Raw genomic sequence first — 115,343 nt, 5'->3', positions numbered from 1 at the left:
TTTATTTTTGATGATTGACTAAACAATTCAACTTGTTTGAAAAATCCTTTTCCAACTTTTCTTTTTAGCAACTAAACTAGTTCCGTTTTCAGTATTAAATTTTTGAATGATTTCACGTTCATGTTGAACGTAAAATTCAGGATCAAAATTGGCATCTTTTAAATGTTCCAAAACATATTCAATAGTTCTATTCTCAGTTAACCACTTATCAAACACATTGTGTCTCATGCGAATTCCAAAGTTGTTGATTCCTATAAATGCTTTGGTGTTTTTATCGTAATTAATGTGGATACATTTTTTACCATCTTTGTGTTCCCAGTAAAAACGAGCTTCGTTCTCTCTGGGTTTTGCCCAAATCCATCCGTAGGTTTGGTATTCTATATCTAAAAATTTAGCGGAATTAAACCAATGTCCAGGTTGATAATCACTAGGTGTTCCACAAATGGTTCTCGCTACAGTTTCACCCATCATTCTACCTGTATACCACACGGCTTCAATAGGTCTACGTTCTCCGATACCTTCGTGTTGTTCTGCACAGTCTCCAATGGCATAAATATTAGGAATGTTGGTTTCTAGTTTTCTATTCACTTTTACTCCTCTTCCTAATTCAATTCCAGAATCTTTTAAAAAATCTACATTAGGACTCACTCCAGCCGTTAAACCTACCAAATTACAAGCTATAGTTTCTCCTTTGTCTGTAATGATGGCTTTGGCTCTCCCATTTTCATCCGAAAGAATTTCCGTCATGCTGGTTGCCAATCTTAAATCTATATGATGTTCTTTGATGTGTTTATTAATCATTTCAGATTCTCCTGGCGGTAGTACTCCATTCCAAAAACTAGCTTCACGAACTAAAAAAGTTACAGGGATGTTTTTAGAAACCAACATTTCTGTCATTTCAATTCCAATCAATCCACCACCTACAATTACTGCTCGGGTACAATCTTTAGAGTACTCGGTAATCGTGTCTAAATCTTGTTTAGAATACATTCCGGTTACCGCTTTTAAATCTTGTCCAGGCCATCCAAATTTGTTGGGTTTAGAACCTGTTGCAATAATTAAATCATCGTAAATTAATGTTTCCCCATTGTTTAGAACCAATTCTTTGGATTCGGTGTTTACTTTGTTTACAAAAGCTTTTACCAATTCAATTCGATTCTTTTTCCAAAACCAATTTTCATAAGGTTGGGTGTGTTCAAATTTCATGTGTCCCATAAAAACATACATCAATGCAGTTCTAGAAAAGAAATAATCAGTTTCACCAGAAATAATAGTGATTTTATGATCTGATTTTTTACGGATATGCCTAGCAGCTGTGACACCTGCAATTCCATTTCCAATAATTACAATGTTTTTCATGGGATTAAATTTGAATTATGTATCAATTTACAAGCATTCTGTCGCAAGTAACTCCAACTACTTAATAAAAAGATTCTATTTATAACATCTTTAAATAAGATACTACATCAAAAAATGCAATGTCTTTATTTGTGTAGAATATATCCGAAGCATTTTAATAAAAAAGATTTGTTTTGAAGTAGGGCAATTTTTAGAGACATATCTTCTTATACAAAACAAAAAACCACCTATTTGTACAAGGTGGTTTTTATTGATATAATGTAGATCTCAAAATGAATTCTAGTAATGTATAATTTTTTTTAAGCTTACATAGCTGCTTTGTAAATGGCAATGGTATCTTCTAAAGTTACTTCTCTTGGGTTTCCACCAGTACACACATCAGCTAAGGCATTTTTAGCCATTTCTTCAAAATCTTCTTCCTTAACACCAAGTTCTCTTAATCCAGAAGGAATACCAACCGATTTAGATAATGCTTTAATAGCTTCAATAGCTGCATTAGCCCCTTGGGTATCACTCATTTCTAAAACACAAATACCCATAGCTCTTGCTACTTTTTTCATTTTATGAGCACATGCTGGAATGTTAAATTGTTCTACGTGTGGTAGTAAAATTGCATTGGCAACACCATGTGGTAAATCATACATTCCACCTAGTTGATGTGCCATTGAGTGTACATAACCTAAACCAGCGTTAGAAAATGCTTGTCCAGCTATAAATTGTCCCCAAGCCATTTTACTTCTAGCTTCTAAATCTTGTCCATTCACAACTGCTATTTCAAGACTTTGTGAGATAAGTTTGATCGCTTCTAAAGCCAAAGCATCAGACCAACCAAAGGCACCTTTTGTTACGTAAGTTTCAATAGCATGTGTTAAGGCATCCATCCCTGTAGCTGCTGTTAATGAAGCTGGTTTACCTAACATTAAAACAGGATCGTTTACAGCAATAGAAACCAAACAGTTTTTATCTACCATTACCATTTTTATATGTCTTACTTCATCTGTAATAACATAATTAATGGTGACTTCACTTGCAGTACCTGCTGTTGTATTAATTGCAACAATAGGTAGTGAAGCTTTTTTAGATAAATGAATTCCTTCATAGTCTCCAATATTTCCACCATTTGTAGCAAGAATTCCAATAGCTTTTCCACAATCTTGAGGAGATCCTCCTCCAAGTGTTAAAATAAAATCACATGAATTTTCTTTCAATAATTCTAAACCATCATTTACATTTTTAACTGTTGGATTTGGGTGTACATCGTCAAATACGACTACTTCTATATTAGCAGCTTTTATAACATCTAATACTTTTTGTGCAACACCTAGTTTTACTAAAACTTTGTCTGTAACAAAAAGTGCTTTTTTATATGGTAGGGTACTTAATTCTTCTCCTAAATCATTTAATGCTCCGGGCCCTATTAAGCTTAAAGGGGGTAAGTAAATTCTTCGGTTTTGTAACATTTTTGTATATATTAAATAGTTAATTAATACATACAAGTTACTCCATTGTTAGTTCCTTTCTTATGATTTTTATCACACTTGATAGCGCTTTTTTGGGATTGTTATAAGTAGGGTGTTAAAGGAATGAAACTGTATTGTTTATTAGTGTTAGTGAGGAGAATTAGGTTTGAATTATGAAATTAATAAGTGTTTTCAAAAACAAACAAAACCTCAGTTACTAACCGAGGTTTTGTTTTATAATTTTTCTCCTTTATAGAGGTAGCTAGATTTTATAGATTCATCTTTTAAATGATTAAAGGATATTCTTTTAGAATCTTCTAAATAGTTTTTAAAATCATGGTCAGATGGAAAAGAAAGTAAATGAATCTCATAAGGTTGCTCATCAGTAGAATTACCAATGTAATTTTCGCTAGTTGGTCTTAAGCGATACATTAAAACTCCCTTGTATTCTTTAAGAATAGGAAGTACAGTGTTTTCATATTCTTGAAAAACAGTTTCTTTTCCTTGTTTTACAAATAACAATGCTGTTAAGTAAATCATGATTTAAAAGGGTTTAATTAACAACATCCTCCACCATCGTAATGATAGGTAGATTCTGAAAAATAAATATCGTCTCGCCCTAAATCTTTCAACGCTTGTGCTGTTTTATCGCAAATAGCTAAAGGTTGATTTTTTAACAACGTATGTCCTTTTCCGTCATCAAAAAAGTCTTGTTCACCATAATAAATGGCAGCTTTTCCTGTAAAAATACAAGGACCATCTTCTGGCATAGGATCTTTAATGGCTGCTACTTCTATAGATTCAATATAAATCAACTCTTCCGTAGGGTAATTTTTAGGATCTAAAACTCTATAAGGTTTCCTAGCTCTAATTTCAATAGTTCCAAAACCAGCATCTGTTAACGCTTTTACATAGTCAGCAATAGGTAAACTACCACTTAAACACAAAGCACGTAAACGCTCATCATTACGTAAAGTATCATTCATAGGTTGTTCGCAAGTAGGATCACTCATTACCAAACGCCCATGAGGCTTTAATACTCGGTACATTTCATCAATAGCTTTTTTTAAATCTTCTGCTTTAAAAATATTAAACAAACAGTTTTGTGCAGCCACATCAATAGAATTATCTTTTACAGGTAAGTTAAGAGCATCTCCTTTTCTTAAATCCACAAATTCTTTTTGAAACCAATCATTTTTTTCTTCTGCTTCTATAAAGTTTTTGGCAGATGCTTCTAACATTTCATCCACCACATCAATTCCAATGACTCCTTGTTTTTGACGAGAAAAATATGCGAATTGTAACAACTCCATTCCGCCACCAACACCAACGTATAATATTTTTGGACTACGAGATAAATCACGAGCATGAACCGTAGATCCACAACCATAATTCATTTCTTGCATAATTTTAGGAATGGTTAACCCCGGCAATTCCCAAATAGGATTGGTGGTACAACACAAACCAACATCAGGAGTTAAGGCAGCTTCTTTATATACATTATGTGTGGTCTCTAAATAGCTCATTTTATAGGGTTTTAAGTAATTCTTTAAAAAGAATAGTTAATTGTGGTTCTGCTTTGGCAGCCATTTCAAAAATTTCTGGAATGTTAATTGGTTTTAAATTCTCAGGATCACATTCGTCTGTTAATACAGAAATGGCTACGCAAGGCAATCCAATTTGATTGGCTACAATCACCTCCGGAACGGTACTCATTCCCACAGCATCGGCACCAATAATTTTTAAATACTTGTATTCTGCTCTAGTTTCTAGCTGAGGTCCAACTACAGAAGCATATACTCCTTTGTGCAAGTTTATGCCGTTGTTTTTTGCAATGTTTTCTATTTGCTGATTCATGGTTTTATGATAAGGAGCAGACATATCTACAAAAATATTCCCAAATTCTTTTGCATTTTTAAAAGCTAAAGGGGAACCTCCTTGTAAATTTATATGATCATCAATTAACATTAATTCTCCTTTATTAAAGTTTAAGTTAATAGCTCCGGCAGCATTAGAAATTAATAATTGTTTTGCTCCCAAGGCTTTTATAACTCTAACTCCGTAAGTAACTTCATTAAAATTATAACCTTCATAGACATGAAAACGACCATTCATTACCACAACATCTTTGCCTGCAAGTGTTCCAAAAATAAGTTTTCCTGCATGAGATTCTAATGTAGCAGAAACAAAATGAGGAATATCAGTATATTCAATTTCATGAGTAATACTTATTTCCTTAACCAATTGTCCTAACCCTGTTCCTAAAATAATTCCAATTTGTGGTGTTTTAATTCCTTTTGATTGTAAAAAATCAACACTTTCTTGAATGTTTTCTAAGGTCATATTATTTGTAGTTTTTTACGTGATGAAATAAATCAGAATCTTCTTCAATATCTTCTAAATAGTCGATGTCATTTAACTCATCTAAAATGGCTACATCTTCGTCTGCTAAATCTAAAAAAGTGTCTCTTAACACAGTGTCTGTTCCCCATTCTTTGTTAGTGAAAACATCGGTTCTAGGTTCGTTTAAACCTAATAAATAATAACCTCCATCTTCGGCAGGACCAATTACAGTTTGCTGTTTTACGTGCTCAAAGGCATCTTCTATAACTTCTTTAGAAAGTGTGTCTACATCACTACCAATAATTACAATTTCTAAATATCCGGCACCAAAACCTTTAAAAACGGCAGATTGCATTTTTTGTCCTAAATCTCCTTCTGCTTGAATCATTTTCATGAATTCTCCATCGTCCCATAAATCATCAAATTCAATTTCATCGGTATAAAATACCCACTTATCTACTTCTAAATCTTTGGTGATTTGATGTGTGTGTACTAGCAAATCATTATAAACTGCTAAAGCTACTTCATCAGAAGTTTCTTTGGCTAATCGAGTTTTTACTTTACCTAGTTCAGGTCTGCGAGTAAATATAATTAAGAGTTGATTGCTCATTTTTTTTGTAAAATTTTAAAAAATCTAAATTATGGAATATTAGGGAAAGCGGGCTAGTTCTTTCCATTTTTGATGTTATTATGTTTTCTGTCTTATTTTCTAATAAAAGCTTACAATGGTGTTTATTTTGTAAGTTTTTAAAGTATAAAAGACTTAAAAGTGTGATTAAATATTTAGTTATTATGATAATAAGATGGTTCAGTATAAAAATAATGGTATTTATATTTGTTTTTGCGTTTTTAGGCAATGATGATGTAATTGCACAAGAAAAAATAAAATTGATTATTGATGCAGATACTGCTAACGAAGTAGATGATTTGTTTGCGATAGTAAGAGCTTTAAATGAACCTAAATTTGATTTGTTAGGAATCACATCTGCTCAGTTTCACACCTCACCATTGGCCTCCAAAGAATCTGTAAAAGAAAGCCAAAAAATAAACGAAGAAATAGTGAAATTGGCAGATAGAACAGATGTACCTACTCCTTTGGGAAGTAACATTCCTTTAAAATCTGCAAGCAAAGCTTCACCATCTGCAGCCTCAAAGTTTATTATAGAACAAGTTTTAAAGCTTAAGAAAAACGAAAAATTAAATGTAGTCGTTTTAGGATCTTCTACAAATGTGGCTTCTGCAATTTTAGAAGCACCAGAAATTATTCCTAAATTAAAAGTTCATTATATTGGTTTTTGGCATACGGTAGCAACAAATCAGTATAACAAAAAAGAGTTTAATTCTAATAATGATTCTATAGCGGTTGAGGTTTTATTAAATACAAGAAATTTAGATTTTCAAGTAATGTCTGCTACCACTTGTCAGTATTTAGTTTTTAACAAAATAACAGTTGATCAAAAATTAAAAGGAAAAGGGCCTTTAGCTAATTATTTGGTGAATAGATGGGAAACATACAATAGATGGTGGACTCAAAAAGATAAAGAAAAAAAACAGTGGATTATGTGGGATGTTGCAATTATAGAAGCTTTAGTTCATCCTGAATGGACAACAAAACAAGAATTTTATACACCTAAAGAAAATACTCAAAGAAAAATTAAAATTCATACAGCCATAAATGTAGAAAAAATGGAAAATAATTTTTGGTTGAGCTTAAAAGATATACAATAGAAATGCAGTTAGAAAAAGAAATACAGCCAAAAGTAATTCAAGGTTTTTTACAGAGAATAGGTTTTTTTAAAGATTTATCTGAAGAAGTAATTTGGAGCGAAATTCCTGGAGAAGGAAATATGAATATTGTATTGCGTATAAAAACCAATTATAGGTCTTTTATTTTAAAGCAATCTAAACCTTATGTGCAAAAATATAAAGAGATACCGGCTCCAGTAAATCGTATTAAGAGTGAATATCAGTTCTATAAAACGCTTGATGATCATGCTGTAAAATTAAATATGCCTAAGCTTTTAGGTTTTTATGAGGATGAAAATTTATTAGTGTTTGATGATTTAGGTCATTGTACTGATTTTTCTGAAATATACAGAACTAGAGAATTTACTGAATCTCAGTTAACTAGTTTAGTTACAATGATTACAAAGATTCATAATACCAAAGTAAAATCTAATTATCCTAAAAATAAAGAATTACGAATTTTAAATCATCAACATATTTTTGAGTTACCTTTTTTGGAAACAAACGGTTTTTCTTTAGATACAATTCAAAAAGGATTAGAGGCTTTGTCTTTAGTTTATAAAAAAGATACCGATTTAAAACAAAAGATTAAAGAAATAGGAGCGTTGTACTTATCAGAAGGAAATGTTTTACTACACGGAGATTTTTATCCTGGAAGTTGGATGAAAAATGAGGATGAAATATATGTTTTAGATCCGGAATTTACCTTTTTAGGTTTTGCAGAGTTTGATTTAGGTGTAATGGCAGCACATGTTACTATGGCTACAATGGAGATAAAAATGATTGATAAGATAATTGAAAAATATCCAAATTCAATAAACTCAACCTTATTAAAAAAAGTAACAGGTATAGAAATAATGCGAAGAATAATAGGGTTAGCTCAATTGCCTTTAGAAAGAAATTTAAAAGAAAAAGAATATTTGTTGAAAATAGCTTATCAATTAATATAAGCTTTTAAAGAGGTAATAATTTTACCTCTTTAAAAGTGATGTTTATACTACTGTTCCCTGGCAACTACTACCTGCTCCAGCAGTACAACCATAACAATGTTGTGAAACTATAATTTGTCTTTTACTAAGTGCTTCTACATCAAATTCCGAAATATGTTTTCCTTTGGTAGCTACTTTTAAATCTAATTGTTGATTAAAATCACAATCATACAAATCTCCATTCCAGTCTATAGAGATGGTATTTTTACACATTACGTTTTCTACAGCTGCAGGATTGTAAGCGTCTACCAGTTCATCCATGTAATCTTCGTAGTTTTCAGAAGCAACTAAAAATTCTAAAAATCTACTAATAGGTAAGTTGGTAATAGAAAATAGTTGATTGAAAGTAATGTTAAAATCCTCTTTTAAAGCAGTTTTAAATTCTTGCTCTAATTCTGTTTGATTACCAGGTAAAAAAGCACCAGAAGGATTGTAAACTAAATCTAATTTTAGACCGCTTCCTTCTATTCCATATCCAACTTTATTTAGTTCTTTTAAAGCTTCAATAGAAGCATCAAAAACTCCGTTACCACGTTGTTTGTCTGTTTTTCCGCGTTTGTAAAAAGGCAAAGAAGAAACAACATGTACATTGTGTTTTTTAAAAAACTCAGGCATGTCGTAATATTTTTTATTAGCCCTAAGAATGGTAAGGTTAGAACGTACAATAAAATCTTGAATTCCAATTTTACTAGCTTCTTCTACAAACCATCTAAAATTAGGATTCATTTCTGGTGCACCACCAGTTAAATCTAAAGTAGTAGCTCCAGATTCTTTTAGTTTGTCTAAACACAACTGCATGGTTTCGGTAGTCATGATTTCTTTTCTATCGGGACCTGCATCTACATGGCAATGTGCACAAACTTGATTACACATATAACCCAAATTTACTTGGAAAACCTCAAGTTTATTAGGTTTTAAAGGGTATTGATTGCTTTCTGAAACTTTTTGTTTAAAAGTTGGTAGTTCTCCGTTGGCAAATATTCCATTATTAAATAAAGCCAATTGATTTTTAGGATCTGCTAAACTATCTTTTCTTTTTGCGAGTGATTTCATTTTTTCAGTATCAGGTATCAGGTATTAGGTATTGAGTATCCAAAAAATTTGAGACTCATGACTAGCTACTTGATACTAATTTCTACATGGACAATTTGTCGTATTTCTTCATCATTTGAACACCATGAACCAAAGTAGCTCCCGATTTTATAGCAGCAGCTACATGTACGGCTTCCATCATTTCTTCTCTTTCTAACCCACGTTTTAAACCATCACTAGTATAAGCATCAATACAATATGCACATTGTACGGTATGCGAAACAGCTAAGGCGATTAAAGATTTTTCGCGAGCTGTTAGAGCTCCTTCTTCAAAAACTTTTCCATAGTATTCAAAAAATTTATCTCCTAATTCCTGATCCCATTGGCTAATTTTCCCAAAATCTTTTAAGTCTTTTGGATCGTAATATGTTTTTTGCATTTGATTGTTTTTATTGATTGTTTAAATTCCAATTGTATTCAATATAGTTTATGGTAGCTGAAGGATTAACCTTTGTTTGGCTATACTGATTGATAAAAGTAATCAAATCACTCTGCTGAGTAAAATCATCTTGGAACCAATTGAATATTTGTGATAATTTAATTTTTGTAGTAGTTATTTGGTTTCTACTGGTATCATTAACAAAAGTTTTCATTTTTTGGGTTAAGAGTTTTTCTATATTATTTTCTGTAAAAGCTATGTTAGGCAATGCAGGACAAGAAATAGAAGCACAATTAACTCCAGCATGAATTCTAGGATCGTTAAATTTTTTTCTCAATATATCGTGTTCAATATGATTTAGGCTTATGGTTTTACCACCAACTTTAGCAAAAGGAATTTCCCATGCATTTAGGTCGTTTTTTTTAATATCAGTAATTGATGTTAAAGGATAGTTCTCTAAAATAAGTTTGATAGTATAAGCATTGTAAGCATTGATCCAAAAAGCTTTTGTTTTGTTTGCTGACCAAGATGTATCAGGAGATTTTTTTTCTAAATACTTTAAATAAGAGTCAAGTTGAGTTTTGTCTTTAGCAAAAGCATCATAATCAACCCAACCGTTATCATCAACGTGTTTTTGTAATAAATTGTTCCAAACAGAAGTTTGAGAAAAAGAATGTAGGCTTATTAAAAGTGCCCCAATAAAAAATAAATGTTTCATAAACTAGAGATCAATAATCTTTAGGCCTTAGTTGAGAATTGAATAGAAACATTACAACTTTAACGATTTTATTTCATCGTTTACATTTAAATGAAACTTCTTTTTTAAATAAAAAACAATTGTATAAAGAATAGGAGTGTCTAAAATTGCAATAATAGCTTTGAATAAAAATCCACTTAATACAAGTGAGGTAAAAGAGTTCCATGATAAAACTTCAAAAAAACATAGCAATCCAACTACAAATGTTGTGTCTACCAGTTGCGATGTAAAAGTAGAAAAATTGTTGCGCAACCAAAGGTGTTTTCCTTGGGTATATTCTTTCCAAAAATGATAGATTCTAATGTCTATAAATTGAGCTGTTAAATAAGCTAACATAGAGGCCAAAACACCTAAAGGAGAAAGACCAAAAACTTGAGAAAAAATAGAATTGGATACGGGAGAGTTTTCTAATGCAGGAGCTACATTAGCAATTAAAATAATAAGCATGGAAAAAACAGAAGCAAAAATTCCAGCAATCACAACTTGATTGGCCTTTTTTTTACCATAAATTTCTGAGATTGTGTCTGTAATTAAAAAAGTAATAGGGTAGGGAAGAATTCCAACAGAAATCTCAAAGCGATACCAACCAAAAGGATTCCAATAAAAAAACTTTTGAAAAATTAGATTAGAAACCACTAAGGAAGTAATAAACAGAGTCGCTAAAATTAGATAGGTAGCAGTTGCTTGGTTGTTCTTTTGTAATGTCATAAACTATTTGTCTTGAGACCTATAAAAATAGAACTCTTTGATTTAAAAAACACTCTTTTGAGTGTTTTTTGCTACTTTTGCCCCACAAAATTTAGAAAAACTAGTTTTTTATGAAAGCATTTGTATTTCCTGGACAAGGAGCACAGTTTACAGGGATGGGGAAAGATTTGTATGAGAACTCTCCATTGGCCAAGGAATTGTTTGAGCAAGCAAACCAAATTTTAGGATTTGAAATTACTAAAATTATGTTTGAAGGTTCTGCAGAAGATTTAAAACAAACCAATGTTACCCAACCAGCAGTGTTTTTACACTCTGTAATTTTAGCTAAGGTGTTGGGAGACGATTTTAAAGCAGATATGGTAGCAGGACACTCTTTAGGAGAGTTATCAGCTCTAGTTGCTAACGGAACTTTGTCTTTTGAAGATGGATTAAAGTTAGTAGCAAAACGTGCCGATGCAATGCAAAAAGCATGTGATTCTATACCAGGAACCATGGCAGCTGTTTTAGGCTTAGAAGATGCAGTAGTAGAAGAAATTTGTGCTGCTATTGATGGAGTTGTGGTAGCCGCAAATTACAACTGTCCAGGACAGTTAGTGATTTCTGGAGAATTAGAAGCAGTAAAAGCAGCTTGTGAATTAGCTACAGAGAAAGGAGCACGTAGAGCTTTATTATTACCTGTGGGTGGAGCATTCCATTCGCCGCTAATGGCACCTGCTAAAGAAGAATTAGCAGCAGCTATTAAAGCAACTCAGTTTAATGAACCTTCTTGCCCAGTGTACCAAAATGTAGTAGCAAAAGCAGTTACGAATGCTAATGAAATTAAAGAAAACTTAATAGCTCAGTTAACAGGAGCTGTAAAGTGGACACAATGTGCACAAGCGATGATTGCTGATGGAGCAACGGAAGTAATTGAAGTTGGACCAGGTAAAGTATTACAAGGTTTATTTGCTAAAATTGATAGATCTGTGGCTAGAAGTAGTGCAGAAATTTAAGAAAAATAAATTCTTTAAAAAACACAAAAACCCTAGCAAAGCTAGGGTTTTTGTGTTTTTAGTTTTTTATTCTATAATATAGATGTTGTTAGCATTGATACCAATTTCAGAGCTTACTAATAAAGAACCCGTAGTAAGATTGTATGCGCTAAACGTAGAATTTTCTCCAGTAGTAGAACTGTTGATTCCGTAAATGTAATTACCATCAATGGTAAAATCTGTAAATGTAGTTTGCAACACTTCTGTAGGAATGTTAGAATTAATTCCCATTTTGTAAATTTTATCGTTTAGAGCATAATAATAGCTTTCGTTAGCATAGACCAAAGCGGTTGGATATTCATCAGTAGCAAAAGTATATTTTGTACTAAAGCTGTTGTCTGTTACATCTATCTCTTGTATGGCAGCAAGACCAGGATTTCCTTTTGCCAACAGGGCTATTTTATCACCAACAACAAATAAGTCATCTACATTGTCGTTTAGAGTAATTTCTGTAACTTCTCCTGAAGACTCTAAATCAACCACACTTACAATGCTGTTTTCGTAATGTGATATGAAAAATTTATTATATCCACTACCTTCGTATTGAACTATTTTTTCGGGTTTTAAGGTATTCAAAAGAATATAATCCCCTTTTACATATAACCAAGGAGCTTCTTCTATTCCTGTCAAAGTAATGTATGGAGTTTCTCCTGCTTCTGCCGCAGTTCCCCAATCAATGATGTATCCAGCTGTACCTTTTACAGATAATAAATATGCGGGGTCAGAAAGGTCACCGTAGTAAGTATTTTGATAAATGTAATCTTTGTCAACAGCTACAATATATTGATCTACTATAATATAGTCATAACCATCACTACCAAAAGAGATGGCTTTTATGTCTTTTCCAAGGATGGCACCATCATTTTGAGCCTGAAAATAGTCGTTGGTTACTTCTCCATCAGTATCAATATAAGTAAGGCTTCCGGTGTTAACACCATCTCCAGCATTTGTAATCATGATGCTTTTAGACAATATTCCGCTTGACGATCCGGAACCAGAACCAGACCCCGATGAGCTTAGTGTACTATTCTCAGGAGAACAAGCCACAAGTAAGGATAAAGCTACAGCTAGAAAAGATATCTTTTTAAAATGTCTCATAATTTTATTTTGGAATTAGAAACACGTACAACCATCTTAGATTAGAATAATTTTACAGTGATAATTGTTAGCGGTTTTAGGTACAAATATAAATTTTATATCTTATTAGAGCAGTGTGATAAAGCAGGAAATAACAAACGAATTGCTCAAGTTGTATTTGTTGATTTTGAGATGTTTAATAATAGTTGAATTTGATTTTCTCTTCGCTTTCAGAGTTGGTGCTTTCTGTAGGAAAGTTGTTGTTGCTTTTGTAACTGATAAAATCATTTTTTAGCAAATAAACCGAAAATCCAGAACTGTTTAAAATACTATGCCCTGAGTAAAAAACATCTAAATAAATAGAATTATAAGTTTCTCTAAAAGAGGTGTAATATGGGTTTTTGATGGATAAATATTCATAAGTAGTTGTAGTGGAAGTTGAACTAACGGAATTTATGTTGGTTACTTTTACGATATTTCCACTGGAATTGTAGTTGAAAACTTCTTCAGACAATGCATCTCCATTGTTATCCAATTCTTTTTTGCTGGTTACTCTTCCGTTACTATCCAAAATAAATTCTGTTTTTTGATCAAAAACTCCACCTGTTTCATCTTTTCTGATGGCTGTTACTTTATTATTGTCGTAGGTAAATTCTATATAAAACTGTAAGTATTCGTCATTTTCAAAGTCACTTCTTTTGATGAGTTGTCCATCTGTATTGTATTCGTAGGTGTAACTATTGTTTCCTCTAGTTTTTTTTACAATTCTTCCATCTACACTCTCGTAAGACTCATTAATGCTACCGTTTAGAAGCGTTGTTTTAAGCAAACCACTATTGTCATAAATGTATGCTTCGTTTTTTGTAGTATTTGTATAAGTCACCGTTCTTAATATAGAGTTATCGCTCAAAGAATTTTCATCACCAGAACTACAAGAGAAAAGGATGAAAGAGGTGATAAGAAATAAAAAATTTAGTTTCATAATTTAGAAATTTAGAACAAATGAATAGTTGTTTAAATACTTTATAGAGTCTCTTGTTTAGCCTAAGAATTACAAATAAACTTAAAAGATATTGATTTTTGCATATTGGAGGAACATTATAGTTTTGGCATCTTTAATTTTTCCTGTTGAAATCATTTCATAAGCTTCATGAAAATTCAACTCTAATACTTCAATGTTTTCTTGTTCGTCTAACAAACCTCCTCCTTCGCTTATTTTCATATCGGAATTGTATTCTGCAATAAAAAAATAAAGAATTTCTGTAACCGAACCAGGAGACATATAAGAGTCAAATATTTTTTGAACATTTTTTATTTTGTATCCCGTTTCTTCTTCGGTTTCTCTAATGATAGAATCTTTTGGATCTTCATTATTTTCAACACCCCCTGCACAGGCTTCTATAAGCATACCGTTTTTATTACCGTTTAAATAGGTGGGTATGCGTAATTGTTTGGTTAGTATGATGTTTTGGGTGTTGGTATTGTATAATAGAATGGTAGCTCCATTACCTTTATCATAGGATTCTCTAGAAGTGGTTTCCCAAACTCCATTAGCATTTAAGAGTTCATAAGTAACTTTGTTCAACGTATAATAGTCGTCAGATAAAAGTTCTGTTTCGATAATTTTAAAAGAGTTGTTCATGTTGAGTATAAAAATAGTTTGGTTACTACTAAAATACTAAAAAGAGAACGGCTAAAGAGAATATAATGGGATTATAAAACCAACCAAATATTTAAACAGGAAATAGGGGTGCAATTAATTAAATGATGATAGAGTGTAGAAAAGAACTACGCTCCTTCTATTCTTTTTAGAAAATCGTCTTTGTAATTGAGTCCTATGGGAATCCATTTGTCATCAATAATAACTCTGTTTCTTTGTACAGAATAAATGTGATTTAAAGATACAATGTACGATTTGTGGACTCTAATAAAATCTGAATTTCCTAATTTTTCTTCAAAACTTTTCAAACTACTTAGTGTTAAAATAGGTTTGGGTTTGTCAGTGTAAATTTTAATATAATCTTTTAAAGATTCAATATATTTAATGTCTTCTAGGTTTATTTTTAAATTTTCATATTCGGATTTTACAAAAATAAAATGAGATGATTTTTTTGTAGGCTCGGGAATTGTAATTTTTTCTTTTTTTAACTTGAACAAATCATTTGCTCTAGTAGCAGCTTGTAAAAAGCGATGGAATGGGATGGGTTTGACTAAATAATCTACAGCATTTAGATTAAAACCTTCAATAGCATAATGAGAATAGGCGGTTGTAAAAATAAATAAGGGTTTTTGATCGATAGATTTTAAAATATCTATTCCTGAAAAATTAGGCATTTCAATGTCTGTAAAGATCAAATCTACTTGATGTTCTTGTAAGACACTGGTAGCTTCAAAGCCATTGGAGCAAGATGCAATCAGTTCTAAAAAAGAAATCTTAGAAATAAAATCTTCTAACAACTCTAGAGCTAGTGGCTCATCATCTATAATAATACATCTCATGAATTGTTGTTTTTTAGTTGGATTCTTAAATTTACTTCGTAAGATTTGTCTCCGTCTAAAATATCCAATTTATGTGCATTTGGGTATAGTAAATTCAATCTATTGTAAATGTTTTGCAAACCAATTCCTGAATTTTCTTTTTTAGTGTCTTGAAGAGAAGACTTATTGTAAATATACAAGTGTAATTCGTTATTTTGAATTGTTATTTTTATAATAATAGTGGTTTTTCCTTTAAAATCGGTTCCGTATTTAAATGCATTCTCAATAAATGAAATCAATAATAAAGGTTCTATTTTGTAATTTAAATCACCATGAATATTCACTTTTACACCGCTAGAATCTTTAATTCTTAGCAGCTGTAAAGAAATATAGTTTTGTATGTGTTCTATTTCTTTTTTTAAAGGAACAATATTTTCATTGGCTTCATAAATCATGTATCGCATCAGTTCCGATAACGTAACAATGGCTTCGGTAACAGATTCAGATTTTTTATTGGCCAAAGAATAAATGCTGTTCAATGTATTGAATAAGAAATGTGGATTTAGTTGTGCTTTTAAAAAAGACAATTCAGAATTTACTTTTTGTGCTTCTATCAAGTTTCTTTCTTTTTCTTTTTTATACCATTCTGCAGCTAGTCTAATACTTGTGCTTAAAGCAAAAAAAAGTGAAAGTGACAAAAATATAGGAAAGGAGTGTCTTTTAAAACCCATAGGTTCTCTGAAATGAGAATGCATTGGAGGTCTTGGATGCATCTCTGCTATTTTACCCATGCCATTAGCTATGGGAGAAATTAAGGGTTCTATAACTAATGAAACGCATAAAAAGAAAGATAAAACTACAATAATGTACATCCAAATTTTGTTGTTTAGTAAAAGATTTGGGACAAGAATAGAGTAGTTTAGGTAAAAAACGAAAATAAAAATAAGAGTCCTAGTATAAAAGTTTTGAGGGATGGTCTCAAATTTAAAGTAGAACTGAATGGAAACAACAACAATAAACAAAATCCACACCAATATATGGATCATGAGTGTAGATAGTTTTTTTGAAATAGGATTCATTCTTTTTATTTAGGATATACTTAAAATAAAAAAAGTTGAGAATTAAGACCTCGTTAAGTTCAAAATATGAACGAGTGAATTAATTCTCAACTAATATGTTTAATTTTTATTTGGTGAAAATAAAATTAGTCTTCATCATCTTCTAATTCATCTGGTCTAAATTCCCAAATATCATCAAAGTAATAACTTCCGTTTCTTCCCATCATCACAAAGGCTTTAGTATCAAAAGTAAATGCACAAGCATCTTGTCTTGCAGAACCTTCAAAGTTAGGAACATCTTCCCAAACATCTAAAGTAGGATCGTAAACCCAAGTTTCTGTAGTTAAAGTTCCTGCAATTCCTGTACTAATATATCCTTTTCCATCTAATACAAATCCAACAGCGTTGCTTAATAAAATTTCATCATCGTTGTCATCATCATCCAAATCTGTTAATTTGGTCCAAGTAGTTCCGTCAAAAGAATAAAAATCATTTTCGTATGCTCCGTTGTAAAGTCCAAAACCAATGTAGGCAACGTTGTCAATTACAAATACAGTTCCTTCTCTACGTTTGCTACCACCATATCCGTAAACTTCTTCCCAAGTATCTGTTGTAGGATCGTATTTCCAGAAATCTTTTTGTTCACTTCCTGTGTACCCTGTTCCAACGTATCCGTTACTATTTATAGAAAATCCAATAGCTCCATATCTAGCATCTCCTCCAAAATCTGCTTTTTGTGTCCATGTATCGGTAGCAGGATCGTATTCCCAAAAATCTTTCAATCTGGTACCGCTATCTCCGTTGTAACCTGTACCTACATATCCTTTTCCATCAATTGCAAAAGCTACAGCACCTGTTCTTGCTTCTCCAGGAAAATCTGCACGATTTACCCAATAATCATCGTTAGAGTTGTACTCCCAAGTATCATTTAAGTAATCGTCACCATCAAAACCAGCTACTAAGTAACCTTTGTCTCCTATAGTGAAACTTACTGAGTTAGATCTAGAATTTCCGTCAAAAGTAGAGCTTTCTACCCAGTTTCCGTATTCGTCATCGTCGTCATCACTAGAACATCCAGTAAATATTAGTGCTAATATTGTTAAAAATAAAATGTTACCCTTTTGTATTAAATTCATAATAAATCATTAATTATATTTCTACGTTGCAATATGCTCCTTTAATTTCTTTTAAAAAAAGATATAGGACAAAAATAGATGGTATTCCTTTTAAATCAATACGAAATAGACAAACAGGTGGTTTCTGTCTTTTTATAAGTTCATAATATCGATGAATAGGGATATAGTTGAATTTCTATGGACTTGTAGTGCTTGTCTATAAAATCATACTGTTTGTATATTTTATAGCTGTTTAGAGTTGTTATACTCCTATATTTGTGTAAAAAAATACAATGAGGTTTATAATTATTGGGGTTGTATGGGCTGTTTTTTTAGTTTCTTGTGCATCAGACGAAACAAGCAGTTATTCCGTTGGGAGTGATTTTATAGATAGTAGTGTTCAGTTAAGAGTAGTAGATACATTTTCTATAAAAACCGGAACCTTTAAGTTAGATTCATTAATCACATCTTCTAAAAGTAGAATTTTACTAGGAAGTGTAGAAGAATCACATTTGGGACATTTAACCTCCCAATCTTATTTTCAGTTGGTAAGTTCTTCTTACTCTATAAGCTCAGATGCTGTTTATGATTCTATAGGTTTTGTATTGCATTACGATACTTATTACTACGGAGATACACTTCAGCTTCAGACATACAAAATTCATAGAGTTACAGAAACGGTAGAACCTTATGAAGATGCAGATTATTTTTACAATACATCTAAATTAGATTACGATACTACGGAGACATTGGGAGAATTAACTTTTGTTCCTAGACCTACAGAAGAGGATTCTATTTATATAGCGATAGATGATGTTTTAGGAAAAGAAATTTTTGATAAGATTGCTGATAATGATATCAACACTGAGGACGACTTTTTACAGTATTTTAAGGGAATGACTGTTGTGCCAAATAGTACTGTAGATAGTCATGTATTAGGTTTTAGTGCTTTAAATTATGGAAATGCTGAAAACAACTCAAGTATGAGGTTGTATTACAGTATAGATGAGGAAGATGAGGAAACGGAAGATAATTATTATATAGATTTTTACATTTCTCAAGCTGCAAAGCAGTTCAATGCAATTAGTTCTGATTTAACCACAACAAAATTGAATACTATTGAAGATATTGAAAGTATTGTATCTAGTGAAGATACAGACGATTTGTTTTACGCACAATCTGGAACAGGAATATCTGCAAGAATAGAAATTCCATTCATTAGAAATTTAAATCAAATTTCTAACACAGGTACGCAGTTAGGTGCAGAATTAACGTTTGCTCCTTTAGAAGGAACCTATGACGATAACAAACCGTTAGAAAGCTACTTAGTTGTTTATATTGTTGATAGCAAGAATAGAATTGTAAGTCAGCTAACAACTATTGATGGTTCTGAAGCTTATGCTGTTTTAAACCAAAGTGAAGATGAATTTAACCATGAAACATATTACAGTATTAATTTAGGAGGTTTTGTAGAAACCATTTTATCTTCGGAACAAAACCTGAATTATGCCTTAATGATTCAGTTTCCAGACTATGATATGACTGTTAAGAATGTTGTTCTTAAGAACGAAGATGTAAAATTAACAGTAAATTATTTAAATTATTAAATCAATGTTGAAAAAAATTTCAATCTTCTTTTTTTTAGGGGCAATTCAAATTTTGTCTGCTCAAAACAATATAAACTCACCTTATTCTTTATTTGGATTAGGAATAGAAAATCAGATAGCGACAGGAGGTTTAGTTGGTATGGGTAATTCAGGAGTTGCGCAAAGAACCTATAATGAAATCAACCTTTTCAACCCTGCCAATTTAGGAAATATTATGCCTGAATCTTTTTTGCAAGATTTTGGATTGAATGGATTGTATTCTGTTTTAAAAAATAATGATACTAACCAGTCAACAACCAAAGGAAATGTTTCTCACTTAGCATTTGCATTTCCAGTAGCACGTGGATGGGGGGTAAGCTTAGGAATTTTACCTTATACAACCACAGGTTATGAAATAGATGTAGAAGGTAATGTAGAAGGATATCCTGCAACATATACTACAAGTTATGTAGGTAGTGGAGGTCTTAATAAATTTTTTGTATCTAGTGGGTATAAAATAAATAAAAGACTTTCTGTTGGAGTTGATTTTGCAGTTTTGTTTGGAACTTTGATTCAAGAAACTCAGGTGATTTCTAGCTATATAGTAGATATTTATGACCAAAACCATTACAATGGATTAAAGTTGACAACAGGTGTTCAGTACGATGTTTTTCAAAGTGATAAGAATAGAACTACATTAGGAGCTACCATAGAATTACCAACAGTACTTAGTGGAGATCAAAATAGATCGTCTTACAAAACAACAAGTCTTGGCGGTCAAATAGAAATTGAAGAAAATACAGCAACAACTTTGAATGATTTTGAACTTCCATTGTCTATTGGAGTAGGGGTTAGTTCTGCTTTTAGAAAATTCACCACCAATCTTGATTATAAAAGAGTATTTTGGAACAATACAGACCAAAAATTAAATGACGGACGTTATACAGATCAAAGTATTTATGCTTTTGGATTAGAATATGTTAAAGAGAATAAAAATGCAAGCTTTTTTAGATTGTTAAAATATAGGTTTGGGGTGAATTACAATACAGGAATGTTAAACGTTTCTAACGAACAAATAGAAAGTCGTTTTGTTTCTGTAGGATTAGGATTTCCTATTAGCAGAACAGGTAAAGACAGTTTTAATTTTTCATACTCATATGGTACAGAAGGAACTGTAAATCACAACTTGATTCAAGAAAATTACCACAAGATATCAATCAACTTAAGTTTTAATGGAAGTTGGTTTAAAAAAGCTAAGATTCTATAAATGACCTCTCAAAAAATGAGTTGCTAAAAAGTAAAACCCTTTCTAATATTGTTAGAAAGGGTTTTTTTATGATGTTAAAAGAAAACAATTATTTTTGTTTCAATTGCCATTCCCAAGCAGATTTTAAAGCCTCTTGCAGCCCTAATTCTGTTTTCCAGTTCAATTCTTTGTTGGCAATAGTAGTGTCTGCATAAGCAGCTGTAATATCTCCAGCTCTACGATCTACAATTTTGTAGTTCAATTTAACTCCATTAGCCGTTTCAAACGCGTTGATTACTTCTAGTACAGAACTTCCTGTTCCTGTTCCCACATTAAAAAATTCGTAAGCAGCTTTGTTGTTTTTTTCAATCAAACGGTTCAAGGCAGCAATGTGTGCTTTTGCCAAATCTACAACGTGAATGTAATCTCTTACAGCTGTTCCGTCAGTTGTAGGATAATCGTCACCAAATACAGACAATTCAGCTCTAATTCCAGCAGCAGTTTGTGTAATGAAAGGAATTAAGTTTTGAGGAACTCCTAACGGCAACTCTCCAATCTTTACAGAAGGATGTGCTCCTACTGGATTGAAATAACGCAAAGCAATTGCATTGATTCCGTGTGCTTTTGAAGCATCTTCAATAATTTCTTCACCAATTTGTTTTGTATTTCCGTAAACAGATTCTGCTTTTTTTACAGGAGCGTTTTCGGTAATAGGCAACTCATCAGCTTGTCCGTATACAGTGCATGAAGAAGAGAAAATAAAGTTGTCTAATTTTCTATCTCTCATTTCTTGTAAAAGGTAAACCAAAGCACCTAAGTTGTTTTCGTAATAGTCAAGAGGTTTGCTCATGCTTTCACCCACAGCTTTAAAAGCAGCAAAGTGAATAATTCCATCAATTTGGTATTTGTCAAAGAATGTTTTTACATCTTGTTTGATACGTAAATCGATTTGTTCAAATGCTGGTTTTGTACCAGTAATCTCAGTAATTTGATCTAAAACTTTGATAGTTGTATTTGATAAATCATCAATAACAACTACATCAAATCCTGCATTTTGTAATTCTACTACGGTGTGAGATCCGATAAATCCTAAACCTCCAGTAACTAGTATTTGCTTAGCCATGTTAAAAAATATTATTTATAATTAAGAATCATTTTGGTGATCAACTCTAATTGTGCTGTTTCCAAAGCAGTATGCATTGGTAAAGATATAACTTGTTCTATCAACGTATTGGTATTGGTAAAATTTTCTTCTATAACGTTTTCAGTTTTGTATGCTTTTTGACTGTGCAATGCTACAGGATAATAAATAGCATTGGGAATATTGTTTTCTTTTAAATAAGCATGCAACTTGTCTCTTTTTCCGTTGGTAATTCTCAATGTATATTGGTGAAATACATGTGTTGAAAACTCTGAAGTTACAGGTGTTAAAATGTGTTTACAACCTTTAAAAGCGTTGTTGTAAAATTGTGCTGCAGACTGTCTTGCTTTGTTATAACTGTCCAAATAGGGAAGTTTGATGTCTAATATTGCAGCCTGAATACTGTCTAATCTAGAATTAACACCTACCACATCGTAATAATATTTTTGATACATTCCGTGATTGGTGATTCCTTTTAAAGCATGTGCCAAAGCATCATCATTCGTGAAAATAGCCCCACCATCTCCGTAACAACCCAAATTTTTAGAAGGGAAAAAAGAAGTAGTTCCAATAGTTCCCATGGTTCCAGCTTTTTTTACAGTTCCATCAATAAAAGTATAGGTGGCACCGAGTGCTTGCGCTGTATCTTCAATCACGTATAAATTGTATTGCTTGGCAATGTCTAAAATAGCTTCCATGTGCGCACATTGTCCAAACAAATGAACTGGTACAATAGCTTTGGTTTTAGGAGTGATGGCTTTTTTAAGAGCAGCAAAACTTAGGTTAAAAGTATCTGCTTCTACATCAACCAAAACAGGTGTTAATTGTAATAGTTTAATAACTTCTACGGTAGCAGCAAAAGTAAAATCAACAGTAATCACTTCATCACCAGGAGCCAAGTTTAAAGCCATCAAAGCAATTTGCAAAGCATCGGTTCCGTTTGCACAAGGAATTACGTGCTGAACGTTTAAATACTGTGCTAAATTATTTTTAAAAGAAGCTACTTGTGGCCCGTTGATAAAAGTAGAATTGCCAATAACCTCTTGGATAGAAGCATCAATTTCTTTTTTTATATCTAGGTATTGACTTTTCAAGTCAACCATTTGCAATTTGTTCATCTAAGGATAGATTGAGTTACAAATAAACAAAAATATGGGAACTATTCCTATATCAAGGAAAAGGATTCTTTATATTTAACATAGTAAAAAAAGCTTGAAAAAATGAAATGGTTTAAAAGAATAGCATTCACTCTTCTGTCTCTTTTAGTATTGATAACACTAGCAATTTATTTGTATTTTGAACATTTAAAACCTACGTATCAAGGTACTATTCATGTTCAAGGAATTCAGAATACAGAGGTTTATTTTGATAGTATTGGAGTACCTCATATATTTTCAGAATCAGAAACAGATGCGATGAAAGCTTTGGGCTATGTACATGCGCAAGAACGTTTGTGGCAAATGGAACTGTTAAGAAGAATTGCTTCTAGTAGATTGTCTGAGATTTTAGGAAAAGATTTAATTGCGGTAGATGAATTTTTTGCGCATTTGGGAATTGATGAAACTGTAGACAAACAAGTTTTAGCTCTGGATAAAAATCCAAAAGTGAAAAAACTAACAGAGGCTTATTTGCAAGGAATCAATACGTTTGTAAAAGAAGGAACAACACCAATTGAATTTACTTTGTTGGGAATTGAAAAAGAAGAGTATCAGATTAAAGATATTTATTACGTAACTGCTTACATGGCATTTAGTTTTGCTCATGCTTTTAAAACAGATCCATTGTTAAGCCACATCAAAAATAAGTTGGGAACAGCATATTTGAATGATTTGGCTATTGAGGCTGATGAACATACATTTTATCAAGAGAATTATAGAGAAGAGGTTCAGGCAATTACGCAAATAGCTAAGGTGTTAAAAAAATTACCATTTCCTCAATTTATTGGAAGCAATGGTTATGTGTTGGGACCAGAAAAAACAACAACAGGAAATGTATTGTTTGAAAACGATCCTCATATTGGATTTTCTCAACCTTGTGTGTGGTATCAGGCTCATATAAAAACACCCAATTATGAGAATTATGGTTTTTACCTTGGTTTGATGCCTTTTCCATTGTTGGCACATAACAGAGATTTTGCGTTTGGAATTACTATGTTTGAAAATGATGATATCAATTTTCACAGTTTTAAAAACCATCCTTCAGACAGTTCAAAATACATTACTAGTTCTGGGGTACATTCTTACCAGTACATCACAAAATACATTCATATAAAAGGAGAAGAGTCTAAAAAAATAAGTGTTAAAAAAACAATTTTAGGAACGGTTTTCAATCAGCAACAAAAAACATTAGACAGTATGCAACCTATTGCTGTACAATGGGTATACAACGAAAAACCAAGCACAGTGGTGCAGACTTCTTATGGATTGAACCACGCAAAAAATATTATTAGCTTTGAAAAAGAATTGAAAGGGTTGACAGCACCTGGGTTGAATTATGTTTATGGAGATGCGCAAAACAACATTGCTTTGTGGTCTGTAGCGCAGTTGTACAAGTTTCAGAACAAAATAAATACCAAGTATGTTTTGAATGGAATGGATAGCACACAAGTAAAAAAAGAATGGTTGTCTTTTGATAAAAATCCAAAAGCAATCAATCCTTCCAAAGGTTATGTACTTACTTCTAACACGCAACCAGAAGCCGTAAATGGAGAGTTGTATCAAGGATATTATTTGCCTAGAGATAGAGCCACAGCTATCAAAACTGGAATTGAAGCCAAAGACAAATTATCTGTAAACGATGTACAAAGTTTGACCAATAGTCACACCAATAAAACAGCAGTGAGCAATGTGGTGGCTTTGTTAAAAGGAGTTGATTTGGAAAAATTGTCACCGTATGAATTGACCGTTCTGGAAAAATTAATTCAATGGAAAGGAAATCATGGACTAGAAAATGTAGGGCCTACAATTTATTATAAGTTTACGTCTAGATTGATAAAACATACTTTTTTAGATGAGTTGGAACCTTTGTTTTTTGATGATTTTGTGTTGACCAATTTGTCTAAAAGAACATTGAATAAATATGTGCATTTGCCAAATTCAATTTGGTGGGACGATGTAACAACTCCTCAGAAAGAAACGTTTAAAGACATAGTGATGAAATCTTTTCAAGAATCAGTTGGGGAATTGAAAACTCAGTTAGGAGAAAATGTAGAAGATTGGCAATGGAAAAAAGTACACCAAGTAACACATGAACATGCTTTGGCAAAAATGGATTTGCTTAGAAAATTATTTAATGTAGGGTCTCTTGAAGCTGTTGGAGGAAATGAAACCGTTAATAATTTGATGTTTGATTATACAGATACCGGAGTTTACAAAGTGAATGCGGGACCCTCTACACGCAGAATTGTAGATTTTTCTGATATAGAAAATTCCTATGCTATTTTACCAACCGGACAGTCTGGAAACTTTATGAGCCCGTATTACAAAAATCAAACTGAAGATTATTTAAAAGGAACATATCATAAAATGTTGATAAATGAAACTGAAATTAAAAAAAGTGAAAATAGAGTAAGGTTTCAAGATTGATGAAAACGTAAAGAAGAACTAAGTTTACTCGTTTTTTTCAAAGTGGCAAGGTTCGTTTTCTAGTTCTGTTTCTATGGTAACGTGATCAAAAGGATACGTTTTTAAACATTGTTTGATGTTTTTTTTAAGGAGTAGCACATCATTTAAATCGTCTATTTTATGAAGTTTAACATGTGTGCTAAACACATGATGTTCTCCGTCCAAAGACCAAACATGTGTGTGATGAAGAGATGTTATTTGATGAATTTTTAACAACTGTTCCTCAATATTTTTGATGTCAATATCTTTAGGATTTGCTTGTAAAAACAATTCTAAAGTTTCTTTAAGTCTTTTGACGATATTCCATAAGATATAAGCAGTAATCAACAAAGATAAGGCAGGGTCTAGGTAAGGAGTGTTTACAAACTGCAGTACAATAGAAACAATAAGTACGGCCAACCATCCTAAAACATCCTCCATCAAATGCCAAGACAACACTTTCTCATTCATCGTTTTTCCATGGCTAATTTTCCATGCTGCATAACCATTTACAAGAACTCCAAACAAAGCAAAAAAGAACATTCCTTTGGCATCGGAATATTGAGGAATCATAATTCGGTTAATAGCATTATAAACCACAAATGTAGAGCCCACAAGCAATACAACACTGTTGATGAGTGCTCCCAATAAGGAGAGCCTTTTGTATCCGTAACTAAATTTTTTAGTAGCTGGTTTGGAGGATTTTTCTTGTAAATACCATGAAAATCCTAAAGAAATACTATCACCTAAATCATGAATGGCATCTGAGATAATGGCAATGCTATTAACATAAAAACCACCAACAATCTCAAAAATGGTAAAAGTTAGATTTAGAAAAAAAACAAATCTAATATTTTTACTATTTGTGTGATGGTGGTGGTTGTGAGACATATGAGCTGTCTTTAAAGTCTATTTTTCAATAAAATCTGCTGGAGGTACAAACAAATCGTTAGTGTTATTTATAAAATGAATATTGCTTAAAGTAGCTTCCCCAATTTGTTTGGTCAGCCCTTCTGTTTTGTTCCATCCCCAATACGTCCAATTAGTAGCAAATGGAATTCCGTCAACAGATTGGTAGTTGCTGTATTTTATTGCATGTGGATCTGCTTCTGCAGCTTCTTTGGTTTTTCCTAAAGTTACAATATAAGCAGCGGCTGATGTCAAATTGGTTTTAGGATCTGAATAAATGTAATACCAATCATCAGGAGCATCACCTGTACCTGAAGCAAATGTCAAACGTTGGCTGTTTTTTTCTTCTCCATTTAAGGTTGTTTTTTCAAATTCATCCCATTGGGTTCCTTGGTCAGAAAGTTTATAAGGCAGCAAAAAGAAATAAGACCAAGTGTATGCGTTAAAACGAACTCTTTTTTCATTTTTAATATTTGGAGTATAATATACTTTGTTGTTTAGTGTGTATATTTTACTTCCATCTTCCAAAGCAATCAATCCTTTAGATGAATCTGTGGTAAGTGTCATGTTTCCTTTTAGAATTTCATTTCCACCAAAAGCAATAGCTATGTCAAATTGAATAGCTTCTTTGGATAAAAAATGATCTTTATGATGCGCATTCTGAATGGCATCAATTTGTGGAATACTAGTGTCTTTTACCTTGGTGATTTCTGGTTTTTTTTCTTGTTTGGGTGCTTCTTTACAAGCAGTAAACAATGTAGCTACACAAATAGTAGATACAATAAAATAAGATGTAATTTTCATAATAGTTTTGTTAATCGAATAAGTCGGATGATAAATACCTATCTCCTCTGTCGCAAATAATTGCAACAATTACACCACTTTCTAATTCATTTGCCAATTTTACTGCGGTTGCAACAGAGCCTCCAGAACTCATACCAGCAAAAATACCTTCTTCATTAGCCAAACGCTTGGTCATGATTCTTGCGTCTGTTTCCGAAACTTCCATAATAGTGTCTACTTTAGACTTGTCAAAAATTTTAGGTAAATACTCTTCAGGCCATTTTCTGATTCCTGGAATTTGAGAACCATCACTAGGATGTGCACCTACAATCTGTATGTTTGGATTTTGTTCTTTTAAATAGGTTGAGGTTCCCATAATCGTTCCTGTAGTTCCCATAGCAGAAACAAAATGAGTAATTTTTCCCTCGGAATCTCTCCATATTTCGGGACCTGTAGTGTTGTAGTGAGCTTTCCAGTTGTCGTCGTTTGCAAACTGATTTAGCATGATGTAGCCACCTTGAGCCACTTTTTCATCTGCATAATCTCTAGAACCTAAAATTCCTGTAGCTGCAGGAGTCAAAGTTACTTTAGCCCCGTAAGCTCTCATGGTTTGTACTCGTTCTACGGTAGAATTTTCTGGCAATACCAATTCAATGTCAATGTTTAGCAATTGAGCAATCATAGCTAGAGCAATTCCTGTATTTCCGCTTGTTGCTTCAATTAGTTTGTCCTCGTCTTTAATTTCTCCTCTGTCCAATGCTCCTTTGATCATGCTATAAGCAGCACGATCTTTTACACTTCCTCCGGGATTGTTTCCTTCTAGTTTTAACAACAACTTTACGTTTGGATTGTTTACCAAATGAGTGCTTTCTACCAAAGGAGTATTTCCTATATATTCTAATAATTTATGATACATTTTATCTTGTTTTTACGTGGGATTCAATAGTGTTGTACACTACCGAATTTTCAGGAATTGATTTGGTAACCCATACATTTCCTCCAATAATTGAATTTTCTCCTACAATAGTTTCTCCTCCTAAAATGGTAGCATTTGCATAAATGCAAACATTAGATTTTACGGTAGGATGTCTTTTTTTATCTTGCTTATCTTTAGTAACACTCAAAGCTCCTAAAGTGACTCCTTGGTAAATTTTTACTTTAGGCTCTATAATACACGTTTCACCAATTACAATTCCTGTTGCGTGATCTATAAAAACAGGTGCATGAATGGTGGCTCCAGGGTGGATGTCTGTTCCTGTTTGACTGTGTGCATATTCGCTCATCAAACGAGCAAACAAATACAGTTTTAGGTTGTAAATTTCGTGACTTAATCTATGAATAGAAATGGCGTAAAATCCTGGATAAGCAAAATAAATTTCTTCTATTCTTCTAGCGGCAGGATCAGACTCCATAAAATAAGAAGCATCTTTGTTTAGATCTTCTAAAATAGAAGGTAGTTTTCCAGAAAAAATAAGCCAAGCTTTGTTGCAAACTTCTTTTGTGGATAAGCATGATATTTTTGCAGCATTTTTAAAAAGCACTTCTAATTCCTTGAAACCCTGTTCTAAATCAATCGTGTCGTCAAATAATACACCAAATATTTTTTGAGTAAAATCTTCTACACTTGTTTTTACACTGTAGTTAAGATCTGTCTTTTGTTTGATGTCTTGTAATTGTTTTATTATTTCTTTCATGCTAATATTGTCTAAGCATAAAAGTAAACATTACAATCTTTTATTTAAAAAAATGTTGCTGTATCTTTTGAGTGATTGTTTTTGCCAATTTGTACTTAGATTCCACCGTCCAACCTGCAATATGAGGAGATAACAAAACATTCTCAGCAGTTATTAAATATTGAAAAGCAGTGGGTAATTGGTTGTTCTCAAAAAGATTTTCAAAAGATAGTTTTTCGTATTCCAACACGTCCAAACAAGCTCCTAGAACTTTTTTAGTTTGCATAGCTTTAACCAAATCATCTGTAACTACTGCTGTTCCCCTTGCTGTATTGATGAGGTAAAAAGGTTTTTGAAAGTTGTTGATGAAATCTACGTCAATCATTTTAAAAGATTGCTCGTTGTGTGGTGTATGCAAACTTAAAACATCGGTTCTCTTTTGCAATTCTTCTAGGCTTACTTGAATACAATTTTCATCACCTACATTGGCTTTTAAGTCGTAACATATTACATTACAATCAAAACCTTTTAGCTTTTTAGCAAAGGCTTTTCCCATGTTTCCGTACCCAATAAGTCCTACTGTTTTACCTTCCAATTCCAAACCTCTATTGGCTTCTCGCAACCATTGACCTTGTCGTATTTGTAAGTCTGCTTGTTTTAAGTTGTTAAACAAACTTAAAATCATTCCCAAAGCATGTTCTCCAACGGCATTTCTGTTTCCTTCGGGAGCGGCAATCAAATAAATTCCTTTACTTTCGGCATAATTACAATCAATACTTTCTAAGCCAGCACCTACACGAGCAATAAACTTTAAGTTTTTGGCAGCATCTAGAAAAGTTTTGTCAATTTTAAAACGACTACGGATTACGATTCCATCATAGTCAGCAATTTTAGCTTCTATTTCCGTTTTGGACGATGTATAATCTTCGTGATTTTTACATCCAAATAAAGACAAATCTTCCATCAATACTGGATGGTTAGTATCTATGTGAAGTATTTTCATTTTAGTTAAAGTCTAATAACTAATTAATATTGTTCTTTTTCGTTAGGAAAGTCTTTGGCTTTTACATCGGTGTTGTATTGCGTAAAAGCATTGCTCATTTCATCGTATAAATTGGCATATCTACGTAAAAAACGAGGGTGGAATTCATGAGTCATTCCTAACATATCATGTACTACCAATACTTGACCATCCACATTCGGACCCGCTCCAATACCTATTACAGGAATGGTTAAACTCTCTGCTACTTTTTGAGCTAACTTTGCTGGAATTTTTTCTAAAACTAAAGCAAAACATCCTTTGGCTTCTAACAATTTGGCATCTGCTAATAGTTTTTCAGCTTCAGCTTCTTCTTTAGCACGAACGGTATACGTACCAAATTGATAAATAGATTGAGGTGTCAATCCTAAATGGCCCATAACAGGAATTCCCGCTTGAATAATTCTAGATAAAGCGTTTTCAATTTCGATACCTCCTTCAACTTTAACAGCATGAGCTCCAGATTCTTTCATAATTCTAATAGCAGAACGTAAAGCTTCTTTAGAGTCAGATTGATAACTACCAAAAGGAATGTCCACCACAATTAAGCTTCTGGTAGAAGCTCTAACCACTGAGCTAGCGTGGTAAATCATTTGGTCTAAGGTGATAGGCAAAGTAGTTTCATGACCTGCCATTACGTTAGAGGCAGAGTCTCCAACCAATAAAACATCTATTCCGGCATTGTCAATAATTTTAGCCATGGTATAATCATAAGCTGTAAGCATAGAGATTTTTTCTCCGTTGCTTTTCATTTCAATTAAGGAATTTGTAGTAACTCTTTTGTATTGTTTTTTTGCTGTAGACATAGTTAATTTGATCTAAAAATATCGGGTGTAAAACTACTGTTTATTTATTAGAAATAAAGAATTCTATTTGATATTGAACAAAAAACACACTTTGAAATACAATCAAAGTGTGTTTTTTGAATAAGATTATTTTAAAAAATTAATCCTTAGAAATTCTTTCGTCAATCATTTTTAGAGGCATTCCTTCCATCAAGTCAAAAAGATCAATTATACTTCTAAATTTGTCTTCTTCTTCGGCTTGTTCAGTAATAAACCATTGCAACATAATTTCTGTAACGAAATCATTTTCAGTTCTTGCTTTTTTAAATATTTTTTTAATAGAATCAGAAACGGCTATTTCTTGCTCTAAAGATTTTTCGTAGATAGCTAATAAACTCTCAAATTCATTATTTACGTTTACAACTGTTGGAGAAATTGCAGACCCACCATTGTCGTTTATAAATTTAAAAATTTTCATTGCATGTTCTCTTTCCTCTTCTGCTTGCTCGTAAAATAAAGCTTTGCTATTAAGCAATTCACGTTGATCACACCATGAAGCCATTGCCAAATACGATGCAGATGCATGCATTTCCATAGCAATCTGATTGTTCAACAAATCCATTACTTCTGTGTGGATTGACATTTGGGTTCTTATAGCGGTGTTCATACATATTTCTTTTTAAATTATGTACACAAAGTTATAAGATAGGTCTGTTATAAAAAAGTTAAAAACAACATTGTCAGTGATTCGTAAACAGTCTAAATTAATGGTCTATGCTTAAGCAGACATTGAAAAGAAGAATTCTAATTCTTCTTTTAATAAAAGTAAATTTGGAATTTCAACAAATAATAAATGTTTTTTATCTGCAACAAAAAGGAGTGCAAAATTTTCGTTATCAATGATTTCTGTCAGATTTTTTGGATTTGTCAGATTCATTACTTGTGCTCTAAGTTGTAACAATTGAGGAAAATTCAATTGTATTTTTCTATCAAAGAAAAGCAATTCAAAACGACAAAAAGTATGTCTTTTTAATTGAACGTCTAAATTTATGTCACAAATATTTGTCAAAGCGGTAAAATAAAAATGTGTGGCAAATATACTTCTTATTTAGAATAAATAAGATTAATAAGAACGAATTTTTTACATAAAAATAAAATTGAATTCAAAAGCATTGTAAAATCTAGTGTCAGATCAGAAAAGAGCTCTACGTTTTAGTCCATAAAAAGTCATATCTTTATCCGAGTAAAACCTCTACTGGAATATGTTAGAAGAAACCAAAGTACATACCTTAAACCCCGATAATTGGATAGACGCTTATGCAGACTATCTTTTTAATTATACCATTACAAGGGTGAATGATGCTGAAAAAGCAAAAGATTTGGTGCAAGAAACTTTTTTTGCAGGACTAAAATCTATGAAAAATTTTGAAGGAAAAGCAAGTGAAAGAACTTGGTTGATTTCAATTTTAAAAAGAAAAATAATTGATCATTATAGAAAAATAAATTCTAATAAAGGGAAGGCAGAAGTTCGTATGAATTTTTACCAAGATGGAGAAAGAGAAGGAGATTGGATAGAAGAACGAATTCCGCAAGAGTGGAGTGGTGGTGCAGATGCAGATATAGAATCTGATGAGTTGGCTGAAACGCTAAAATCATGCATTGATAAATTACCCGAAAAATACAGAATGGTATTTGAAATGAAAACCATACAAGGCTTTGAAACAGAGGATATTTGTAATGAGTTAGATATTACAGCGTCTAACCTTTGGGTTATTATCCATAGGGCTAGAACTCAGTTGAGAAAATGTATGGAAGATAATTGGTTTAAAAAGTAAGAGGGCCATGGGAAAAATGAAAATTACATGTGAAGAGGCAACTACGATTTGTACAAAATCGCAGTACGGAGAAGCAACTTTAATAGACAAAATAAAAGTAAAATTACACTTTGCAATGTGCAAAGTATGTAGGAGGTTTAGCAAGCAGAATTCTGAGTTGTCTAGTGTTTGTGCTTTGGCAAAAAAATACCAAGAGAAACACAAGTGTTGTCTTTCTGAACAAGACAAGGCATTGTGGAAAGAGAAAATAAAGCAATTGGAAAAAGAAGATTAAAAATGCATTTTTTACCCAATACAATTGATGAATATGCAGTTGCACATTCTCAATTAGAACCTAAAATTTTACAAGACTTAAATACAGAAACTTGGCAAACAGTTCTCAATCCAAGAATGTTAAGTGGTGCATATCAAGGTAGAATTTTGTCTATAATAGCAAAATTAATTCAGCCTAAAACTATTTTAGAAATAGGTACATATACAGGATACTCTGCATTGTGTATGTGTGAAGGTTTGCAACCAAGTGGTGTTTTGCACACTATTGATAAAAATGAAGAACTGTACGATTTACAACGAAAATACTTTAATTTATCTGGTTATGGAGATCAAATTTCTCAGCATGTAGGAAACGCTATGGATATAATTCCAAACATTGATGAAAAATTTGATTTGGTTTTTGTGGATGCAGACAAAGCTAATTATGCCAATTATTTTGATTTGATTATTGAAAAAATGAATCCAGGAGGAGTCATTTTATCAGACAATGTTTTGTGGAGTGGAAAAGTAGTTCAAGAAATAGACCCTAAAGATGTAGATACCAATGCTATTGATGCTTACAATAAAAAAATAAACGAAGATCCTCGTGTAGAAACGGTTTTATTGCCCATTAGAGATGGGTTGACAATAACTAGAGTCATAGGATAGAATTTCAAATAAAATAATATTAAACCAACAAGCCCCTCTACTGTACAGTAGAGGGGCTTGTTGGTTTAATACATTAAATAATTTATTTTTTTTGAGGTTTACTAGTCTGTATTATAGTGTTTTGTGGTTTTATCGTAAAATTAAAGTTAATTTATCGTAAAGTTTTAGTAGGGTGTTTTATAAGTTGTTTGTTTCATATTAGAAATGAGTTGTGTACGATAATACAACTAATAAAATAATTTTTAATGGAAATATACGGAATCCCAATTTTTGATGATGATTTTTACAAAATGCTTTTTAGGTTTTGTATCAATACTGGTTTTTTAACAATTATCATAAGGTGCTTGTATTATAAAAATGCAAGAAATAAAGAGTTCTTTTTTACATATTACATGATCAGTGTAATTGTTTTCTTTTTATGCTTTACTCTTAAAAAGTTTGAGTTAGACTTAGGGATGGCATTAGGGTTGTTTGCCATTTTTGGAATTATAAGGTATCGAACAAATTCTATTGAAATCAAAGAAATGACATATCTATTTGTTGTGATTGGAGTTTCTGTTATCAACTCTTTAGCCAATAAAAAAATGAGTTATATAGAAGTGTTTTCTGCAAACTTATTAATCATTCTTGTGCTATCACTAACTGAAAAATTTTGGAGTTTGAAACATCAGGTATCTAGAAAAATTATTTACGATGTTATAGAAAACTTAAAGCCAGAAAACGATAAAATTTTAAAAGAAGATCTAAAAAATAAAACGGGTTTTGATATAGAAAAAATAAAAATTGAAGAAGTTGATTTTAGAAGAAAGCGTGCAAACATGATAATTTACTATGAAAATAAATAAAATAATGAAGAAAATACTTTTTTTAGCAATGGTCCTATTTGTTTCTACATGGAGTTATGGACAAGAAACCATCGTGGTTAGAGATTTAGAAACTTGGTCAAGTTTAAATTTAAAATACAAGATCAATAAAAAATGGGCTATGGCTTTGCAAGGACAATTGAGGCTAGAGAACAATAGCTCAGAGGTGAATCAATATTTTGGTCAAGTAGATTTAGAATACTCTCCATTTAAACATTTTGAGTTAGCAGGTGCTATCCGTTACATCAAGAAAAATGACAATACGGGAAATGTACAAGGGTATGAAAATCACTTTAGGTATCAATTAGACGGAACATACAAACACAAGCTAAACAATTTTGACTTTAAATACAGAGTTCGTTACCAAAGTAAAAATGAATTGAGTGTGGATGATGTTGCAAAAAAATATGTCCGATTCAAAGCAGGTCTAGACTACAATATTAAAAAATGGAAACTAGATCCAGAGCTGTCGGGAGAATTGTTCCGTTCTGTAGGATCAGATTCAGACAAACAGTTAGAGGGGTATAGATTAACGTTAGGAACTTCTTTTAAAGTTCATAAATCTGCAAAAATAGGTGTTTTTTATAGATATGATAAAGAGTTAAACACCACTTATCCACAAACAACCAATATTATAGGTGTAAAATATACATATAACTTAAAATAAATTTTTATGAACATAAAAAATATAAATACAATCATTTTTGCAATTACAGCATTAGTAATGGTTTCGTGTAGAGAAACTATTTACATAGAAGAAGTAATTGTAGAGCAAGGAGAAGGATTGACAGATTGGAGTTCAGAAACGCATACAGATGAATTGGGAATTGACTATTCTGTTGTTTTTCCTCAAGACCAAGTGAATAGGATAGACATTGTTTTAACTTCTGCAGAGTATTCTAGCATGCGATCTAATTTAGCATCCTTGGCTTCGCAAAACAGGGGAAATGATTTTACTGATGAAACTCCAGATTATGTTGCGTGTGATTTTTATTTTAACGGAATTCAATGGTATGAAGTAGGTCTTAGATATAAAGGTAATTCAAGTTTGTACTCCGCTTATAATAGTGGAAATGGAAAATTACCTTTACGATTAAAGTTTGATAAGTTTGAAGATGATTATCCTGAAATTAAAAATCAACGATTTTATGGATTCAAAGATTTGTCTCTAAGTAGTAATTATAGTGATAATTCTTTTATGAGAGAAAAAACAGCAACAGATTTGTTTAGAAGTTTTGGAGTACCGGCAGTAAAAACAGCGTTTTATGAAGTGTATGTAGATCAGGGAACAGGAACACCTGTTTATTATGGCTTATACACCATGGACGAGGTGGTTTTTGATACCATGTTGAATTCGGTATTCGGTAGTGAAACAGGAAATTGTTACAAGCCCGATGGTGATGGGGCTCAGTTTGCATCTAGTGGGTTTACGTTAAATGACTTTGAGAAAAAAACAAACGAAGATGAAGGTGATTGGTCTGATATTCAAGAATTATATGATGTGTTGCATTCCTCTTTAAGAACTTCAGATGAAGAAACTTGGAAAAGTAATTTAGAAAGTGTTTTTGATGTTCAAGGATTCTTAAAATACTTAGCAGTAAACAATACCATTCAAAACTGGGATACTTATGCAAATATGAGTCATAACTATTATCTATACCACGATCCAGCAGATGGTTTGATCAAGTGGATTGTTTGGGACAATAACGAAGCTTTTGGTAGTGGTCAAGGAGATAGAAGTGCAGTGTCTTTAGGGATGAATGAGGTGAGTTCTAGTTGGCCTTTGATCTCTTATTTGATAGATGTAGATTCTTATAAAGAAGATTACAAAACGTATTTAAAAGATTTTAATGATAATTATTATGTCCCAGCTGATATGAATACTATTTACAATACTTTTTATAGTTTGATTTATGCTAAAGCGACCACAGAAAGTTCTAGATACACAAGTTTAAGTGGAGGAACAAGTGGATTTACAAATGAAGTTGAAGAACTTAAGGATTTTTGTCCAACAAGAAATTCGGTGGTAAATTCATATCTAGGAGATTAGATAAACAATACGGAAGTAAATTATTACTTTAGAATTAAACACAAAACCTTTGATTTTTTTAGAGAAGCGACATGTAGTTTTTATGAAAAAATCAAAGGTTTTTGTGTTTTCGTAACAAGATTTTAGAACTTTTTAAAAATATAAGAGCATAAAATAATCTTTTATTTATGTTACCCAGTTGCACAGTTTTCTCTTAAGTTTGTTTTTTTTCTTTAAATTACATGAAAAAGCTATGCGTTGGATTTTAAAACCTACACCAAATACAAAAATTGTTAATTCTTTAGCAACCTCTTTAGGAGTAGATGCAGTATTATCTCAATTATTAGTACAGAGAGGTGTGGATACTTTTGAAAAAGCCAAAAGCTTTTTTAGACCCAACTTAGAAGAACTACACAATCCTTTTTTAATGAAAGGGATGGAAGAAGCTGTAAACCGTATTTTTCAGGCGATTGAAAATGATGAAAATATCATGGTTTATGGCGATTATGATGTAGATGGAACCACAGCGGTAGCTTTAATGTCTACTTATTTATTGAGTTTGTATTCCAATGTGGTTACCTATATTCCTGATAGGTATGCAGAGGGTTATGGAATTTCATATCAAGGAATTGATTTTGCAGATGACAATAATATCACTCTAATTATCGCTTTGGACTGTGGTATTAAAGCCATTGACAAAGTAGCGTATGCCAAAGAAAAAAACATCGATTTTATTATTTGCGATCACCACAGGCCAGGTGCAACCGTTCCCAATGCTGTTGCAGTATTGGATCCTAAACAAGAAGATTGCCATTATCCTTACGATGAATTATCAGGCTGTGGAGTAGGGTTTAAATTAATTCAAGCCATTGCTCAAATTCAAGAACAGCCCTTTTCAGAGTTGATTCCCTATTTAGATATTTTGGCTATCAGCATTGCTGCAGATATTGTTCCTATGGACGGAGAAAATAGAATTTTAGCTTATCACGGATTAAAAGTGATAAATTCCAATCCAAGACCAGGTATCAAGGCTATTTTAGAACAAGTTCAGAAAGAAGAGTTGACAATTACAGATGTGGTTTTTATCATTGCACCAAGAATTAATGCAGCGGGTAGAATGAAACAAGGGATTCATGCAGTAGAGTTAATGACAGAGCAAGATTTTAATTTGGCAAAAAAGTATGCTAGAGAAATAGATCAATACAATGCAGATAGAAAAGAATTGGATAAAAAAATAACGGATGAAGCTTTACAACAAATTAGAGAAAATAAGGAAGAGCAAAACAGCACGAATGTTGTTTTTTGCGAAACTTGGCATAAAGGTGTTATTGGTATTGTGGCTTCAAGACTCATAGAAACCTATTACAAACCTACGCTAGTATTTACCAAAAGTGGAAATAAATTAGCGGCATCGGCTCGTTCTGTAAAAGGATTTGATGTGTACAATGCTCTAGAGGCTTGCTCTGAACACATAGAACAATTTGGAGGTCATAAATACGCAGCTGGGTTGACTTTATTACCAGAAAATTACCAAGCGTTTAAAGCGGCTTTTGAAAAAGTAGTAAAAGAAACCTTGCCAGAAAAATTAAAAACTCCTGAAATAGTTATAGATGCTGAAGTTGATTTGATAGATTTAAACTCTAAGTTTTATAGAATTTTATCACAATTTGCTCCTTTTGGTCCTGCAAACATGAAACCTGTTTTTAAAGCAACTGCATTAAGAGATAATGGTTACGGAAAGCGAATAGGAAAGGTAGAGAAGGAAGGAGATTTGCCAGAACATTTGCGTTTGAACATTGTTTATGGAGCCGATGATAAAACCTACAATGCTATTGGTTTTGGAATGGGAGACAAGTTAGAACAGCTCCAAAATGCCGAAACATTTGAAGCTACATTCACTTTAGAAGAAAATAACTGGAATGGATATACATCTCTACAATTGATGTTGAAGGATCTCAAAACGAATCAATAATATTGGATGTTCACTGTTATTTTAGATGATGAATCAACAGTGTTACCAATTAACTCCTACCCCAAAAGTAAATCGTAAGCCTTCTTTACTATTGAAAAAATTTAAATTGATTTTAGCAGCACCCGGAGCACTTGCCCAAAGTGTAGTTCCGTAAGAAGTGTGCCAGCGATCAGAATTTTCGTTAGGTAACCAAACTCTACCATAATCATAACCTAGAGACAAACCATAGGTTAAAGGTAGAATAGGGGTTTTTATTTCGTCAATAGTATATCTTAAATTAGTGTTTTGTACAAAACTTTGTTTTCCAGAAAAACGCTCGTTTCTAAAACCTCTCAATCCATTGTTTCCACCAATAAATGCAGATTGATACAGTTGAAAATCATTACCAAAATTAAACTGAGAACGGATTTTAGTGGATAAAATCCATTGTTTGTTTAATGAAATAGGCAACAGTATTCCTAAATTGGTTTTTAAATAAGTTAAAGAGGATTCTTTAGAAAGGTTATAATCCCAACCTGTGTCTATGTTAAAATCAAATCCTAAAGTAGGCAATGCACTACTGTCGTAATTTTCAAAATATAGACTTGTTTTTAGTCCAACATAATTTTGTTCGTCAAATTCAATAGGGAGCGAGTTTAAATACCTTCCTTCAGTTTCTTCAAGTTCATAAATAGTAAGTGGAATACTAATGCTAAAAGCTGTTCCCATTAAATTGTTCCATGTCATCCCTGGTTCTATACTTTTAATTTCAGATTTTACTCGGTTGTAATTTAGTCCCAAATTATTGTCATTATTATCAGTGTTGTTACCATAACCAAAAAAGTTGTTGCTAAAATTAGAACTGGTCAATCTTGTTTTTACAAAAGCATTCCAGTGGTTTAAATAAGTTGCAAATTCACTTTTATGCGAAAAATCAAAACCTTGTGTAGCTGTAAAATATTTAATACTAAAATCATGTTTGTTGGTAAATGGATGACGATTGTATCCAAAGTAAGTTCTATTTAAACTTGTACCTATGGCAAATCCATCATCTGGGTTGTAAGCAATTAAAGGTATAAAGGTTTGTGTGTGGTCTTTTACCTTGCGGTATTCGTAAACATTGTTATCGTATCTATCCGAAAGGTGTTTCTTTAAAGGACCTTTGTAGATGTTGTTTTTGCTAATAAAATCGTGTATACGTATTCTTTTTGCCGATTTTTCTACATGGTAAGTATCTTTGTTCTGCCCACCAATCAGACGAATTTTAGGACTTTTTGGATGTGTATTTAAAACACAGAAAAAATTGTCATCATCCAAACCATATACCCAAATTTCTTTGGTTTTTTTATTATCAAATTCACGTGTAAAATGCAAGTCTTCTTTTTCTCCATCTTTAATATTAAAAACTTTTATGATTGTTTTTTCTTTGGTTGCGGAGATTTCAAAATACTCATCTTTGTCTGTTCCTTTTACAATAGCAAATTCTTCTAGAATTTTTCTGTAAGCTTTTGCAATATTAACTACATGATCTCTTCTGTATTTTAAAACGGATTTAATTCTTTCTAATTGAGGGTCTTGTAAACAATCTTGTAGTTTGCTAAAAGCATTTTCAATAACTTCATCGGTTAGATTTTCTTTGATAAAAAGCGCTTGTTCATTCCACAAACTATAATCACTTTCTTGTAATAAAGAAACATCAATAGGGTAGGGTTCATCGTTAAATTTAAATAAATTACGAATTTCCTTATCATAGGTTTGCATCAATTTAATAGCATCTACCATTGTGGTCAAAGACTTTAAAATAAATCCATCGTAATTAGAAAAAGCTTGATCTCTGTCTCTAGGAATAGGTTTAAAAGTTTTGTGTTTTCCATCCTCAAAAACAGCCCATCTCCATTGGTCTACGTGTCTGTCCCAATCTCCTAAAATCATATCAAACAAACGAGCCGTAACGTAATTTTTTTCGTCTAGTTTATTGTTTTTACTATCTCTAAGTTCCGCAAACAAATCATCTGTACTTATAATATCGTCAGGAAAACCAAAAGAAGACAAATCTTTATGGCCATCTTCAGGACGTTCTTCTATCATGTACAAAGCATTTCCAAATTCATCATCAAAGGGAATTAACGTATTTTGTTTAGGTACGTAAAATAACTTAGGGTTGGTATGTAGAACTCCAATAGGGTCAGACAAATCTCCTACTACAAAAGGAGTGTAAGGATGGGCAGAAGTATAAAAATCATACAATAAGTTTTCTGTATAAGTTCCTTTCATTTTATCAGAAATGTAATCTTTTTTAAAGGCTACGGTTTGTAAAAAACGAATGGCACTCTTTTTTAGAGCTCTCATTACATATTGTTTTCCGTTTTTATCTTTTAAACGTAAAGATTTGGATTGATGACCACCGCCTTTTTTAACCAGCGTTAAACCTCCATAAAGAGTGTCTAATAAAACAGTGGGAGCTAAGATTTGTTTGCTGTAAATATCTCGATAATGATCTCCCCAAATACTTTTGTAAAACTTATTTTTTTGAGTCAAACTTTTTGGATAAATCTGAGCAGTTACTTCTTTTGGAATGTTAGAAGTATCGTATTTTTTTTGTTTGATTTGTTTTTTAGATTCAAAAACAGTGGTCTTAAATACTGTTTGATTGTTGCTTTTAAAATCAGCAATCACTTCTTTGTCTTCTAAAATACTAAGTTTTACATATCCGTTTTCTCCATAAGTAAATCCATTATTTTTTCCCAAGTAGGTAGGAGATGTTTTAGATCCTGAACCGCTAATAATTTGTGGAATTCCATTAGAAAATAAATATTGCATGTTGTGGTCATGCCCTGAAACTAATAAAAGTCTATCGTGCTCCTGTGCCAAAGTATTGACTCTAGCAATCAATTCTTCGTATCTTTTACCCTGGAGATCTTGTGGATTTAATCCACTTGTTTTTCTGAAAGTATGAATAAGTGTTCCTAATACAGGCAATGGAATGTTGTTGGAAAAAGGAAAAATATGCTGTTTAAAAGAGGCTTCTCCTCCGTGCGTTCCTTTGCTAACTAACGGGTGATGGATGGCAATTAAGGTAACTTTATCTTGACTTTTGTTGATAAGGCCTTCTAATTCTACGAAGAATTTTTCGAGAGTTTTTATTTCATCACATTTGTCGTTCATTTTTGGATGTTTGTTCCAATCTGTAATAAACCATTGAGAGTCTATAATGATAATGTCAATTTGTTCATTTACAGATACAACCTCTAAAGGACAACCGTTTTCTGGCAAAAAACTATTTTTTCCAAGTACTTGCTCAATGTGTTTTTCTTGTTTTTTTAAACCATCCAGTCCATAATACCAGTCGTGATTACCAGGTATAAAAATAGTTTTGCCTTTAAAATTATTCAAAATATTCAATTGAGAGTTCAATCTATCAATTCCATCGTCTTGAATAGCTCCTTTTTTGGGAGAAATCCCTTTTGGGTATACATTGTCCCCTAAAAAAAGAACGGTACTATTTTTACCTTCTTTATCTAATTCCGTCTTTAAATTTTGTAAGGTTTTGTTGCCTTTTGGACTATTACCAGCATCACCTATTAAATAAACAGTATGTTTTTTTGGAGATGTTGAGGTCTTTTTTGAGTTCCAATTCTTAAATTGATTAGAGATTTGCTTTTCGTAAGTAGCACAGCTAATTAAAAGTAGGATAGGAAGAAATAAAAAGATTTTTTTTTTATAAATTGACTTCATTATTATCATCATATAATAGGAAACTAAAAATAGACTTATTTTTAATAAATTAGGTTAAATCCACAAGTTAAATATGGAATCTTCAATTGTTGAATCTGCAGAACTGTATGTAGTTAATTATTTAAAACATAATTTACCTACAGGAACTATTTATCATGGTATCTCTCATACACAAGATGTCGTAGATGCAGTGAAAACCTTAATAAAAGAAGAGAGAATTTCTGAAAAAGAGGCAGAATGTGTAGTTATTGCTGCTTGGTTTCATGATGTAGGTTATGCTAAGACAATAGACGGACATGAAAAAGCCAGTATTGAAGAGGTGGTTAGCTTTTTAGAAGGACATCATTATCCAAAAACAAAAATAAACTTGGTAGTAGGTTGTATAAAAGCAACTGAAATGCCTCAAAATCCTAAAAATAAGATTGAAAAGATTTTGTGTGATGCTGATTTGTTTCATGTGGCAACTACTTCTTTTGAATCTAATAGCAAATTGTTAAGAGCAGAGTGGGAATTGTTAGAAGGGAAAACATTGACAGATGTAGAATGGTATCAATGCAATTCAGATTTTTTAAAAGGACATAAGTTTTTTACGGATTTTGCTTTTAGGCATTGGAGTGCCATGAAAGCTTCAAATTTGGCTAGTAATGAAAAAAAATTAAAGAATGCTATTCAAAAAGAAGATGATGCTTTGCTAAAAAGAGAGAAAAAGAGAATGAAGTCTAATAAAGAAGTGGCTCCTGAAAAAGAAAAAGCAGGAAAGACTATTGAGACTATGTATAGAATTACGCTGAAAAATCACATTAAGTTGAGTGATATTGCAGATACAAAAGCCAATATTTTGTTAAGTGTAAATGCTATTATTTTGTCTTTGGCTCTGTCTAATTTGTTTCCAAAGTTAGACAAAGAAGACAATCATTATTTAATTATTCCTACGATTATATTTTTATTAACTGCGGTTGTGTCTATTATTTTTGCAGTACTTTCTACTAGGCCTAAAGTAACTTCTGGAACTTTTACACAAGAAGATGTTGAAAATAAAAAAGTAAACTTATTGTTTTTTGGGAATTTTCATAAAATGTCTTTAGAGGTTTTTGACAAAGGAATGTTTATGTTGATGGAGGATAAAGAATATTTGTACCAATCGCTAAACAAAGATCTGTATTTCTTAGGAGTTGTACTCGCTAAAAAATACAGATTGTTGAGGTTAACGTATTCCGTTTTTATGTTCGGAATTGTAATATCTGTTATTTCTTTTGGTTGGGCTTTTTATAATTTAGGATTGTAAAATTTATTTTGTTGTCAATTCTGCAGCTTGCAAAAGTTTTTCAAAAGAAAGGTCATCATTGTTCTTTCTTTTGAAATTTATTTGAACTAGCAATGCTTTCAAACCAGAAACACCTTGTAGGTCTTCTATATCAACATATTCAATTTCTCCAATAAAATAATCAAGTTTGCTCAAATAGGCAATGTACCTTATGTATTCCTGCAAATCTTGTTCATGTGTATAAACAATAGCTATTTTTCCAGCTTGTGTCAAACGTTTTTGCGTACCTTTTATATAGGATTTGTCTATTCTTTTTTTGATAATTTCATAACGCATGTTGTAAGCACCATCTACATCAAATTTTTTCTCATCCATTCTAAATTTAATGTCTAGAGGTAAAGAGTGGACTAAAATTAATGAGGTTACTTGTAAATTGATATCGGTATGATCATGGTCAATTTTTTTTGCAATATATTCCAATTCACATTGCTGTTGCAATTGCCACAAACGTAGGTTTTGAATGTATAACGGGTGGAATTTTTTTACGTTTGTAATACTAGCTCCAACATACAAATTGTAATCCAAACCGTCAGTTTTGAATCGCTCGTAATAATGAGGATAGAAGTTCTGAACCTCAGTTTGAGCTTTGTCTAAATGTTTAGCCAAATTAGAATTTAGATGTGTGATGAAATCTTCGTAAGCTTTACGTTTTTTATAAACAATTTTTAGAACAGGATCTATTTCTTCTTCGTACGTTTCTATGTGTTTTTTTAGGTCTTTGTTGCTAGATTTTAAGTGCTCTAAAATAGGATAGATTTCATTTTTTAAAAAATCAGTAACCTGTAATTCATCAGAAGTTTTAATTCCTTCTTTGATAGAAATTAGAGTTTCTTTTAAACGATGAGACAATTGTTTGTAAACAATCAACGGTTCTTTTGTGAAAATAATTTCAAACAAAGAAATGGTTTGTTCTAATTGATTGGTTAAATCTTCTTGAATAGCTATATTTCTAGCAGTAGAAGAACCTTTTACATCGCATTGACCGTAAAGTGGATAAACATTTTTAAAAGAAATATTTTTTAATCTATAGTTGTTGTCACTGGCAAGGCTAGAAATGTACTCATCGGCTGCATTGTAGAATTTCCATTTTACACTTGGGTGTATGGTGGTGTAATTTTCTTGAATTACAGATTCCATCAGATTTTTTCTTTCTTCAATTGATCTTTCAACTGTAATAGCCAAAACAGGTATAATATCTCTTAGCTTGTTTGCATTGATAGAGTTCAACTCGTAAATATTAGGTGAACCTAGTTCTAAAATTGCTAAAAAATTATTATTCAGTTCAATAGGAACCAGAATTATACTCTTTAAATGATTGTTTGTTGTTGTTTTGTAAAAATTATTCTCTCCGCTACTTTTTGCATAAATCTCTAAATCTGGAATGGCCGTAATTAATGTAGATTTAAAAACTCTATTTACAATTCCATTGCAAAAATGTTTCTCAGGATCACCACACACGTCTTTTGAAATTAAACTATGGTCAAGATTGTAGTTGATGAAATCTACAGAGCTTTGTAAATCTTTATTGTAAATAGAAATCCCCAATTTAAGATGGTTGATGTTGTACAGTTTTTGGATGTACTTTTCTAATTGTGTCAGACTGTCAATATTTCTCTGAATAAATGTGTTTTTAATGTTTGAAATGGTTTCGTCTTGTGTAACATCAAAAAGATTAATCATACCAAATCCTTTAAAAATATAGGAGTTGGGAGGAAATTTTTCTTTCCAAATATCAATGTTTTCGTAATTGTTTAACAACAATTTAAGATCTTCTTCGGTGATATCTGGAGCTGATTCTGTTTTTATAACGTTAGCAAAATCAGCATTGTACAAAGCTCTGTAGCTCTTAATCGTATTTGTTTTTATGTCTGGAATGTCATAAAAAAAAGGACGTTTAAAATCAATATGAATGTCATATAGATAACCTAATATATAAACACAAGAAAGAATATAAATGTTTTGATTGTCAAAATTACGAATGTCAAAAACGTAATCTTCACCAGCGTTGTCTATAATTGACTTGAATCTTTTTGACAGTAAAAAAGATGTCATGTCAAAAGGAATAGAAGCGGCTTTGATTTCGTTGGTTTGTAACAAATCAGGAAAAAGGATAGAGAGTAATTTCTCTATTTGTTTTTCATAGGTTTTTAGTAGATTAAAATCCGTAAAACCATCTCTCAGTACAGGAAATCCCTCTAATTCTTTTAAAAGGTTTGTTGCTGTTGAGTGAAAAACATTTTCTGTGTTTTTTGTTTGCTCTTCTAGGTACTCATAAATTTTTTCGAAACTTATGAGTACCTTAAAAGGTAATTCTTTATTTTCTAAAGGAGTCTTTAAAATGTACATACATCAATTGTGTATATTCTATAGTGAATATACAAATAATTTGTCGTTAAAAATAAATCTTCCTAACGAGTGAATTATTTTTGTCTAAAATATATGGTGATAGGAACACCATTAAAATTATAGATTTCTCTCATTTTATTTTCAAGAAATCGTTTGTAAGGTTCTCTAATATATTGCGGTAAATTGGCGAAAAATGCAAACTGTGGTGTTGGTGTTGGTAGTTGCATACAATATTTAACCTTAATGTACTTACCTTTTACAGCTGGAGGAGGATAGTTTTGAATAACTTCCAACATTGTTTCGTTTAGTTTACTAGTTGCAATTTTGTTAGTTCTGTTTTTGTGTACTTCTACAGCAGTTTCTAGAGCTTTTAACAATCTTTGCTTGGTGATTGTAGAGGTAAAGACAATAGGTACATCTGTAAAAGGTTCTATTTCTTTACGAATCATTTGTTCGCATTTTTTCATGGTGTTGGTCTCTTTGTCTAGTAAGTCCCACTTGTTCACCAAAATAACAATACCTTTTCTGTTTTTTTGAGCCAGCCAAAAAATATTTTGGTCTTGACCTTCAAAACCACGAGAGGCATCAATCATAAGAATAGCAACATCACAATATTCAATAGCCCTAACAGCTCTCATTACAGAGTAAAACTCAATATCTTCTTTAACTTTTGATTTTTTTCGAATTCCAGCAGTATCTACTAGTTTAAAATCAAAACCAAATTTATTATACACAGTATCAACGGTGTCTCTTGTGGTTCCAGCAATGTCAGTAACAATATTTCTATCCTTACCAATTAACGCGTTGATGAAAGAAGATTTTCCAGCATTGGGTCTACCAACCACAGCAAATCTTGGTAATTCATCATCTTTATTAATAATTTCTTCATCGCTTTCAATTGCTGGCATTTCTTTAACCAATGCATCCAAAAGTTCACCAGTACCACCTCCATTTATAGAGGAGATGGTATAGTAGTCACCTAATCCTAAGTTGTAAAATTCATAAGCATCCGCTTCACGCATTGCATTGTCAACTTTATTGATAGCTACAAAAACAGGTTTTTTAGCCTTTCTCAATAAGCTAGCCACAGTTTCATCTAATGGAGAAATACCAGAGGTTACATCTACTACAAATACAATGATGTCACATTCTTCAAGAGCCAGTATTACTTGTTTTCTAATCTCCTCTTCAAAAACATCATCAGATCCTTCTACATATCCTCCCGTATCAATCAAAGAAAATTCTTTTCCATTCCAGTCACTTTTACCGTAGTGACGGTCTCTAGTCACACCACTTACATCATCAACAATAGCTTCTCTACGTTGAATTAATCTGTTAAATAATGTTGATTTTCCTACATTAGGTCTTCCTACAATGGCTACAATGCTGTTCATGAAACATAAATTTTGTGCAAAGATACGCAAAATGTATGGTTATCAGCGGAAAGCTAAATTAAAGAGATTATTCTTTAAATTTTTTCTTAACTCTACTTAAAGATTCTGCCTTTACTCCTAAATAGCTTGCTATATGATACAAAGGAACTCTTTCAATAACTTCTGGAAAATTTGTTCTCAAATCAGAATACAATTCTTCAATTGTCATTGTTTTTTTCATTTCTTCTCTTTCTAAAATATGCGCATAACTTTTCAAATAAAATTTTAAAGTGTTATTTGTAAATACAGGGCATTTTGAAAAAATCACATCATACGCATTCTTAGAGATTTCAACAATTTCAGTCTTTTCAAGCGCTTGAACACTTGTTTTAGAAGGAAGACTGTTTATAATTTGATGAAATTCACCTACCCACCAATCTTCAAAAGCAAAAAAACGATTGTATTCGTTATTATTTTTGTCTTCAATAAAAATTCGTAGGCAACCTTTTAGAATATATGCTCCAGGGGTATCTGATTCACCTCTTTTGTATAAAAATTCTTTTTTCTCTAATGTTCTGTAAGAGATTAGTTTAGAGATGATTTCAATCTCTTTTTTAGGTAGTGTTACATTTTGTTTGTTATAATAATCGATAATTTTATCAAGCATTACTAATTTGTTTTTAGGGGTTATTTGTAATACTTTTTCATAGAAAACGCTGCAAATCTAGTAAATGTGGTTGAGATATTAGACAAGATTTTAATGTTTAATTTTCGAAAGTCCTATTTGTTTTCTAATTCTACTAAGCGATTCAGGCTTAATATTTAAATAAGAGGCTATATGAAAAAGAGGGATTTTTTTGTCAATTCCAGGGTGATTAGAAAGTAGAGAAAGATAGTTTTCTTGTGCGGAAAGACTTCTTTTCTGTTTTTCTTTTTTTGCAATGGAATATTTTTCAGCTGCAGAAATCTCAAGTAAAATACTTGTAGTAACAGGGCATTTTTGAATTAAAATGTCGCAAGCTTTTTTGTCAAAAGTTAGTAATTCAGACGATTCAAGGGCCTGAACGCTATATAATGCAGGTTTTTCGTGAATCAATTCATACAGGTCTACAATCCACCAGTCTTGGTATGCAAATCTTCTGATGGATTCTACACCTTTTGTATCTGTATAAAATTCTCTTAAAATGCCTGAAAGAACATAGGCACCGTGTTTTGGTGTTTTACCTTCTGGATACAAAAAAGCTCCTTTTTCTAAAGTTGTTGGTTTTACCAATTGTATTAGTAAATCAACCTCGTTAGGAGGGATTTCTTTTGTTTTAGATAGAAAGTCTATAATTCTTTGGGGCATTTTTTTACGTGATTAAGTACAATAATAGTATAAATTAAATAATTGTTGATACAAATCAAATATACTATTTTTTTATTACACCCGACACCTAAACAAATGTTAATTTAAGAGCGGATTTGTCCATTTCCTTTTACAACCCATTTGTAAGAGGTAATTTCATCCAAAGCCATAGGTCCTCTGGCGTGAAGTTTTTGAGTACTAATACCAATTTCAGCTCCCAAACCAAATTGTGCACCATCAGTGTATGCTGTAGAAGCATTGGCGTAAACAGCTGCAGCATCTACAATATTTAAATATTTAGCAACCGTGTCTGCATTTTCAGATACAATAGCTTCACTATGTTTAGAACTGTATTTAGCTATGTGATTTAATGCAGTATCCATATCAGCAACAGTTTTGATTGCCATGGTATTGGCTAAAAATTCTGTACCAAAATGTGATTCGTCTGCCTTATGTAGCAATTCTTTTGGGTAGTCGGTTAATTGTTTGTAAGAACTTTCGTCTGCATAAATAGTAGTTCCTTTTTTAGCTAACTGAGAAGTTAATTTGTTTAAATTTTCTAATTGTGACTCATGAAGTAACAAACAGTCTAAGGCGTTACAAACACTTACCCTTCTTGTTTTTGCATTGGTTATAATGTCTGTTCCTTTTTGAATATTTCCATCTTTGTCAAAATATACGTGCACAATTCCGGCTCCAGTTTCTATTACAGGTACTTTTGCGTTTTCTCTAACGTAGTTGATCAATCCTTGACTACCACGTGGAATAATAATGTCAACATAATCTACAGCATTTAACATTTCTGTAGTTGCACTTCTGTCTGCTGGTAAAAGTGTTACAATGTTGCTATTGATATTGCGTTTTTCTAAAACTTCTTTAATCAAATCTACAATGGCTTTGTTAGAGAATTCTGCATCGGAACCTCCTTTTAGGATACTTGCATTTTTAGTTTTAAAACACAACGAGAATACATCAAAAGAGACATTTGGACGAGCTTCGTAGATAACACCAATAACACCAATTGGTACTCTAATTTTAGAAATGTCCAATCCGTTTTCTAAAACTTTATTTTCTAAAACTTTTCCTACTGGACTTTTTAAATTGGCTACATTTTTTATGTCTCCTGCAATTCCTTCTATTCTTTCTGCGTTTAATAACAAACGATCGTATTTTGGATCGTTTTCATCCATGCGTTCCAAATCTTTTTGGTTTGCCTCTAAAATAGTATTCGTATTCGCAATAGCTTTGTCTGCTATTTCCACCAATACTTCATTGATTGTTTGGTTGTCTAATTCTATTAAAGATCTGCTTGCGTTTCTAGCGTTTAGAAATGTTTGTTCTAATTTTAATTCCATGTTTACTTTATTGTTAAGTAATTGTAGTGCACTAATGCAGGTTGGTTGTGTTGTTTTTGCAACACTTTAGCTTTCTCTGCACTATAAGAAGCTTTTCCATAACCTATTTCATTGCCTTCTAAATCTAACAAAGCAATGATATCACCTTTTTTAAAATCTCCTTCGATTTTTTCTACGCCAATGGGCAATAAACTATTGGCCTGATTGTTCAATAGTGCTTGGTGAGCACCATTGTTGATGAATACTTTTCCTTTTGAAAAAGTTTCTGAATTTTTAATCCATTTTTTTACTGCGCTCTTGTTTTTGTCAAATTGAGCTTTAAAAAAGGAACCCGTTTCTCTTGCTAAGAGTTTGTTGGTAATGTTAGATTCAGTTCCATTTCCAATAGTAACATTCACACCTAGCGCAGCTATTTTAATTGCTGTATTTACTTTTGTTAACATTCCTCCACGTCCAAACTCCGATTTTTCAATACTGATAGCTTCGTCTAGATTGATTTCTTCATTGTAAAAATCTCGAATCAATTTAGCATTTGGTTTGCTTGGGTGGTCTGTAAAAATACCATCTACATTGCTTAAGATTAACAATTCATCAGCTTGAACCATTGTTGCTACTAAGCCAGACAATTCATCGTTGTCAGTAAACATCAATTCTGTAATGGAAACAACATCATTTTCATTAATGATAGGAGTAATGTTACATTTTAACAAAGCTTCTATGCAATTGACCATGTTTAAGTAGTGTTCTCTAGTGCTAAAAGATTCTTTGGTTATTAATACTTGAGAACAAGTTAGTTGATGTTCTGCAAAAAAAAGATTATACAGATTCATCAATGCAATTTGACCAATAGAGGCTAAAACTTGTCTTTTGCTAACGGCATCTAAATTTGCGGGTAACTGTACCAAAGATCTCCCTGCTGCAACAGCTCCAGAAGAAACTAATACAATTTGATAGCCTTGGCTTTTTAGCGATGCAATTTGTTCTACAATGTGCTTGATACGTGTTTCATTAGGAGCCCCTGATGAAAGTGTAAGTACATTAGAACCTATTTTTATGACAATCTTTTTAGACATAATATAAATTACTGAGATAGCTACTGTTAAATTAGTAAATACGCTTGTGCAAAAGTCGTGTTTTTTTAAGGATTTTACAAACTAGTTAGTGATGGATCGTAAAATTGTGTTATTTCTAATAGACTGTGAAAAACAACAACTTTTGTAGTTTTTAAACAAAAAAATGTTCAAAATGCAATTTTTTGTTTAAAAATGGATGTGTTTTAGAATTATGAATTTTCAAGAGAGTTATGTTGCAGTCTCTTGAGTTTTTTTGTTCTAGTTGAGAATTGACTAGTGTAAATTTTGCCCACTTATCAATTTAAATTCTAGTTAATTGTTTTGATGCTTAGGTAAAAAAAACACAATAAAAGTAATACTATAGTATGATGATTGACTTGTTGGATAAACGTACTTTCGGTTTTTATAGCGGATATGTCTTTTTGCATGCTATTAGGTTCTTTTTTAAATAGGTAGAAACGTTTTCATTTATATTTTAGGGGTAGACTATATGTGAAAAAATAAGGGTTTAAGTTCATTGTATTTACCTTGTATAGAAGAGACATGTGTGTAAAAGAATTATATCTGTTAAATAGAGATTTTGGGTATCGAAACAGGTTGAGCTTCGTATTAACCTGTTTCTTTCCCTTTTTTTGAGTAGTTTTTTTGTGGTTGAAAATAGAAGTTAAAATCTTATTGGTTTTATAGTGCCCTTTCATTGTTCAAATTAACGGCTGAATAAAAAAGGCCACTCTAAGAATTAAGAGTAGCCTTTGTAGGTTTGATTGTTGTGAGTTGAAATATAAGCTTCTTATAATACCGATGAGTGTTCAGTCTCTGGTAATAAAGAATTCTTGAGGTATTTCTTTGATTAAGTTATGGATTTCAGACAAAGCAATGAGTTCGTTTAATAGTTACAGGCTCTTAAATACTTCTTGTTTTAAAATTTGTGAATTTAATCTTTTCTTGTGCTTAAAATCTTGTCTTATTGGTAGCTGTTTTCCATGATATCTATAGCATGAATTCTAGTTTTTTTTGTGAACAACAACAGCAAATAAAAATCTATTTTTGAAAATCAGAAATAGAATGTTTCGGGTTTTTACGATGAAATAATTTGTCTAACTGTATCAAATCAAATGTATATTTGTTGCGTTCGTTGTTAAAGGTGATCTGCTGTATGTCTTCATTTAAAATAATTTAAGTTCTTAGATTAGCAACAAGCGCTACGCTTTAAAATTTGATATTCTCCGTTTTTTTTAAACTCTCGAATAGAGATTCCTGCATATTTTTTAAAGGTTTTAGATAGGTGACTTACATCTGTAAAGTCTAGTTCATCTGCAATTTCTGTTAAGGTGTAGTCGGAATTTAACAAGCGAATTTCTACTAATTTTAGTTTTGCTTTTAGAATGTATCCTCTCAATGGCATTTTTACTTGTTTTCTAAAAAATTCACTAACATAGGTTGGAGACATAGAAAAAACATCTGCCAAGTGTTCTATTTTTAGATGATCAGATTGATGTAGATGCTCGTTAATATATGTTAGCATTTTAGTGATTCTTTCGTCAGTTGGATTTTCTGCTACTTCAAAAAAATTACTTTTTTTAATGTTTCTAATTAATATTTCTAGAATACTTGTCATTAAGCTCTTAATTAGTGTAACGGATTCTTTGTCATAGTTTCTAGATTCTTGTAAAATCATAGATATTAACATTTCTATATGCTGATGGTCTAAATTGTTTTTGATGATTTCACCAGGCAATTGATTGTAGTTAGAAAGAATGTATGAAGCCTCTCTAAACCATTCATTTCTGTCAATTGAGATTCGTTCAATATTTCTAAAAAAAGAATCTGTGAATTTTAAAAACACAAATTTTGAAGGAGTGCGTATGTTAAAGGAATGACATTTTAAAGGCGGGAGTAGAAAAATACTTCCTTGGTTGTAGGGGTGATGGTTGTAGTTGATGCATTGAGTTCCTTCTCCTTCTTTGATCAAAACAAGTTCAAAAAAATTATTTTTTACAGGACGTTGTTTCCATTCAGATAAGTTTATTTCTTGTATTTCAAAAGGTTTATAGGTGTCTAATACTTTCATTATTTGCTTTTTTGTTTGTCAAAAGTAATTAAAAAAGATTTTTAAGGTGTTAAAAACCTTTTTTGATACATTACTGTCCTTTCAAGTTACTGTTTTAGAGTTTCTGTTTGTTTTACCTTTGTTTTAAAAAGAATAGAAATAAAAAAATAAGATGAAAGTAATAGGTTTTAAAGAAAGTTTTTCAACAGAAAACGATTTGCCAAAACAACAGTCTTTGAGTACTTCGGAAATATAAATGCAGAGAATTTAAGAAAAGCTCATGTTTTGTTGGGGGCTGAAAAAGCCAAAGTGAAGATCGTTTTAGAATTTTTTTAAGTAATTAATTTATAGGTGTTTTAAAAATAAAAATCCCGTTAAGACTTATTCTTAACGGGATTTTTATGATAGAAAGAAGTTGGTGATAACTTATTTCTTTTTGTTCTTTTTCTGAATTTCTTGTTGTACTTGCGCTTGTTTCATAGCATCGTCTAAACGCTGTTTGAACTTGCTAACCTTCTTAGGTTTTTTTCTGTTTTCGTGAATTTTAGCTAATATTTTTTCTTCGTCAATCACGTAAGTTTTAATTACGTACATGATGGTTAAAGTTAATAAGTTAGAAATGAAGTAATACAAACTCAAACCAGAAGCGTAGTTGTTAAAGAAAAACAACATCATGATTGGTGAGAAATACATCATCATTTTCATCATTTTCTGCATATCTGGCATTCCTTCTTGTGCAGGTTGTTGCATGTTCATTTGTTGACTTTGGTTCATTCTCATGTAAAAGAAAATAGCAATAGAAGCCAAAACAGGAAATAAACTAAAGTGATTTCCGTAAAAACTAGAAACTAGTGGAATGTTTGTAGACCATTCAAAAACGCTATCGTAAGAAGCTAAATCATCAGCCCATAAAAAAGGTTGTTGTCTTAAGTCTATTTCTGATGGGAAAAAACGGAACAAAGCAAAGAATACAGGCATTTGTAACAATGCGGGTATACATCCTGCCATCATATTGACACCAGATTTTCTTTGTAGTGCCATAACCTCTGACTGACGTTTCATTTGGTTTTCTTTACCAGGGAATTTTGCGTTGATCAAATCCATTTCTGGTTTTAAAACTTTCATTTTAGCACTAGATACGTAAGATTTGTAAACCAACGGAGACATTAACAAACGAACTACTAAAGTCATTAAAATAATTACTAGACCGTAGTTTCCAATAAAGCTGCTTAATAAGTGAAATATAGGAATGAAAACAACTTTGTTGATCCATCCAAAAATTCCCCAACCTAAGTTCATTACATTTTCAATTCCTTTGTCATAAGAAGCCAATTGTTCGTGAACGTTTGGTCCTATGTAAAAATTCATATCGTAATTCAATCCTCCGTTCGTCAATGTTAAAGGAGCTGTTGTGCTAAATTTTTTGGTAGCAACAGTGTCTACCAATACATCTTGAACTAAAGATTCAGAAGTCAATTCTGCCTTTTCAAAAGGAGTTTTTGTTAATAAAATGGTAGAGAAAAAGTGTTGCTTGTAAGCAATCCAATCTACATTTTCTTCTAGCTCATCGTCTTTAGAACCTGCTGATAATTCATCAAATTTTCCATCTTCTTTCTCATAATGCAAAGCGGTCATTTGGTTTTCGTACTTGATACTTTTTTCTTGTCTATTGGCAACGTAATCCCATTCTAGGTTGATTTTGTTATTGCTGCTAATTACATTTTCTAATCCTACAGAACGAATAGAAAAATCAAGCATATAGTTGTTTGGTTTTAATTCGTAACGATATTCAAGGTATTTTGAATTGGAAACTTTTAATTTTAAAGAAACAACATCATTTTTTCCGTTTTTAGAGATTGTTGGCTCAAAAATTAAGTTTTTAGTATTGATGATTTTGTTTTCAAGCGTTCCAAATTCAATATTAAAACTAGCATTTGCATCGTTAATTAAATACAAAGGAGCTTGTTGATAAGTGGTGTAGTTTTTTAATTGAGCTTGTGTAATTTGTCCACCTTTGTTGGCGATGACTAATTTTAAAACGTCGTTTTCAAGAACAGTAGTTCCTGTTTCTGAAGTTCCTTTTGCTACAGAATAGGCAAATTCACCATACTTTTTAGCAGCTTCTAAATTTAGTAAAGAATCAGGTACTATAGAATTGTCTTCTGATTGAGTAATGGTATTGGCAATTTCCGTTTGTGTTTCTTCGGCAACGGGAGCATTGTCTTTTTGTGTAAGAGAGTACCATACAAATACGGCACCAATCAATGCAAAACCAATAAGCTGGCTAATGTCTAATTTCTTTTTTTCCATTGTGATAAAAATAGAAGCCTGTTCTTTTAAATTGTAAAGAACAGACTTAATTTGTTGTGTGAATTTATTTTGTTTGTAAGTAGTCTAAACTTGCGTTTATAAAATCTTTAAATAAAGGATGAGGGTTTAATACTGTACTTTTGTATTCAGGATGGTATTGTACAGCAACAAACCAAGGATGTGAGGGGATTTCTACTACTTCTACCAAGCCAGTCTTAGGGTTTACACCTGTAGCTTTCATACCTGCAGCTTCAATTTGTTCTTTAAAATCGCTGTTAAATTCGTATCTATGTCTGTGTCTTTCTGAAATCAATTCTTTTTCATACGCATGGTATGCTTTAGAGTCTTTTTCTAATTGACAGTCCCAGGCTCCTAATCGCATTGTACCTCCCATGTCGGTAACTTCTTTCTGGTCTTCCATTAGGTTAATTACAGGATATTCTACATTTTCATCCATTTCGGTAGAGTTGGCATTTTGTAATCCTAGTACATTTCTGGCAAATTCTATCACAGCCATTTGCATTCCTAAGCAGATTCCCATAAAAGGAATGTTGTTTTCTCTAGCATAGCGAATGGTTTCTATTTTACCTTCTGTACCACGATTTCCAAAGCCTGGAGCCACCATAATTCCGCTAAGTCCATGTAATTTTCTAGCTACATTGTCTTTGGTGATGTCTTCGGAGTGAATCCATTCTACTTTTACTTTTATTCTTTGAGAAGAACCTGCGTGTATAAATGCTTCGGCAATAGATTTGTAAGCATCTTGTAATTCTACATATTTACCAATTACACCAATTTTCACTTTGTGTAATGGGTTTTTGTGTTTTTCAACAAATTTATTCCACTCAATTAGTTTTGGTTCTTTGGTACTAGTCATGGCTAGTTTTCTCATCACCACTTTGTCTAGACCTTCGTGTAACATTAAGTTAGGAACGTCATAGATGGTTTCAGCATCTAATGAAGAAATTACCTCTTCTTTTTTAACGTTACAAAACAAAGCCAATTTACGTTTGATGTCATCAGATATAAAATGCTCAGAACGGCAAACTAAAATATCGGGGTTCAAACCATTCTGCATCATCATTTTTACAGAATGTTGCGTAGGTTTTGTTTTTAACTCACCAGCAGCTGCTAAGAATGGGATTAGTGTTAAGTGGACAACTACAGAATTGTTATCACCTAATTCCCACGTTAACTGACGAACAGATTCTACATAAGGCAAAGATTCAATATCACCTACCGTTCCACCAAGTTCTGTAATGATCACGTCATAATCACCTGTTTCTCCTAAGATTTGGATGCGTTCTTTAATTTCATTGGTTATATGAGGAACTACTTGTACCGTTTTTCCTAAAAACTCTCCTCTACGTTCTTTGTCTATAACAGATTGATATACTCTACCTGTGGTAACGTTGTTTGCTTGAGACGTGTTTACATCTAAAAAACGTTCGTAATGACCTAAGTCTAAGTCAGTTTCTGCACCATCATCAGTTACAAAACATTCACCGTGTTCATAAGGGTTTAAGGTTCCGGGGTCAATGTTGATATAAGGATCGAACTTTTGTATTGTAACTCTGTAACCTCTTTCTTGTAAAAGCTTAGCCAAAGAAGCAGCAATAATTCCTTTACCTAAAGATGAAGTAACACCACCGGTTACAAAAACATATTTCGTATTTGCCATTGTATTTTGTTTGTGCAAAAGTACAAACTTCTGTATAAATACAAGTATCTTTTACAATCACATTTTTACAAAGAGGTTAACTGCTTGATTCTCTTTTTTATGGTTTGTTTCTAGGTAATATTTTAAATATCTTTGTCTTGACATTTTCTGCCAAAATGGTTGTGAAATAAAAATATGAAATTTTAAACAAAAACATTTGTGTTTTTTAAATAATCACTTATATTTGCACACGCTTTAAGAAACCCTGTCAGTGGTTCAGCTAATTATCACATTAAACAAACGACGTAAGATATAATACAATGAAAAGAACGTATCAACCATCGAATAGAAAGAGAAGAAACAAACATGGTTTCATGGAAAGAATGGCTTCAGCTAATGGACGTAAGGTCTTAGCTAGAAGAAGAGCTAAAGGTAGAGCTAGTACAACAGTTTCTTCGTCTCCAAGACATAAGAAATAATGTTTCTTTCATTATAATATACAGGGTGTTACTTTTTAAAAGTAACACCTTTTTTTTGAGATTTTTATTTAAAATCCATTTTATTTATAGATAAACAGATTGTTATATTTGTATTAAATTTAAACGTATGCCTAAAAATCCTAACATCAAATCGGTTTTAATTATAGGTTCTGGTCCTATAGTAATTGGTCAAGCTTGTGAGTTTGATTATTCTGGGTCACAATCCATTCGTTCATTAAAAGAAGAAGGGATTGAAGTAACTTTAATCAATTCGAATCCTGCTACGATCATGACAGATCCGTCATTAGCAGACAACGTTTACTTAAAACCTTTAACTACAAAATCAATTAGAGAAATCTTAGTAGCTCATCCTGATATAGATGCAGTTTTGCCTACCATGGGAGGACAAACAGCATTGAACTTATGTATTGAGGCTGATGAAAAGGGAATTTGGGAAGATCACAATGTAAAAATGATTGGTGTTGATATTGATGCTATCAATATTACAGAAGATAGAGAGCAGTTTAGAGGGTTGATGGGGAAGATTGGAGTTGCCATGGCACCTCAGGCAACAGCAACTTCTTTTTTAGAAGGTAAAACCATTGCTCAAGAATTTGGTTTTCCTCTTTGTATCCGTTCTTCATTTACATTAGGAGGAGCTGGAGCAGCAATTGTGTATGATGAAAATGATTTTGATGAATTGTTACGCAGAGGATTGGAGATTTCTCCTATTCACGAAGTGATGATTGACAAAGCCATGATGGGGTGGAAAGAATACGAATTGGAATTGTTACGTGACGGAAACGATAACGTAGTAATTGTGTGTTCTATTGAGAATATGGATCCGATGGGTATTCATACTGGAGATTCTATTACTGTAGCTCCTGCAATGACGTTGAGTGATTCTACTTTTCAGAAAATGCGAGATTTGGCCATCTTAATGATGCGTTCTATTGGAGATTTTGAAGGAGGATGTAACGTTCAGTTTGCCGTTTCTCCAGATGCGAATGAAGATATCATCGCCATTGAAATCAATCCTCGTGTATCTCGTTCATCAGCATTGGCATCAAAAGCAACAGGATATCCAATTGCAAAAATAGCAACCAAATTGGCTTTAGGGTACAATTTGGATGAATTGAACAATCAAATTACAGGTAACACGTCTGCTTTGTTTGAGCCTACGTTAGATTACGTAATTGTAAAAATACCACGTTTCAACTTTGATAAATTTGAAGGTGCAGATAGAACTTTAGGTTTGCAAATGAAAGCGGTTGGTGAAGTAATGGGAATTGGACGTTGTTTTCAGGAAGCATTGCACAAAGCAACTCAGTCGTTAGAAATAAAACGTAACGGTTTGGGAGCTGATGGAAAAGAGGAAACGCACTACGATACCATTATTTCTAAATTGACCTATGCGTCTTGGGATAGAGTTTTTACCATTTACGATGCAATAAAAGCTGGAATTTCTCTACGCAAAATTTACGATATCACTAAGATTGATATGTGGTACCTTAAGCAATACGAAGAGTTGTTTGCTTTGGAAAAAGAAATTTCTAAATATACTCTAGATACTATTGCAAAAGACTTATTGTTAGAAGCAAAACAAAAAGGTTACGGAGATAGACAGATTGCACACATGTTAAAATGTTTGGAATCTCAAGTATACAAAAAACGTGAAGATTTTGGAATTAAGAGAGTTTACAAATTAGTAGATACTTGTGCTGCGGAATTTGCTGCAAACACTCCTTATTATTATTCAACTTTTGAAAACGTTCAGATTTCTAAAGATGGAGTTGCTGCACCTGCAAACGAATCTGTAGTTACGGATAAGAAAAAAGTAGTAGTATTGGGTTCTGGACCTAACAGAATTGGTCAAGGAATTGAGTTTGATTACTGTTGTGTGCACGGGGTTTTAGCAGCTAAAGAGGCTGGATATGAAACCATCATGATCAACTGTAATCCAGAAACAGTTTCTACAGACTTTGATACGGCAGATAAATTGTATTTTGAGCCTGTGTTCTGGGAGCATATTTATGACATCATCCGTCATGAAAATCCAGAAGGAGTCATTGTTCAGTTAGGAGGACAAACAGCTTTAAAACTAGCCGAAAAGTTAGAAGCTAACGGAATTAAAATTATCGGAACGAGCTTTGAAGCTTTAGACTTGGCAGAGGACAGAGGGCGTTTTTCTGAAATGTTGACAAAATTAGAAATTCCATTTCCTCAGTTTGGAACTGCAACCAACGCAGATGAAGCTTTAGAGATTGCAGATACATTAGATTTTCCAATTTTAGTTCGTCCATCTTATGTGTTAGGTGGTCAAGGAATGAAGATTGTCATCAACAAAGAAGAACTAGAATCTCACGTAGTAGATTTATTACGTTCTATTCCTGGAAATAAATTGTTGTTAGATCATTATTTAGAAGGAGCTATAGAAGCAGAAGCAGATGCAATATGTGATGCTGATGGAAATGTATACATCATCGGTATTATGGAGCACATTGAACCTTGTGGAGTACACTCTGGAGATTCTAACGCAACATTGCCTCCATTCAACTTGGGTGAGTTTGTAATGGATCAAATCAAGGAACATACAAAAAAAATTGCAATAGCATTAAAAACAGTGGGATTGATAAATATTCAGTTTGCTGTTAAAGATGATACCGTGTATATTATTGAAGCCAACCCAAGAGCATCTCGTACGGTACCTTTTATTGCAAAAGCATACGGAGAGCCTTATGTGAATTATGCAACCAAAGTAATGTTGGGAGTAAACAAGGTAACAGATTTTACATTCAATCCTAAATTAGAAGGGTTTGCAATAAAACAACCTGTTTTCTCTTTCAACAAGTTCCCAAATGTAGACAAGACATTAGGACCTGAAATGAAATCTACAGGGGAATCCATCTTGTTTATAGACAACTTAAAAGACGATACTTTTTACGAATTGTATTCTAGAAGAAAGATGTACTTGAAGAAATAGTTCATTTTTCATAAATAGTAAAACCTCTTTAGGATTAAAATCTTAAAGAGGTTTTTTTGTGGGGTAAAAGTACTATAATATAGAAAATATTTTTTAATAAACCTTGATGTTAGTTATAAGTACTTGTTTATGTGTTGGTTATCTTTAGGGTGAAATTGAGAAAAAATAAAAAAGCTATGAGAAAAAAAATACTTTTATTCCTATTGTTAGTAATAGGAAGTGCAGCGATGTTTGCACAATCAATCAATGTTGACGTTACTGGAGATTTTTCTATTTCTAGTGGAGATATTCTTAGTTTTGGAGTGTCACCTGGTACTCTGTCGGCGGGTGTAACAATTAAAATTGAATGTACAGATGCTCCTTCTGGAGTGATATTGAGTGATTTTACTCAAGAAAAACTAGTTTCAATAGAAATGTTGGGATTGGAGTTGATTCCATTTGACAATATGTCTCCAACAGTAGTAGGTGGTTATACTTATGTGTATAGCACTATCACACCAGCAGCCGGTGGTGTTGGGGAGCCGGTAATAGGTTCTGTGAATTCATTTATAAATACGGTTACAGATCCTGCTGTGTTGAGTTCTACAACAGTAAAATCGATAGATTTTTTTGTTGTTTATGACGTAAGCTCAGAAACCTTAAAACTGCATTACTCAGATGTAGAACATATAACAGGAGTTTCTGTTATCAATTTGGCTGGTAGCGTGTTGTTTTCCTCAAATCATTCAGAAGACTCTATTGGTTTAAGTTTCTTGCCTAGTGGTGTTTATGTGATTTCTGTAGAAGAAAATGGAGGTAAAACCACTAAGAAATTTGTTAAAAATTAATTTAAATAATATATAATCTTCTCAAATTCTAGAAAATCATCCATTTTGGGTGATTTTTTAGGTTTGTAATTCAGTGATTTAAGATAGGTATCTAATGAATTGTTAGAATTGAAACGTTTAGAATATTGAATTTCTAAAATAATGAATTAGCTACTGTATGTCTTTTTAATTCATTGATTTGGATGAATAGATTTTTTTAAAGAAAATTCAATTACTTACCTCTTTCTAAATTTAATTTAAGCTTTAGCCCAATTCCCTCTTGGTATTTTTCGTTGACGATTTTTGGAATGTAATCCGTGTTGTTTGTGCTGATATGATAACTAATTTGAAGTGAATAATTTCCTTGATATTCATTCAGTATCCCCTTAAGTGTAACTACTTGTGTAATTCCATTAATGTTTACAGAACTGTTAAACTTAAGGTCAGAGTTGTAGTTTTTTAGCAAATTGGCATTGAATAAACTTTGATTTTGATTTTTTAAAAAATCATTCCAAGCTTGTATGGGAAGTAAGTTTTCAACTGTTTTTAAGTTGATTTTGTATTTGTAACCTTGCACAAAAGGAGAAGCATTGATGGCTTTTTCGATAAGTTTAAAATCATCAATTTCTGTTTTCTTTTTAATGGGCATTGAAAAATTAGCTTGTTTTTTTTCTGGATTTACAATTAGGATGCAGTCTTCTTGTTTTTCTTGCCCAACTAAGAAAAACGATTTTAAAATTAGAAAAAACAACCACTTTTTCATGTAAAATATTCTATTGTAAAATTAATGAGATTGTCCTTAAGTTACATTAATTTTTTCGCAAAGCCAAGATGCTAGCAAGCGGTCCGATAGCAAGTAATAAAAAAACGGAAGGAATGGAGATAAATTGTAATAGATAGTTGAAAAAAGAGATGCTAATAATTGTAAAGATAAAACCAATACTAGTAGATAATGTCAATGCAGTTCCATTGTAGTTTTGAAGACATCTGTTGTTGATAAGTGTAGAGAGTAAAGGAGAGTCTGCGACCACAGTAATTCCCCATATAATTAAAAATATATAGAAAAAGATTGGAGATAAATAAAAACTAAAAGGACATAATAAACAACAGAATAACGAGCCGTACAATGCCCATTGAGCAATGGACAAACTTCCTTTTCTATTGGCTACTTTCCCTGCCAAAACACATCCAAAGGCTCCAACGCCAATTACAATAAAAGAGAGCAAAGAATTATTGATATCTAATTCATTTTCTTGTGTGTAAGTGGAAATCAACAAAGGAACAAAGGTCCAAAAAGTATACAATTCCCACATGTGTCCAAAATAACCAATGCTAGCTTTGTTAAAATCTCTTTTGGTAAATAGTTTTGGTAGGATAGAAAAATCTAATTTTTGAATGTTGTTTTTAGAAGGAGTGTCTAAAAAGAAAAGAAGAATACCTCCAACAACTGCTAAAATAGAACTGGTTAAAATTACAATATTCCAAGGCAAGTTGATTTTAAAACTAGCAATGAAATGTGGAAAAGCTGTTCCTAAAACCAATGCTCCTACCAAGACACCTAGTGCTTTGCTCACTGTTTTTGGAAAAAAATGAGCTGCAATTTTCATTCCTACAGGATACACACCAGCTAAGAAAAAACCAGTTAAAAAACGAAATAGGAAAACCAATTCAAAATTTAAGTGTGGTAATGTAATGGCAGCGTTTGAAGCAGCAGCTAATAAAATACTGATGCTAAAAACGATGTTTGCTTTGTATCTATCAGCAAGATTAAAAATAGCGTAACATAAGCTCCCTAAAATAAATCCTATTTGCGTAGCAATAGTCAGATTTGCCAATAAATCTGAATTCGTCAAATGATGAGCTTCTGCAATAGATGGTAAAACAGCATTGCTACTAAACCAAAGCGAAGTTCCAAAAAATTGACTAAGAACGATGAGTGATAAAATGAGAGTTTTGTTCATGAAAAAGAAGTTATCAAACTACAGTCGGTAAACTGTGAATATCTTTCTCCTAAACTAGGAAAACTTTCTATTATATTTGTTTTCCCGTACTTTAAATACAAAATCCAAATTTAAAATTCATTCATGAAAGTCTGTATAGCCGAAAAACCGAGTGTTGCCAAGGAAATTGCTTCTGTATTAGGAGCTAATCTTCGTTGTGATGGTTATTTTGAAGGAAATGGTTATCAGGTTACTTGGACATTTGGGCATTTGTGCGGATTGTATGCTCCACATGAATACAAACCACATTGGAAAAGTTGGAATTTAGATACTTTACCCATGTTGCCAGAACGATTTGAAGTTAAGGTAATGGAGGATAAAGGTGTTCAAAAGCAATTTAGAACTATCAAGTTTTTATTTGACAAAGCAGCTGTGGTAATCAACTGTGGAGATGCTGGACAAGAAGGAGAATTGATTCAGCGTTGGGTGATCAATCAAGCAGGATACAAAGGAAAAGTGGAGCGTTTGTGGATTTCTTCCTTAACGACAGAAGCCATCAAAGAAGGTTTTGAAAAATTAATTCCAGCAGAAAAATACGACAATCTATATTATGCAGGTAGTTCTAGAGCTATTGGAGATTGGCTGTTGGGTATGAATGCCACACGTTTGTATACCTTAAAATACGGTAGAGATAGACAGGTATTGTCAGTAGGTAGAGTGCAAACCCCAACTTTAGCAATGGTTGTAAATCGATTCTTGGAAATTCAAAATTTTAAACCACAACCTTATTGGGAAATTCAGACTACTTATAGAGATACAGTTTTTAACAATGAACAAGGACGCTATTTAAAAAAGGAAGATGGAGAGAAAACAATGCAACTTATTAAGGAAAAGCCCTTAGAGATTGTATCTGTAGAAAAGAAAAAAGGAAAAGAGTATGCTCCTAAATTGTTTGATTTGACAGGATTACAGGTTTATTGCAATCAAAAATTTGGATTTACAGCTGATGAAACTTTAAAGTTGACTCAAGGTTTGTACGAACAAAAAGTTGTGACCTATCCTCGTGTAGATACCACCTTTTTACCCAATGACGTGTATCCAAAAGTAAGAGGGATTTTATCCAAATTGACAAAATATGCAACATTAACAGCTCCTTTGTTGGCAGAAGCTAAAATTAAAAAATCAATCAAGGTTTTTAACGATAAGAAAGTAACGGATCACCATGCCATTATTCCAACAGGAGTAGAAATTCCTTTGCATGCCAATGCACAAAAAGTTTACGATATCATTACTCGTAGATTTATAGCTGTTTTTTATCCAGATAGTGATGTATCTAACACTACGGTTTTGGCAGCAGTAGAAAAAATCGGGTTCAAAACAACAGGAAAAGAGGTGTTGTCGGAAGGTTGGAGAGTGGTATTCAAAACCGCAGAACAAAATCAAGCAGCAGCTAAAAAAACGGACGAAGAACAAATCATGCCTACTTTTGTAAAAGGAGAATCAGGACCGCATGATCCTTCCTTTTTAGAGAAAGAAACCAAACCTCCTAAACAATATACAGAAGCAACGTTACTTCGTGCAATGGAAACCGCAGGTAGGCAAGTAAAAGATGATGAATTGCGGGATTTGATGAAGGAGAATGGAATTGGTAGACCATCTACAAGAGCAAGTATTATAGAAACTTTGTTCAAACGAAATTACATAGAACGTAATAAAAAGCAGCTTTTGCCAACTTCTACAGGAATTCAGTTGATAGCTACTATTCAAAACAAATTGTTAAAATCTGCAAGGTTGACTGGAGAGTGGGAGAAACAACTAAAAGATATTGAAAGAGGTACATACAATGCAGGAATCTTTATCAACAACATGAAAAAAATGGTGGATGATTTGGTAGTAGAGGTTCGTTTGTCAAATCATAGACCTATTGTGGTAGATGTAGTTTCTAAAAAAGAAGTCACGCCTGTGCAAAAGCAATCTAAAGGAGTTGCAGGGACAAATTGTCCAAAATGTGGAGAGGGACATTTGTTGAAAGGAAGCAAAGCTTATGGCTGTAGCAAATACAACGAAAATTGTGATTTTATAATGCCATTTGAGTTTTTAGGGAAAAAAATTTCAGAAAATCAATGGATAAGGTTGCTGACTAAAGGAAGTACAGTCAATTTAAAAGGTTTTGTAAACGAAGGAGGAAAAGTGGATGGAGCTGTTGTTTTTAACAACGATTTTCAGTTGGAATTGAAACAAAAGGAATCTGAAAAAAAGACAATTGTAGTTCCAGAAGTTTTGACTTGTCCTAAGTGTAAAAAAGGAAAAATTTTAAAAGGATCTGCTGCTTACGGTTGCTCAGAATACAAATCAGGTTGTGATTTTAAAATGGAGTTTGCTTACATCAAAGAAAAAGCAAAAGGAAAGGAATTGACAAAGGACTTGGTCTGGAAGATTTTGAATTCTTAAAAACACAAAACGAGCTTATTATAAGCTCGTTTTGTGTTTTGGTATTTATTAGTTAACTCTAGCCATAGTGTCTGTAATAATGGCTTGGTTGGCTGGGTTGACTCTTGTCAAAATAAAGTTCCCAAAATCATCAAAAGTACCAGCACCAGATAAGTTACCTGCTTTCATTTGGTATTTGTTATCTTCTTGTTTTAGTAATTTACCAATCAACTCATCGTTTTTGTATACTTGATACAGATTGATTTCCTTTTGTACCAATTGGTAAGTTTGTCCTCTTAATTTTAAAACAATAGTTTCTAAAGTTTCTTTAGGTTCTATGTGTGCTGGAATTATAGGTTTTTTAACCGTAGGAGGTGTAATTGCTATTGGTGCTTTTTTGGGAGTTTTTTTAGAAGGAATGTATTGGTGTTTGTTGATGTTAGGATCTTTTAACGTCAATCCAATAGCCTCATAATAACTAGGGCCAAACTCTTTAATCCTACTTTTTCCTTCAATACTAGTATAGATTACTTTACCGTAGCAATCAGAAAAAGTCAGGTTCATGGTAACGCTCAAAAAGCCTTTTTTCTCTGCTTCAAGGTGTAAAATGTCACAAGGGTCTATGTCGTCAGGAATGTTTTCTCCGCTTGTAAACGCTGTAAAATTGTATTTGTTTAAGCTCGTTTTTAGGACTTGATTGATGTTATATTCGTTCGGCTCTCTTTGAAAAGAAAGTTGTTTTGGAATTAAAATATACCCAAAATCGTTTAGCTTGTTTTGAGATTGAACGCTAAAAAAACTAAGAAATATAGTGATAATTAAAAAATGTATTTTGTTCATATGTCTACTAATAATTGTTAAACGAATATAGTGAAAAGCGAATAGATGTGCTTTGTAGTGGTGATAAACAACGAAATTCATTGTTTAGAATTTAAGAATAATTTAGAACCTTATTTAGATAAAAATAATTTTAAAGGTTCAATAAAAGCATCAAAACTTTCAATATGTGGTAAGTGGCCAATGTTTTCTATTTCAACCAATTCACTGTTTTTTATTTTTTGTTGAGTCAATTTTCCTAATTTGCTATACAAGCCCATTGTTTCTCTAACTTTTTCAGAAACCAAAGGTTTTCCAAGTGCGGTTCTATCTCGTGTACCAATGATTAATAGTGTAGGGCAAGTTAAGTTTTTAAATTCATAAAGTACGGGTTGGTTAAAAATCATATCATAGGTTAATGCAGCGTTCCAAGCAATTTTAGGGTATTCAGAATTTAGTGTCCAACCAGCCAAAAGATCCACCCATTGATTGTATTCTTTTTTCCATTTTCCATCGTAATAACTTTTTAACTGATATGCTTTTATTTTATCACCTGTTTTTGATAGTTCTGATTGATACCACCAGTCGATGGTTTGATATGGCACTATAAGTTTCCAATCTTCAAGACCAATAGGATTTTCTAAGATTAATTTTTCGGTAGCTTCAGGGTACATCAATGCAAATCGGGTTGCAAGCATTCCTCCCATTGAGTGACCTAAAATGGCTGTTTTAGATACGTTAAGTTTGTCTAAAATAGTTTTTGTGTTTTTTGCCAATTCTTGAAATGAATATTGAAAATTCATAGGTTTGGATGATTTTCCAAAACCAATTTGATCTGGAGCAATGACACGATAACCAGCTTCAGTTAAGCTTTTTATAGTGGTTTTCCAATAAGCTCCGTTAAAATTTTTTCCGTGAAAAAGAACAATTGTTTTTCCGTTGCTATGTTTAGGATGAACATCCATATAAGCCATTTTTAATTCTTGTTGTTGGCTGTTTATAGTCAAATATTCTACCGCATAAGGATATTTGTAATTGCTTAGCATAAGATCTAGCCATTTTGAATTGTTTTCCTGAGAAAAACCAGCAAGCGTAGTTAAGATAAAGAGAAGTGTAATTTTTAATTTCATGTTGATTTTATTTGATACGTGATAAATTGAGTTAGAAAAATTAGAGATTCATTTCTGATTGTACATAACTAAATAAATCTATGTTTATTGTGGAACTTTTTTTCTGTTTTATAGTTTATGTAAAATTGGAATGAGTTGTTTATTTTTAAGGATTCATTTTTAGAATGATTCGTTTGATTCCTGGAGACAAACTTTCTAAATAATGTTCCTGACGGATAAATTCTAATTCGCCATTCAACTCAGGATATTTTTCACAAGTTTTGAAAAGATGTTTGAAGGCCAAATAACGAACAGATGATGCTTTGGTTGTGTTTTCCCAAAGAGTCATACAAATATCAAACAAGCGACCCTCTTGCTCATCATCTAGTTTCATTTTGTCTATAATTTTCAAGATTTCTCTCTGATGTCCGTCTTTTCTCTTAACTATACTTTTGATAAAATCATTTACAAAAGGTTGTATACGAACATCGTTTTTAGAAGTGCAGTGGCCTAAAATCCAAGTAGCTCTCCAGGCTTGTGGTTGCTGGTCAGAAAGTGCGATTTGAATAGCGGAAGCATGTACTTCTGCTTGTTCTTGAAAAAGCTGAATCAAAAAGTCTTTGTCCAGTCTGTTGGTTAAAATTGAGTCAAGATTAATGTTATTCATGTAGTTCAAAAGCTTGTGAATCAAATTCTTTTCCGTTGGCTACGATGGAGATTTTATGAATGCCAAAATAGTATTTTCGGGTAGTAATAGGTTTGAAATGTTGTTTCTTTCTTATTTTGTTAATGCTATAGGGCGGATGTTTTTTTTGGCTAATTTGAAATATTTTTTTAGACAAAAGACCACTGTTTTTTAAATAGTATACTGCGTATTCCAAACGAATCAACATTGCTTTTTTGTTATTGTTGACCAAATCAAAAGAGAAATGCAATTCCTCTCCTAATTGAATTTTTGTAGTACTTAATTTAAGATTTTGAACATCTATTTGAGAAGTATTTCCAAAACCAAAAACTTGCATAATCCTTGGTTCTGCTTGTTTTAAAAGTGTTCTGTTGGCATGTTTTAAAATCCAATCTGTTTTTTCAGTTTCTCCATAATGCTTTTCTGTAAATGCAATTAAAACTTCAGGATTGTCTTTAGAAATATCATTCAAATTGTTGGCTACACTTTTTCGAACGTAAGGACTGTCGTCATTCAGTAAATTTTCTAAAATAGACAAGATCATAGTAGGATCTTTTTTGAAAACTGGTAATGCCATTGCCCATGGCAAACGAGGTCTACAACCTTCGCTAGCCAATCTTCTTAAATGTTGATTGGAATGAAAAGTCCACTCATTTATTTTGGCCATTGTGTACTTTGGATGTGTTGTAATAAAAGGTCTAATAGCAAATTCACAACTAACATAAGGGGTAATGGTTTCAAAACTAGCAATACTTTCTACCAAATAATCTTTACCAAACATTGCTACATAATCTGGCAAAAAAAGGTATTCAAATCCACCAGAAATTTTATGTTTTTGTAAAACAGGAATCAGTTTTTTGATTTCTACGATAGCAATTTGGAAGTCTGGATTTAAAAATTGTTGTAAAACCACAGCTATGTGATGCATACGATCTTTTAGTTCGTAAGTTTTCCAATTAGTCGAAAAAATAGCTTTTAAAAAAGCGGTTTTGTCTAACTCAGGTTTTATTTCTTCTAAAGCGTTTAAAAAGGCATTGAAAAAACTTTTAGTGTATGCATTTTTAAGTGGTTCCATAGTGCTATAAATTTAAAAAAAGCAAAATTAAAAAGCTATGCTTTCGTTTCTATATTTTTGTAAAATGCAATCACTCCTAATTATCGGTTACGTATGGCCAGAACCTACAGCAACAGCTGCGGGTAGTAGAATGTTACAAATTATAGAACAATTTCAAAATCTGCAGTTTCAAGTTACTTTTGTGAGTCCTGCAATCAAACCAGAGACTGCTTTTGATTTGTCAACAATCAATGTGTTGGAAAAATCAATTGAATTGAATCACGACTCTTTTGATGCTTTTTTGTTGAGTTTAAGTCCAGAGATTGTTTTGTTTGATCGATTTTTAATGGAAGAGCAGTTTGGGTGGAGAGTGGCTCAGCATTGTCCACAATCGTTACGAATGTTAGATTCTGAAGACTTACATTTTTTAAGAAAGGCAAGAGAGTTGTCTGTTAAAAAAGGAAAGGAATTGCCTACAGGAATTATCACTACGGATGAAGCCAAAAGAGAATTGGCAAGTATTTATAGGTGTGATGTAACATTGACCATTTCTGAATATGAAATGGACTATTTGAAAAAAGTATATCAAATTCCGGAAATGTTGTTGTGGTATTTGCCTTTTTTAGTGACGATTGATGAAAATTTGACACCTAGTTTTGAAGAACGAGAAGATTTTGTATTTATAGGCAATTTTGTACATGCTCCTAATTGGGATGCAGTTTTGTATTTGAAACAAACAATTTGGCCTATGATAAGGAAAGAACTGCCTAAGGCGAGTTTGCATATTTACGGAAGCTATCCTAGTCAAAAAGTTTTTCAGCTACAGAATGTAAATGAGCGATTTTTGATACAAGGAAGAGCAGAAAATGTAAATGCTACAATGCAACAAGCTAAGGTATGCTTAGCTCCTGTAAGATTTGGAGCAGGTTTAAAAGGAAAATTGATTGATGCCATGCAAAACGAAACTCCTTTTGTAACAACACCTATTGGTGGAGAAGGTATGTTTGGAGATCATGATTTTTCAGCTTGTGTAGGGAATACAGATCAAGAATTGGTTCAAAAAGCAGTGAGTTTATACAAGAACAAAGAAGAGTGGATATTTTTTCAAAAGAAAGGAAAACAAGTATTGAAAGAACGGTTTGATAAAGAGCTTTTTAACAAGAACTTTGGTTTGAAAGTAGATCAATTGCTTGAATATAAAGATGTTGCTAGAGAGCAAAATTTTATTGGAGCCATGCTGCAACATCATACTTTAAAAAGCACCATGTATTTGTCTAAATGGATTGCCGAAAAAAATAAGATTTAAAATTTATAAGAAACTTCTATACTACCGTATCGAATCCAATTTGATTTTAAGTTTTTTACGTTTGAAGTTTGAAATATTTGGTGGTAACTCAGATTCCATTGTTTTAAATTCCAATAAATCCCAAGATCATTTGTCCAAACCCAAGGAAGAATGTCAAAACTTTTTTGACTGTAATTGTTGTTGAGTTCACCTGTTACAGTATAATCTTGAAGCTGGTAAACAATCAGAGATTTAATACCAAAATAACATTCTCTTACCCAATTTTCATCTTTGTTTTGTAAGGCAGTATTGTAGAAAGTAGTGTTGTCTATGGGAGCAATAGCATTATTCTTGTTTAGATTGAATTTGATACCCAGTCCAGAAGAAATAGTGGAAAAGATAGAGTTAAAGACAGCTTTATTGATCCAGGAAATTTGAGTTTTTTGCTCAGATTTGTACCATAAATTTTTAATGTAAGAAGCATGCAATCCAAAAGAATATTTTTGTTTTACCTGTGTATCCCAACCATTAGATTCATCAATTTTATAAAACTGATGAATAAAATTTTGAGCTTCTCTCGCCAAACTTTTGTCTCCTGTAACCCCTGTTTCAACACCAATAGATAAAATGTGTCTGGCATTGATAAAGTTTTCTGTATAATTGGCATACAAATAACCTGCATAGGGTCTGTCTTGGTTGTAAATGTATTCTACATCGGAACTATAGGGATTGTACATTTTTTGACCGACTCTAATGGTTCGAATTTTTTTTGTGAAATTACCGTAGTTCATTGGAGTAGAAAATTGATAAAAAAGTTCTAATCCGTTGGTGTAATATTTATCTAAAAAGAAAGAAACATATAAGTCATTGTCTGTGATAAAACCAAATTCTTGATTTGTTTTTTGTGCCTGACTAGCTTGTGTATTAAGCAATATAAATAGAGCAAAAAGAAACTTTAAATATTTCATTTGTATGTTTTAACGCAGTAAAAGTACAATTATTAACATAACGAAACTATGTTAAAAGAAGTGGAATATGTATATTTACTCGGTGCAAAGATAAAATTCCATAAACATGAATGAAAAAGAAATGCTAACCGCCGAAGAATTGGCTTCGGTAACTTCAAGATCAGAATTGGTAGACAAATTAAATGACAAAGGCATTGATGTTTCTGATATTTTGAATAAAATTAAATATGAAGAAGAGTTGAAACTTTTACAAATAGAATTGGTAAAACTTCAACAATGGGTAAAAAAGACCAATAAAAGAGTTGCCGTTATTTTTGAAGGAAGAGATGCTGCGGGTAAAGGAGGTTCTATTCGTAGGTTTATGGAGCATTTGAACCCTCGTTCAACAAGATTGGTAGCATTGAATAAACCCACTGATATTGAAAAAGGACAGTGGTATTTTATGCGCTATATAAAGGAATTACCAAACCCCGGAGAAATTGTTTTTTTTGATCGTAGTTGGTACAACCGTGCAGTGGTAGAACCTGTAATGGGATTTTGTACAGAAGAGCAATACCATACGTTTATGGCTCAAGTTCCAGAGTTTGAACACATGCTATATGAAGATGGTTTGATCATTGTTAAATTCTGGCTGTCCATTTCAAAAGAAGAACAATTGACTCGTTTCAATTCAAGACAAGAAAACCCATTAAAAAGATGGAAATTTAGTCCCGTTGATAAAAAAGGACAAGAACTTTGGAGGCAATATACTACATACAAAGAACACATGTTTAGTAAGACTCATACCAGTTATAGTCCGTGGGTAATTGTAAAGACCAATGACAAACAAGAGGCTCGTTTGGAAGGGATTCGATATGTGTTGTCTAAGTTTGAGTACGAAGGAAAACAAGAGGCTAAGGTGAATTTATTCCCAGATCCAAACGTGGTAATGCACTATTTTAGATCATCTTATCAAATAGATTAAGCAAATGGAAAATTTAACAGAGAGAGATATTAAAAACCTGAATAGTAAAAAAGGGTTGCAGGCTTTGTTGTCTGATGAAGAGGTCAATGTAGGTAAAGCATTAAAAAGTACAAATTATGTTAAGAGTCTAAAATCACTTCAAAAGGAGTTGATTAAAATGCACACCGAAGTAATTGAAAAAAACGAACGTGTAATTGTTATTTTTGAAGGAAGAGATGCTGCGGGTAAAGGTGGTGCAATTCGTAGAATTACAGAACGTATCAACCCTCGTCACTTTAGAATTGTTGCGTTGCCAAAACCTACGGAAGAAGAGCGTACACAATGGTATTTTCAACGATATATTAGAAAATTCCCAAAAGCTGGTGAGATTGTTTTTTTTGACCGTAGCTGGTACAACCGAGCTGTGGTAGAGCCTGTAAATGGATTTTGTACACAAGAAGAATATGTTCGTTTTATGAACAATGTAAATGATTTTGAACGCATGATTACCTCTTCGGGAATCAAGTTGGTAAAGATTTACATGTCTATCTCCAAAGAAGAACAATCCAAGCGTTTTGAAGAGATTAAAAACAATCCTTTAAAACAATGGAAAATTACTCCTGTAGATGAAAAAGCTCAGGAATTGTGGAACGAATATACAAGGTACAAAGCGGTAATGTTTGAGAACACTAATACAGATTATGCTCCTTGGAAAATTATTCGTGCCAATAGAAAAACATTTGCAAGAATAAACGCAATCAAATATTTATTGTCTAGAATACCTTATGACAAGACTAGAAAGGTGTAAATATGGGAGAGTCTGAATATCAAAAAATATCAAAGAAAAAACCGACATATCCTATTCAACCTTTTTTTAGCGAGTATTTGTCAAATTATAACAGGGATGCTTTGATTCCTGTTTTTTATGATGATTTGCTACGTTTTTCTGGAGCAATAGAGGTGTATGATGAAAATGGTGAAGATACTCTTTGGGTGAGAGTTTATTATCCCGAGCATGAACGTGCAACTATTGATAAAGATCTAAAAAAAGTATATTCTATTTTACATGGTGACGGTTCGGATACTTCCGTTCCGTTTTTAAATGTAGATGCTGTAGACTACTGTACTTTTGGAAATTCAAAGCCTTTTAGAATTAAAGTGCGTAATGTTTTGAACGACAATTACACATATATGTATGTCAAAAAAGCAGATGCATCTAGAGTTTACGGTTTGGAACTAGAGCATTTGTTGTCTCCAAATAGAATCAATTTTTTAGTGTATAAAGACACGCTGATAGAGGATCATATTTCAGGAATTCCTGGAGATACATTTATGGAAGGTGGTTTGGAATCGTATTCTATTAGAACGCAAAAACAGATTGCTAAAGAATATGTAAAGTTTAACGAACGATGCATTGTGCGTTTGTTGGGAGATATGAGGTCTTACAATTATGTGATTGTACCTACACACGATTTTGATCAGGTGCGTTATAGAATTAGAGCTATTGATTTTGATCAGCAATGTTACGAAGGTAGATTGAGAGTATACATGCCTCAATTTTTAAAAGAAAATAAGCTTTATGTAGAAATGGTACATAACAATTTACGACCAGAGTCTATAGAGCAATACAAGCAAGAAGAACGTTCTACCATTGCCAAACGTATATTGCTAGGCAAGAAAAGAATTAGAGAGTTGTTAAATTGCATGTTGCAAGACAGAATTTCTTCGGATGTTAAAATAGAACAGCTTAAAAAAGATCTGTTTGGTTATACCAAAGATTCAAATTTTAAGAAATGTATCTCTATGGGAGAAATTCTAGAGACAGCTTTTAATTTTGTTGTAAAGCATTACCAAGATGTAAACGGTTTTAGAGTTAGGAAATAAAAAAGCTCCATAATTTTTTTAATTATGGAGCTTTTAGGTAACTGTTTTACAACTAATAGGGGTATTTACAGTTTTCCTATTTGGGTAGTTTTCAAAAATGTTGTTTTTAAGTTAAAACAAAAGGGAGTAGGTTATAAAAATGATATATAAATATTTCCTGATATTAAGATACTTTTGTTTTAGATTTTATACAATACCCTGCTTAGGGTATATTATAAAAATTGGTTGATCAAACATTGTTTGACCAAGTCTACAGTAGAATTGATATTTAGTTTTTTGTAAATGTTTTTTCTATGAGTGTCTACAGTATGAGAGCTGATAAACAATTTCTCGGCAATTTGTTTGCTGGTGTTGTTGATGGATAACAATCTTAGAACATCAATTTCTCTATTAGTTAATGAACTGGTAAGTAGTTTCTGAGAATAATTTTTGTGATAAAGCATTTCATACTCATCATTGTCATTTAAGATCTTAATACTTCCAATAATGGGTCTAGGTTCTCCATTACCAATAATAGTACAGTGGGTAATTCCAATAACTGGTTTTCCTTGGTCATCAAAATAAGCAGGAGTTTGGTGCTCAAAAGCATTCAAATATTCTCCTTTAGCGTTCTTAATTCTAAAATTCAATGTATAACTTAACTTTACTCTATCTTCAAAAGGAACTTCGGACATGGTAAATTTCATTAAGTCTTCTATAGCATGTAACCAAATAGACAAATCATCAGGATGAAAATGAGATAGCATAAATGGAACTCCTAATTCGGCTATTTTTTTTCTGTCTAAGCCTAAAGTGTAGTCAAAGTTTTTGCTAAGAAATTCATAAGCTTGTTTGGTTGTATTTGTTATTGCAAAAAAAGATTGTATTGGAGGTAAATACTCGTCCAGTTCTCTAAGCTTCTGAATGTGTTTTTCAACAACGGTTTTTTCGTACTGTTTGTGTGATTTAAAAATTTCATTGTAAAAGTCAAGATTTTCCTTCATAGTCTTTAGTTTACTCTAAAATAAATCTTTACGAGTTAAAAACTTCTGAAAATACAATAAAAAATAAAAACGCCATCTTTTGCAAGATGACGTTTTAGATATTTGATAAAATAAAATATTAGCTAATTCTTTCTAAAAGAGCCATGTAGAATCCATCGTATCCAGATTCTGAAGACAATATTTTTTTGTCTTTTACAAGTTTAAAGTTTTCGTTGTTGGCTAAAAACTTAGCAACTTGTTCTTGGTTTTCCGATGGTAAAATGGAACAAGTAGCGTAGACCACTTTTCCTCCAACTTTAACAATTTTAGTATAGCGTTCTAAAATATCTGCCTGAATAACTTTAATGTTGTCTATAAATTCAGGCTGTAATTTCCACTTGCTATCAGGATTTCTTTTCAAAACACCTAAACCAGAACAGGGAGCATCTATCAATACTCTATCAGCTGTGTCGTATAGTTTTTTTATGGTTTTAGAAGATTCTATTTTTCTAGTAGTAATATTAAATGCACCTGCTCTTTTAGCACGTTTTTTCAATTCTACCAATTTTCCACCATAAATATCTGTAGCAATAATAGTTCCTTTATTTTCCATCAATGCAGCAATGTGCAATGTTTTTCCACCAGCACCAGCACAAGTATCTACAACTCGCATTCCGGGAGCAACGTCTAAAAACTCAGCAACTAATTGAGAAGAGGCATCTTGCATTTCAAACAAACCACTTTGAAAAGCTGCGGTTTTAAAAACATTTTTGCGTTCTTCTAGTTCTAATGCGTAGGTATATCCTTTGATTGGTTTGGTTATAATCTCATCGGCTGCTAACAAGTCTTGCAATTGCTTTTTAGAACCTCTGAGTGAGTTTACTCTTAAAATGGCAGAAGCAGGAATGTTTTGAGCTGTCAACTCTTTTTCCCATTTAGACTCCCCCAATTCTTTTACACACAACTCATCCATCCAATCAGGAATAGATTGAGCAATGGCTCTGTGCTCTTGCAACTCATCAAATTTTCCTTTGATTCTTCTTACAGGTGTTTCTGTAAAATATTTCCAATCCGGTAAATCTATACCACGCAAAACTGCCCATACTGCAAACAGTTTCCATAAATTATCTCTTGTGTAGTGATTTTTTGTACCCGCTATTTCGTTATAAAGTCGTTTCCATCTAACTATTTCGTAAATGGTTTCTGCAACAAATTTTCGGTCTCTCGCTCCCCATCTCACATCTTTTTTTAAAGCTTTTTGGACTGCTTTATCAGCGTATTCTTGTTCGTTAAAGATATCGTGTAATGAATCTATTACGGTGAATACTAAATTTCTATGAAGTCTCATATGATCTTAAACTATTTGATGACAAAGTTAAGCGTTTTTTATTGCCTCTTATGTAAACATATTCATTAAAATTACCATGAATAATTTCTTTCATTTATTTTTGAAGAAAATAAGGTCGAGACTGATTAAATATGTGCCTTAATTAAGCCGACTAAAGCAAGGGTGTAGATAGTATTACCTTTACCCTTGTTTAGAGTTTAAACTTTAGGGGTAGCTTATGTGTCGAATTAAACAAGCTGAAAATAAGCATGTTAATGATTGCAAATTTAAATAAAAATTCAATAAAAAAAAGAATTATCTCTAGAATATTGTAATGCAAGCATAGTAAGAGTGTTTTTTTATCTAGTTATTTGCTTGTGTTATCAAAGTTGATAATTGTTGTTTTTAGTGAGGCTTACGTAGGTTTTTTTGAGTTTTTACTCTTTTTACGGTTAAAATTTGTAAGTATTGGTACTGAATGTTTTTACGAGGTTTTTATTATGCTTGAATAGCAATTAAGTGTTGTGTAAAATGAGATTTGTAGATGAAAAAAATAGATAAATATGTTTGATTTTGATGTTAATATTTCCTTTTTATCAGGGATGGGACCTTCTAAGGCTACGATGCTCCAGAAAGAATTAGGGATATTTACGGCCAATCAATTGTTGAATTTATTTCCAAATAAATACGTAGATAAATCAAAAATATTCTCCATCAATGAACTATTACCTAGCAATACTGAAGTTCAGGTAAAAGGAGTGGTCATAGAGCTAAAAGAAATCAAGCAAAAAAGAGGTTCAAGATTGGTCGGAATTTTTAAAGATGGCACTGGAACGATGGAATTGGTGTGGTTTAGAGCATCAAAATGGCTAAAATCGAGCATCAAAATCAACGATTCGTACGTTATTTATGGAAAAATAAATTTTTTTAATGGCAATTTCAGCATGGCACATCCAGAAATGGAATTGGAGGCTAATTATAAAAAAAGTTTGGTTTCGGGATTACAAGCAGTTTATCCATCTACTGAAAAAATGAGTGCCAAAGGTTTTAATAACAAAGTAATGTCCAGAGCAATGCAACATTTGCTTAAGGAGTCATATGCTTTTATTGAAGAAACTTTATCAGATGAAATTGTTCAAGAGTTAGAGTTGCTGACAAAAAGAGAAGCTTTATTGAATATTCATTTTCCAAAAAATCAAGAACAGTTAGCTAAAGCTCAGAAACGATTGAAGTTTGAAGAGTTTTTTTACATTCAAATGCAATTGATTAGAAATAAGTTGATTCGAAAAGACAAGATAAAAGGTTATGTTTTTGAAAAAGTAGGTCCTATTTTTAATTCGTTTTATAAATCAGGATTAAAATTTGATTTGACCAATGCTCAAAAAAGAGTGTTGAAAGAAATTAGAGCAGACATGGCAAGTGGTGCTCATATGAATAGGTTGTTACAAGGAGATGTGGGTGCAGGAAAAACTATTGTTGCGTTGTTGACCATGTTGATGGCTTTGGACAATGATTTTCAAACGGCTATTTTGGCCCCAACGGCTATTTTAGCAAGTCAGCATTACCAAGCTATTTCCGAATTGGTGGCTCCTTTTGATATTTCTGTAAAATTATTGACAGGAGCTACTCGAATCAAAGAAAGACGTGTTATTCATGAAAGTTTGGAAGATGGGAGTTTGCAAATTTTGATTGGTACCCATGCTATTTTAGAAGATAAAGTGGTTTTTAAAAATTTGGGATTGGCTGTTATAGATGAACAACACCGTTTTGGAGTAGCACAACGTTCTAAAATGTGGATGAAAAATGATTTGCCTCCACACATTTTAATTATGACAGCAACACCAATTCCTAGAACATTGGCGATGAGTGCTTATGGAGATTTGGATGTATCTATTATAGACGAACTTCCTCCGGGCAGAAAAGAGGTTCAAACCGTACATCGATTTGATAGTTCTCGTTTGAGAGTATTTAAGTTTATGAGAGATGAAATATCCAAAGGCAGACAAGTATATGTTGTGTATCCATTGATAGAAGAATCTGAAGCGATGGATTATAAAGATTTACAAGATGGTTACGAGAGTATTCAGAGGGAATTTCCGTTGCCAGACTACAAAATAAGTATTGTGCATGGAAAGATGAAGCCCGCAGATAAAGAGTTTGAAATGCAACGCTTTGTAAAAGGAGAAACTCAAATTATGGTAGCAACCACGGTAATAGAAGTGGGGGTAAACGTACCAAATGCTTCTGTAATGGTGATAGAAAGTGCAGAACGTTTTGGTTTGTCACAATTGCATCAATTAAGAGGAAGAGTAGGACGTGGAGGAGATCAAAGTTATTGTATTTTAATGTCAGGAGTAAAACTCTCTAACGATTCAAAAACAAGATTGGAAACCATGGTAAGAACAAGTGATGGTTTTGAAATTGCAGAAGTAGATTTGAAATTAAGAGGACCAGGTAATTTAATGGGAACACAACAAAGTGGTGTGTTGAATTTAAAAATAGCAGATTTGGTTAGAGATTCTAAAGAATTGCATATGGCAAGAAATATGGCGTTAGAAGTATTGAGAGAAGACCCAAATTTGCTTTTGCCCAAAAACACACCAATTAAAAAAACATACCAACAGATACATAAAAGAACAAGTATATGGGCAAACATTAGTTAACTGTGTTTTTAAAGAACAATATTCGTTGTGAAATAAGACGGATTTTAGTGTTAATAATTTGATGATTAGAGTGTTTTCTAATTGTCTATCTATATATTGCACATTGCTAATTGAAATCGTAAATTTGCGAACTCAAATAAATTTTTGAACACATGAAGATATCATACAATTGGTTAAAACAATTTATAAAGATTGACTGGGAAGCAGAAAAGACTGGTGAATTGTTGACTGATCTTGGATTAGAGGTTGAAGGGATAGAAAAAGTAGAGTCTATCAAAGGTAGTTTGGAAGGTGTGGTTGTTGGTGCAGTTTTGACTTGTGAGAAGCATCCTAATGCGGATAAATTAAGCATAACTACAGTAAATATAGGTGGAGAAGCTCCTATACAAGTAGTGTGTGGTGCTCCTAATGTAGCGGCAGGACAAAAAGTGCCTGTAGCAACAGTTGGTACCATGTTGTATGATGAAAAAGGAGAAGGGTTTAAAATTAAGAAAGGAAAGATTAGAGGAGAAGAAAGTCATGGAATGATATGTGCCGAAGATGAATTAGGTTTAGGTTCAGGTCATGATGGAATTTTAGTCTTAGATGCAGATTTGGTACCAGGAACTCCTGTTGCTGAGGTATTCAATATAGAAGTAGATGAGGTTTTTGAAATTGGATTGACGCCTAACCGTGCAGATGCAATGAGTCATTTAGGAGTTGCTAGAGATTTAAAAGCAGGTTTGTTACAACATGGTGTTCAGAAAGAATTGATTTCTCCATCAGTAAGTGATTTTCATGTGTACGAAAGAGCAATGAAATTTGACATTCACGTAAAGAATTTTGAATTAGCTCCAAAATATGCAGGTGTTGCTATTAAAGATATAAAAGTTGCAGATTCTCCGGAATGGTTACAAAATAGGTTGAAAGCTATTGGGGTTAAATCAATCAACAATGTAGTAGATATTACCAATTATGTATTGCACGAATTGGGACAGCCATTACATGCTTTTGACGCAAATAAAATTACAGGAGGTAAAGTAGTGGTAACAACATTGCCAGAAGGAACAAAGTTTACAACGTTAGATGGTGTAGAGCGTGAGTTGAGTGAAGAAGACTTGATGATTTGTGATGCGGATGAAACACCATTGTGTATGGCGGGAGTTTTAGGAGGTTTAGATTCTGGAGTGAAAAACCATACCAGCTCTATCTTTTTAGAAGCAGCTTATTTCAACCCTATTCCCATACGTAAAACAGCCAAAAGACATGGGCTAAACACCGATGCTTCTTTCCGTTTTGAAAGAGGAATTGATCCTAATATTACCAAATATGCATTGATCAGAGCAGCACTTTTGATAGAAGAGGTTACTGGAGGTAAAACAGTTTCTGATGTAGATATGGTATATCCTAATAAAATAGAAGATTTTGAAGTTTTTGTGTCTTATGAAAATGTCACAAGAATTATTGGTCAAACTTTACCAAAAGATACGATTAAAAATATTTTAGCTTCGTTAGAAATAAAAATCAATAGTGAAACCGAAGGTGGTTTAGGTTTGGTGGTTCCGGCATACAGAGTAGATGTACAAAGAGAAGCAGATATTGTAGAGGAAATTTTACGAGTTTATGGATATAACAATATTGAATTTTCTCACAAGTTAAATACATCTATTGAGCCTTCTAGGTTTGATGGAGTAAAAACAGAAAATGCAATAGCAGAGCAATTAAGAGTTCAAGGTTTTAATGAAACGATGGCAAATTCATTAACAAAGCCGTCTTATGTAAATCTTTCTGAAAATTTAAATGCAGAGAACAACGTAGAAATGTTGAATCCTTTGAGTGGAGATTTGGCTGTGATGCGTCAGTCTTTGCTGTTTAGTGGTTTGGAATCTGTTGCTTACAATATCAATAGAAAAAATAACGACATCAAGTTTTATGAATTTGGAAAAACATATCATAAATACGGTGAAAAATATGAGGAATTAAAACATTTGACACTGTTTGTTTCTGGAAATAGAAATAAAGATGCGTGGAATGTGCCTAATCAAAAAACAGATTTCTACTATTTAAAAGCAGTTGTAACGGGAGTTTTAGAGAGATTAGGACACGCAAAATTAAAGGTTACACCTACTAAAAATGATGTGTTTTCTGAAGGGATTTCATTGAGCTTGGGAAGAATGGCTTTGGTAGATTTAGGAAGAGTTAGCCCTAAAATATTAAAAGAATTCGGAATAAAACAACCGGTTTATTATGCCGATTTTAATTGGGATACTATTCTAAAAGTTTCACAAAACAACAAACTAAAAGTAAATACGCTACCAAAATATCCTTTGGTAAAAAGAGATTTGGCATTGTTATTAAACAATAGTGTTGCTTTTAAAGATTTGTACAATGCAGCTTTTCAAGCAGAGAAACAATTGTTAAAAGAGGTAGATTTGTTTGATGTTTACGAAGGAGATAAATTACCTTACGGGAAAAAATCTTATGCCTTAAGTTTTGTGCTTCAGGATGAAAATAAAACTCTGGATGATAAACAGATAGAGAAAATAATGAGCAAGTTGCAAAATTCTTTTGAAAGGCAATTTGAAGCTACTTTAAGATAAATAACCAAGCCTTTACTGAATAAGTAAAGGCTTTTTTTTGAAGTTTGTTTTGTCTAAAGGATAGAATAAAGTTCGTAAATTTGTGTCAACCAACAAAACCAAGACTATGAGTCTATACAAAGCAATTATTCGTCCAATTTTCTTTCAATTTGACCCAGAAAAAGTACATTACTTTGTGTTTGACATGGTAAAGTTTCTTTCAAAAATACCTGGAGTTTCTTTATTGAATAAAGCTCTTTTTAAAGTAGAAGATGGTAGGTTGAATAGAGAATTATTTGGTATTAGATTTGAAAACCCCGTAGGTTTAGCGGCAGGATTTGATAAAAATGCTGTTTTGTTTAACGAACTGGCTGATTTTGGATTTGGTTTTATAGAAATAGGTACTGTAACTCCAAAAGGACAAGAAGGAAATCCTAAAAAAAGATTGTTTCGCTTGAAAGAAGACCAAGCCATTATCAATAGAATGGGGTTTAACAATTTGGGGGTAAAAGAAATTGTTGAGAATTTAAAAAGCAACAAAGGAAAAGTTATTGTAGGTGGAAATATTGGTAAAAACACCAACATTGCTACAGAACAATACACGCAAGATTATTGTGATGTGTTTGAAGAACTACATGCTTATGTAGATTATTTTGTGTTGAATGTAAGTTGTCCAAACGTAAGCAGCCATGCCAAATTAGGAGATAAAGATTATTTGTTAGAGTTGATTGCAGCAGTGCAAAAAATCAATAAATCTAAAAAAGAGAGAAGACCAATTTTATTAAAAATAGCTCCAGATTTGAATAACATTCAATTGGATGAAATTATAGATTTGGTGGCAGAAACAAAGTTAGACGGAGTAATTGCATCTAACACTTCTGTAAATAGAGATGGTTTGATTGCTACAGAAGCGCAATTAAATGCAATTGGAAATGGAGGTTTGAGTGGAAAACCAGTCAAAGATAGAAGTACAGCTGTGATCAAATATTTGGCTGAAAAATCTAACAAAGCGTTTCCAATTATAGGTGTTGGAGGAATTCATACTGCCGAAGATGCTTTAGAAAAAATAGCTGCGGGAGCAGATTTGGTACAAGTTTATACAGGGTTTATTTATGAAGGACCTGCGTTGGTCAAAAAAATAAACAAGGCTATTCTAAAAGCTTCCTAAACTATTATGGTATATTCTTTTGTTATTCCTGTGTATAACAGATCACAAGAAATAGATGAATTGTTGTTTAGTTTGACAAAGCAAGAATTTCACAAACCTTTTGAAGTGGTGATTGTGGAAGATGGATCTGAAGAACCTGCAAAAGATGTAGTAAAACGTTACCAAGATAGCTTGAACATTCAGTATTTTATTACTGAAAATCAAGGAGCTGGAATGGCTAGGAACTATGGAATGTCTCAAGCTGAAGGAAGATATTTTATTGTGTTAGATTCAGATGTTTTGGTTCCTTCTAATTATTTAAAAAAAGTTCATAAAGCTTTAAAAAAGAATTATACAGATGCTTTTGGTGGTCCAGATGCAGCACATTCTAGTTTTACTACTTTTCAAAAAGCAATTAATTTTTCAATGACCTCATTGTTGACCACTGGAGGAATTAGGGGAAAGAAAAAAGGAATTGGAAAATTTCAGCCAAGGAGTTTTAATTTTGGAATTTCTAAAAATGCTTTTAAGGAAACAGGAGGATTTTCTAAAATGAAAGTAGGTGAGGATATTGATTTGGCTTTTAGGCTGTGGAGTCACGGTTTTGAAACTCAATTGATAGAGAAAGCTTACGTTTATCACAAACGAAGAACATCTTTGGTAGCATTTTACAAACAGACATATAAATTTGGAAGTGCAAGACCTGTGCTGAATAAAAAATATCCTGGTACGTCAAAAATTACATATTGGTTTCCAAGTGTTTTTATTGTAGGATTTATTTTGTCTTCATTGTTGTTTGTCTTTGGCTTTTGGCAATTCATTGTCTTGTACTACTTCTACTTTACTTTATTGTTTATGAATTCTCTTTGGGTGAATAAAAATATTGAAGTTGCATTTTTATCCGTCATTACTACTTTGGTGCAAATGGCAGGTTATGGATTTGGTTTCTTAAAAACGATTCTTTTTAAGAAGTAGCTTTGGTTTCTATCAGTTCTATGATAGAAACAGATGGTTGAAAATTTTTTTCTTTTTTTGGTGAAAAATATTATTTTAGTGTGGCAAATTATTAGTTTATAATTTGTTATGCTTTTTTAATTTTCAAGAATTTTACTATGTCTAAAAGACTACTAATTTTTATATCGTTTTTTTGTTTACTCGCAACGTCTAATATCTGTGGACAAGAAACATCCGTTTACAAAGAAAAGGTCACCGGGGAAGGTAGTATAAATCAGGGTCGTTATACTTATAGTTCTAACATTTTATTTAAAATGCAAAATGCTGGAATGGGAGATTTAAGAGTAAGGATGGCAATGTCTTCTTATGTGATTGAGGATTACGTATATAAAACAAAATCAGCAAAAGAAATTACCAATACACTTCCTTTATCATTGAGCAATCCTCAGGCAGATATTTCAGGAGTGATTAAGTTGAGTTCAGGTCCTAAAATATTTTCAACAAATTTTAAAATTCACGGATTGAGATCAGGTGATTTGATCGATTTTTTTGATTTTACAGCTAGCGAGGTAAAGGAGATTGTCAATATATTTGGTTTAAAAGACAATCCTTCAGCTATGAGAAATATTAGATTGTCAGTTTCTAATGTGAGTTTAAAGAAGGATTATATAGAAGCTTTATCAAAATTAAAAACTCAAATCGATAAGAGTTTTAAAGAAGAAAAAAATCAGGCTAGTACTAGTTCAGTAGCTAATTCTTTTAAAGGTAATACCAATTCATCATTAGATACAAAACAAAATAACGCTACAGATTTAGGGGATAGAAACAGTCATACTACTACTACTACTACTACTACTACTACTGCTGGAAGTACAGATAATACTCAAAACACCAAGTTTTACCGTTCGTTTGTAGAACAACAAAAAAGACATGAAAAAAACATGAAAAGTATTAAGTCGTATGAAAATTATACGATGAGAAACTTAAATTTTATCAGTAGTCAAATAAATAATCGCACTCAAATAAAAGTCGATTTATCTTCTATTCAAAACTCGGGTTCTCCAGAAGAAGTTTTGATGAATTTAAAAGAAATAGAAATATCATTAGATCAAAAGATAACACAAAACAACAAAATCTTTTATAATACGCTGACTTATGTAAATAATATGCCTTCTAATACAAAAGAAGAGGCAAATACAAATGCAGTAACTGTTGCGTTAACGGGTATAGGTACTATAGTGGCTAATAGCAAGGCAAAAAAGGAAAAAAAGCAAGCAAAGTTAAATGCAAGAGCTAAGATGCTTGATTTTAAAAATCAATTGCTAGAAGCATATTCAGAGGGGTTGAATAAAAGTTTTGATATGATAGCTGTTACACCAGATCAAGAAACAGAAATGTATGCTACTGATTTAAATTTTTATTATCAATGTTTAATTCAAGAAACGAATAATAATTTTTCTTATAACAGTACTTCTTGGTCAAAGCCATCTAATTCATGTAAGCAACCAACAGCACCAAGAATAGCCAATACAAAAAAGAGTTCAGAAAATTATTTAGAGACTTCTAAAAGAAAGTATGATCTCTATAAAAAATATAATTATAATAATCGTTTTTTAGAGGCAACTAAACTATACGCCAACAAATCAATAGAATTAGACAATAAAAATGCAGCAGCTTATTTGTTTAGAGCAAAAATTAACAACGATAATATTATTGATCAGTATAGAGATATTTTGCTTTCTAATTATTTAGCAGGAAGTAAGTTTAAAGAAAAGTCAATAAAAGATGCTTTAGAAGCAGAGTTCAATCTTGAGTATAAAAAAGCGATAACACAAAATAATATTGACTTTATTAAAAAATCATCGTCTTATAATTTATATCCAAATGTTAAAGGTTACAGTCCAATACAATCTGCTATAGAATTAAATAATTCAGCAATATTTGAGATTTTATCAAAACAAAAATCAGAGTTGTATGCCAAATATAAATATGATTATTTTTTATATGCTATTACTAATAATAGTAATTATGTGGTTGAATATATCCTTAAAAAGGAAGGAGAAGTTTTTTTACAAGCACCGGCATTAAAAGAATCATTAAATATTGCTTTCAATAAAAATTACAAAGAAATTTTTAATTTTTTAGTTGCTAAAAATACTCCAAGAACTTATTTAGAGAAAGAGATTGGTGATGAAGAAAGTGTAAAAATAAAATATGCAAAATACTTAATGGATGCTGGATATGATTACGGTCGTTTGGATCTGGTAACATCAGGTAGTTTAATTGTTCCTGTTTCAGAAAATTATTTCGTAACAACTTTGTTTGATAACAACAAGCATGTAGACTCAGAAGAAGTTACTAATTATTATGTTTCAAAGATTAGCAATAAAAAAACAAAAATTAAAGAATTAAGTTTGTTACATGTGGCTATGAAAAATGATGATGTTTTCTTGTTAAAGTCACTATTAAACAAAGAGTTTGACACAGCTCTTACAGATGATAAAGGTTTTGATTTTACTTCGTATATAGCAATATACGGTCCTGATAAAATTTTGAACAATCTAATTAGTATGAATATAAATTTAAATGAATTAGATTCTAGAGGGATGTCTGTACTTCATTATTGTGCACTTTCAAATCAGCCTAATAGGGTCTATGTAGCTGATAAGTTATTGTCAACAAAAAAAATAGATGTAAATGCTCAGAATAATGCTGGTTGGACAGCTTTGCATTTTGCTGCGGAAAATTCTGATATGGGAATGTATATGACCTTGTTGAACTATGGAGCAGATGAAACAATTAAAAATAATAAAGGATTGAGTCCTAGTATAAAAAAATAAAGGATGAGAAATATATACATCGTATTAACTATGCTTATGTTGTTAAGTAGCTGTGCTACAATAAATTCTAAAAGTGTTTATCCGGTTGTTGTAAAAAGTCAAGAAAATTCAAATGTAACTGTTTACAATAAAAAAATGAAAGAGATTGCAAGTTCAAGAGGTGAACTTAATCAATTTAATTTAAAAGCAGCTTCAGGCTATTTTTCTAAAGCAAAGTATTATGTGAAAGTAGAGAAGGAAGGGTTTGTTCCTAGTTTTTTTGTAGTAGATAGTAGTATTGATCCAATGTACTGGGGGAAATGGTCTGATGGAGCAAATGGACTAGAGCTTTTTTATATGATTTCTGGTGGAATCTTTTATGGGATGTTGTTAACGGATCCAATAACAGGAGCAATGTACGAGCTGGAAAATACAAATATCAATGCTAATTTAACACCTTACACAACTACAGTGCTAAATAGAGATGCGTTGATAAAAAAGCTGGAAGCGTATAATCATTAGTTTTAATGTGTGTCTAGTTGCTAAGATTTTAGCTCTGCTAAATTTGTGGGATTGAAATCTAGATTTCTACAAGAAAATTGTTTTATATTTTAAAATGTTATTTGTAAAAGAGTAAGTGTCTTATTAAGGTTCTAATATTTTGGTTTCAAAACCATCTATGCTTTTCGTGTTTTTCTCTTTCCAATAAGTCTCAATTTTTTCTGTTCCTTGTTTTTGAGCCCAATCTTTTAGTACGGTTCTGTCTTCTTTGTAATCCATAAATGGTACGGCATAACCACAAGAAGTCTGTACCAAGTCCACTTCCATTTCTATAATTTGTCTAGAACCAGGTGTTTCAGGAAACAAGTCAATAAATTGATGGTATTCAGCATCTCTTTGATGGTGTATTTTGGCAGTTCCATAGAGTCTTAAAATCAATGGTTTCCCTTCAAAAGCACAAAACATAATCGTCATTCTATTATGTTTTAACAAATGAGCAGCAGTTTCATTTCCGCTTCCTGTTAAGTTTAACCAAACTATTTTATTGTTATTAATGACTCTAAAAGAATCCATCCCTTTAGGTGATACGTTGACATTACCCGTGGAAGCAGCAGTTCCTACAAAAAAGATAGGCTGTTGTTTTATAAAAGTGATAAGTTCGTTGTTAAGGCTTTCTAGCTTTTTTCCCATAATACATATTTCTAAATGTAATATTACAAATAAAAAACAACCATAACAATATAGTATTGTTATGGTTGTTAAACTTGTTAAGATTTACTTTTTCTTTGGTGACAATTAACAAAGCACAAAACATACTCCGTAGTTTAGATTGAGTTTGCAGTACAGTATTTATATAAAAGTACTCATTTTTGATTTGAATATATTTTGGAGCACGTTTAGTTCTTGTTTGTATTTTAAATCTGTTCTTGAGGCGAAATACAACGTGTTTTCAGTTTTTACTTTTCCTTCCCAAACTAATTTTATTTCTTTTTTTGAAATAGCATCATGGCATAAAAAATCAGGAGTCAGAGCTAAACCTACTTCATTGCTTAGGCATCTGATAATTGAAGAAATATTTGGGAGAATGTAATTGGGTTTAAAAGCTGGTCTTTTGTTAAAGTTTTCAAACCAAAAACGTCTAAAGTGCTCCATCTCATTGGATGAACTGTACCAGATGTTTTGTTGAAAAAGAACTTCTAATTCTTTTAAATTGTTAACTTTTAAGGTTTTTTCTATTTCTCTAGTATCTGTTTTGGCACCAGCAATTAGAACAATTCTTTCTTTTGAGAAAGCAGTGTATGTAACTAGAGATTTTTTGTCAGTTTGTTTTCTAGGTGTAATGACTAAGTCTAAAATTCCGTTATTCAAATCTTTGATTAAATCTGTATGACTTCCAAATTTAGCTTCTAAGTCAAAAGTTAATTTTGAAATTTCAGGCTCAATAACAGATTGAAACATTTCTGAACACATACCCACGTGTATAGATGGATTTTTTTCTAATGTTGTTTTTTTAAAATGTTGTTCAGCTATTTCAAGTTTGTGAATGGCATCAATAATGTATTCGTATAAAAATTTTCCGTCTTCGGTAGGAATCATTTTTCTGGATGTACGCTCAAATAATTTTTTTCCAACATAAGATTCTAAAGCATTTAAATGTACACTAACTCCTGGTTGAGAAGAGTATAATGCAATAGAAGCCTTAGTAAGGGTACCATTTTCATAGATTTCTTTAAACGTTCTGTACCACTCTAAATTCACCATATCTATTATTTTTATAATACAAATGTATAAAATGTATTATTTTTTAAATACACATGGTAGATGTAATTTTGTAGCATATCAAAACAAAGACAAATGAAAAATATATTTGTAATTAACGGAGGGCATCCTTTTGGGCATTCTGGAGGAAAATTTAATGAAACTCTTTTTAAGAAAACTATTTCATATTTTGAATCCTTAGAAGGATTTACAATTGAGGCAACACAAGTAGGAGATGTGTATGACTTAAAAGAGGAGGTGAAGAAATTTAAGAAAGCAGATGTAGTTGTGTATCATACACCTGTTTGGTGGTTTCAAATTCCATTCGGTTTTAAAAAATACATTGATGAAGTTTTTACACAAGGTCATGAAAATGGAATTTATAAAAATGATGGTAGAAGTAGTAAAAATCCAGCTATCAATTATGGAACGGGAGGTCTAATGCACGGAAAAAAATACATTCTTACCACAAGTTGGAACGCTCCAAAAACAGCATTTACTTTAGAAAATGAGTTTTTTGATCAGAAAAGTGTTGATGAGGGAGCTCTATTTGGTTTTCATAAAATGAATGCTTTTACAGGAATGAAATTGCTGGCAACACATCATTTTCATGATATGGAAAAAAATGCAGATGTGCCTAAAGAGTTAAAAGAATACGATGTTTTTTTATGCAATGTAACCAAGCAATTAAATCAATAATATTCTTAATATATTGTCAACTTTTGAAGATATATTAATTTTGATGAAAAATAAGAAGGCTGTTTGATGGTTGTGCTCAAACAGCCAGCCTTATAGCTCTATTTTTTAAAATCTTCTTTCGTCAATCCGTTGTTAAATTTAATGTTAGACCAAGTTACATGTATCCAAGGTTCATTACTAACGTTGGCATTCCAAGTAGATTTTTTGTATTGACGTTGGGTTGGCAACCACATTCCATCTACATGTTCGTATTTTAATTGCATTAAATTGGGAGTGTCTAGAACACCATAATCAGCAACAGTAAAAAGAAATTGATCTACCAGCAAAGTTTTGCTGTTGATGTATACTTGGTAAATATCTGTAGGTTTCCCATCGGTAGCGGTAAACGTAATTTTTACAATATTGTATTCTGTTTCGTTTATTGTTTCTTTTCCTATAAATTTATAATTAACACCAGGGTCTAGCAATTTTTGAAACATAGCAAACCAGTAAAAGTTGGTAGGCCTTTTAAAAGCAACTTTTTTCAATCTTTTTGGGTCATTTATAATTTTACCTTGGTGTTTTAGCCAATATTTATGACCATCGAATCCTTGTTCTATTTCACCCTCAAGGTCAGGAAAAGTTCGTTGATGATGTTGATACAATCCATAAGACAATTCGCCGTTAAACATGTATTTTTCAGTAGAAATGTCAGAATTTCCATTGGGTGTTTGATACGTGTAAGTATATACAACGTCTTTTTTGTTTAAAAGAGCAGAATAATCCCCCACTTTATTTACCATGTTGTATATCAATTCGTGCCCTTTGTTTTCAAAAATTTCAGCAGTTTTTGGCTGTGATTTTGATGATTGTTTGGTGTTGCATGATAGTATAAAAAGGCTGAAAATGGCAATAATCCATTGGTTGAAATTCATTTGAAGATATTTTTCGGTTAGTAGCTATTTAATGATTTTTTTTTCAAAAAGAATTTAAAAATAGGATAGTATTATTTCTGTTAGCATACACAACTACAATAAACAAAATATATTGTGTTTATTGCTGATGATATTGAATTTGTTGCTTTGATTTTTCAAAAAAATATATAAATAATTAAGATGTGTTACTAGTTGTGTTTTTTATCCAATCCATTTGGTTTATTTAAGCTTAAAAGGTTGAGGTAGACTGGAAAATATTTATAGATAACACTGCTTCTAGAGATCTTTATTTGTTATAAACTTATTGTTTTTTTGTGAGTTTTTATAGTGTTCTACAATCAAGTCTAGAGGGTTGTTTATTTTTTTGAAAGCTTCACTTTGTACATGAGTGTAAATCATGGTGGTTTCTGGTTTGCTATGTCCTAATAAGGTTTGTATGTATCTAATGTCTGTTCCGCTTTCTAACAAATGAGTGGCATAGCTGTGTCTTAATGTATGTGGAGTAATTTTTTTATTAATTTTTGCATTCAACTTGTATCGATGCAAAAATTTTCTAACACTACCAGCAGAATATTGTTGGTTGAGGGTTTCATTTTCTATCAAATAAGTTGTGGGCTGATATGTATTTAAATAGTTGTTCAACATTGGTAAAATACTATTTGCTATGGGAACATATCTGTCTTTTCTACCTTTGCTCATTGTTATTTTTAGCAAATTTCTGTCAAAGTCTAAATCATGTAATTTAAGGTTGATCAATTCTCCTATTCTCAAACCCGATGAATACAATAAGGTAATACAAACTCTATGTTTTAGGTTTTTTGCGACTTGAATCAATCGTAAAACTTCTTTTTTAGAAAGTACATTTGGCAATTTTTTATCTTTTCTGGGAGCAAACGTTTTAAAATCTAAAACAAATTCCGCCTTAATAAAATCCAAATAATGATTCATGGCAGATACAAATTGTCTGTGAGTACTAATAGAACTTTTTTTAGGTACAAGTACATCTTCTATAAATTGCTCAATCTCCCTAATATCTTTAAGAATTGTTTTTTTGTTGTAAACTAAAAATTCAGCGACCATAAAACTGTAAGTTCTTAGTGTACTTTCACTAAAACGTTTGCCTTTTAAATATTTGTAAAAATTATTAGCGACTGTTTTTTGTTCTTCGTTTAATTGTGCTTTGATACTTGTTTTTTGAACTGTAGGAGTAATGGCATTGGTTTTGTTTTTCAAATTTTGATAATCAATAAAAGCATAAGGGCTTAACTGATTGTAAAAAGAAGAAAGAGAAAACTCGTCAGATTTTGCGTACCAACATTTTAAAGAATTAGACCATTTAGCTCCAAAACTTTGGATGAGGGCTTTCAGTTGTTCATCATATACAAACTGAATCAAAACAATTGCTTGTTTTTTGTGTATGGCAGATTGTAAAATAATTTTCTTTTTCATGATAAGTTTAAGATACTAAACTTATTACAAAATTTAAAGATAAAATTTCTGAAAGAAAAGTAAGAAAAAATCAAAGAAGGAAAGTTGTTTAAATATTCTAAAAAGACACAAGCCTTATGTGTGTCTTTTTAGAATATTAAGAATGAAATTTTTTATATAAAATTTAAAGAATCAAAAGATTTTCCCATTACTTTTTTAGGGTCAGCTTCTAGCCATTTTTCCAATACGGTGGCATAGACTTGTCTAAAATCAATTTCGTATTTTATATCTCCGTTGTTGTCTAAATTACTCAAATCGGCTACATTGTTATACGCTCCAGGTTTTTTTAGGTTTTCTGTCAGTACAAACAAGTTGTTTGCGGCTCCATGATCGGTACCTGCACCTGCATTTTCTTCTACACGTCTACCAAATTCTGAAAATACCAAAATTAAAGTGTCTTTAAAAGTATCGTTTTTTTTCAAATCGTTTACAAAAACTTCTAAACCTTCAGAGAGAATGGTCATCAATTTTTCGTGTTTGGTGGTTTGATTTACATGAGTATCAAAACCTCCCATAGAAACATAATAAACTTTGGTTTCTAAATTGGCATTGATAAAATCTGCTGTAGTGGCCAATTGTTTACCTAAAATATTGTTAGGATAGGTAGTGGTTGACGTATAGGTTTTTGAAGTTTGGTGAATGTATGATGCAGAAGATTCTGCTTGAATCATTTGTTTGTACAAATAGCCCAAGTTGTCTTCGCTCAAATGTTCATCTTCATGATGTTTGTTTAGTACTTTTTTGAAAAATGGATCGTTGGCATTTCTATACAGCATTTTAGGATCAAAAGCAGCAATTCCACTTTTATCAGCACCTTTTAAAGCTAAAGACAATTTGTTACCTACATCTATAGCTATGTGAGATTCCTGTTTGTAGGCATCTAAATAATTTCCCAACCATCCTGTAGATTTGTACTCGTTGGCATCGGTTGCAGTTTGCCATATGTCAGCAGATCTAAAATGAGATCTTACAGGATTTGGATATCCTACGTTGTTAATGATGCTTAAATAACCGCTATCGTATAGATTTTTTAGCGGAGACATATAGTCTGGTAGGGCCAATTCATTATTTAAGTGCAACAAATTTTTATAATTGATGGCTATTTTAGGTCGTTTTTTGTAATACAAATCATTTCTAAAAGGAACAACAGTATTCAATCCATCGTTACCACCAGAAAGTTGAATAACCACCATTTTTTTATGTCCTAATTTGTGTTTGGGAACATTTTCAAAAGCTCTTACAAAACTAGGAACAAATAGCATTCCACTAGCTAAGGAACTGTTGATGATAAAATCTCTTCTTTTCATGATTCTTAGTTTTTAGCACATTTGATATTCTGGTAAAGACATTAATGTAATACAGAATTCTCTAGCAGTGTGGTTGTTTATTGTTGAAATGATTTGTTCTGTGTTAGATGATAATTGAGTTCCTAACAACACTTGCTGCCAGTCTTTTAGCGATGTGTTTTTATGCTCCTTGTTAAAGTGCTGCCAATCTACAGTTGTGGTAATATAGTAAGCTTTGTTTTTTTTGCGTTTGTTGATGATTTCAAAATCATCTTCAAATTCAGATTCCGCTTCTAGTTCAATTGCTTTTTGTTGCGCAATGGTAGAAACCAATTTGAGTCTTAACATAATTGTGTTGGCATCTATCCATTGTTTATTTCCTGGCCAACCAGCCACATTGGGAGGATAAAGTAATTTTTGACCTAAATTGTATTGTAAATATTGGAAATATTTGTCTTTTTTAAATTCAAAAGGAATTACGTTGTGAATACCAACCAAAAGTTCTACAGGCGATTTTATTTTTACATTTCTATTTCTGTCATCATAAAACCAATCCGAAGTTAATACAAACCTCATCAGTTCGTCTATCTGATAATTTTTTCGGAATACCCTTGCCATTTTTTTGATGTGCTTTTTGTTGGGTTCTGGGTTTACAAATTCTTTGTATATTTTTTCAGAAATAAATAAAGCACACTGTTTGTTTTCTAGAATAATATTGATGATATCTGTTCCATCAAAATTACCTGTTTTTCCCATAAAGTTTTTTTCACCGTCATCGTGTTGTCTTTCTCTAAAAACAAACTTGGTTTTGTCAGAAGACCAGCCTGTAAAAGCTCTTGCAGATTCTTGTATGTCTTTTTCTGTATAGTGCCCTACACCAAGGGTAAACAACTCCATCAACTCACGAGCATAGTTTTCGTTAGGGTGTGCCTTTTTGTTTTGTTGATTGTTTAAATAGCGAATCATCATTGGGTTCTTAGAAATAGCAACCACAAAATCTTTAAAATTACCTAAGGCATAATTTTTTAGAACAGCAATGTATTGTTCTGTTTGTAAAGCATTGTTGCTTGAACATACAAAATGATTGGCCCAAAATAAGGTCATTTTTTCTCGTAACAAACTATTGGTATTATACAGTTGTTGGTACCAATCCATGTTTAATTGTATCACTAATTTTCTATGTTCTCTTTGTAGTAACATTCGTTCTTCTCTATTTTTAGAATCAAATTTTTCCAACCCTTTTATTCTTATAGGATCAACCTTTAGAGGGGTTGTTTTATCGGATTCTTCAAAAAGAATTGCAACATTTTTTTCTGTAGAATGTTTGCTTAATATTGCTACTTGTTGTGGTAATATGCCAAAACCAACTCTGTTATATAAATGAATAAGGTGTGGATGTTTCATAAGATAGCATAAATTAGTTTTCAAGAATTAGACTGTCTAATTTAGTAAAAGTTTAATGGGTTGCGTCTATTGTTGTTAATTGTGTTTTGTTTTTGGTTTTTTTTTGATAATAATAGTTGTTTTGATGAGGTTTTTAGAAGTGAGTTGATTTCTCTTTATAAAAGATAGCCTAGTCTACAATATATTTCTATTGGTCTTAAAAAAAGAAGAGATTGTCTATTGTGTTAGGATTGTTAATGCTTGATTACTTAATTTTAGTTGTTCATAGAAAACAGTAAAGATGCAACGTATTTTAAATAAAAATTACATAACCCCATTGATCCATATTGCACTATGGGGTTTGGTGTTTTTTTGGCCTTTTATTATGGTGCAAGAAAAAGTAAATATCAATAGAGTAATTGTAAGAAATTGGTTGCCATCTTTTAGTTTGTTGGTCATTTTTTATGTGAATTATTGGTGGTTGGTAGATGCTTTTTTCTTTGAAAAAAAGAAAAGATGGTTTTTAGCTTGTAATGTGTTTTTGTTGTTGGCTTTTTTAGTTTTTTTAGAACAGACAATCTCTTTGTTTCATAACGATTTTCCGGAAAAGGTTGCGATGTTTAAAAAAAAGAGAGGCATTATGATTTCTAGCATACAAATGCTTGTGCCGATGATTCTTACTATTGGAATGTGTGTAGGAGTGAAGCTTAGCGATCAATGGAAAAAAAAGGAATTGATTTTAGAAAAAATAAAGAAATCTCAATTAGATTCTGAAATCAAATATTTACGACATCAAATACAACCACACTTTCTATTCAATACCTTAAATAATATTTATTCTTTGGTAGATAGTGCTCCAGGTATGGCCAAAACATCCATTCATAGCTTGAGTAAAATGATGCGGTATTTATTGCACGATTCTAATGACAATAGAGTGTCTTTGACCAAAGAAATTGAGTTTTTAGAACGTTTTATAGATTTGATGAAATTAAGAGTTGCCAACCATTTAACTTTAGAAACTAATTTTCCAATCATCAACCAACCCATACAAATTGCTCCGTTATTGTTATTGTCTTTTGTAGAAAATGCTTTCAAACACGGAATTAATGCTACGCAACCTAGTTTTATCAAAATCAACTTAACAATAGAAGAAAATAAAATTCATTATACAGTAGAGAATTCATCTTTTCCAGAAAAAAATAGTGCAACAGATTCTGGGGTAGGTTTGAGCAATTTAAGAAAAAGATTGAGTTTATTGTACACAGACAAATATGAGTTGTTTGAGGGGGAAAAGAACAACGTGTACACAGCCAAATTAACCATTAATTTTAAGGAATAATGATAAAGTGTTTGTTGGTAGATGATGAGCCTTTGGCTTTAAATGTTTTGGAAGGGTATGTAGAAAAAACGCCCTTTTTAGAATTGGTAGCCAGATGTAATAGTGCTATTGAGGCCATTCAGGTGTTGGAAACACAAGAGGTAGATTTGGTGTTTTCAGACATTCAAATGCCCAATTTAAATGGGATGGATTTCTCTAAAATGCTAATTCATAAAAACATCAAATTAGTATTTACTACTGCTTATGAACAATATGCATTAGAGGGCTATAAGGTAAATGCTTTGGATTATTTATTAAAACCTTTTGATTATTCAGAGTTTTTCTCAGCAGCAAACAAAGCAAAAACTGAAATTATGGGAGCTAGCTCTAAAATACTAAATAGTGGAGTCTCTTATAAAGATGATTATCTGTTTGTAAAATCAGATTACAAGTTGGTTAAAATTGTATTAAAAGATTTGATTTACATAGAAGGATTAAAAGATTACGTAAAGTTTTATACTGTAAATTCAGAAAAACCTATTCTGTCTTTAATGAGTATGAAGTCATTAGAAGAAGAGTTGACTAAGAAAAATTTTATGAGAATTCATCGTTCTTTTATTGTGAATTTAGACAAAATAACTACGGTAGAACGCAATCGCATTATTTTTGGTAGTAAGTACATTCCCGTTTCAGAAAAATACAAAGACAATTTTCAGCAATATTTAAATTCCGATTTATCCCATTAAAGAAAAGTAATGGGGAATACATCTATAAAATAAGCCAGTTGGTCTACTTTGTTTTAGTGAGGCTTTTGATTTATACATCTTTGAGCTTGTAAATTAATAGTCACTAAAAAATAGATTTTATGAAAACCCTCATTTATACCTGTGTTTTACTTTTTAGCACGGGATTGTTTGCTCAGAATAGCCAAGGAAAAGCTTTTTACATCATAAAAAATCAGCCGAATACAGACTTCATGAAAGGTAGAAAAATACCTGAAGGAGCTAAAGAGAGAATTAAAGAGATGCAAAATAAATTGTCCGTAAAAAACTATGTACTGACTTTTGAGAAAGACATTTCTTTATTTGAAGAGTTGCAAGATAATAGTCAAGAAGTGCCTTCAGATCCAAGAAGAGGAATGATGCAATTGATGATGAGTCAGAACAGCGGAACTGTATATAAAAATATAGCTACAAAAGAGTTGGTAGCTCAAAAAGAAATTTACGACAAGCAATTTTTAATCAAAGACAAACTACAAGATTGGGCTTGGGAAAAGGGAGATGAGGTAAAAATGATTGGAAGTTATACTTGTTTTAAAGCTAGCACAAGCATTACTAAAACATTACCAGCAAGAGGTGATGAAGAGGAAAAGGAAATCAGCATACCTATTACGGCTTGGTACACAATAGAAATACCTGTAAGCCATGGACCAGAAATGTTTTGGGGATTGCCAGGGTTGATCTTAGAAGTACAGGCTGGAGATAGAGTTTTGGCTTGTTCTAAAATTGAATTGGGAGGACAAGACTTGGAAATAGAAGCACCTAGCAAAGGAAAAAAGATAAGCTTAGAAAAGTACGAAATCACTTTGGCAAAAAAAGCGCAAGAGGTAAAAGAAATGATGGAGAGTAGAAGAAGAGGTGGTGGCGGACCAGGAGGTAGAAAATAGATTTAAGAGAAAAATATGAAAACATTATATAAAATAACGTGGTTGTTCTGTTTGTTTGCGTTTAACAGTTTTGCACAATCCATAGATGTGACCGGAGTCATCAAAGATGATGAAGGACAAGTTTTAGAATCCGCAAGTGTAATTGCTCTTACAAAGGACACTAACAAATTAGAGGCTTATTCTATTACAAGTGCACATGGTAAATACAGTATTTCTTTAAAGCAAGGAAGTTTGTATAGTTTAAAAGTAAGTTTTGTGGGTTTTGCTCCCACTACGTACGAATTGGATTTGAGAACAGAAGTTAATGATCTTGTAAAAGACTTTAGTTTGTCAAAAGACATTAATACTTTAGATAAAGTGGTGTTAACATATGAAATGCCAATAAAAGTACAAGGAGACACTATTATGTATGCTGCCGATTCTTTTAGCAACGGAACAGAAAAAAAATTAGGAGATATTCTTAAAAAATTACCAGGAGTAGAGGTAAATGACGATGGCCAAATAGAGGTAGAAGGAAAGCAGGTGCAGAAGGTAATGGTTGAAGGAAAAGACTTTTTTGACGGAGATTCTAAATTGGCGGTAGAAAACATTCCATCTAATTCAATTGATAAAATTGAAGTGCTGAAAAATTATAGTGAAATCAGTCAATTGAGAAATGTAACCAATAATGAGGATAACATTGCAATTAACATCAAGTTAAAATCAGGGAAAAAGAATTTTTGGTTTGGAGAAATCACTGCAGGTGGTGGTTTGGATAGTAGGTACATTGCACATCCTAAATTGTTTTACTACAGTCCAGAAAAGAGTTTGAATGTAATTACAGACATCAATAACATTGGTGAAATACCTTTTACCAGAAGAGACTATTTTAGCTTTACAGGAGGTTTTAAAAATGCATCTAGAGACAGTGGTACTTCTCTAAATTTAACGTCTGATAACTTAGGGTTTTCATCGTTAATGGGAAACAGAGCCAATGATGTTTTGACCAAATTTGGAGCTTTAAATTTTGATTACAAAGTAAATGAAGGTTTGGATGTAAGTGGTTATTTTATCTATTCCAATACGGATATAGACATGTTCCAAAAAACAATGTTGACTTACAATGATGGTTTGGTAGAGAGTAGAGACAATACAACCAATCAAAACAATCATATTGGGTTGGGTAAATTTAGTGCTCTGTACAAACCGCATGAAAATTTTCAGTTGGATTATGATTTGTTTTTAAAAGTATCTAAGCAAGAAGAAGAAGGGGAATTAAAATCTTCTTTTTCAAACGTAGAAAATAACATCAATAGTTTTAAAAATGATGAGCCCTTTTCTATTCAACAAAATGCAAATATCAATTATACATTAAACGAAGATCATATTTTTTCTAGTGAACTTCAGTTTTTATTGTCTAAAGAACAACCTTTTTACAATGCAACTTTTCTAGGATTGGGAACAGATCCATCTTCAGATAATTTGCCGTTTTCTACTTTGTTTCCGTATGAAAATGGACAAGAAGATTACAGTATCAATCAAGACAAAACAATAGAGACTACGAAGGCAGATGCTAAAGTGGATTATTATTATGTAATAAGTCCTTCGAGTAATATAAATGTTACTGTGGGGAATGTTTGGACCAATCAAATTTTTGATTCCTCTATATTTCAAGTCTTAGACAGCGGTATTGAAAATGAATTTACATCAAATGAATTTAATAATGACGATGTAAGATATACATTTTCAGACGTGTTTTTAGGATTGAAGTACAAAGTAACTTTAGGAAAATTTACGTTAACTCCAGGATTGATATTGCATAATTATGGTGTGACAAACGAGCAGTTGGGAGTTACAAATTCAACCAACGAAACATTGCTTTTGCCTAGATTGTATGCAAACTTTCAAATAAAAAAATCAGAAAGTCTTCGTTTTACATATTCTAGAACAGCAGAGTATGCGGATGTAAATACAATTGCAGAAGGTTATGTATTTAACAATTATAATTCTTTATTTCAAGGAAATGGAGGAATTCAAAATGGATTGTATGAAAATTTTAAACTGAGTTATTATAGTTTTAGTCTGTACAGTCATACCAATATTTTTGCTTCGTTAAATTATTCTAAAAAGAAAGATGCTATTAAAAATGATGTGATTTTTACTCAGATCAACAGAGTTTCTACTCCAATTAATTCTAGCCAAACAGATGAAACTTTTTCTGCCAATACACGTTGGGAAAAAACATTTGGAAAGATAAAAGCGAATGCTAAAGGGAATTTAAATTTTTCTAAGTTGTATAATATTTTTGAAGGAACTCAAAGCAAATCTGAATCCTTTACACAAAACTATACAGGTAGTTTGCTAACCAATTTTAAAAACTGGCCAAACTTTGAGGTTGGGTATCAGTACACGGTTAACAAGTACAACAATGTAAATGCTGAAAATACTTTTTATACAAGCAAACCTTTTGCAAATTTAGAATGGTTGATGTTTAAAAGTTTTACTTTAAAAGCAGATTATGATTGGTACAATTACACCAACCAAGACGATACTATAGATAATAAATATTCTTTTTTAGATGCGAGCATAGCTTATCAAAAGAAAGACACAAAATGGGAATATAAATTAGGAGTAACCAATTTACTGAACACAAAATCGATCAATAATGATAGTTTCAATCAAAATTATTCAAGTACCAACCAGTATTATGTTCAGCCAAGATATTTAGTTCTTAGTGTTAAATACAATTTGTAAAAAAAATAAGCAGGTAACAATCTAAGCTACAGTAGACTAAATTAAATGTTAAATTAGGATGAAAAAAAGGTAGATTTTATGTTGCGTACAATACTGTTATTGCCTATCTTTGCAATCCAAATCGCGGGATAGAGCAGTAGGTAGCTCGTCGGGCTCATAACCCGAAGGTCACTGGTTCGAGTCCAGTTCCCGCTACTAAAAAAACACTTCAATTTTGAAGTGTTTTTTTTTGATTCAAACTTTTGTGTAATTGTAAATGATAAATTCTGGTTAACAGAACTGAGAATTAGTTTAGCATTGCTTGTTAATAGAAAAGCAGATACATGTGGTTGTTATGCCTAAGAACTAAAAACCACCAGAAATGGTGGTTTTTAAAATTTGGGAATAGACTATAATATTAGGTGTTTTTAAAGATGTATTTAAAACTTAGCATTACGTATTGTTTTAAAACATCGTATGTGTAGGTAGAATTTCTACTCTCTGTCAATCTTCGGGTGGTGTTGTTGTATTGGTTTAGAATATTGAAAACGGTTAGTTTTAGTTTTGCTTTTTCTGGAACCAAACTGTAGTTAGCTGTAACGTTCCAAACCAAAGATTGTTTTCCATAACCTTCTTGAAATTTAGGGTTTAAATTGTACTGCATTTGATTGAATAATGTGAATCTTTTAGGAGCAAATGTGGTAATGTCTAACCCAAAAGTATGCTGTATGTTAGACTGATCTTGTATAACATCGGTATCGTATTTGGTTTCGTCTAAAAGTAATCTATAACTAGGAGAAATTTCTAAAATATCATTGTAGTTCAATTCAGAATAGAAAGAAGGAGAAAAGGTAACGAAATCACTTTTAAACAGCACGTCATTTATGTAATGTGTGTTTTCTCCCATACTAGCATACCATTTTAGTTTGAAATTGTAAAACAACGGCGATTTTTTATAATCTTTAGAAATACTTCCATTCAGATTGTATTTGTTATTGTCGCTATTATTAATGTAGGTTCTAGTGGTAACCAAATCTTCGTCTACGCTTGTTTTGTCAATAATTTTGTCAGTAACATTGGTATAGCTAAATCTATTAAAGAAATAAATTTTACTCTTTTGGTTAAATGTTCGAAAATTGATACTTAACAAATGTTCTAGCTCTCTTTTTAAATCGGGGTTCCCCATATTAATTTTTAGCGGGTTTGAATTGTCAGTAATAGTTATCAATTCGTTGTTTCTAGGAATGATGCTCTTTGTTCTATAACTAGCATTGATTGCGGTACCTCTTTTGATGGCATAGCGAAATTTTGTAGAAAACAGAAAATCATCAAAGCTTTTTTTCAAACCAAGATCTCTATTCAGTTCATTGTTTTCAAGATTTGTTTTTAAATTGCTAGCCTTTATATTGTAAAAAATAGATTTACTTCTGTAGTCGTAAGAAATTTTATGTTCTTTTTTGGTTACGTCTATTAGTTGGTTAAAAGTCAAACCATCATTTAGAGTAAGTGTGTTTGCATCAGTATCATAATCATAAACTTCTTTACTTTCTTCTTTGTCTTCTGTTTTGTAAGAGTACTCGTAAGAAATCGTATTTCTTTTTAAAAATCGTTGGTTGTATCTAATTGTATTCCCGATGTTAGTGTCAAATCTTTTTTGTGACAATTGTTGATTTCTAAATACATCTCTAGGGTTGTTTCCAAAAATATTGGTTGTAGATATGTTGTTAGAATTTGCATTAAAGCTATAGTTAGAAGTTGCAATTTGATAACTAATAAATGAGTTTAGTTTTTCAAATTTATAAACGGCATTGATGCTAGATTTTATGTTTTGAGTGGTTTGACTTTGGTTGTAAGAACTGTTAATTTGATTGACTAGTTCACCTTCTTCGTCTTTGGTTTCTTTGTCACTTTTTCTGTCAAAATCACGGTCTTTGTAAAATATATTTGCATTGGTGATCAATCTAAAGTTTTTGAAAACATTGTTGGTTAATTTTAGCTCACCATTGTGCGTGTTTTGTTGTGTTATATCGTCGGAATTCTCTATGCTGTAGTTGATTGAGTTGGGAATCAACCCTTTTTGATCTATTCTAGTACCCTTGTCGTATTCTGTATTAGAAAACATGTAGTTAAAGTTTACCTTATCTCCACCGTCTAATTTGTCAGAATAGTTAAGTCCTACATTGTTTTCTGTTTTAATAGCTTTAGACTTGTCTAAGTTGCTATCTGAGTCATCATCATAACTAAAATTGTTTTTGTTTACGTTGTTGCTAAAAGCAAGCAGTGTAAATAAAGATTTTTCTTGCATTCTGTTTACAACAGCGTTGGCTTCGTATCTATTATTGCTTCCGTAACCACCCGTGGCATTTCCAAAAATATTTCCATTGTCTTTTTTCTTTAGAATAATATTGATGGTTTTTGCTTCCTCTTCACTTTCGGTTCCTGTAAACTCTTCTTCGTCACTTTTGGAATTGGTGATTTCTATTTTTTCAATAATATCTTTTGAAATAATTTTCATAGCAACTTTAGGATTGTTGCTGAAAAACGGTTCTCCGTTCACTAAAATACGAGTAACATCAATTCCGTTTACTTGTATGGTTCCATCATCATTGTCTATAGAGACTCCAGGTAGTTTTTTTAGCAAATCTTCTGCAACAGCATCTTCTTTGGTTGTAAAAGATCCAGCGTTGAATTGCATGGTATCATTTTTCATTAAAATAGGAGGCTTGGCAGTAATCACAATTTCGTCCAAACTTTCGGTAGATTCGTGTAGAATTATCTCGCCTATATCTAAATGAGAATTGTTTAATGGAATGGCTTTTTTGTAGGTAGTAAATCCAATGTAAGTAATTACTAAAGAAATTTCGGTTTGATCTTTTAAATCGGTTTCTATTTGAAATTTACCGTTTTCATCTGAAAATCCATAACCCAACAAACGATGGTTTTTAGTTTCTTCTATTTGTATAGTAGCAAAATCAATAGGTGTTTTGGTTGCTTCATCAATAATAGTTCCTTTAACTTCAATTTGTTGCGCATAACTAAGGATGCTCCCAAGAAACAGTAGACCTGTTATCAGGATTTTTCTAGTTTTTAGTGTCATGGTTAGTTTTTGATATAGACTATGACTCCAAAAAAGAGTGAAAGTTTAATCAAAGGCCATTTTTATTGATTTTTTTCCAATTATATTTAGAAATAACTTGTGATTTGTTAAGGGTTAGAATTCCAGGATTGGCTCTACACATTGTTTTTATTGTTGTGGCATCGCAAAATAGAATTTCAAAAGGTAAGTTATTGTTTGCAATGGTTTCATTCATCAAACTAGAACTGCTGCTAGAAACTCCATAAACTAAATATCCTTTTTCTTTAGCTTGTTTTGCATGTGTTACAATGGCTTGCCAAGCTCCTTTTTCTGAATGCTCTAATTCATTGGCTACAATCAACATTACTTTGGGTGCGTTTAAAATAATTTCTGTCAAATCATCACCGTTGTCAGATTCTAAATAAAAATCATGAACAGGAGGCAATTCACCATCGTCTTTGTATTCCATTCCTTCTCGTATGTTTTTTCCAACAGCATACGGTCTAAAATCAATCAAAGGCAAATACGTCAACGCATCGTAAACCACGTATAAAGAGGCAAATAAAGATAAGAATAAAACCCATTTGTTTGCTGTTTTAGAAACAATAGGTTGAATGTGTTTTTGTTGGAATAGCATGAAAGCTATTAAGAAAATGAAGATTACATTTTTGTAAAAAGTTTCCCATGGACTCAATGTTACAGCATCTCCAAAGCAACCACAATCCGTTACTTTGTCATAAAAAGCAGAATACCAGGTTAGGAATAGAAACAAGGTGGTAATTCCAAACAAACTCCAAAGTGTAGTTTTAGTTTTAAACCCTAATAGTAGAGAAATTCCCAAAAGTAATTCAACCAGAATCAATAAAATGGCAAAAGGCAACGCGTAGGGAATTAAAAATTCTAAATTTAGAACATCGGCACCAAAATATTCTTCAAATTTATATGCAGATCCAAGTGGATCTACCAATTTTACAAAACCCGAAAAAATAAACAAAGCTCCTGTAAAAATTCTAAACAATTGAGTGATGTATTTCATGGCTTATAAAGTTAGGTGAATCAAAGCAAAAACAGCATAATTGATCATGTCTTGGTAATTGGCATCAATTCCTTCGGAAACCAATGTTTTTCCCTGATTGTTTTCTATTTGTTTTACGCGTAATAATTTTTGTAGAATTAAATCTGTTAAAGAACTCACACGCATATCTCTCCAAGCTTCTCCATAATCATGATTTTTATTCATCATCAATTCTTTGGTGATTTTGATGTGTTTTTCATACAGTTCAACTGCTTCTTTAGTTTCCATATCGGGCTGATCTGCAATTCCTTTTTCTATCTGAATCAATGCCATGACACAGTAGTTGATAATACCTATAAATTCAGAAACTTCTCCTTCATCAACTTTTCTAATTTCATTTTCTTGTAATTGTCTAATGCGTTGAGCTTTGATAAAAATTTGATCTGTTAAACTAGGCAATCTCAAAATTCGCCATGCACTACCATAATCACTCATTTTTTTGGTAAATAAACTTTGAGAGGTCACTATTATTTTATCGTATTCTTTATCTGTGTTAGACATTGCGGGTGTATTTTTTTGAGTATTTTCGATATCGAAAACGAATTTAATAAACAATTACCAAACGCTTAACTAAAGACAAAAGTATTTTGAAAATCAACCCTACAATTCAGTGCAAAGGAAAATTAGTCGATTTGTCAACACCAAAAGTGATGGGGATTTTAAACATTACTCCAGATTCTTTTTTTGATGGAGGAATGTATAAAGATGAGAAAACTATTTTACATCAAGTAGAAAAAATGTTGAGTGATGGTGCTACTTTTATTGATGTTGGTGCATATTCTTCTAGACCAGGAGCCAAACATATTTCTGTTGATGAAGAAATCAATCGTGTTGTTCCTGTGGTTCAATTGTTAATACAACATTTTCCAGAGATTTTCATTTCTATAGATACGTTTCGTAGTCAAGTAGCCAGAAAGTGTATTGAGGCAGGGGCTTGTATGATAAACGATATTTCTGGTGGAGATTTGGATGCTGAAATGTTTACAACAGTTGCAAATTTGCAAGTACCTTATATAATAATGCACATGCAAGGGAACCCACAAAATATGCAAGAAGCACCAGTTTATAAAAATGTAGTTACAGAAGTGTTTTATGAATTGTCTAAAAAAGTTGAAAAATTAAATACTTTACATGTGCATGATGTGATTTTAGACGTAGGTTTTGGTTTTGGGAAAACTTTAGAGCATAATTATGAGTTGCTCAAAAACTTAGATTATTTTCAAGAAATGGAATTGCCTCTGTTGACAGGAATCTCAAGAAAATCTATGCTGTACAAGCCCTTAAATATTTCTCCACAAGAAGCTTTGAATGCTACTACAGTTGCCAATACTATTGCTTTGCAAAAAGGAACTCAAATTTTACGTGTTCACGATGTAAAAGAAGCTGTAGAAGCAGTTAAACTTTTTAGGTTGATAGAGAATGTGTAAATTCTCGACTGCGCTCGAACACCTTGGTCATCGAGCGGAGTCGAGATGTTTTTTTTGTTGATAATAAATCTGTTTTTATTGAAAAACGATAAAAATTTATTGTTTTGTTGTTTTTCATTAGTATGTTTGTGGTGCTGATAAAAACTAAATTGTTATGAAAAAAAACACACTTCTTAAAGTAGCTATCGTTATTTGTAAAATTATTCGCGTATCGTATATTGTCATTTTTTTAATATTTACAGGAGTATTTGTGCATCTACAAATGAATCCATCTTCTTATGAAAAAGTGAAGTTTAATATTGAAACGGTGGATGATGGAACTTTCTTACAATATAAATATTCGGATTATATAAAAGAAAAAGAAGGTTCTAGTCAGTCTCAAGAATTAACATTAGATAAAATGAAAATTAGTTCTTTGTATTTTAATTTTATAAAGACTTCGTTGTTATTTTGGTTTACTTTTTTATGTGTTAAAGAGTTTCAAGCAATTATAGAATCTGTTAAAGCAGTAAAAACTTTTCAAGAAAACAATGTGTTATCGTTTAGAAAAATAGGAAAATATTTATTGTTTATTTCTGTAATCACGATGTTTACTTATTATACTTTTAAAAATGGAGCAAGAATTTCATGTTCAGTTTCGTATAAGATTTTAGTTTTATCCTTAATCTCATATATTATGGCTGAGGTTTTTAAAGAAGGAAATAATTTAGAGGAAGGAAATAAACTAACTGTATAATCATGGCAATTATTGTAAACTTAGATGTGATGATGGCAAAGAGAAAAATGTCTTTGTCTGAGCTTGCAGAAAAAGTAGGAATAACTCTAGCAAACTTGTCTATTTTAAAAAATAACAAAGCCAAAGCCATTCGTTTTTCTACTCTAGATGCAGTTTGTGAAGCTTTAGATTGTCAACCAGCAGACATTTTAGAGTATAGAAAAGAATAAAACTATTTTAAATTTAAAATAGCCTTATTCTTTTTGTTTTTAAAATATTACCAAATCTTAACTCTTTTCTCCATCGGTAAATACATGCTGTCTTTTTCTGTAATATTAAATGCTTGGTAAAAAGCATCAATATTTAGTAAAGGCTGTGTAGCTCTATACATTCCAGGAGAATGTGGATCGGTTTTTACTCTAGTTTTTAAAGCATCGTCTCTCATTTTGGTTCTCCAAACATTAGACCAACTCATAAAAAAACGTTGATTTTGAGTATATCCATCAATATCTGCAATTGTTCCGTTTTTTGCAAGATGAATCTGTAAAGCATCAAAAGCAGCATTTACACCACCTAAATCTCCAATGTTTTCTCCTAAAGTGAATTTTCCGTTGATGAATGTTTCTGGTAAAACTTCAATGCTACTATATTGTGCAGCCAATTCTTCACCCAATACATTAAATTGCTCTAAGTCTTTTTCTGTCCACCAGTTCACTAAATTTCCGTCAGCATCATAATCAGCTCCACTGTCATCAAACCCATGAGAAATTTCATGACCAATCACAGCTCCAATTCCACCAAAATTGATAGCAGGATCCGCCTTAAAATCAAAGAAAGGTTTTTGCAAAATAGCGGCAGGGAATACAATTTCATTGTATGATGGATTGTAATATGCGTTTACAGTTTGTGGAGACATGTGCCATTCGGTTTTGTCAACAGGCTTGCTTAATTTTGCTATTTTTTCTTTAAAATTCCATTTGCTAATATTCTGAATATTTGTGTAGTAATCTCCTTCTTGTTCGGGGGATTTAATGTCTATAGCACTATAATCTTTCCATTCGTTAGGATATCCGATTTTAACGGTTACTTTTTCTAATTTTTCTTTTGCTTTTATTTTGGTTTGATTATCCATCCAAGTCAAAGCATCAATTCTAATTTTATAAGCTTCTATAAGTGTTGCTACCATATCTTCCATGATTTCTTTTGCCTGTGGAGGAAAATATTCTTTCACATATAATTTCCCTAAAGCTTCACCAATGCTATTGCTTACAACGTTCACAGCAATTTTTTCTTTAGGTTCTTGTTTTACAGCACCTCTAAGTGTTTTGCTATAAAAATTCCAATGTTCTGTTTCTATAGCTTCTGATAATTTAGAAGCAGCATTGTTTAAAATTGTCCATTGTGAATATGCTGTCCAGCTATCAACTTTGTTTTTGTTTAGAATTGTGTTTAAATCTTTAAAATAAGCTACATCTGATACTACCACAGAATCTAGTTGTTGAATTCCAATATTTTTAAAATGTTGTTCCCATTGTATAGCTGGAGATAATTTTTGAAGATCAGCAACACTCATTGGGTTGTATCTTTTTTTAGGGTCTCTACGAGCTACTTTATCCAATCTTGCAGCTGCCATTTCCGTTTCTAACGTTACTATATTTGTAGCCATTTTTTTAGCTTCATTTTCTTTAATCTCTAAAAACTGAAGCATTTTAACAATATGAGTCTCGTATTTTGCTTTTTTCTCTTTAGAATCTTTTTCTTCAGAAATGTAATAATCTCTATCAGGGAGTCCAATTTGCCCAGGCCCTACATACAGTACATTTTTATTACTGTCTTTGGCATCCGCACCAACGCTAACATAAAAAAAGTTAGCTTGACCTTTTGTTTGAGTTTCAGCAATATAATTTTGTAAACTGCTTAAATCTTTAATGTCATTGGTTTTTTTAATATTTTCTACAATAGGAAGCATTCCATATTTGTTTCTAGATGCTGTGTCCACAATTGTTTTGTATAAATTAATGGCTTTGGCTTCATCAGATTCTGGGTCTAAAGCGTTTGATTCAATAGTTTTATCAATTAAACTCAATACATTTTTATCTGTCAATTCTCTTAATTCATTAAACCCTCCCCACGTGGTTTTGTCATCAGGAATTTGAACACTGTCTATCCATTTACCATTTACAAATTGAAAAAAATCGTGTTTAGGACTTACCGTAGTATCTACGTAAGATAAGTTGATATTAGCGTATTGGTCTTTTGTAGCTTGTTTGTTTTGACAAGAAATAGCCAAAAGACTTGCTGCTAGAGCAGTCATTTTTATTTGATTCATATTTAAGAGGTGGTTTTTTTTCAAATATAACAATAGAGTAACTTTTATAAACTGAGATATCGTAGTTTCTATGTTTTTTGATGAAACCTCTATGCTTTTGAAAGAATATAAGTTTAAATGCACTCTAAGTACACGTTTAAAAGATCAAATTAGAAAACAAAAAAGATGCACTCATCATTCCCTAAATAATTCTTAATTTTAGCCTACTTAAAAAAAACAAGTCAAGTGTCAGATTATTTAGAAGGATTGAACCCGCCACAACGTGCAGCCGTTGAGCAAATGGAAGGGCCTATGATTATTATTGCCGGTGCAGGATCTGGAAAAACAAGAGTATTAACGTATAGAATTGCCCATTTGTTAAAAAATGGTGTAGATTCTTTTCAGATATTGTCATTAACTTTTACCAACAAGGCCGCTCGAGAAATGAAAGAGCGTATTGGAGATGTTGTAGGGAAAAGCGAAGCTAAAAATTTGTGGATGGGAACATTCCACTCCGTGTTTGCTAGAATTTTACGTTCCGAAGCAGACAAGTTAGGCTATCCTTCTAGTTTTACCATTTACGATTCCCAAGATACTCTTCGTTTGATGAATTCCATCATCAAAGAAATGGGACTAAGTAAAGAGCAATATAAAACCAAGGCAATTTTAGGTAGAATTTCTCAGTTTAAAAATAACTTAATCACTGTAAAAGCATATAGAAACAATCCTGAATTGATTGAAGCAGATACCATGGCCATGAGACCACAAATGGGAGCTATTTACAAAGCTTATGTAGATAGATGTTTTAAGGCTGGTGCTATGGATTTTGATGATTTGTTGCTTAGAACAAATGAATTGTTGGTTCGTTTTCCAGATGTGTTGTCTAAATATCAAGACAAGTTTCGTTATGTGATGGTAGATGAGTACCAAGATACCAACCATTCACAATATTTAATTGTACGAGCGTTGGCAGATCGTTTTCAGAATATATGTGTGGTGGGAGATGATTCACAATCCATTTATGCATTCCGTGGAGCCAATATCAATAATATTCTGAATTTTCAGAAAGATTATCCAGATGTAAAAACATTCAAATTGGAGCAGAATTATCGTTCTACAAACAATATTGTAGAAGCTGCTAATAGTTTGATAGAAAAAAACAAAACACGTTTAGACAAAACTATTTTTACCGCTAACGAAGCTGGTGGTAAAATAAAAATAATGCGTACACTTTCTGATGGAGAAGAAGGACGATGGGTGGCCAATTCTATTTTTGAAAATGCCATGAATCTTCAAATGACCTATGATGATTTTGCTATTTTGTACCGTACCAATGCACAATCTCGTGCTATGGAAGATGCCTTGCGAAAAAAAGGAATCAAATACAAGATTTTTGGAGGATTGTCTTTTTACCAACGTAAAGAAATAAAAGATTTACTGGCTTATTTAAGATTGTTGATCAATCCCAATGATGAAGAAGCTTTAAAGAGAGTCATCAATTATCCAGCAAGAGGTATTGGAGACACAACTATGGATAAGTTGACTGTTGCAGCCAATCATTACGGAAAATCTATTTTTGGAATCATTCAAGATTTAGATCAAACGGATATCAAAATTCAGGGAGCAACCAAAACCAAACTGAACAATTTTGCCATGCTGATAGAAAGTTTACAAATTTCTTCTCAAGCAAACAATGCTTTTGAAGTAGCAGACGAAGTGGTAAAAAGAGCAGGGTTAATCAAAGATTTACAAGCTGATGGGACTCCAGAAGCAGTGAGTAGAGTTGAGAATGTTCAAGAATTGTTAAACGGAATTAAAGATTTTATTGAAGAACGAAAAGAAGAGGATTTAGATGCAAGTTTGACTGCTTTTTTAGAAGATGTTGCTTTGGCTACGTCTCAAGATACTAAGGAAGATGATGAGCCTATGGTTTCTCTAATGACCATTCACTTGGCCAAAGGTTTGGAATTTCCATACGTATATATTGTGGGAATGGAAGAAACGTTATTTCCTTCTGCCATGAGCATCAATACTCGTAGTGAGCTTGAAGAAGAAAGACGTTTGTTTTATGTGGCATTGACAAGAGCCGAAAAGCAATGTTATTTAAGTTTTGCCCACACACGTTATCGTTGGGGGAAATTGGTAGATTGTGAATCTAGTCGCTTTTTAGAAGAAATAGACGAGCGTTATTTAGAACATTTGGCACCACAGCGAAATAAAGTAGTAGCCAATAGGTTTGTTGACAAAGGATTGTTTGATGAAGATGACATTCCTAGAGATAAAATTCGTTTTCGTAAGCCTGTTTCACGTTCTATCAGAAACAAAGAGCAGCCAACAGCAAAGAGCACACCATTTAAGCAACCTCAGAATTTAAGAAAATTGACTCCCAAGTTGGCAGAACAAACCAGTTCTACTACATCTCAAGATTTTAAAATAGGAAACAAAGTGAGTCATGCCAAATTTGGGCAAGGAGAAGTTGTTGCTATTGAAGGAAATGGAGTGAATGTAAAAGTTGAAGTGAATTTTGAAACGGAAGGAAAGAAAAAAATCTTACCTAAATTTGCCAAACTGAACATCTTAGAATAAAACTTTGCAAAACTAACAGGGAATATATTTTTCAATTAAAAGAATTAATTGTTTATTGCGTTACTGATTGATGGTGAGCTATTTTCGGCTGAAAATATCAAAAACCAACAAATAATACTTATTTTATAAAACAAACTATGGGTTTTGATTTAGAATACAATTCTGAAAGAAGCACTTTGATAATTCCTGAATATGGAAGACATGTACACAAATTAGTGGATCATTGTGTGGCTTTGGAAGATGATGAAGAGAGAGAAAAAATGGCACACGCTATTATAGATGTGATGGGGAATTTACAGCCTCATTTGAGGGATGTACCTGATTTTAAGCACAAGCTTTGGGATCAGTTATTTATCATCTCTAAATTTCAATTAAAGGTAGAGTCTCCTTACGAGAAATTAACACCTGAAGAAGTAAATGCCAAACCAGAACGTTTGGAATATCCGAAAGCAGCGAGTAAATATCGTTTTTATGGACACAACATTCAAACCATGATTGATGTTGCCTTGAGTTGGGAAGAAGGAGAGTTGAGAGAAGCGTTGATTTTGAATATTGCCAATCACATGAAAAAATGTTACCTAAACTGGAACAAAGACAATGTAGATGATGAGGTAATTTACAATCACTTAAACGAGCTTTCTAAAGGTAAAATAGACTTGAGAGGTTCTGAAGAGGAGCTGGCACAGAGTACAACCTTGTTGCGTAAGAGCAATTCAGGAAGAATGAATTCTCAACAAACTAAAAACAATTCTAATTCCAACGGAAGAAATAACAACCGCAAGCATAACAACAATCACACAAACAACAATCATAAGAATCGCAAATAATTAGAAGTTATGGCAACGTTTAAAGTAGAAGGTGGACACGAATTAAAAGGAGAAATTACACCACAAGGAGCTAAAAATGAAGTGTTACAAATTTTGTGTGCAGTATTATTAACTCCAGAAAAAGTAACAATTTCTAACATTCCTAACATTATTGACGTAAACAAGTTGATCTCTATCTTAGGAGATATGGGAGTCAAAGTGAATCAGTTAGATGCTCATACGTATACTTTTCAAGCAGACGAGATAAATATTGATTATTTAAGCTCAGAAGCATTTAAAGAAGATGGAAAAAAATTACGTGGCTCTATCATGATTGTTGGTCCATTGTTGGCTCGTTTTGGTAAAGGATACATTCCTAAGCCAGGAGGAGATAAAATTGGTCGTAGAAGATTGGATACACATTTTGAAGGCTTCATTAATTTAGGTGCTAAATTTAGATACAATAAAGAAGAGCATTTTTACGGTGTAGAGTGTGACAGATTGCAAGGAGCTGATATGTTGTTGGATGAAGCTTCTGTAACGGGAACGGCAAACATTGTAATGGCGGCTGTTTTGGCAGAAGGAGTTACTACTGTTTACAATGCTGCTTGTGAACCTTACCTACAACAGTTGTGCAAAATGTTGAACCGAATGGGAGCTAAAATTAGCGGAGTAGGTTCTAATTTATTGACGATAGAAGGTGTAGATAGTTTGGGTGGAACAGAACACAGAGTCTTACCAGATATGATTGAAATTGGATCGTGGATAGGAATGGCAGCAATGACAAGATCTGAATTGACCATTAAAGATGTTTCTTGGAAAGATTTAGGACAGATTCCTCGTGTCTTTAGAAAATTAGGAATACAGCTGGAAAAAAGAGGAGATGATATTTTTATTCCAAAACAAGATTCTTACGAAATTGAAAATTACATAGATGGTTCATTGTTAACTGTAGCAGATGCTCCTTGGCCAGGATTTACACCAGATTTGTTGAGTATTGTATTGGTGATTGCTACACAAGCAAAAGGAACGGTATTGATTCATCAAAAAATGTTTGAAAGTCGTTTGTTCTTCGTAGATAAATTGATAGATATGGGAGCCAAAGTAATTTTGTGTGATCCACACAGAGCTACTGTGGTAGGAATGGATCATGAGCACAGTTTAAAAGCAACAACAATGACATCGCCAGACATTCGTGCAGGAGTTTCCTTATTGATAGCTGCATTGTCTGCCAAAGGAATCAGTACTATTCATAATGTTGAACAAATAGATAGAGGATATCAAAATATAGTAGAAAGATTACAAGCGGTTGGTGCTAAAATTGAGAGGATAGACTAGGTTTTCCTTTTGAAGTTGTTTGCTATTTGATGCAAGAACTGACAGAATCTAAATTAAAAAGCGTGATTTTATATTTATAAAATCACGCTTTTTAATTTAGAGTAAATGGCTAAAAGCCAAATATTTTATATATTTCTTGCTTTATCTAACATGATATTGTCTAAAATAACCATTGCAGCCAAAGCTTCTACAATAGGAATCGCTCTAGGTACTACACAAGGATCATGACGACCTTTCCCCATCATGGTAACCATATTTCCATCTTTATCAATGGTTTCTTGTTCTTGGATCAGAGTTGCTACAGGCTTGAAAGCTACTTTAAAATAGATATCCATTCCGTTGCTAATTCCTCCTTGGATTCCTCCAGAATAATTGGTTTTGGTAGAGCCATCAGTATTAAATAAGTCGTTGTGTTGACTTCCTGTCATGGTAGCTCCTTCAAAACCGCTTCCAAATTCAAAACCTTTTACAGCATTGATAGATAACATAGCTTTTCCTAATTGAGCGTGTAGTTTGTCAAAAATAGGCTCTCCTAATCCTACAGGAACATTCTGAATCACACAAGTAACAACACCACCAACAGTATCACCTTGTTTTTTAATTTCACCAATATAATCAATCATTTCCTCAGCTTTTTTTGCATCAGGACAACGAGCGATGTTGCTTTCTATTTTAGAGAAATCCAATTCTTGGTAAGGAGTATCCAAATGAATATTTCCTACAGAAGATGTAAAAGCATGTATTTTAATATCTGGAATAGCTTGTTTTGCAACAGCACCTCCCACTACCCAATTGGCAGTTTCTCTTGCAGAAGTTCTTCCTCCTCCAGTATAATCTCTATGCCCGTACTTTTTTGTGTACGTATAATCTGCATGAGAAGGACGATATTGGTCTTTTATATGAGAATAATCTTTTGATTTTTGGTTGGTATTCACAATTCTAAAACCAATAGAGACACCTGTTGTTTTCCCTTCAAAAATACCCGCCATAAATTCAACTGTATCAGGTTCTTTACGTTGGGTAACAATTTTTGATTGCCCGGGTTTTCTTCTGTCTAATTCATTCTGAATTGCTTCAAAATCCAATTCAACCCCAGCCGGACATCCGTCTATAACACCACCAATAGCTGGTCCGTGAGACTCACCAAATGTGGTGATAGTAAACAGCTTTCCAAATTTATTTGCCATAAAAAATAAGTTTGTGCGAATTTACGGAATTTTACAACATTCTTGTTTGAATCTAGTAACAATTTAGATAAGACAGAGTTCTGCAAGTAGGGTGGCTACAGTTATCTATGAAAAGCAATTTATAAAAACGCTCTCTTTCTTAATGGAATAGTTACTAACTATCGAAACTTGTTGTTTAAAAAAAGGACAAGAATTAATATCAAATTCCTTTTGAATTATGATTTTGAGTACTAAAGCAACTACGTTATAGATGAGGTGTCTTTTTTGAACTTGTAATTTATTTAAATTTAGTATGTTATATTTTTAGTTAAAAAAATTAATAAAAAGTTGGTGAAATAACAAGAAGTATTATATATTTGCACTCGCAAACGAGAAATCGTGAGACGCTCGGGAGAAATGGCAGAGTGGTCGAATGCGGCAGTCTTGAAAACTGTTGACTGTAACAGGTCCGGGGGTTCGAATCCCTCTTTCTCCGCCAAGAGTTTGAAAAACTCAATCAAAACGCTGTAAAACTTATGTTTTACAGCGTTTTTTGTTTGTTACAAGTAGAGTTTATTAATTAAAATTGACCACCAATCTCAAAATTTTGTATTGGAATTAGATAATTAGGGATCAAGACAAATTGTTGTGTTTACGCAAAAATATTGGTTAATCTAAAAAGGAAGAATTCTAGATTTCTAACGCCTCTAAATTGCGCTCTAAAAGCTTTAATTTTAGCATTGAAAGATTCAGCCGCAGCATTGGTACTTCTATTTATAA

At 32.1% G+C, this 115,343-nt stretch carries 96 protein-coding genes and 2 tRNA genes; 41 read left to right on the top strand and 57 right to left on the bottom strand.

The window, feature by feature from the left end; translation table 11 throughout:
• Positions 1-27: 27 nt before the first annotated feature.
• The 6 genes from Q4548_RS09840 to Q4548_RS09815 form a co-directional block, all read right to left on the bottom strand.
• Positions 28-1,359 carry an NAD(P)/FAD-dependent oxidoreductase gene (locus Q4548_RS09840; protein ID WP_303454343.1) on the bottom strand — a complete coding sequence of 444 codons (1,332 nt, stop codon included), beginning with the start codon at positions 1,357-1,359 and terminating at the stop codon, positions 28-30.
• Positions 1,360-1,664: 305 nt separating this feature from the next.
• Positions 1,665-2,819, bottom strand: a complete 1,155-nt coding sequence (locus Q4548_RS09835) for an iron-containing alcohol dehydrogenase (protein ID WP_303454341.1) — start codon at positions 2,817-2,819, stop codon at positions 1,665-1,667.
• A 234-nt stretch (positions 2,820-3,053) separates the two neighbouring features.
• Positions 3,054-3,359 (bottom strand): hypothetical protein, encoded by a 306-nt coding sequence (locus Q4548_RS09830; RefSeq protein ID WP_303454339.1) that lies wholly within the window; start codon positions 3,357-3,359, stop codon positions 3,054-3,056.
• A gap of 17 nt (positions 3,360-3,376) precedes the next feature.
• The gene (arsM, locus tag Q4548_RS09825) at positions 3,377-4,345 is read right to left on the bottom strand and encodes an arsenosugar biosynthesis arsenite methyltransferase ArsM (protein WP_303454338.1); all 969 of its coding nucleotides are present in this window, start codon (positions 4,343-4,345) and stop codon (positions 3,377-3,379) included.
• A gap of 1 nt (position 4,346) precedes the next feature.
• The gene (locus Q4548_RS09820; RefSeq protein WP_303454337.1) at positions 4,347-5,162 is read right to left on the bottom strand and encodes a purine-nucleoside phosphorylase; all 816 of its coding nucleotides are present in this window, start codon (positions 5,160-5,162) and stop codon (positions 4,347-4,349) included.
• Position 5,163: 1 nt separating this feature from the next.
• Positions 5,164-5,772: a TIGR04282 family arsenosugar biosynthesis glycosyltransferase gene (locus Q4548_RS09815; RefSeq protein ID WP_303454336.1), complete on the bottom strand. Its 609-nt coding sequence runs from the start codon at positions 5,770-5,772 to the stop codon at positions 5,164-5,166.
• Positions 5,773-5,984: 212 nt separating this feature from the next.
• On the opposite strand from Q4548_RS09815, the gene Q4548_RS09810 reads away from it, so the two are divergent.
• Positions 5,985-6,890 carry a nucleoside hydrolase gene (locus Q4548_RS09810; protein ID WP_303454333.1) on the top strand — a complete coding sequence of 302 codons (906 nt, stop codon included), beginning with the start codon at positions 5,985-5,987 and terminating at the stop codon, positions 6,888-6,890.
• A 2-nt stretch (positions 6,891-6,892) separates the two neighbouring features.
• A complete protein-coding gene (locus Q4548_RS09805; RefSeq protein ID WP_303454330.1) occupies positions 6,893-7,858 on the top strand; it encodes a phosphotransferase in 966 nt (321 codons plus the stop codon).
• Between the two features lie 42 nt (positions 7,859-7,900).
• Here the strand turns inward: Q4548_RS09805 and arsS are convergent, their stop codons facing one another.
• The 4 genes from arsS to Q4548_RS09785 all read right to left on the bottom strand — a co-directional run bounded on the left by arsS (position 7,901) and on the right by Q4548_RS09785 (position 10,833).
• The gene (gene arsS / locus Q4548_RS09800) at positions 7,901-8,950 is read right to left on the bottom strand and encodes an arsenosugar biosynthesis radical SAM (seleno)protein ArsS (protein WP_303454327.1); all 1,050 of its coding nucleotides are present in this window, start codon (positions 8,948-8,950) and stop codon (positions 7,901-7,903) included.
• A gap of 82 nt (positions 8,951-9,032) precedes the next feature.
• Complete coding sequence (locus tag Q4548_RS09795; RefSeq protein WP_303454324.1) at positions 9,033-9,368, bottom strand: arsenosugar biosynthesis-associated peroxidase-like protein; 336 nt, start codon at positions 9,366-9,368, stop codon at positions 9,033-9,035.
• Between the two features lie 10 nt (positions 9,369-9,378).
• Entirely contained in the window at positions 9,379-10,086 is a 708-nt protein-coding gene (locus Q4548_RS09790; RefSeq protein ID WP_303454322.1) for a DUF547 domain-containing protein, read from the bottom strand.
• Between the two features lie 51 nt (positions 10,087-10,137).
• Positions 10,138-10,833, bottom strand: coding sequence for a queuosine precursor transporter (locus Q4548_RS09785; protein WP_303454317.1), 696 nt, complete (start codon positions 10,831-10,833; stop codon positions 10,138-10,140).
• 110 nt (positions 10,834-10,943) lie between these two features.
• Here Q4548_RS09785 and fabD point away from each other — a divergent pair, with 110 nt between their 5' ends.
• The gene (gene fabD, locus Q4548_RS09780) at positions 10,944-11,825 is read left to right on the top strand and encodes an ACP S-malonyltransferase (RefSeq protein ID WP_303454314.1); all 882 of its coding nucleotides are present in this window, start codon (positions 10,944-10,946) and stop codon (positions 11,823-11,825) included.
• Positions 11,826-11,891: 66 nt separating this feature from the next.
• Here the strand turns inward: fabD and Q4548_RS09775 are convergent, their stop codons facing one another.
• From Q4548_RS09775 to Q4548_RS09750, 6 genes are all read right to left on the bottom strand, one after another.
• The gene (locus Q4548_RS09775) at positions 11,892-12,962 is read right to left on the bottom strand and encodes a hypothetical protein (RefSeq protein ID WP_303454311.1); all 1,071 of its coding nucleotides are present in this window, start codon (positions 12,960-12,962) and stop codon (positions 11,892-11,894) included.
• Between the two features lie 175 nt (positions 12,963-13,137).
• Positions 13,138-13,923: a hypothetical protein gene (locus Q4548_RS09770; RefSeq protein ID WP_303454308.1), complete on the bottom strand. Its 786-nt coding sequence runs from the start codon at positions 13,921-13,923 to the stop codon at positions 13,138-13,140.
• Between the two features lie 81 nt (positions 13,924-14,004).
• Positions 14,005-14,583 carry an NUDIX domain-containing protein gene (locus tag Q4548_RS09765; protein WP_303454307.1) on the bottom strand — a complete coding sequence of 193 codons (579 nt, stop codon included), beginning with the start codon at positions 14,581-14,583 and terminating at the stop codon, positions 14,005-14,007.
• Positions 14,584-14,729: 146 nt separating this feature from the next.
• Entirely contained in the window at positions 14,730-15,440 is a 711-nt protein-coding gene (locus Q4548_RS09760; protein WP_303454304.1) for a LytTR family DNA-binding domain-containing protein, read from the bottom strand.
• Positions 15,437-16,291: a sensor histidine kinase gene (locus Q4548_RS09755; protein ID WP_303454302.1), complete on the bottom strand. Its 855-nt coding sequence runs from the start codon at positions 16,289-16,291 to the stop codon at positions 15,437-15,439. Before Q4548_RS09755 ends, Q4548_RS09760 begins: the two co-directional genes overlap by 4 nt.
• Positions 16,292-16,623: 332 nt before the next feature.
• Entirely contained in the window at positions 16,624-17,613 is a 990-nt protein-coding gene (locus tag Q4548_RS09750; RefSeq protein WP_303454300.1) for a kelch repeat-containing protein, read from the bottom strand.
• A 272-nt stretch (positions 17,614-17,885) separates the two neighbouring features.
• Between Q4548_RS09750 and Q4548_RS09745 the strand changes: the two genes are divergently transcribed.
• Together Q4548_RS09745 and Q4548_RS09740 are read left to right on the top strand one after the other, a co-directional pair.
• Complete coding sequence (locus Q4548_RS09745; RefSeq protein ID WP_303454298.1) at positions 17,886-19,199, top strand: DUF4270 family protein; 1,314 nt, start codon at positions 17,886-17,888, stop codon at positions 19,197-19,199.
• Positions 19,200-19,203: 4 nt separating this feature from the next.
• Positions 19,204-20,445: a hypothetical protein gene (locus Q4548_RS09740; RefSeq protein ID WP_303454296.1), complete on the top strand. Its 1,242-nt coding sequence runs from the start codon at positions 19,204-19,206 to the stop codon at positions 20,443-20,445.
• 88 nt (positions 20,446-20,533) lie between these two features.
• On the opposite strand, the gene galE is transcribed toward Q4548_RS09740, so the two are convergent.
• Positions 20,534-21,547 carry a UDP-glucose 4-epimerase GalE gene (galE, locus tag Q4548_RS09735; RefSeq protein WP_303454295.1) on the bottom strand — a complete coding sequence of 338 codons (1,014 nt, stop codon included), beginning with the start codon at positions 21,545-21,547 and terminating at the stop codon, positions 20,534-20,536.
• Positions 21,548-21,558: 11 nt separating this feature from the next.
• Positions 21,559-22,683 carry a DegT/DnrJ/EryC1/StrS aminotransferase family protein gene (locus tag Q4548_RS09730; RefSeq protein ID WP_303454292.1) on the bottom strand — a complete coding sequence of 375 codons (1,125 nt, stop codon included), beginning with the start codon at positions 22,681-22,683 and terminating at the stop codon, positions 21,559-21,561.
• A gap of 102 nt (positions 22,684-22,785) precedes the next feature.
• On the opposite strand from Q4548_RS09730, the gene Q4548_RS09725 reads away from it, so the two are divergent.
• On the top strand, positions 22,786-25,149 hold the full coding sequence (locus Q4548_RS09725) for a penicillin acylase family protein (protein WP_303454289.1): 2,364 nt from the start codon (positions 22,786-22,788) through the stop codon (positions 25,147-25,149).
• A 24-nt stretch (positions 25,150-25,173) separates the two neighbouring features.
• Here the strand turns inward: Q4548_RS09725 and Q4548_RS09720 are convergent, their stop codons facing one another.
• The 8 genes from Q4548_RS09720 to Q4548_RS09685 all read right to left on the bottom strand — a co-directional run bounded on the left by Q4548_RS09720 (position 25,174) and on the right by Q4548_RS09685 (position 31,425).
• The gene (locus tag Q4548_RS09720) at positions 25,174-26,058 is read right to left on the bottom strand and encodes a cation diffusion facilitator family transporter (RefSeq protein ID WP_303454286.1); all 885 of its coding nucleotides are present in this window, start codon (positions 26,056-26,058) and stop codon (positions 25,174-25,176) included.
• An 18-nt stretch (positions 26,059-26,076) separates the two neighbouring features.
• Positions 26,077-26,880, bottom strand: coding sequence for a hypothetical protein (locus Q4548_RS09715; RefSeq protein WP_303454282.1), 804 nt, complete (start codon positions 26,878-26,880; stop codon positions 26,077-26,079).
• A gap of 10 nt (positions 26,881-26,890) precedes the next feature.
• On the bottom strand, positions 26,891-27,775 hold the full coding sequence (cysM, locus tag Q4548_RS09710) for a cysteine synthase CysM (RefSeq protein WP_303454279.1): 885 nt from the start codon (positions 27,773-27,775) through the stop codon (positions 26,891-26,893).
• A gap of 1 nt (position 27,776) precedes the next feature.
• Complete coding sequence (epsC, locus tag Q4548_RS09705) at positions 27,777-28,553, bottom strand: serine O-acetyltransferase EpsC (protein WP_303454277.1); 777 nt, start codon at positions 28,551-28,553, stop codon at positions 27,777-27,779.
• Between the two features lie 40 nt (positions 28,554-28,593).
• Positions 28,594-29,535, bottom strand: coding sequence for a 2-hydroxyacid dehydrogenase (locus Q4548_RS09700; RefSeq protein ID WP_303454274.1), 942 nt, complete (start codon positions 29,533-29,535; stop codon positions 28,594-28,596).
• A gap of 23 nt (positions 29,536-29,558) precedes the next feature.
• Complete coding sequence (panB, locus tag Q4548_RS09695; RefSeq protein ID WP_303454271.1) at positions 29,559-30,377, bottom strand: 3-methyl-2-oxobutanoate hydroxymethyltransferase; 819 nt, start codon at positions 30,375-30,377, stop codon at positions 29,559-29,561.
• A gap of 139 nt (positions 30,378-30,516) precedes the next feature.
• Positions 30,517-31,023 (bottom strand): ferritin, encoded by a 507-nt coding sequence (locus Q4548_RS09690; protein ID WP_303454269.1) that lies wholly within the window; start codon positions 31,021-31,023, stop codon positions 30,517-30,519.
• Positions 31,024-31,134: 111 nt separating this feature from the next.
• On the bottom strand, positions 31,135-31,425 hold the full coding sequence (locus tag Q4548_RS09685; RefSeq protein WP_303454267.1) for a hypothetical protein: 291 nt from the start codon (positions 31,423-31,425) through the stop codon (positions 31,135-31,137).
• Between the two features lie 193 nt (positions 31,426-31,618).
• Here Q4548_RS09685 and Q4548_RS09680 point away from each other — a divergent pair, with 193 nt between their 5' ends.
• From Q4548_RS09680 to recJ, 7 genes are all read left to right on the top strand, one after another.
• Positions 31,619-32,191 carry a sigma-70 family RNA polymerase sigma factor gene (locus Q4548_RS09680; protein WP_303454264.1) on the top strand — a complete coding sequence of 191 codons (573 nt, stop codon included), beginning with the start codon at positions 31,619-31,621 and terminating at the stop codon, positions 32,189-32,191.
• 7 nt (positions 32,192-32,198) lie between these two features.
• Positions 32,199-32,465 (top strand): hypothetical protein, encoded by a 267-nt coding sequence (locus Q4548_RS09675; protein WP_303454262.1) that lies wholly within the window; start codon positions 32,199-32,201, stop codon positions 32,463-32,465.
• A 2-nt stretch (positions 32,466-32,467) separates the two neighbouring features.
• Positions 32,468-33,112: an O-methyltransferase gene (locus Q4548_RS09670; protein WP_303454445.1), complete on the top strand. Its 645-nt coding sequence runs from the start codon at positions 32,468-32,470 to the stop codon at positions 33,110-33,112.
• Positions 33,113-33,357: 245 nt separating this feature from the next.
• Positions 33,358-33,957 (top strand): DUF4956 domain-containing protein, encoded by a 600-nt coding sequence (locus tag Q4548_RS09665; RefSeq protein ID WP_303454259.1) that lies wholly within the window; start codon positions 33,358-33,360, stop codon positions 33,955-33,957.
• A 4-nt stretch (positions 33,958-33,961) separates the two neighbouring features.
• Positions 33,962-34,642, top strand: coding sequence for a DUF2490 domain-containing protein (locus Q4548_RS09660; RefSeq protein WP_303454257.1), 681 nt, complete (start codon positions 33,962-33,964; stop codon positions 34,640-34,642).
• 6 nt (positions 34,643-34,648) lie between these two features.
• The gene (locus Q4548_RS09655) at positions 34,649-36,025 is read left to right on the top strand and encodes a CotH kinase family protein (RefSeq protein ID WP_303454255.1); all 1,377 of its coding nucleotides are present in this window, start codon (positions 34,649-34,651) and stop codon (positions 36,023-36,025) included.
• A 232-nt stretch (positions 36,026-36,257) separates the two neighbouring features.
• Complete coding sequence (gene recJ / locus Q4548_RS09650) at positions 36,258-37,976, top strand: single-stranded-DNA-specific exonuclease RecJ (protein ID WP_303454253.1); 1,719 nt, start codon at positions 36,258-36,260, stop codon at positions 37,974-37,976.
• Positions 37,977-38,018: 42 nt separating this feature from the next.
• Here the strand turns inward: recJ and Q4548_RS09645 are convergent, their stop codons facing one another.
• A complete protein-coding gene (locus tag Q4548_RS09645; protein ID WP_303454250.1) occupies positions 38,019-41,690 on the bottom strand; it encodes a metallophosphoesterase in 3,672 nt (1,223 codons plus the stop codon).
• Positions 41,691-41,763: 73 nt separating this feature from the next.
• On the opposite strand from Q4548_RS09645, the gene Q4548_RS09640 reads away from it, so the two are divergent.
• The gene (locus Q4548_RS09640; RefSeq protein ID WP_303454247.1) at positions 41,764-42,975 is read left to right on the top strand and encodes a Pycsar system effector family protein; all 1,212 of its coding nucleotides are present in this window, start codon (positions 41,764-41,766) and stop codon (positions 42,973-42,975) included.
• Positions 42,976-42,978: 3 nt separating this feature from the next.
• Here Q4548_RS09640 and Q4548_RS09635 read toward each other — a convergent pair whose 3' ends face one another.
• The 9 genes from Q4548_RS09635 to Q4548_RS09595 form a co-directional block, all read right to left on the bottom strand.
• Positions 42,979-45,360: a GAF domain-containing protein gene (locus Q4548_RS09635; protein WP_303454244.1), complete on the bottom strand. Its 2,382-nt coding sequence runs from the start codon at positions 45,358-45,360 to the stop codon at positions 42,979-42,981.
• Between the two features lie 74 nt (positions 45,361-45,434).
• Positions 45,435-46,754 carry a ribosome biogenesis GTPase Der gene (der, locus tag Q4548_RS09630; protein WP_303454241.1) on the bottom strand — a complete coding sequence of 440 codons (1,320 nt, stop codon included), beginning with the start codon at positions 46,752-46,754 and terminating at the stop codon, positions 45,435-45,437.
• A 67-nt stretch (positions 46,755-46,821) separates the two neighbouring features.
• Positions 46,822-47,400, bottom strand: a complete 579-nt coding sequence (locus Q4548_RS09625) for a Crp/Fnr family transcriptional regulator (protein WP_303454237.1) — start codon at positions 47,398-47,400, stop codon at positions 46,822-46,824.
• A 90-nt stretch (positions 47,401-47,490) separates the two neighbouring features.
• Positions 47,491-48,081, bottom strand: a complete 591-nt coding sequence (locus Q4548_RS09620) for a Crp/Fnr family transcriptional regulator (RefSeq protein WP_303454235.1) — start codon at positions 48,079-48,081, stop codon at positions 47,491-47,493.
• A 104-nt stretch (positions 48,082-48,185) separates the two neighbouring features.
• The gene (locus Q4548_RS09615) at positions 48,186-49,436 is read right to left on the bottom strand and encodes a glutamate-5-semialdehyde dehydrogenase (RefSeq protein WP_303454232.1); all 1,251 of its coding nucleotides are present in this window, start codon (positions 49,434-49,436) and stop codon (positions 48,186-48,188) included.
• A 2-nt stretch (positions 49,437-49,438) separates the two neighbouring features.
• Positions 49,439-50,509, bottom strand: a complete 1,071-nt coding sequence (proB, locus tag Q4548_RS09610) for a glutamate 5-kinase (protein WP_303454230.1) — start codon at positions 50,507-50,509, stop codon at positions 49,439-49,441.
• Between the two features lie 1,189 nt (positions 50,510-51,698).
• Complete coding sequence (locus Q4548_RS09605; protein WP_303454228.1) at positions 51,699-52,580, bottom strand: AraC family transcriptional regulator; 882 nt, start codon at positions 52,578-52,580, stop codon at positions 51,699-51,701.
• Positions 52,581-52,985: 405 nt separating this feature from the next.
• Positions 52,986-54,869 (bottom strand): membrane protein insertase YidC, encoded by a 1,884-nt coding sequence (yidC, locus tag Q4548_RS09600; RefSeq protein WP_303454226.1) that lies wholly within the window; start codon positions 54,867-54,869, stop codon positions 52,986-52,988.
• Between the two features lie 64 nt (positions 54,870-54,933).
• Positions 54,934-56,550 carry a CTP synthase gene (locus Q4548_RS09595; RefSeq protein WP_303454225.1) on the bottom strand — a complete coding sequence of 539 codons (1,617 nt, stop codon included), beginning with the start codon at positions 56,548-56,550 and terminating at the stop codon, positions 54,934-54,936.
• A 299-nt stretch (positions 56,551-56,849) separates the two neighbouring features.
• Here Q4548_RS09595 and rpmH point away from each other — a divergent pair, with 299 nt between their 5' ends.
• The 3 genes from rpmH to Q4548_RS09580 all read left to right on the top strand — a co-directional run bounded on the left by rpmH (position 56,850) and on the right by Q4548_RS09580 (position 60,818).
• Entirely contained in the window at positions 56,850-57,008 is a 159-nt protein-coding gene (rpmH, locus tag Q4548_RS09590; protein WP_303454222.1) for a 50S ribosomal protein L34, read from the top strand.
• A gap of 127 nt (positions 57,009-57,135) precedes the next feature.
• Entirely contained in the window at positions 57,136-59,991 is a 2,856-nt protein-coding gene (gene carB / locus Q4548_RS09585) for a carbamoyl-phosphate synthase large subunit (RefSeq protein WP_303454219.1), read from the top strand.
• Positions 59,992-60,167: 176 nt separating this feature from the next.
• Positions 60,168-60,818 (top strand): T9SS type A sorting domain-containing protein, encoded by a 651-nt coding sequence (locus Q4548_RS09580; RefSeq protein WP_303454217.1) that lies wholly within the window; start codon positions 60,168-60,170, stop codon positions 60,816-60,818.
• Positions 60,819-61,029: 211 nt separating this feature from the next.
• Here Q4548_RS09580 and Q4548_RS09575 read toward each other — a convergent pair whose 3' ends face one another.
• Positions 61,030-61,560: a hypothetical protein gene (locus Q4548_RS09575; protein WP_303454215.1), complete on the bottom strand. Its 531-nt coding sequence runs from the start codon at positions 61,558-61,560 to the stop codon at positions 61,030-61,032.
• A gap of 46 nt (positions 61,561-61,606) precedes the next feature.
• Positions 61,607-62,758 (bottom strand): MFS transporter, encoded by a 1,152-nt coding sequence (locus tag Q4548_RS09570; protein WP_303454212.1) that lies wholly within the window; start codon positions 62,756-62,758, stop codon positions 61,607-61,609.
• 123 nt (positions 62,759-62,881) lie between these two features.
• Here Q4548_RS09570 and Q4548_RS09565 point away from each other — a divergent pair, with 123 nt between their 5' ends.
• On the top strand, positions 62,882-65,188 hold the full coding sequence (locus tag Q4548_RS09565; RefSeq protein ID WP_303454209.1) for a type IA DNA topoisomerase: 2,307 nt from the start codon (positions 62,882-62,884) through the stop codon (positions 65,186-65,188).
• 48 nt (positions 65,189-65,236) lie between these two features.
• Here the strand turns inward: Q4548_RS09565 and Q4548_RS09560 are convergent, their stop codons facing one another.
• The 4 genes from Q4548_RS09560 to Q4548_RS09545 all read right to left on the bottom strand — a co-directional run bounded on the left by Q4548_RS09560 (position 65,237) and on the right by Q4548_RS09545 (position 68,852).
• Positions 65,237-66,007: a hypothetical protein gene (locus Q4548_RS09560; protein WP_303454202.1), complete on the bottom strand. Its 771-nt coding sequence runs from the start codon at positions 66,005-66,007 to the stop codon at positions 65,237-65,239.
• A gap of 110 nt (positions 66,008-66,117) precedes the next feature.
• Complete coding sequence (locus tag Q4548_RS09555; RefSeq protein WP_303454200.1) at positions 66,118-67,113, bottom strand: alpha/beta fold hydrolase; 996 nt, start codon at positions 67,111-67,113, stop codon at positions 66,118-66,120.
• A gap of 145 nt (positions 67,114-67,258) precedes the next feature.
• Complete coding sequence (locus Q4548_RS09550; RefSeq protein ID WP_303454198.1) at positions 67,259-67,759, bottom strand: hypothetical protein; 501 nt, start codon at positions 67,757-67,759, stop codon at positions 67,259-67,261.
• On the bottom strand, positions 67,752-68,852 hold the full coding sequence (locus Q4548_RS09545; protein WP_303454196.1) for a DNA alkylation repair protein: 1,101 nt from the start codon (positions 68,850-68,852) through the stop codon (positions 67,752-67,754). Before Q4548_RS09545 ends, Q4548_RS09550 begins: the two co-directional genes overlap by 8 nt.
• A 64-nt stretch (positions 68,853-68,916) precedes the next feature.
• Here Q4548_RS09545 and Q4548_RS09540 point away from each other — a divergent pair, with 64 nt between their 5' ends.
• The gene (locus Q4548_RS09540) at positions 68,917-70,137 is read left to right on the top strand and encodes a glycosyltransferase family 4 protein (protein ID WP_303454193.1); all 1,221 of its coding nucleotides are present in this window, start codon (positions 68,917-68,919) and stop codon (positions 70,135-70,137) included.
• Here the strand turns inward: Q4548_RS09540 and Q4548_RS09535 are convergent.
• Positions 70,134-71,084 carry a lipid A-modifier LpxR family protein gene (locus tag Q4548_RS09535; protein ID WP_303454190.1) on the bottom strand — a complete coding sequence of 317 codons (951 nt, stop codon included), beginning with the start codon at positions 71,082-71,084 and terminating at the stop codon, positions 70,134-70,136. The two genes, Q4548_RS09540 and Q4548_RS09535, sit on opposite strands and share 4 nt — an antisense overlap.
• 106 nt (positions 71,085-71,190) lie before the next feature.
• Between Q4548_RS09535 and ppk2 (Q4548_RS09530) the strand changes: the two genes are divergently transcribed.
• From ppk2 (Q4548_RS09530) to Q4548_RS09520, 3 genes are read left to right on the top strand one after another with little or no spacing between them, the layout of a single operon-like run.
• Positions 71,191-72,048: a polyphosphate kinase 2 gene (gene ppk2, locus Q4548_RS09530; protein ID WP_303454187.1), complete on the top strand. Its 858-nt coding sequence runs from the start codon at positions 71,191-71,193 to the stop codon at positions 72,046-72,048.
• A 4-nt stretch (positions 72,049-72,052) separates the two neighbouring features.
• On the top strand, positions 72,053-72,835 hold the full coding sequence (gene ppk2, locus Q4548_RS09525) for a polyphosphate kinase 2 (RefSeq protein WP_303454184.1): 783 nt from the start codon (positions 72,053-72,055) through the stop codon (positions 72,833-72,835).
• Positions 72,836-72,837: 2 nt separating this feature from the next.
• Positions 72,838-73,911, top strand: a complete 1,074-nt coding sequence (locus Q4548_RS09520) for a hypothetical protein (protein ID WP_303454181.1) — start codon at positions 72,838-72,840, stop codon at positions 73,909-73,911.
• Between the two features lie 212 nt (positions 73,912-74,123).
• Here Q4548_RS09520 and Q4548_RS09515 read toward each other — a convergent pair whose 3' ends face one another.
• Both Q4548_RS09515 and Q4548_RS09510 read right to left on the bottom strand, forming a co-directional pair.
• Entirely contained in the window at positions 74,124-74,894 is a 771-nt protein-coding gene (locus Q4548_RS09515; RefSeq protein ID WP_303454179.1) for a LuxR C-terminal-related transcriptional regulator, read from the bottom strand.
• Positions 74,895-75,012: 118 nt separating this feature from the next.
• Positions 75,013-76,221 carry an RsmB/NOP family class I SAM-dependent RNA methyltransferase gene (locus tag Q4548_RS09510; RefSeq protein WP_303454177.1) on the bottom strand — a complete coding sequence of 403 codons (1,209 nt, stop codon included), beginning with the start codon at positions 76,219-76,221 and terminating at the stop codon, positions 75,013-75,015.
• Between the two features lie 542 nt (positions 76,222-76,763).
• Between Q4548_RS09510 and recG the strand changes: the two genes are divergently transcribed.
• From recG to Q4548_RS09480, 6 genes are all read left to right on the top strand, one after another.
• Positions 76,764-78,863 carry an ATP-dependent DNA helicase RecG gene (recG, locus tag Q4548_RS09505; protein WP_303454175.1) on the top strand — a complete coding sequence of 700 codons (2,100 nt, stop codon included), beginning with the start codon at positions 76,764-76,766 and terminating at the stop codon, positions 78,861-78,863.
• A 152-nt stretch (positions 78,864-79,015) separates the two neighbouring features.
• The gene (gene pheT, locus Q4548_RS09500) at positions 79,016-81,442 is read left to right on the top strand and encodes a phenylalanine--tRNA ligase subunit beta (RefSeq protein ID WP_303454173.1); all 2,427 of its coding nucleotides are present in this window, start codon (positions 79,016-79,018) and stop codon (positions 81,440-81,442) included.
• Between the two features lie 106 nt (positions 81,443-81,548).
• Positions 81,549-82,589: a quinone-dependent dihydroorotate dehydrogenase gene (locus Q4548_RS09495; protein ID WP_303454171.1), complete on the top strand. Its 1,041-nt coding sequence runs from the start codon at positions 81,549-81,551 to the stop codon at positions 82,587-82,589.
• 6 nt (positions 82,590-82,595) lie between these two features.
• The gene (locus tag Q4548_RS09490) at positions 82,596-83,543 is read left to right on the top strand and encodes a glycosyltransferase family 2 protein (protein WP_303454169.1); all 948 of its coding nucleotides are present in this window, start codon (positions 82,596-82,598) and stop codon (positions 83,541-83,543) included.
• A 293-nt stretch (positions 83,544-83,836) separates the two neighbouring features.
• Positions 83,837-86,362, top strand: a complete 2,526-nt coding sequence (locus Q4548_RS09485) for an ankyrin repeat domain-containing protein (RefSeq protein ID WP_303454167.1) — start codon at positions 83,837-83,839, stop codon at positions 86,360-86,362.
• A gap of 3 nt (positions 86,363-86,365) precedes the next feature.
• Complete coding sequence (locus tag Q4548_RS09480; RefSeq protein ID WP_303454164.1) at positions 86,366-86,863, top strand: hypothetical protein; 498 nt, start codon at positions 86,366-86,368, stop codon at positions 86,861-86,863.
• Positions 86,864-86,986: 123 nt separating this feature from the next.
• On the opposite strand, the gene Q4548_RS09475 is transcribed toward Q4548_RS09480, so the two are convergent.
• Together Q4548_RS09475 and Q4548_RS09470 are read right to left on the bottom strand one after the other, a co-directional pair.
• Positions 86,987-87,532, bottom strand: coding sequence for a pyridoxamine 5'-phosphate oxidase family protein (locus tag Q4548_RS09475; RefSeq protein ID WP_303454162.1), 546 nt, complete (start codon positions 87,530-87,532; stop codon positions 86,987-86,989).
• 159 nt (positions 87,533-87,691) lie between these two features.
• Positions 87,692-88,603, bottom strand: coding sequence for a LysR family transcriptional regulator (locus tag Q4548_RS09470; RefSeq protein ID WP_303454158.1), 912 nt, complete (start codon positions 88,601-88,603; stop codon positions 87,692-87,694).
• Positions 88,604-88,696: 93 nt separating this feature from the next.
• Between Q4548_RS09470 and Q4548_RS09465 the strand changes: the two genes are divergently transcribed.
• Entirely contained in the window at positions 88,697-89,299 is a 603-nt protein-coding gene (locus Q4548_RS09465; RefSeq protein ID WP_303454155.1) for an NAD(P)H-dependent oxidoreductase, read from the top strand.
• Between the two features lie 98 nt (positions 89,300-89,397).
• On the opposite strand, the gene Q4548_RS09460 is transcribed toward Q4548_RS09465, so the two are convergent.
• The 4 genes from Q4548_RS09460 to Q4548_RS09445 form a co-directional block, all read right to left on the bottom strand.
• A complete protein-coding gene (locus Q4548_RS09460; RefSeq protein WP_303454151.1) occupies positions 89,398-90,213 on the bottom strand; it encodes a DUF6503 family protein in 816 nt (271 codons plus the stop codon).
• Positions 90,214-90,489: 276 nt separating this feature from the next.
• Positions 90,490-91,662 carry a site-specific tyrosine recombinase/integron integrase gene (xerA, locus tag Q4548_RS09455; RefSeq protein WP_303454148.1) on the bottom strand — a complete coding sequence of 391 codons (1,173 nt, stop codon included), beginning with the start codon at positions 91,660-91,662 and terminating at the stop codon, positions 90,490-90,492.
• A gap of 152 nt (positions 91,663-91,814) precedes the next feature.
• Positions 91,815-93,008, bottom strand: a complete 1,194-nt coding sequence (locus tag Q4548_RS09450) for a DUF1501 domain-containing protein (protein ID WP_303454145.1) — start codon at positions 93,006-93,008, stop codon at positions 91,815-91,817.
• Between the two features lie 12 nt (positions 93,009-93,020).
• On the bottom strand, positions 93,021-94,391 hold the full coding sequence (locus tag Q4548_RS09445) for a DUF1800 family protein (RefSeq protein WP_303454142.1): 1,371 nt from the start codon (positions 94,389-94,391) through the stop codon (positions 93,021-93,023).
• A gap of 280 nt (positions 94,392-94,671) precedes the next feature.
• Here Q4548_RS09445 and Q4548_RS09440 point away from each other — a divergent pair, with 280 nt between their 5' ends.
• The 5 genes from Q4548_RS09440 (at position 94,672) to Q4548_RS09420 (ending at position 100,282) form a co-directional block, all read left to right on the top strand.
• Complete coding sequence (locus Q4548_RS09440) at positions 94,672-95,709, top strand: sensor histidine kinase (RefSeq protein WP_303454141.1); 1,038 nt, start codon at positions 94,672-94,674, stop codon at positions 95,707-95,709.
• Complete coding sequence (locus Q4548_RS09435) at positions 95,709-96,434, top strand: LytTR family DNA-binding domain-containing protein (RefSeq protein ID WP_303454140.1); 726 nt, start codon at positions 95,709-95,711, stop codon at positions 96,432-96,434. The genes Q4548_RS09440 and Q4548_RS09435 overlap by 1 nt, the downstream gene beginning before the upstream one ends.
• Before the next feature lie 119 nt (positions 96,435-96,553).
• Positions 96,554-97,354, top strand: a complete 801-nt coding sequence (locus Q4548_RS09430) for a GLPGLI family protein (RefSeq protein WP_303454137.1) — start codon at positions 96,554-96,556, stop codon at positions 97,352-97,354.
• Between the two features lie 15 nt (positions 97,355-97,369).
• Positions 97,370-100,087 (top strand): TonB-dependent receptor, encoded by a 2,718-nt coding sequence (locus tag Q4548_RS09425; RefSeq protein ID WP_303454135.1) that lies wholly within the window; start codon positions 97,370-97,372, stop codon positions 100,085-100,087.
• A gap of 122 nt (positions 100,088-100,209) precedes the next feature.
• Positions 100,210-100,282: transfer RNA gene (locus tag Q4548_RS09420), tRNA-Met, on the top strand.
• 202 nt (positions 100,283-100,484) lie between these two features.
• Here the strand turns inward: Q4548_RS09420 and Q4548_RS09415 are convergent.
• Genes Q4548_RS09415 through Q4548_RS09405 form a run of 3 tightly spaced genes read right to left on the bottom strand, consistent with a single transcriptional unit; the run spans position 100,485 to position 104,718 of the window.
• On the bottom strand, positions 100,485-103,163 hold the full coding sequence (locus Q4548_RS09415; protein ID WP_303454131.1) for a carboxypeptidase-like regulatory domain-containing protein: 2,679 nt from the start codon (positions 103,161-103,163) through the stop codon (positions 100,485-100,487).
• A gap of 49 nt (positions 103,164-103,212) precedes the next feature.
• Positions 103,213-104,178, bottom strand: a complete 966-nt coding sequence (locus Q4548_RS09410; RefSeq protein ID WP_303454129.1) for a MauE/DoxX family redox-associated membrane protein — start codon at positions 104,176-104,178, stop codon at positions 103,213-103,215.
• A gap of 3 nt (positions 104,179-104,181) precedes the next feature.
• A complete protein-coding gene (locus Q4548_RS09405) occupies positions 104,182-104,718 on the bottom strand; it encodes a DUF1599 domain-containing protein (protein WP_303454127.1) in 537 nt (178 codons plus the stop codon).
• Positions 104,719-104,867: 149 nt separating this feature from the next.
• Here Q4548_RS09405 and folP point away from each other — a divergent pair, with 149 nt between their 5' ends.
• From folP to Q4548_RS09390, 3 genes are all read left to right on the top strand, one after another.
• Positions 104,868-105,644 carry a dihydropteroate synthase gene (gene folP, locus Q4548_RS09400; protein ID WP_303454442.1) on the top strand — a complete coding sequence of 259 codons (777 nt, stop codon included), beginning with the start codon at positions 104,868-104,870 and terminating at the stop codon, positions 105,642-105,644.
• 154 nt (positions 105,645-105,798) lie between these two features.
• Positions 105,799-106,380 (top strand): DUF2975 domain-containing protein, encoded by a 582-nt coding sequence (locus tag Q4548_RS09395; protein ID WP_303454125.1) that lies wholly within the window; start codon positions 105,799-105,801, stop codon positions 106,378-106,380.
• Positions 106,381-106,382: 2 nt separating this feature from the next.
• On the top strand, positions 106,383-106,589 hold the full coding sequence (locus Q4548_RS09390; protein ID WP_303454124.1) for a helix-turn-helix transcriptional regulator: 207 nt from the start codon (positions 106,383-106,385) through the stop codon (positions 106,587-106,589).
• Between the two features lie 47 nt (positions 106,590-106,636).
• Here the strand turns inward: Q4548_RS09390 and Q4548_RS09385 are convergent, their stop codons facing one another.
• Positions 106,637-108,688 (bottom strand): M13 family metallopeptidase, encoded by a 2,052-nt coding sequence (locus tag Q4548_RS09385; RefSeq protein ID WP_303454121.1) that lies wholly within the window; start codon positions 108,686-108,688, stop codon positions 106,637-106,639.
• A gap of 225 nt (positions 108,689-108,913) precedes the next feature.
• Between Q4548_RS09385 and Q4548_RS09380 the strand changes: the two genes are divergently transcribed.
• From Q4548_RS09380 to murA, 3 genes are all read left to right on the top strand, one after another.
• Positions 108,914-111,253, top strand: coding sequence for an ATP-dependent helicase (locus Q4548_RS09380; protein ID WP_303454120.1), 2,340 nt, complete (start codon positions 108,914-108,916; stop codon positions 111,251-111,253).
• Between the two features lie 137 nt (positions 111,254-111,390).
• Positions 111,391-112,080, top strand: coding sequence for a DUF4290 domain-containing protein (locus tag Q4548_RS09375; RefSeq protein WP_303454119.1), 690 nt, complete (start codon positions 111,391-111,393; stop codon positions 112,078-112,080).
• A 9-nt stretch (positions 112,081-112,089) separates the two neighbouring features.
• Entirely contained in the window at positions 112,090-113,397 is a 1,308-nt protein-coding gene (gene murA / locus Q4548_RS09370; RefSeq protein ID WP_303454118.1) for a UDP-N-acetylglucosamine 1-carboxyvinyltransferase, read from the top strand.
• 125 nt (positions 113,398-113,522) lie between these two features.
• Here murA and aroC read toward each other — a convergent pair whose 3' ends face one another.
• Positions 113,523-114,584, bottom strand: coding sequence for a chorismate synthase (aroC, locus tag Q4548_RS09365; protein WP_303454116.1), 1,062 nt, complete (start codon positions 114,582-114,584; stop codon positions 113,523-113,525).
• 390 nt (positions 114,585-114,974) lie between these two features.
• Between aroC and Q4548_RS09360 the strand changes: the two genes are divergently transcribed.
• Positions 114,975-115,062, top strand: a tRNA-Ser gene (locus Q4548_RS09360).
• Positions 115,063-115,215: 153 nt separating this feature from the next.
• Here Q4548_RS09360 and Q4548_RS09355 read toward each other — a convergent pair.
• Positions 115,216-115,341 carry a transposase gene (locus tag Q4548_RS09355; protein ID WP_303454440.1) on the bottom strand — a complete coding sequence of 42 codons (126 nt, stop codon included), beginning with the start codon at positions 115,339-115,341 and terminating at the stop codon, positions 115,216-115,218.
• Between the last annotated feature and the right edge of the window lie 2 nt (positions 115,342-115,343).

It is taken from the genome of Wenyingzhuangia sp. 2_MG-2023 (assembly GCF_030548295.1).
GTDB lineage: Bacteria > Bacteroidota > Bacteroidia > Flavobacteriales > Flavobacteriaceae > Wenyingzhuangia.
The sequence above is the reverse complement of the archived record's forward strand: the minus strand, read 5'-3'. Positions and strand labels throughout refer to the sequence as shown.

Coding starts and splice junctions, on each gene's coding strand:
- Q4548_RS09810 (WP_303454333.1), top strand. CDS start 5,985: ATGGTATTTATATTTGTTTTTGCGTTTTTAGGCAATGATGATGTAATT.
- Q4548_RS09660 (WP_303454257.1), top strand. CDS start 33,962: ATGAAGAAAATACTTTTTTTAGCAATGGTCCTATTTGTTTCTACATGG.
- arsM (WP_303454338.1), bottom strand. CDS start 4,345: ATGAGCTATTTAGAGACCACACATAATGTATATAAAGAAGCTGCCTTA.
- Q4548_RS09720 (WP_303454286.1), bottom strand. CDS start 26,058: ATGTCTCACAACCACCACCATCACACAAATAGTAAAAATATTAGATTT.
- Q4548_RS09450 (WP_303454145.1), bottom strand. CDS start 93,008: ATGAAAAGAAGAGATTTTATCATCAACAGTTCCTTAGCTAGTGGAATG.
- Q4548_RS09675 (WP_303454262.1), top strand. CDS start 32,199: ATGGGAAAAATGAAAATTACATGTGAAGAGGCAACTACGATTTGTACA.
- ppk2 (WP_303454184.1), top strand. CDS start 72,053: ATGGAAAATTTAACAGAGAGAGATATTAAAAACCTGAATAGTAAAAAA.
- Q4548_RS09435 (WP_303454140.1), top strand. CDS start 95,709: ATGATAAAGTGTTTGTTGGTAGATGATGAGCCTTTGGCTTTAAATGTT.
- Q4548_RS09635 (WP_303454244.1), bottom strand. CDS start 45,360: ATGTACATTTTAAAGACTCCTTTAGAAAATAAAGAATTACCTTTTAAG.
- Q4548_RS09790 (WP_303454322.1), bottom strand. CDS start 10,086: ATGAAACATTTATTTTTTATTGGGGCACTTTTAATAAGCCTACATTCT.
- Q4548_RS09785 (WP_303454317.1), bottom strand. CDS start 10,833: ATGACATTACAAAAGAACAACCAAGCAACTGCTACCTATCTAATTTTA.
- arsS (WP_303454327.1), bottom strand. CDS start 8,950: ATGAAATCACTCGCAAAAAGAAAAGATAGTTTAGCAGATCCTAAAAAT.
- Q4548_RS09580 (WP_303454217.1), top strand. CDS start 60,168: ATGAGAAAAAAAATACTTTTATTCCTATTGTTAGTAATAGGAAGTGCA.
- carB (WP_303454219.1), top strand. CDS start 57,136: ATGCCTAAAAATCCTAACATCAAATCGGTTTTAATTATAGGTTCTGGT.
- Q4548_RS09740 (WP_303454296.1), top strand. CDS start 19,204: ATGTTGAAAAAAATTTCAATCTTCTTTTTTTTAGGGGCAATTCAAATT.
- proB (WP_303454230.1), bottom strand. CDS start 50,509: ATGTCTAAAAAGATTGTCATAAAAATAGGTTCTAATGTACTTACACTT.
- Q4548_RS09385 (WP_303454121.1), bottom strand. CDS start 108,688: ATGAATCAAATAAAAATGACTGCTCTAGCAGCAAGTCTTTTGGCTATT.
- Q4548_RS09820 (WP_303454337.1), bottom strand. CDS start 5,162: ATGACCTTAGAAAACATTCAAGAAAGTGTTGATTTTTTACAATCAAAA.
- Q4548_RS09470 (WP_303454158.1), bottom strand. CDS start 88,603: ATGGTGAATTTAGAGTGGTACAGAACGTTTAAAGAAATCTATGAAAAT.
- Q4548_RS09560 (WP_303454202.1), bottom strand. CDS start 66,007: ATGAACAAAATACATTTTTTAATTATCACTATATTTCTTAGTTTTTTT.
- Q4548_RS09670 (WP_303454445.1), top strand. CDS start 32,468: ATGCATTTTTTACCCAATACAATTGATGAATATGCAGTTGCACATTCT.
- recJ (WP_303454253.1), top strand. CDS start 36,258: ATGCGTTGGATTTTAAAACCTACACCAAATACAAAAATTGTTAATTCT.
- Q4548_RS09510 (WP_303454177.1), bottom strand. CDS start 76,221: ATGAGACTTCATAGAAATTTAGTATTCACCGTAATAGATTCATTACAC.
- Q4548_RS09605 (WP_303454228.1), bottom strand. CDS start 52,580: ATGAAAGTATTAGACACCTATAAACCTTTTGAAATACAAGAAATAAAC.
- Q4548_RS09465 (WP_303454155.1), top strand. CDS start 88,697: ATGAAAAATATATTTGTAATTAACGGAGGGCATCCTTTTGGGCATTCT.
- Q4548_RS09700 (WP_303454274.1), bottom strand. CDS start 29,535: ATGAAAATACTTCACATAGATACTAACCATCCAGTATTGATGGAAGAT.
- Q4548_RS09655 (WP_303454255.1), top strand. CDS start 34,649: ATGAACATAAAAAATATAAATACAATCATTTTTGCAATTACAGCATTA.
- recG (WP_303454175.1), top strand. CDS start 76,764: ATGTTTGATTTTGATGTTAATATTTCCTTTTTATCAGGGATGGGACCT.
- fabD (WP_303454314.1), top strand. CDS start 10,944: ATGAAAGCATTTGTATTTCCTGGACAAGGAGCACAGTTTACAGGGATG.
- Q4548_RS09765 (WP_303454307.1), bottom strand. CDS start 14,583: ATGAACAACTCTTTTAAAATTATCGAAACAGAACTTTTATCTGACGAC.
- cysM (WP_303454279.1), bottom strand. CDS start 27,775: ATGTATCATAAATTATTAGAATATATAGGAAATACTCCTTTGGTAGAA.
- ppk2 (WP_303454187.1), top strand. CDS start 71,191: ATGAATGAAAAAGAAATGCTAACCGCCGAAGAATTGGCTTCGGTAACT.
- Q4548_RS09555 (WP_303454200.1), bottom strand. CDS start 67,113: ATGAAATTAAAAATTACACTTCTCTTTATCTTAACTACGCTTGCTGGT.
- Q4548_RS09755 (WP_303454302.1), bottom strand. CDS start 16,291: ATGTACATTATTGTAGTTTTATCTTTCTTTTTATGCGTTTCATTAGTT.
- Q4548_RS09375 (WP_303454119.1), top strand. CDS start 111,391: ATGGGTTTTGATTTAGAATACAATTCTGAAAGAAGCACTTTGATAATT.
- Q4548_RS09595 (WP_303454225.1), bottom strand. CDS start 56,550: ATGGCAAATACGAAATATGTTTTTGTAACCGGTGGTGTTACTTCATCT.
- der (WP_303454241.1), bottom strand. CDS start 46,754: ATGAACAGCATTGTAGCCATTGTAGGAAGACCTAATGTAGGAAAATCA.
- Q4548_RS09430 (WP_303454137.1), top strand. CDS start 96,554: ATGAAAACCCTCATTTATACCTGTGTTTTACTTTTTAGCACGGGATTG.
- Q4548_RS09830 (WP_303454339.1), bottom strand. CDS start 3,359: ATGATTTACTTAACAGCATTGTTATTTGTAAAACAAGGAAAAGAAACT.
- Q4548_RS09680 (WP_303454264.1), top strand. CDS start 31,619: ATGTTAGAAGAAACCAAAGTACATACCTTAAACCCCGATAATTGGATA.
- epsC (WP_303454277.1), bottom strand. CDS start 28,553: ATGAAAGAAATAATAAAACAATTACAAGACATCAAACAAAAGACAGAT.
- Q4548_RS09415 (WP_303454131.1), bottom strand. CDS start 103,163: ATGACACTAAAAACTAGAAAAATCCTGATAACAGGTCTACTGTTTCTT.
- pheT (WP_303454173.1), top strand. CDS start 79,016: ATGAAGATATCATACAATTGGTTAAAACAATTTATAAAGATTGACTGG.
- Q4548_RS09410 (WP_303454129.1), bottom strand. CDS start 104,178: ATGAAATACATCACTCAATTGTTTAGAATTTTTACAGGAGCTTTGTTT.
- Q4548_RS09570 (WP_303454212.1), bottom strand. CDS start 62,758: ATGAACAAAACTCTCATTTTATCACTCATCGTTCTTAGTCAATTTTTT.
- Q4548_RS09775 (WP_303454311.1), bottom strand. CDS start 12,962: ATGAGACATTTTAAAAAGATATCTTTTCTAGCTGTAGCTTTATCCTTA.
- Q4548_RS09440 (WP_303454141.1), top strand. CDS start 94,672: ATGCAACGTATTTTAAATAAAAATTACATAACCCCATTGATCCATATT.
- Q4548_RS09815 (WP_303454336.1), bottom strand. CDS start 5,772: ATGAGCAATCAACTCTTAATTATATTTACTCGCAGACCTGAACTAGGT.
- Q4548_RS09565 (WP_303454209.1), top strand. CDS start 62,882: ATGAAAGTCTGTATAGCCGAAAAACCGAGTGTTGCCAAGGAAATTGCT.
- Q4548_RS09640 (WP_303454247.1), top strand. CDS start 41,764: ATGGAATCTTCAATTGTTGAATCTGCAGAACTGTATGTAGTTAATTAT.
- Q4548_RS09535 (WP_303454190.1), bottom strand. CDS start 71,084: ATGAAATATTTAAAGTTTCTTTTTGCTCTATTTATATTGCTTAATACA.
- Q4548_RS09515 (WP_303454179.1), bottom strand. CDS start 74,894: ATGAAGGAAAATCTTGACTTTTACAATGAAATTTTTAAATCACACAAA.
- murA (WP_303454118.1), top strand. CDS start 112,090: ATGGCAACGTTTAAAGTAGAAGGTGGACACGAATTAAAAGGAGAAATT.
- Q4548_RS09690 (WP_303454269.1), bottom strand. CDS start 31,023: ATGAACACCGCTATAAGAACCCAAATGTCAATCCACACAGAAGTAATG.
- Q4548_RS09795 (WP_303454324.1), bottom strand. CDS start 9,368: ATGCAAAAAACATATTACGATCCAAAAGACTTAAAAGATTTTGGGAAA.
- Q4548_RS09745 (WP_303454298.1), top strand. CDS start 17,886: ATGAGGTTTATAATTATTGGGGTTGTATGGGCTGTTTTTTTAGTTTCT.
- Q4548_RS09665 (WP_303454259.1), top strand. CDS start 33,358: ATGGAAATATACGGAATCCCAATTTTTGATGATGATTTTTACAAAATG.
- Q4548_RS09715 (WP_303454282.1), bottom strand. CDS start 26,880: ATGAAAATTACATCTTATTTTATTGTATCTACTATTTGTGTAGCTACA.
- Q4548_RS09395 (WP_303454125.1), top strand. CDS start 105,799: ATGAAAAAAAACACACTTCTTAAAGTAGCTATCGTTATTTGTAAAATT.
- Q4548_RS09625 (WP_303454237.1), bottom strand. CDS start 47,400: ATGCTTGATAAAATTATCGATTATTATAACAAACAAAATGTAACACTA.
- Q4548_RS09485 (WP_303454167.1), top strand. CDS start 83,837: ATGCAAAATGCTGGAATGGGAGATTTAAGAGTAAGGATGGCAATGTCT.
- Q4548_RS09475 (WP_303454162.1), bottom strand. CDS start 87,532: ATGGGAAAAAAGCTAGAAAGCCTTAACAACGAACTTATCACTTTTATA.
- Q4548_RS09545 (WP_303454196.1), bottom strand. CDS start 68,852: ATGGAACCACTTAAAAATGCATACACTAAAAGTTTTTTCAATGCCTTT.
- Q4548_RS09520 (WP_303454181.1), top strand. CDS start 72,838: ATGGGAGAGTCTGAATATCAAAAAATATCAAAGAAAAAACCGACATAT.
- Q4548_RS09840 (WP_303454343.1), bottom strand. CDS start 1,359: ATGAAAAACATTGTAATTATTGGAAATGGAATTGCAGGTGTCACAGCT.
- Q4548_RS09445 (WP_303454142.1), bottom strand. CDS start 94,391: ATGAAACATCCACACCTTATTCATTTATATAACAGAGTTGGTTTTGGC.
- Q4548_RS09490 (WP_303454169.1), top strand. CDS start 82,596: ATGGTATATTCTTTTGTTATTCCTGTGTATAACAGATCACAAGAAATA.
- Q4548_RS09425 (WP_303454135.1), top strand. CDS start 97,370: ATGAAAACATTATATAAAATAACGTGGTTGTTCTGTTTGTTTGCGTTT.
- Q4548_RS09615 (WP_303454232.1), bottom strand. CDS start 49,436: ATGGAATTAAAATTAGAACAAACATTTCTAAACGCTAGAAACGCAAGC.
- Q4548_RS09760 (WP_303454304.1), bottom strand. CDS start 15,440: ATGAGATGTATTATTATAGATGATGAGCCACTAGCTCTAGAGTTGTTA.
- Q4548_RS09725 (WP_303454289.1), top strand. CDS start 22,786: ATGAAATGGTTTAAAAGAATAGCATTCACTCTTCTGTCTCTTTTAGTA.
- panB (WP_303454271.1), bottom strand. CDS start 30,377: ATGTCTACAGCAAAAAAACAATACAAAAGAGTTACTACAAATTCCTTA.
- Q4548_RS09805 (WP_303454330.1), top strand. CDS start 6,893: ATGCAGTTAGAAAAAGAAATACAGCCAAAAGTAATTCAAGGTTTTTTA.
- rpmH (WP_303454222.1), top strand. CDS start 56,850: ATGAAAAGAACGTATCAACCATCGAATAGAAAGAGAAGAAACAAACAT.
- yidC (WP_303454226.1), bottom strand. CDS start 54,869: ATGGAAAAAAAGAAATTAGACATTAGCCAGCTTATTGGTTTTGCATTG.
- Q4548_RS09390 (WP_303454124.1), top strand. CDS start 106,383: ATGGCAATTATTGTAAACTTAGATGTGATGATGGCAAAGAGAAAAATG.
- xerA (WP_303454148.1), bottom strand. CDS start 91,662: ATGAAAAAGAAAATTATTTTACAATCTGCCATACACAAAAAACAAGCA.
- Q4548_RS09460 (WP_303454151.1), bottom strand. CDS start 90,213: ATGAATTTCAACCAATGGATTATTGCCATTTTCAGCCTTTTTATACTA.
- aroC (WP_303454116.1), bottom strand. CDS start 114,584: ATGGCAAATAAATTTGGAAAGCTGTTTACTATCACCACATTTGGTGAG.
- Q4548_RS09575 (WP_303454215.1), bottom strand. CDS start 61,560: ATGAAAAAGTGGTTGTTTTTTCTAATTTTAAAATCGTTTTTCTTAGTT.
- Q4548_RS09480 (WP_303454164.1), top strand. CDS start 86,366: ATGAGAAATATATACATCGTATTAACTATGCTTATGTTGTTAAGTAGC.
- Q4548_RS09645 (WP_303454250.1), bottom strand. CDS start 41,690: ATGAAGTCAATTTATAAAAAAAAAATCTTTTTATTTCTTCCTATCCTA.
- folP (WP_303454442.1), top strand. CDS start 104,868: ATGGGGATTTTAAACATTACTCCAGATTCTTTTTTTGATGGAGGAATG.
- Q4548_RS09770 (WP_303454308.1), bottom strand. CDS start 13,923: ATGAAACTAAATTTTTTATTTCTTATCACCTCTTTCATCCTTTTCTCT.
- Q4548_RS09550 (WP_303454198.1), bottom strand. CDS start 67,759: ATGAATAACATTAATCTTGACTCAATTTTAACCAACAGACTGGACAAA.
- Q4548_RS09405 (WP_303454127.1), bottom strand. CDS start 104,718: ATGTCTAACACAGATAAAGAATACGATAAAATAATAGTGACCTCTCAA.
- galE (WP_303454295.1), bottom strand. CDS start 21,547: ATGGCTAAGCAAATACTAGTTACTGGAGGTTTAGGATTTATCGGATCT.
- Q4548_RS09540 (WP_303454193.1), top strand. CDS start 68,917: ATGCAATCACTCCTAATTATCGGTTACGTATGGCCAGAACCTACAGCA.
- Q4548_RS09730 (WP_303454292.1), bottom strand. CDS start 22,683: ATGAACAAATTGCAAATGGTTGACTTGAAAAGTCAATACCTAGATATA.
- Q4548_RS09495 (WP_303454171.1), top strand. CDS start 81,549: ATGAGTCTATACAAAGCAATTATTCGTCCAATTTTCTTTCAATTTGAC.
- Q4548_RS09750 (WP_303454300.1), bottom strand. CDS start 17,613: ATGAATTTAATACAAAAGGGTAACATTTTATTTTTAACAATATTAGCA.
- Q4548_RS09620 (WP_303454235.1), bottom strand. CDS start 48,081: ATGCCCCAAAGAATTATAGACTTTCTATCTAAAACAAAAGAAATCCCT.
- Q4548_RS09835 (WP_303454341.1), bottom strand. CDS start 2,819: ATGTTACAAAACCGAAGAATTTACTTACCCCCTTTAAGCTTAATAGGG.